137 protein-coding genes, 1 pseudogene and 1 riboswitch (2 of these 139 only partly in view) are annotated in these 111,346 nt (G+C 47.6%); of the genes and pseudogenes, 23 read left to right on the forward strand and 115 right to left on the reverse strand.

Translation table 11 applies throughout. From position 1 onward, the window contains the following. Both cysT and EDM21_RS12310 read right to left on the reverse strand, forming a co-directional pair. Positions 1-91: the start of a sulfate ABC transporter permease subunit CysT gene (gene cysT / locus EDM21_RS12305; protein ID WP_157335864.1), read on the reverse strand. 743 nt of this gene lie to the left of the window's left edge; only the first 91 of its 834 coding nucleotides appear in the window; it begins with the start codon at positions 89-91; the stop codon falls past the left edge of the window. A 71-nt stretch (positions 92-162) separates the two neighbouring features. Then, positions 163-1,248, reverse strand: coding sequence for a sulfate ABC transporter substrate-binding protein (locus EDM21_RS12310; RefSeq protein ID WP_157335866.1), 1,086 nt, complete (start codon positions 1,246-1,248; stop codon positions 163-165). 328 nt (positions 1,249-1,576) lie between these two features. Here EDM21_RS12310 and EDM21_RS12315 point away from each other — a divergent pair, with 328 nt between their 5' ends. Further along, positions 1,577-1,804 (forward strand): hypothetical protein, encoded by a 228-nt coding sequence (locus EDM21_RS12315; RefSeq protein ID WP_235918167.1) that lies wholly within the window; start codon positions 1,577-1,579, stop codon positions 1,802-1,804. A 210-nt stretch (positions 1,805-2,014) separates the two neighbouring features. Here the strand turns inward: EDM21_RS12315 and EDM21_RS12320 are convergent, their stop codons facing one another. The 3 genes from EDM21_RS12320 to purT all read right to left on the reverse strand — a co-directional run bounded on the left by EDM21_RS12320 (position 2,015) and on the right by purT (position 4,784). Then, entirely contained in the window at positions 2,015-2,800 is a 786-nt protein-coding gene (locus EDM21_RS12320) for a TIGR00266 family protein (protein WP_157335868.1), read from the reverse strand. A 138-nt stretch (positions 2,801-2,938) separates the two neighbouring features. Beyond that, complete coding sequence (locus EDM21_RS12325) at positions 2,939-3,448, reverse strand: acyl-CoA thioesterase (RefSeq protein ID WP_201280787.1); 510 nt, start codon at positions 3,446-3,448, stop codon at positions 2,939-2,941. 148 nt (positions 3,449-3,596) lie between these two features. Next, a complete protein-coding gene (gene purT, locus EDM21_RS12330) occupies positions 3,597-4,784 on the reverse strand; it encodes a formate-dependent phosphoribosylglycinamide formyltransferase (RefSeq protein ID WP_157336179.1) in 1,188 nt (395 codons plus the stop codon). 87 nt (positions 4,785-4,871) lie between these two features. Between purT and EDM21_RS12335 the strand changes: the two genes are divergently transcribed. Then, on the forward strand, positions 4,872-5,216 hold the full coding sequence (locus EDM21_RS12335) for a hypothetical protein (RefSeq protein WP_157335870.1): 345 nt from the start codon (positions 4,872-4,874) through the stop codon (positions 5,214-5,216). Between the two features lie 23 nt (positions 5,217-5,239). On the opposite strand, the gene EDM21_RS12340 is transcribed toward EDM21_RS12335, so the two are convergent. The 19 genes from EDM21_RS12340 to EDM21_RS12430 all read right to left on the reverse strand — a co-directional run bounded on the left by EDM21_RS12340 (position 5,240) and on the right by EDM21_RS12430 (position 22,945). Beyond that, positions 5,240-7,204, reverse strand: coding sequence for a nitric oxide reductase activation protein NorD (locus tag EDM21_RS12340; RefSeq protein ID WP_157335872.1), 1,965 nt, complete (start codon positions 7,202-7,204; stop codon positions 5,240-5,242). Positions 7,205-7,207: 3 nt separating this feature from the next. Next, a complete protein-coding gene (locus EDM21_RS12345; RefSeq protein ID WP_157336180.1) occupies positions 7,208-8,119 on the reverse strand; it encodes an ATP-binding protein in 912 nt (303 codons plus the stop codon). A gap of 305 nt (positions 8,120-8,424) precedes the next feature. Continuing rightward, positions 8,425-8,628: a hypothetical protein gene (locus EDM21_RS12355; RefSeq protein WP_157335874.1), complete on the reverse strand. Its 204-nt coding sequence runs from the start codon at positions 8,626-8,628 to the stop codon at positions 8,425-8,427. Then, a complete protein-coding gene (locus EDM21_RS24585; RefSeq protein WP_166541979.1) occupies positions 8,625-8,783 on the reverse strand; it encodes a hypothetical protein in 159 nt (52 codons plus the stop codon). The genes EDM21_RS12355 and EDM21_RS24585 overlap by 4 nt, the downstream gene beginning before the upstream one ends. A gap of 120 nt (positions 8,784-8,903) precedes the next feature. After that, on the reverse strand, positions 8,904-9,527 hold the full coding sequence (locus EDM21_RS12360; RefSeq protein WP_157335876.1) for an NAD(P)/FAD-dependent oxidoreductase: 624 nt from the start codon (positions 9,525-9,527) through the stop codon (positions 8,904-8,906). 30 nt (positions 9,528-9,557) lie between these two features. Next, positions 9,558-11,999: a heavy metal translocating P-type ATPase gene (locus EDM21_RS12365; protein WP_157335878.1), complete on the reverse strand. Its 2,442-nt coding sequence runs from the start codon at positions 11,997-11,999 to the stop codon at positions 9,558-9,560. A 34-nt stretch (positions 12,000-12,033) separates the two neighbouring features. Further along, positions 12,034-12,237: a cation transporter gene (locus EDM21_RS12370; RefSeq protein WP_157335880.1), complete on the reverse strand. Its 204-nt coding sequence runs from the start codon at positions 12,235-12,237 to the stop codon at positions 12,034-12,036. Between the two features lie 199 nt (positions 12,238-12,436). After that, positions 12,437-12,760: a metal-sensitive transcriptional regulator gene (locus EDM21_RS12375; protein ID WP_157335888.1), complete on the reverse strand. Its 324-nt coding sequence runs from the start codon at positions 12,758-12,760 to the stop codon at positions 12,437-12,439. A gap of 127 nt (positions 12,761-12,887) precedes the next feature. Then, on the reverse strand, positions 12,888-13,124 hold the full coding sequence (locus tag EDM21_RS12380; RefSeq protein ID WP_157335890.1) for a glutaredoxin family protein: 237 nt from the start codon (positions 13,122-13,124) through the stop codon (positions 12,888-12,890). Positions 13,125-13,338: 214 nt separating this feature from the next. After that, a complete protein-coding gene (locus tag EDM21_RS12385; protein ID WP_157336182.1) occupies positions 13,339-13,683 on the reverse strand; it encodes a four-helix bundle copper-binding protein in 345 nt (114 codons plus the stop codon). A 204-nt stretch (positions 13,684-13,887) separates the two neighbouring features. Continuing rightward, positions 13,888-14,358 carry a hypothetical protein gene (locus EDM21_RS12390; protein ID WP_157335892.1) on the reverse strand — a complete coding sequence of 157 codons (471 nt, stop codon included), beginning with the start codon at positions 14,356-14,358 and terminating at the stop codon, positions 13,888-13,890. Further along, positions 14,348-15,019 carry a trimeric intracellular cation channel family protein gene (locus EDM21_RS12395; protein ID WP_157336183.1) on the reverse strand — a complete coding sequence of 224 codons (672 nt, stop codon included), beginning with the start codon at positions 15,017-15,019 and terminating at the stop codon, positions 14,348-14,350. Before EDM21_RS12395 ends, EDM21_RS12390 begins: the two co-directional genes overlap by 11 nt. Before the next feature lie 34 nt (positions 15,020-15,053). Beyond that, on the reverse strand, positions 15,054-16,133 hold the full coding sequence (locus EDM21_RS12400) for a Gfo/Idh/MocA family protein (protein WP_157335894.1): 1,080 nt from the start codon (positions 16,131-16,133) through the stop codon (positions 15,054-15,056). Between the two features lie 421 nt (positions 16,134-16,554). Next, positions 16,555-16,953 carry a sporulation phosphorelay system protein KapB gene (gene kapB, locus EDM21_RS12405; protein WP_157335896.1) on the reverse strand — a complete coding sequence of 133 codons (399 nt, stop codon included), beginning with the start codon at positions 16,951-16,953 and terminating at the stop codon, positions 16,555-16,557. A 75-nt stretch (positions 16,954-17,028) separates the two neighbouring features. Continuing rightward, entirely contained in the window at positions 17,029-17,352 is a 324-nt protein-coding gene (locus EDM21_RS12410; protein WP_235918168.1) for a thioredoxin family protein, read from the reverse strand. After that, on the reverse strand, positions 17,349-17,882 hold the full coding sequence (locus EDM21_RS12415; protein ID WP_157335898.1) for a hypothetical protein: 534 nt from the start codon (positions 17,880-17,882) through the stop codon (positions 17,349-17,351). The genes EDM21_RS12410 and EDM21_RS12415 overlap by 4 nt, the downstream gene beginning before the upstream one ends. 141 nt (positions 17,883-18,023) lie before the next feature. Then, a complete protein-coding gene (locus tag EDM21_RS12420; protein WP_157335900.1) occupies positions 18,024-19,640 on the reverse strand; it encodes an ABC-F family ATP-binding cassette domain-containing protein in 1,617 nt (538 codons plus the stop codon). 101 nt (positions 19,641-19,741) lie between these two features. Next, the gene (locus EDM21_RS12425; protein WP_157335902.1) at positions 19,742-21,715 is read right to left on the reverse strand and encodes an ABC-F family ATP-binding cassette domain-containing protein; all 1,974 of its coding nucleotides are present in this window, start codon (positions 21,713-21,715) and stop codon (positions 19,742-19,744) included. A 141-nt stretch (positions 21,716-21,856) separates the two neighbouring features. Then, positions 21,857-22,945: a M42 family metallopeptidase gene (locus EDM21_RS12430; RefSeq protein ID WP_157335904.1), complete on the reverse strand. Its 1,089-nt coding sequence runs from the start codon at positions 22,943-22,945 to the stop codon at positions 21,857-21,859. Positions 22,946-23,186: 241 nt separating this feature from the next. Here EDM21_RS12430 and EDM21_RS12435 point away from each other — a divergent pair, with 241 nt between their 5' ends. Next, a complete protein-coding gene (locus tag EDM21_RS12435; protein WP_338043976.1) occupies positions 23,187-23,726 on the forward strand; it encodes an RNA polymerase sigma factor in 540 nt (179 codons plus the stop codon). Continuing rightward, positions 23,723-24,700 (forward strand): hypothetical protein, encoded by a 978-nt coding sequence (locus EDM21_RS12440; protein WP_157335905.1) that lies wholly within the window; start codon positions 23,723-23,725, stop codon positions 24,698-24,700. The genes EDM21_RS12435 and EDM21_RS12440 overlap by 4 nt, the downstream gene beginning before the upstream one ends. 138 nt (positions 24,701-24,838) lie before the next feature. Here EDM21_RS12440 and EDM21_RS12445 read toward each other — a convergent pair whose 3' ends face one another. From EDM21_RS12445 to EDM21_RS12530, 18 genes are all read right to left on the reverse strand, one after another. Then, complete coding sequence (locus EDM21_RS12445) at positions 24,839-25,129, reverse strand: Dabb family protein (protein WP_068775631.1); 291 nt, start codon at positions 25,127-25,129, stop codon at positions 24,839-24,841. A gap of 58 nt (positions 25,130-25,187) precedes the next feature. Beyond that, positions 25,188-26,744: an ABC-F family ATP-binding cassette domain-containing protein gene (locus EDM21_RS12450; RefSeq protein WP_157335907.1), complete on the reverse strand. Its 1,557-nt coding sequence runs from the start codon at positions 26,742-26,744 to the stop codon at positions 25,188-25,190. Positions 26,745-26,838: 94 nt separating this feature from the next. After that, positions 26,839-28,779 (reverse strand): FHA domain-containing protein, encoded by a 1,941-nt coding sequence (locus EDM21_RS12455; RefSeq protein ID WP_157335909.1) that lies wholly within the window; start codon positions 28,777-28,779, stop codon positions 26,839-26,841. 36 nt (positions 28,780-28,815) lie between these two features. Next, positions 28,816-29,331, reverse strand: coding sequence for a prepilin peptidase (locus tag EDM21_RS12460; protein ID WP_166541980.1), 516 nt, complete (start codon positions 29,329-29,331; stop codon positions 28,816-28,818). Between the two features lie 15 nt (positions 29,332-29,346). Beyond that, positions 29,347-29,955 (reverse strand): hypothetical protein, encoded by a 609-nt coding sequence (locus tag EDM21_RS12465; protein ID WP_235918169.1) that lies wholly within the window; start codon positions 29,953-29,955, stop codon positions 29,347-29,349. A gap of 13 nt (positions 29,956-29,968) precedes the next feature. Then, on the reverse strand, positions 29,969-32,239 hold the full coding sequence (locus EDM21_RS12470) for a hypothetical protein (protein ID WP_338043977.1): 2,271 nt from the start codon (positions 32,237-32,239) through the stop codon (positions 29,969-29,971). A gap of 50 nt (positions 32,240-32,289) precedes the next feature. Continuing rightward, positions 32,290-33,255: a TadE/TadG family type IV pilus assembly protein gene (locus EDM21_RS12475; protein ID WP_338043978.1), complete on the reverse strand. Its 966-nt coding sequence runs from the start codon at positions 33,253-33,255 to the stop codon at positions 32,290-32,292. Positions 33,256-33,287: 32 nt separating this feature from the next. Further along, complete coding sequence (locus tag EDM21_RS12480) at positions 33,288-33,488, reverse strand: Flp1 family type IVb pilin (protein WP_157335913.1); 201 nt, start codon at positions 33,486-33,488, stop codon at positions 33,288-33,290. A gap of 60 nt (positions 33,489-33,548) precedes the next feature. Continuing rightward, positions 33,549-34,421 (reverse strand): type II secretion system F family protein, encoded by an 873-nt coding sequence (locus EDM21_RS12485; protein ID WP_157335915.1) that lies wholly within the window; start codon positions 34,419-34,421, stop codon positions 33,549-33,551. A 4-nt stretch (positions 34,422-34,425) separates the two neighbouring features. Next, entirely contained in the window at positions 34,426-35,418 is a 993-nt protein-coding gene (locus tag EDM21_RS12490; protein WP_235918170.1) for a type II secretion system F family protein, read from the reverse strand. After that, the gene (locus tag EDM21_RS12495) at positions 35,415-35,714 is read right to left on the reverse strand and encodes a hypothetical protein (RefSeq protein ID WP_420850656.1); all 300 of its coding nucleotides are present in this window, start codon (positions 35,712-35,714) and stop codon (positions 35,415-35,417) included. The genes EDM21_RS12490 and EDM21_RS12495 overlap by 4 nt, the downstream gene beginning before the upstream one ends. A gap of 235 nt (positions 35,715-35,949) precedes the next feature. After that, the gene (locus EDM21_RS12500; protein ID WP_157335919.1) at positions 35,950-36,405 is read right to left on the reverse strand and encodes a hypothetical protein; all 456 of its coding nucleotides are present in this window, start codon (positions 36,403-36,405) and stop codon (positions 35,950-35,952) included. 98 nt (positions 36,406-36,503) lie between these two features. Next, positions 36,504-37,238: an N-acetylmuramoyl-L-alanine amidase gene (locus EDM21_RS12505; protein WP_157335921.1), complete on the reverse strand. Its 735-nt coding sequence runs from the start codon at positions 37,236-37,238 to the stop codon at positions 36,504-36,506. Next, positions 37,239-37,841: a hypothetical protein gene (locus EDM21_RS12510; RefSeq protein ID WP_157335923.1), complete on the reverse strand. Its 603-nt coding sequence runs from the start codon at positions 37,839-37,841 to the stop codon at positions 37,239-37,241. A 22-nt stretch (positions 37,842-37,863) separates the two neighbouring features. Continuing rightward, positions 37,864-38,040, reverse strand: coding sequence for a hypothetical protein (locus EDM21_RS12515; protein WP_157335924.1), 177 nt, complete (start codon positions 38,038-38,040; stop codon positions 37,864-37,866). Between the two features lie 51 nt (positions 38,041-38,091). Then, positions 38,092-42,147, reverse strand: coding sequence for a hypothetical protein (locus EDM21_RS12520; RefSeq protein WP_157335926.1), 4,056 nt, complete (start codon positions 42,145-42,147; stop codon positions 38,092-38,094). Between the two features lie 5 nt (positions 42,148-42,152). Beyond that, entirely contained in the window at positions 42,153-42,632 is a 480-nt protein-coding gene (locus tag EDM21_RS24990) for a transglycosylase SLT domain-containing protein (RefSeq protein WP_166541989.1), read from the reverse strand. Further along, positions 42,581-43,921: a hypothetical protein gene (locus EDM21_RS12530; RefSeq protein ID WP_157335928.1), complete on the reverse strand. Its 1,341-nt coding sequence runs from the start codon at positions 43,919-43,921 to the stop codon at positions 42,581-42,583. The genes EDM21_RS24990 and EDM21_RS12530 overlap by 52 nt, the downstream gene beginning before the upstream one ends. Before the next feature lie 385 nt (positions 43,922-44,306). Between EDM21_RS12530 and EDM21_RS25235 the strand changes: the two genes are divergently transcribed. Together EDM21_RS25235 and EDM21_RS12535 are read left to right on the forward strand one after the other, a co-directional pair. Then, complete coding sequence (locus EDM21_RS25235; RefSeq protein WP_268893075.1) at positions 44,307-44,435, forward strand: hypothetical protein; 129 nt, start codon at positions 44,307-44,309, stop codon at positions 44,433-44,435. 217 nt (positions 44,436-44,652) lie between these two features. Beyond that, positions 44,653-44,829 carry a hypothetical protein gene (locus EDM21_RS12535; RefSeq protein WP_157335930.1) on the forward strand — a complete coding sequence of 59 codons (177 nt, stop codon included), beginning with the start codon at positions 44,653-44,655 and terminating at the stop codon, positions 44,827-44,829. A gap of 198 nt (positions 44,830-45,027) precedes the next feature. Here EDM21_RS12535 and EDM21_RS12540 read toward each other — a convergent pair whose 3' ends face one another. The 28 genes from EDM21_RS12540 to EDM21_RS12670 form a co-directional block, all read right to left on the reverse strand. Beyond that, on the reverse strand, positions 45,028-45,258 hold the full coding sequence (locus EDM21_RS12540) for a hypothetical protein (RefSeq protein ID WP_157335932.1): 231 nt from the start codon (positions 45,256-45,258) through the stop codon (positions 45,028-45,030). 58 nt (positions 45,259-45,316) lie between these two features. Continuing rightward, positions 45,317-45,895, reverse strand: coding sequence for a hypothetical protein (locus EDM21_RS12545; RefSeq protein WP_157335934.1), 579 nt, complete (start codon positions 45,893-45,895; stop codon positions 45,317-45,319). A gap of 9 nt (positions 45,896-45,904) precedes the next feature. Next, a complete protein-coding gene (locus EDM21_RS12550; RefSeq protein WP_157335936.1) occupies positions 45,905-47,029 on the reverse strand; it encodes a C2 domain-containing protein in 1,125 nt (374 codons plus the stop codon). Between the two features lie 448 nt (positions 47,030-47,477). Next, positions 47,478-47,750, reverse strand: coding sequence for a hypothetical protein (locus EDM21_RS12555; RefSeq protein WP_157335938.1), 273 nt, complete (start codon positions 47,748-47,750; stop codon positions 47,478-47,480). Continuing rightward, positions 47,747-48,685: a hypothetical protein gene (locus EDM21_RS12560; protein WP_157335940.1), complete on the reverse strand. Its 939-nt coding sequence runs from the start codon at positions 48,683-48,685 to the stop codon at positions 47,747-47,749. Before EDM21_RS12560 ends, EDM21_RS12555 begins: the two co-directional genes overlap by 4 nt. 1 nt (position 48,686) lies before the next feature. Next, positions 48,687-49,253: a phage adaptor protein gene (locus EDM21_RS12565; protein ID WP_157335942.1), complete on the reverse strand. Its 567-nt coding sequence runs from the start codon at positions 49,251-49,253 to the stop codon at positions 48,687-48,689. 1 nt (position 49,254) lies between these two features. After that, on the reverse strand, positions 49,255-49,542 hold the full coding sequence (locus EDM21_RS12570) for a hypothetical protein (protein ID WP_157335944.1): 288 nt from the start codon (positions 49,540-49,542) through the stop codon (positions 49,255-49,257). Continuing rightward, a complete protein-coding gene (locus EDM21_RS12575; protein ID WP_157335946.1) occupies positions 49,542-49,754 on the reverse strand; it encodes a hypothetical protein in 213 nt (70 codons plus the stop codon). The genes EDM21_RS12570 and EDM21_RS12575 overlap by 1 nt, the downstream gene beginning before the upstream one ends. A gap of 57 nt (positions 49,755-49,811) precedes the next feature. Then, complete coding sequence (locus EDM21_RS12580) at positions 49,812-50,141, reverse strand: hypothetical protein (protein WP_157335948.1); 330 nt, start codon at positions 50,139-50,141, stop codon at positions 49,812-49,814. An 11-nt stretch (positions 50,142-50,152) separates the two neighbouring features. Then, positions 50,153-51,166, reverse strand: a complete 1,014-nt coding sequence (locus tag EDM21_RS12585; RefSeq protein ID WP_157335950.1) for a phage major capsid protein — start codon at positions 51,164-51,166, stop codon at positions 50,153-50,155. 12 nt (positions 51,167-51,178) lie between these two features. Then, the gene (locus EDM21_RS12590) at positions 51,179-51,580 is read right to left on the reverse strand and encodes a hypothetical protein (RefSeq protein ID WP_157335952.1); all 402 of its coding nucleotides are present in this window, start codon (positions 51,578-51,580) and stop codon (positions 51,179-51,181) included. Positions 51,581-51,592: 12 nt separating this feature from the next. After that, positions 51,593-52,423 carry a hypothetical protein gene (locus EDM21_RS12595; RefSeq protein ID WP_157335954.1) on the reverse strand — a complete coding sequence of 277 codons (831 nt, stop codon included), beginning with the start codon at positions 52,421-52,423 and terminating at the stop codon, positions 51,593-51,595. A gap of 54 nt (positions 52,424-52,477) precedes the next feature. Next, positions 52,478-52,612: a hypothetical protein gene (locus EDM21_RS25240; RefSeq protein ID WP_268893076.1), complete on the reverse strand. Its 135-nt coding sequence runs from the start codon at positions 52,610-52,612 to the stop codon at positions 52,478-52,480. A 102-nt stretch (positions 52,613-52,714) separates the two neighbouring features. Then, positions 52,715-54,691: a portal protein gene (locus EDM21_RS12600; RefSeq protein WP_157335956.1), complete on the reverse strand. Its 1,977-nt coding sequence runs from the start codon at positions 54,689-54,691 to the stop codon at positions 52,715-52,717. 3 nt (positions 54,692-54,694) lie between these two features. Then, positions 54,695-56,581: a hypothetical protein gene (locus tag EDM21_RS12605; protein ID WP_157335958.1), complete on the reverse strand. Its 1,887-nt coding sequence runs from the start codon at positions 56,579-56,581 to the stop codon at positions 54,695-54,697. Further along, complete coding sequence (locus EDM21_RS12610) at positions 56,578-57,048, reverse strand: transposase (RefSeq protein ID WP_157335960.1); 471 nt, start codon at positions 57,046-57,048, stop codon at positions 56,578-56,580. The genes EDM21_RS12605 and EDM21_RS12610 overlap by 4 nt, the downstream gene beginning before the upstream one ends. 13 nt (positions 57,049-57,061) lie before the next feature. Next, on the reverse strand, positions 57,062-57,553 hold the full coding sequence (locus tag EDM21_RS12615) for a hypothetical protein (RefSeq protein WP_157335962.1): 492 nt from the start codon (positions 57,551-57,553) through the stop codon (positions 57,062-57,064). A 171-nt stretch (positions 57,554-57,724) separates the two neighbouring features. Beyond that, positions 57,725-57,919, reverse strand: a complete 195-nt coding sequence (locus EDM21_RS12620; protein WP_157335964.1) for a hypothetical protein — start codon at positions 57,917-57,919, stop codon at positions 57,725-57,727. Between the two features lie 22 nt (positions 57,920-57,941). Beyond that, a complete protein-coding gene (locus EDM21_RS12625; RefSeq protein WP_157335966.1) occupies positions 57,942-58,196 on the reverse strand; it encodes a hypothetical protein in 255 nt (84 codons plus the stop codon). Between the two features lie 177 nt (positions 58,197-58,373). After that, the gene (locus tag EDM21_RS12630; protein ID WP_157335967.1) at positions 58,374-58,817 is read right to left on the reverse strand and encodes a sigma factor-like helix-turn-helix DNA-binding protein; all 444 of its coding nucleotides are present in this window, start codon (positions 58,815-58,817) and stop codon (positions 58,374-58,376) included. A 62-nt stretch (positions 58,818-58,879) separates the two neighbouring features. Beyond that, complete coding sequence (locus EDM21_RS12635; protein WP_157335969.1) at positions 58,880-59,062, reverse strand: hypothetical protein; 183 nt, start codon at positions 59,060-59,062, stop codon at positions 58,880-58,882. Positions 59,063-59,148: 86 nt separating this feature from the next. Continuing rightward, the gene (locus tag EDM21_RS12640) at positions 59,149-59,394 is read right to left on the reverse strand and encodes a hypothetical protein (RefSeq protein WP_157335971.1); all 246 of its coding nucleotides are present in this window, start codon (positions 59,392-59,394) and stop codon (positions 59,149-59,151) included. Continuing rightward, positions 59,395-60,435 carry a coiled-coil domain-containing protein gene (locus EDM21_RS12645; RefSeq protein ID WP_157335973.1) on the reverse strand — a complete coding sequence of 347 codons (1,041 nt, stop codon included), beginning with the start codon at positions 60,433-60,435 and terminating at the stop codon, positions 59,395-59,397. A 101-nt stretch (positions 60,436-60,536) separates the two neighbouring features. Then, entirely contained in the window at positions 60,537-60,722 is a 186-nt protein-coding gene (locus EDM21_RS12650) for a hypothetical protein (RefSeq protein WP_157335975.1), read from the reverse strand. Beyond that, positions 60,719-61,054, reverse strand: coding sequence for a DUF1064 domain-containing protein (locus EDM21_RS12655; protein WP_157335977.1), 336 nt, complete (start codon positions 61,052-61,054; stop codon positions 60,719-60,721). Before EDM21_RS12655 ends, EDM21_RS12650 begins: the two co-directional genes overlap by 4 nt. Positions 61,055-61,075: 21 nt before the next feature. Then, on the reverse strand, positions 61,076-61,267 hold the full coding sequence (locus EDM21_RS12660; protein WP_157335979.1) for a hypothetical protein: 192 nt from the start codon (positions 61,265-61,267) through the stop codon (positions 61,076-61,078). Continuing rightward, a complete protein-coding gene (locus EDM21_RS12665) occupies positions 61,264-61,476 on the reverse strand; it encodes a hypothetical protein (RefSeq protein WP_157335981.1) in 213 nt (70 codons plus the stop codon). Before EDM21_RS12665 ends, EDM21_RS12660 begins: the two co-directional genes overlap by 4 nt. After that, entirely contained in the window at positions 61,473-61,898 is a 426-nt protein-coding gene (locus EDM21_RS12670) for a YopX family protein (RefSeq protein WP_157335984.1), read from the reverse strand. The genes EDM21_RS12665 and EDM21_RS12670 overlap by 4 nt, the downstream gene beginning before the upstream one ends. A gap of 123 nt (positions 61,899-62,021) precedes the next feature. Between EDM21_RS12670 and EDM21_RS12675 the strand changes: the two genes are divergently transcribed. The 3 genes from EDM21_RS12675 to EDM21_RS12685 all read left to right on the forward strand — a co-directional run bounded on the left by EDM21_RS12675 (position 62,022) and on the right by EDM21_RS12685 (position 63,053). Next, entirely contained in the window at positions 62,022-62,414 is a 393-nt protein-coding gene (locus EDM21_RS12675; RefSeq protein WP_201280788.1) for a hypothetical protein, read from the forward strand. A 37-nt stretch (positions 62,415-62,451) separates the two neighbouring features. After that, positions 62,452-62,700, forward strand: a complete 249-nt coding sequence (locus tag EDM21_RS12680) for a hypothetical protein (RefSeq protein WP_157335988.1) — start codon at positions 62,452-62,454, stop codon at positions 62,698-62,700. A gap of 215 nt (positions 62,701-62,915) precedes the next feature. Then, entirely contained in the window at positions 62,916-63,053 is a 138-nt protein-coding gene (locus EDM21_RS12685) for a hypothetical protein (RefSeq protein WP_157335990.1), read from the forward strand. Positions 63,054-63,991: 938 nt separating this feature from the next. On the opposite strand, the gene EDM21_RS12690 is transcribed toward EDM21_RS12685, so the two are convergent. The 22 genes from EDM21_RS12690 to EDM21_RS25510 form a co-directional block, all read right to left on the reverse strand. After that, positions 63,992-64,156, reverse strand: coding sequence for a hypothetical protein (locus EDM21_RS12690; RefSeq protein WP_157335992.1), 165 nt, complete (start codon positions 64,154-64,156; stop codon positions 63,992-63,994). Positions 64,157-64,184: 28 nt separating this feature from the next. Next, positions 64,185-64,394 (reverse strand): hypothetical protein, encoded by a 210-nt coding sequence (locus tag EDM21_RS12695; protein WP_157335994.1) that lies wholly within the window; start codon positions 64,392-64,394, stop codon positions 64,185-64,187. A gap of 30 nt (positions 64,395-64,424) precedes the next feature. Continuing rightward, a complete protein-coding gene (locus EDM21_RS12700; RefSeq protein ID WP_157335996.1) occupies positions 64,425-64,670 on the reverse strand; it encodes a hypothetical protein in 246 nt (81 codons plus the stop codon). 25 nt (positions 64,671-64,695) lie between these two features. After that, positions 64,696-65,361 (reverse strand): hypothetical protein, encoded by a 666-nt coding sequence (locus EDM21_RS12705; protein WP_157335998.1) that lies wholly within the window; start codon positions 65,359-65,361, stop codon positions 64,696-64,698. Positions 65,362-65,391: 30 nt separating this feature from the next. Beyond that, the gene (locus tag EDM21_RS12710) at positions 65,392-65,583 is read right to left on the reverse strand and encodes a hypothetical protein (protein ID WP_157336000.1); all 192 of its coding nucleotides are present in this window, start codon (positions 65,581-65,583) and stop codon (positions 65,392-65,394) included. 672 nt (positions 65,584-66,255) lie between these two features. Beyond that, on the reverse strand, positions 66,256-66,435 hold the full coding sequence (locus tag EDM21_RS12715; RefSeq protein ID WP_157336002.1) for a hypothetical protein: 180 nt from the start codon (positions 66,433-66,435) through the stop codon (positions 66,256-66,258). Next, positions 66,432-66,701, reverse strand: a complete 270-nt coding sequence (locus EDM21_RS12720) for a hypothetical protein (RefSeq protein ID WP_157336004.1) — start codon at positions 66,699-66,701, stop codon at positions 66,432-66,434. Before EDM21_RS12720 ends, EDM21_RS12715 begins: the two co-directional genes overlap by 4 nt. A 1-nt stretch (position 66,702) precedes the next feature. Then, positions 66,703-66,891 (reverse strand): hypothetical protein, encoded by a 189-nt coding sequence (locus tag EDM21_RS12725; protein ID WP_166541981.1) that lies wholly within the window; start codon positions 66,889-66,891, stop codon positions 66,703-66,705. A gap of 25 nt (positions 66,892-66,916) precedes the next feature. Further along, positions 66,917-67,324 carry a hypothetical protein gene (locus tag EDM21_RS12730; protein ID WP_157336006.1) on the reverse strand — a complete coding sequence of 136 codons (408 nt, stop codon included), beginning with the start codon at positions 67,322-67,324 and terminating at the stop codon, positions 66,917-66,919. A gap of 12 nt (positions 67,325-67,336) precedes the next feature. Further along, the gene (locus EDM21_RS12735) at positions 67,337-68,221 is read right to left on the reverse strand and encodes a DUF4373 domain-containing protein (RefSeq protein WP_157336007.1); all 885 of its coding nucleotides are present in this window, start codon (positions 68,219-68,221) and stop codon (positions 67,337-67,339) included. 9 nt (positions 68,222-68,230) lie between these two features. After that, complete coding sequence (locus tag EDM21_RS12740) at positions 68,231-68,383, reverse strand: hypothetical protein (RefSeq protein ID WP_157336009.1); 153 nt, start codon at positions 68,381-68,383, stop codon at positions 68,231-68,233. Between the two features lie 402 nt (positions 68,384-68,785). After that, positions 68,786-69,571 (reverse strand): Rad52/Rad22 family DNA repair protein, encoded by a 786-nt coding sequence (locus EDM21_RS12745; RefSeq protein ID WP_201280789.1) that lies wholly within the window; start codon positions 69,569-69,571, stop codon positions 68,786-68,788. A 6-nt stretch (positions 69,572-69,577) separates the two neighbouring features. Beyond that, the gene (locus EDM21_RS12750) at positions 69,578-69,799 is read right to left on the reverse strand and encodes a hypothetical protein (protein ID WP_157336011.1); all 222 of its coding nucleotides are present in this window, start codon (positions 69,797-69,799) and stop codon (positions 69,578-69,580) included. 96 nt (positions 69,800-69,895) lie between these two features. Continuing rightward, positions 69,896-70,345, reverse strand: a complete 450-nt coding sequence (locus tag EDM21_RS12755) for a hypothetical protein (protein WP_157336013.1) — start codon at positions 70,343-70,345, stop codon at positions 69,896-69,898. Between the two features lie 9 nt (positions 70,346-70,354). Next, positions 70,355-70,573, reverse strand: a complete 219-nt coding sequence (locus EDM21_RS12760) for a hypothetical protein (protein ID WP_157336015.1) — start codon at positions 70,571-70,573, stop codon at positions 70,355-70,357. Between the two features lie 192 nt (positions 70,574-70,765). After that, positions 70,766-71,044, reverse strand: coding sequence for a hypothetical protein (locus EDM21_RS12765; RefSeq protein WP_157336018.1), 279 nt, complete (start codon positions 71,042-71,044; stop codon positions 70,766-70,768). After that, positions 71,041-71,214, reverse strand: a complete 174-nt coding sequence (locus EDM21_RS12770; RefSeq protein WP_157336020.1) for a hypothetical protein — start codon at positions 71,212-71,214, stop codon at positions 71,041-71,043. Before EDM21_RS12770 ends, EDM21_RS12765 begins: the two co-directional genes overlap by 4 nt. A 34-nt stretch (positions 71,215-71,248) precedes the next feature. Next, positions 71,249-71,428, reverse strand: coding sequence for a hypothetical protein (locus EDM21_RS12775; protein ID WP_157336022.1), 180 nt, complete (start codon positions 71,426-71,428; stop codon positions 71,249-71,251). 83 nt (positions 71,429-71,511) lie between these two features. Next, a complete protein-coding gene (locus EDM21_RS25245; protein ID WP_268893077.1) occupies positions 71,512-71,643 on the reverse strand; it encodes a hypothetical protein in 132 nt (43 codons plus the stop codon). 51 nt (positions 71,644-71,694) lie between these two features. Next, positions 71,695-72,144 carry an ORF6C domain-containing protein gene (locus EDM21_RS12780; protein WP_157336024.1) on the reverse strand — a complete coding sequence of 150 codons (450 nt, stop codon included), beginning with the start codon at positions 72,142-72,144 and terminating at the stop codon, positions 71,695-71,697. Continuing rightward, positions 72,137-73,057 carry a DUF3102 domain-containing protein gene (locus EDM21_RS12785; protein ID WP_235918171.1) on the reverse strand — a complete coding sequence of 307 codons (921 nt, stop codon included), beginning with the start codon at positions 73,055-73,057 and terminating at the stop codon, positions 72,137-72,139. Before EDM21_RS12785 ends, EDM21_RS12780 begins: the two co-directional genes overlap by 8 nt. A 14-nt stretch (positions 73,058-73,071) precedes the next feature. Then, entirely contained in the window at positions 73,072-73,314 is a 243-nt protein-coding gene (locus EDM21_RS25510; protein ID WP_420850657.1) for a helix-turn-helix domain-containing protein, read from the reverse strand. A gap of 165 nt (positions 73,315-73,479) precedes the next feature. Here EDM21_RS25510 and EDM21_RS12790 point away from each other — a divergent pair, with 165 nt between their 5' ends. The 4 genes from EDM21_RS12790 (at position 73,480) to EDM21_RS12805 (ending at position 76,142) form a co-directional block, all read left to right on the forward strand. Beyond that, the gene (locus EDM21_RS12790) at positions 73,480-74,016 is read left to right on the forward strand and encodes a helix-turn-helix domain-containing protein (RefSeq protein WP_157336025.1); all 537 of its coding nucleotides are present in this window, start codon (positions 73,480-73,482) and stop codon (positions 74,014-74,016) included. A gap of 195 nt (positions 74,017-74,211) precedes the next feature. Then, positions 74,212-74,427, forward strand: coding sequence for a helix-turn-helix transcriptional regulator (locus tag EDM21_RS25515; protein WP_157336027.1), 216 nt, complete (start codon positions 74,212-74,214; stop codon positions 74,425-74,427). A 100-nt stretch (positions 74,428-74,527) separates the two neighbouring features. Next, positions 74,528-74,611: riboswitch (cyclic di-GMP riboswitch) on the reverse strand. Between the two features lie 185 nt (positions 74,612-74,796). Further along, positions 74,797-75,609, forward strand: coding sequence for a DUF2569 domain-containing protein (locus EDM21_RS12800; protein WP_157336029.1), 813 nt, complete (start codon positions 74,797-74,799; stop codon positions 75,607-75,609). A gap of 32 nt (positions 75,610-75,641) precedes the next feature. Then, a complete protein-coding gene (locus EDM21_RS12805; protein WP_157336031.1) occupies positions 75,642-76,142 on the forward strand; it encodes a hypothetical protein in 501 nt (166 codons plus the stop codon). A gap of 433 nt (positions 76,143-76,575) precedes the next feature. On the opposite strand, the gene EDM21_RS12810 is transcribed toward EDM21_RS12805, so the two are convergent. The 3 genes from EDM21_RS12810 to EDM21_RS12820 are packed head-to-tail and all read right to left on the reverse strand — an operon-like array spanning position 76,576 to position 78,822. Beyond that, positions 76,576-77,148: a hypothetical protein gene (locus tag EDM21_RS12810; RefSeq protein WP_157336033.1), complete on the reverse strand. Its 573-nt coding sequence runs from the start codon at positions 77,146-77,148 to the stop codon at positions 76,576-76,578. Continuing rightward, positions 77,145-77,687 carry a DUF5939 domain-containing protein gene (locus EDM21_RS12815; protein WP_157336035.1) on the reverse strand — a complete coding sequence of 181 codons (543 nt, stop codon included), beginning with the start codon at positions 77,685-77,687 and terminating at the stop codon, positions 77,145-77,147. The genes EDM21_RS12810 and EDM21_RS12815 overlap by 4 nt, the downstream gene beginning before the upstream one ends. Further along, on the reverse strand, positions 77,644-78,822 hold the full coding sequence (locus EDM21_RS12820) for a hypothetical protein (RefSeq protein WP_157336037.1): 1,179 nt from the start codon (positions 78,820-78,822) through the stop codon (positions 77,644-77,646). The genes EDM21_RS12815 and EDM21_RS12820 overlap by 44 nt, the downstream gene beginning before the upstream one ends. A gap of 192 nt (positions 78,823-79,014) precedes the next feature. On the opposite strand from EDM21_RS12820, the gene EDM21_RS12825 reads away from it, so the two are divergent. Further along, a complete protein-coding gene (locus tag EDM21_RS12825) occupies positions 79,015-80,499 on the forward strand; it encodes a recombinase family protein (RefSeq protein ID WP_157336039.1) in 1,485 nt (494 codons plus the stop codon). A 31-nt stretch (positions 80,500-80,530) separates the two neighbouring features. Here the strand turns inward: EDM21_RS12825 and EDM21_RS12830 are convergent. Then, positions 80,531-81,415 (reverse strand): annotated as a pseudogene (locus tag EDM21_RS12830) (CpaF family protein); the annotation flags it as partial. A gap of 1 nt (position 81,416) precedes the next feature. After that, entirely contained in the window at positions 81,417-82,514 is a 1,098-nt protein-coding gene (locus EDM21_RS12835) for an AAA family ATPase (RefSeq protein WP_157336041.1), read from the reverse strand. A gap of 336 nt (positions 82,515-82,850) precedes the next feature. Here EDM21_RS12835 and EDM21_RS12840 point away from each other — a divergent pair, with 336 nt between their 5' ends. After that, the gene (locus tag EDM21_RS12840) at positions 82,851-83,318 is read left to right on the forward strand and encodes a TspO/MBR family protein (RefSeq protein ID WP_157336043.1); all 468 of its coding nucleotides are present in this window, start codon (positions 82,851-82,853) and stop codon (positions 83,316-83,318) included. 41 nt (positions 83,319-83,359) lie between these two features. Here the strand turns inward: EDM21_RS12840 and EDM21_RS12845 are convergent, their stop codons facing one another. From EDM21_RS12845 to EDM21_RS12880, 8 genes are all read right to left on the reverse strand, one after another. Further along, a complete protein-coding gene (locus EDM21_RS12845) occupies positions 83,360-84,406 on the reverse strand; it encodes an SAM-dependent methyltransferase (protein WP_157336045.1) in 1,047 nt (348 codons plus the stop codon). 4 nt (positions 84,407-84,410) lie between these two features. Beyond that, the gene (locus tag EDM21_RS12850) at positions 84,411-85,175 is read right to left on the reverse strand and encodes an ABC transporter ATP-binding protein (protein WP_157336047.1); all 765 of its coding nucleotides are present in this window, start codon (positions 85,173-85,175) and stop codon (positions 84,411-84,413) included. Between the two features lie 105 nt (positions 85,176-85,280). Beyond that, positions 85,281-85,613 carry a cyclic-phosphate processing receiver domain-containing protein gene (locus EDM21_RS12855; RefSeq protein WP_157336049.1) on the reverse strand — a complete coding sequence of 111 codons (333 nt, stop codon included), beginning with the start codon at positions 85,611-85,613 and terminating at the stop codon, positions 85,281-85,283. After that, positions 85,610-86,482 (reverse strand): deoxyribonuclease IV, encoded by an 873-nt coding sequence (locus EDM21_RS12860; RefSeq protein WP_235918172.1) that lies wholly within the window; start codon positions 86,480-86,482, stop codon positions 85,610-85,612. The genes EDM21_RS12855 and EDM21_RS12860 overlap by 4 nt, the downstream gene beginning before the upstream one ends. A gap of 25 nt (positions 86,483-86,507) precedes the next feature. Continuing rightward, a complete protein-coding gene (locus tag EDM21_RS12865; RefSeq protein WP_157336053.1) occupies positions 86,508-87,317 on the reverse strand; it encodes an Fpg/Nei family DNA glycosylase in 810 nt (269 codons plus the stop codon). Positions 87,318-87,546: 229 nt separating this feature from the next. Further along, positions 87,547-89,142, reverse strand: a complete 1,596-nt coding sequence (locus EDM21_RS12870) for a ribonuclease H-like domain-containing protein (protein ID WP_157336055.1) — start codon at positions 89,140-89,142, stop codon at positions 87,547-87,549. A 40-nt stretch (positions 89,143-89,182) separates the two neighbouring features. Further along, positions 89,183-91,429, reverse strand: coding sequence for a DEAD/DEAH box helicase (locus tag EDM21_RS12875; protein WP_157336057.1), 2,247 nt, complete (start codon positions 91,427-91,429; stop codon positions 89,183-89,185). A gap of 389 nt (positions 91,430-91,818) precedes the next feature. Beyond that, positions 91,819-92,040, reverse strand: a complete 222-nt coding sequence (locus tag EDM21_RS12880; RefSeq protein WP_157336059.1) for a hypothetical protein — start codon at positions 92,038-92,040, stop codon at positions 91,819-91,821. A gap of 271 nt (positions 92,041-92,311) precedes the next feature. Here EDM21_RS12880 and EDM21_RS12885 point away from each other — a divergent pair, with 271 nt between their 5' ends. Then, a complete protein-coding gene (locus tag EDM21_RS12885; protein ID WP_157336061.1) occupies positions 92,312-92,917 on the forward strand; it encodes a nitroreductase family protein in 606 nt (201 codons plus the stop codon). 138 nt (positions 92,918-93,055) lie between these two features. Here the strand turns inward: EDM21_RS12885 and rnz are convergent, their stop codons facing one another. Together rnz and metH are read right to left on the reverse strand one after the other, a co-directional pair. Beyond that, positions 93,056-93,982, reverse strand: coding sequence for a ribonuclease Z (rnz, locus tag EDM21_RS12890; protein WP_166541982.1), 927 nt, complete (start codon positions 93,980-93,982; stop codon positions 93,056-93,058). A gap of 255 nt (positions 93,983-94,237) precedes the next feature. Further along, the gene (metH, locus tag EDM21_RS12895; protein ID WP_157336063.1) at positions 94,238-97,681 is read right to left on the reverse strand and encodes a methionine synthase; all 3,444 of its coding nucleotides are present in this window, start codon (positions 97,679-97,681) and stop codon (positions 94,238-94,240) included. Between the two features lie 265 nt (positions 97,682-97,946). Here metH and EDM21_RS12900 point away from each other — a divergent pair, with 265 nt between their 5' ends. The 6 genes from EDM21_RS12900 to EDM21_RS12925 all read left to right on the forward strand — a co-directional run bounded on the left by EDM21_RS12900 (position 97,947) and on the right by EDM21_RS12925 (position 102,895). Further along, positions 97,947-98,351, forward strand: a complete 405-nt coding sequence (locus EDM21_RS12900) for a c-type cytochrome (RefSeq protein WP_157336064.1) — start codon at positions 97,947-97,949, stop codon at positions 98,349-98,351. 211 nt (positions 98,352-98,562) lie between these two features. Further along, the gene (locus tag EDM21_RS12905; RefSeq protein WP_157336066.1) at positions 98,563-99,336 is read left to right on the forward strand and encodes a gluconate 2-dehydrogenase subunit 3 family protein; all 774 of its coding nucleotides are present in this window, start codon (positions 98,563-98,565) and stop codon (positions 99,334-99,336) included. Positions 99,337-99,356: 20 nt separating this feature from the next. Then, positions 99,357-101,078, forward strand: a complete 1,722-nt coding sequence (locus EDM21_RS12910) for a GMC family oxidoreductase (RefSeq protein WP_157336068.1) — start codon at positions 99,357-99,359, stop codon at positions 101,076-101,078. A 60-nt stretch (positions 101,079-101,138) separates the two neighbouring features. Beyond that, the gene (gene tatC, locus EDM21_RS12915) at positions 101,139-101,870 is read left to right on the forward strand and encodes a twin-arginine translocase subunit TatC (RefSeq protein ID WP_157336070.1); all 732 of its coding nucleotides are present in this window, start codon (positions 101,139-101,141) and stop codon (positions 101,868-101,870) included. Between the two features lie 45 nt (positions 101,871-101,915). Continuing rightward, entirely contained in the window at positions 101,916-102,110 is a 195-nt protein-coding gene (gene tatA / locus EDM21_RS12920; protein WP_068775601.1) for a twin-arginine translocase TatA/TatE family subunit, read from the forward strand. Between the two features lie 242 nt (positions 102,111-102,352). Beyond that, entirely contained in the window at positions 102,353-102,895 is a 543-nt protein-coding gene (locus EDM21_RS12925; protein WP_157336072.1) for a 1,2-dihydroxy-3-keto-5-methylthiopentene dioxygenase, read from the forward strand. A 155-nt stretch (positions 102,896-103,050) separates the two neighbouring features. On the opposite strand, the gene EDM21_RS12930 is transcribed toward EDM21_RS12925, so the two are convergent. The 3 genes from EDM21_RS12930 to EDM21_RS25000 form a co-directional block, all read right to left on the reverse strand. Next, positions 103,051-103,842, reverse strand: a complete 792-nt coding sequence (locus EDM21_RS12930) for an HAD family hydrolase (RefSeq protein ID WP_157336074.1) — start codon at positions 103,840-103,842, stop codon at positions 103,051-103,053. Between the two features lie 42 nt (positions 103,843-103,884). Continuing rightward, positions 103,885-104,067 (reverse strand): DUF896 domain-containing protein, encoded by a 183-nt coding sequence (locus EDM21_RS12935; protein WP_068775598.1) that lies wholly within the window; start codon positions 104,065-104,067, stop codon positions 103,885-103,887. A gap of 223 nt (positions 104,068-104,290) precedes the next feature. Further along, positions 104,291-104,890: a LysM peptidoglycan-binding domain-containing protein gene (locus EDM21_RS25000; RefSeq protein ID WP_235918173.1), complete on the reverse strand. Its 600-nt coding sequence runs from the start codon at positions 104,888-104,890 to the stop codon at positions 104,291-104,293. A gap of 144 nt (positions 104,891-105,034) precedes the next feature. Here EDM21_RS25000 and lexA point away from each other — a divergent pair, with 144 nt between their 5' ends. After that, positions 105,035-105,646, forward strand: coding sequence for a transcriptional repressor LexA (gene lexA, locus EDM21_RS12945; protein ID WP_068775596.1), 612 nt, complete (start codon positions 105,035-105,037; stop codon positions 105,644-105,646). A 144-nt stretch (positions 105,647-105,790) separates the two neighbouring features. On the opposite strand, the gene glnA is transcribed toward lexA, so the two are convergent. The 5 genes from glnA to EDM21_RS12970 all read right to left on the reverse strand — a co-directional run. Further along, positions 105,791-107,125 (reverse strand): type I glutamate--ammonia ligase, encoded by a 1,335-nt coding sequence (gene glnA / locus EDM21_RS12950; RefSeq protein ID WP_157336076.1) that lies wholly within the window; start codon positions 107,123-107,125, stop codon positions 105,791-105,793. 33 nt (positions 107,126-107,158) lie between these two features. Continuing rightward, a complete protein-coding gene (locus EDM21_RS12955) occupies positions 107,159-107,572 on the reverse strand; it encodes a MerR family transcriptional regulator (RefSeq protein WP_068775594.1) in 414 nt (137 codons plus the stop codon). 288 nt (positions 107,573-107,860) lie between these two features. Next, positions 107,861-109,111: a methionine gamma-lyase family protein gene (locus tag EDM21_RS12960; RefSeq protein ID WP_157336078.1), complete on the reverse strand. Its 1,251-nt coding sequence runs from the start codon at positions 109,109-109,111 to the stop codon at positions 107,861-107,863. 19 nt (positions 109,112-109,130) lie between these two features. After that, positions 109,131-110,435, reverse strand: coding sequence for a GTPase HflX (gene hflX, locus EDM21_RS12965; protein ID WP_157336080.1), 1,305 nt, complete (start codon positions 110,433-110,435; stop codon positions 109,131-109,133). 76 nt (positions 110,436-110,511) lie between these two features. Beyond that, positions 110,512-111,346: the 3' portion of an AAA family ATPase gene (locus EDM21_RS12970; RefSeq protein ID WP_157336082.1), read on the reverse strand. The gene runs 152 nt beyond the window's last position; only the last 835 of its 987 coding nucleotides appear in the window; its start codon lies off the right edge, out of view; it ends in the stop codon at positions 110,512-110,514.

The raw sequence follows: 111,346 nt of genomic DNA on the forward strand, positions 1-111,346 counted from the left end.
ATAAGACAATCAGGCTTAGGTAAAGCACGGTAAAACCCATGGATAATCCGAATCCCGGCAGAATACGCTTTGGTTTACTATGTCTGGCCATTTGCTAACACGTCCCCTTGATCGCCTTTCCGAGTGGTGCCGGTTTGTACCGTCGCACCCGGGCACGCTTCATTATTTCGGTTTGTAAATCTGGTCGAACACTCCGCCATCGGCAAAATGGGTCTTCTGTACTTTCGCCCAGCCGCCGAATTCCGGATCATTAATCGTAAAGAGGTTAATTTCCTTGAATTTGTCCGCATACTGCTTAGCTACTGATTCCAGGCGCGGCCTGTAGTAGTTCTCTGCTGCGATTTTCTGCCCTTCCTCGCTGTACAGGTACTCCAGGTATGCCTGAGCGACCTCTTTCGTCCCCTTCTTTGCGGTATTCTTATCTACGATGGCCACAGGTGGTTCTGCAAGAACACTGATGGAAGGCGTTATAATTTCAAATTCATTTTTGCCGAGTTCGTTCAGAGAAAGGTAAGCTTCGTTCTCCCAGGCGATTAAGACATCACCCATGTTTCTTTCTACAAAAGTCGTCGTTGAGTCGCGCGCACCCGTTCCGAGCACCGGTGCATTCTTAAATAACTGTGTAACAAATTCTTTGGCCTTCGCCTCGTCGTTGTTGTTCTTCTTAAGCGCATATCCCCATGCAGCCACGTAATTCCAGCGTGCTCCGCCAGATGTTTTAGGGTTAGGCGTAATGACCGCAACCCCCGGCTTGACCAGATCGTCCCAATCTTTAATGCCTTTCGGGTTTCCTTTGCGGACAAGGAACACAATCGTAGAGGTGTAAGGAGTCGAGTTATCCTTCAGTTCCGTTTCCCAGCCCTTGTCAATCAGACCCGCCGCTTGAACCTGGTCAATATCATAAGCAAGTGCCAGCGTAACCACATCCGCTTCCGATCCTTCTATAACGGATCTGGCCTGTTTGCCCGATCCCCCATGCGACTGGTTAATGGTTACGGTCTGGCCCTTTTCTTGTTTCCAGTGTTTAATAAATGCCTCATTGTATTTCTGGTACAGTTCTCTCGTCGGGTCATAAGATACATTAAGCAGTTCAACTGCTTTTGGTGAAGAACCGTCCCCCGAAACTTTTGTATTTGTCGTTTCGTTCCCACCGCCGCAAGCGGTTAATCCGGTAAGCAGCGAAGTCAATGTCAGGACCATAACCGACCGGCCCAGTACTTTTCTAAAAGAATGTGATTGTACAGCCATGAACAAAATACCCCTTTCGATTTGGCAACTAGGAAAATCTTCATCATTCTAGCAGGTCAACCTCTTCGCGTCTCCGGAGGTCCGGTGGACAAAATAAACAAATCCTATAAGTTTAGTAAGAATTATTTATAAATCAATATAGCACCCGCTAATATCACGTGTCAATACGTAATTTTACAAAAATTTCTAAGTGCCCGTCCATCTCTTTGTTAATAATAGGGAGCCGTTTCAAACCTGCTTAAGCCGTGTAAAAATAGCTTGGAAACATACTAGAGACATAGCAAGCCCCCTAACCCGGGACTTGCTGCAAGCGGAGGTAATATTGAATATGGAAGCCATTTTTATAGAAGCGGAAGACATGGGAAACCGTTATGCTTACGATGCTGAGCAGGTCTTGATTGTCCATCTGCAGAATGACATTCTAGTGGAGAATGTTCACAGCGACTTGGATATAGAGACTTATCTGGACCGGTTTCAGAATGATGCGAAGCAAGTTGAGCTGATCAGCTTGGGAGAGTTTAACGAGCGTCTTGACGATATGCTGCTTCACTATTAAACCAATCATCATTTAAAAATGAACGCACACAACCTACATTCGCCTATACGCGATCTAGTCCCATACATGATAATAGATGAGGTATCAGTGAAGTAAGGCTGTCCGCATGGTAGTATTCTACCGGCAGGGCAGCCTTTCTTTGTGGGGCTACACAAAAAAAGGTTAGGCAGGAGCGATTGCTCCGCCTAACCTGCAAAAGATACCCGCGCGTTACTTGCCGTCCAGCAAATTCCCTAATCCCCCAAGGACACTTCCTTCTTCCTTCCGGTTGAAGGAGCCCGACATTACCCGTTCTGCCAGGCGGCTGAACGGCAGGGACTGAAGCCATACTTTGCCGGGGCCGCGCAGAGTGACGAAGAAAAGACCTTCTCCGCCGAAAACGGCTGATTTGATTCCTTTGACAAACTCGATATCATAGTCGACATCGGGCGTCATCGCTACGAAGCAGCCTGTGTCCACACGCAGGACTTCTCCGGGACGCAGATCCCGCTCAACAATCGTTCCGCAAGCGTGAACGAACCCGAGTCCGTCGCCTTCAAGCTTTTGCATGATAAAACCTTCTCCGCCAAAGAAACCGGCACCCAATTTACGTTGAAGCTCCACACCAATGGATACGCCTTTGGCCGCACACAGGAAGGAATCTTTCTGGCAAATAATTTTGCCGCCGTACTTATACAAGTCCATCGGAACAATTTTACCGGGATAAGGAGAAGCGAACGACACATGTTCTTTGCCGTACCCGTTGTTAGTAAACACCGTCATGAACAAGCTCTCTCCGGTCAACAGACGTTTACCCGCTCCCATCAGCTTGCCCATCAAGCCTTTTCCGCCGCTCCCGCCGGAGCCGTCGCCAAAGATGGTTTCCATGCTGATGCTGCCTTCCATCATCATCATGCTCCCGGCTTCAGCCACTACGCTTTCTCCCGGATCCAGTTCGATTTCTACATACTGCATTTCATTTCCGTGGATCACATAATCAATTTCATGAGCGTTCATAATAAGCACTCCTCTTTGTAATGGAATAGGATGAAGGCAACGGACGTTTAATCAACCCTGCCGCTTCATTCGGCCATACACTGTGTTACGCAGTGATTTCCGTTCCGTTCCATTGAGTGGAGAGAAAATCATGAACCCTTAATAACTTTCCAGCTCGCGGCTTGCCTTTCTGATTTTCCTTGCTTCATAGCGGGCGGGCGCCGACTCATAGAGACGCTTCTCCCTGTCTGTTTCGGGAATTACGCCAGGAACCGCCGTAGGCCTCCCATCGCTGCCCAGCGCTACAAAAGTCAGGTAGGAAGTCGCAGTCGTCCTCTTCTCACCCGTCAGCAGATTTTCTGCCTCTACCCTTACATAGACTTCCATCGAACTGCGGTGTGTCCAGGATACGAACGCTTCCAGTTGGATTGCTTCCCCGAGTAGAACCGGCGCCAAGAAATCCAGGCTATCGCTTGACGCTGTAACAACCGGAAACCGGCAATGCCTCATGCTCGCAATGGTCGAAATTTTATCGACATACTCCATGATCTTGCCGCCGAAGACGGTACCGTGATAATTCGTATCCAGCGGAAAAATAATTTCGGTCATAATCGTTCTGGACACGCTGGTTGGTTTAGCTTCCAGTTCTGTGTGATCTTTCGAACTCATCGTTGGACCTCCCCCTGATGTCTATACGGGCTGTATGGGTATAGAATGGCCTGTTAACGCCATTTTCATTTGACGAATTTAGAAGAAAAACTCAACAACAGAGCTGAACAAGCTGAACAGCTCTTCTAGAACATCTCCGCCTCGTTACCTAAGATTCTGGGCTGTAACGTATTTGTAGACGTCCCGCGGCTTCAGAAGCCAGCTCCCTTGCCTTGTCTGTATGTTCCGCCGCTGCAAGAGCTACGGCCATCCGGCGGCCGGGTTTGGTTTCGGGCTTGCCGAATACGCGGACTTGTACATCCGGAGATGCCAATGCTTCTTCTACGCCGGCTATTTCAAATTGTGTGCTGTTACGGTCGGCTTTGAGTGTATGGGAAGCTCCAGGAGTAACTAAACGGACGGCAGGAACCGGCAGGCCCAGAATGGCTCTCACGTGAAGAGCAAATTCGGACAAGTCCTGCGAGATCATCGTCACCATGCCGGTGTCGTGCGGACGCGGAGAAACTTCACTAAAGTACACGCCGTCCTCTGCCAGAAACAGCTCCACGCCGAACAAACCGTAACCGCCCAAGGCATCCGTGATCGTCTTGGCGATATGCTCCGCCTCCTCGATCTGAGATACATTCATCTGGTGGGGCTGCCAAGATTCAATGTAATCGCCGTCCTTCTGTACGTGACCGATAGGAGCGCAGAAAGTTGTGCCTGATACGGAACGGACGGTCAGCAGCGTAATTTCGGATTCGAAGGTGACGAAAGACTCGACAATCACCCGTGCTTTTTTGGCACGCCCTCCTTCTTGGGCAAAGTTCCAGCAGCCTTCGATGTCGGCCGAGCTTCGGCATACACTCTGGCCTTTGCCGGAAGAACTCATAATGGGCTTGATAACGCAGGGCGTTCCGATCTCGCCAACCGCCTGTGTAAGCTCGTCCAGCGTATCGGCGAACGCATAACGGGCGGTGCGCAGACCGAGCTCTTCGGCGGCCAGCCGGCGGATGCCTTCCCGGTCCATTGTGAGTCTGGAAGCGTTCGCCGTCGGAATAACACGGAACCCTTCCTGTTCGAGCTTAACCAGCTCTTCAGTCGCAATCGCTTCGATTTCGGGTACGATCAAGTCCGGCTTCTCCTGCTCGATCACACTGCGAAGCGCCGAAGCGTCCAGCATATCGATTACATAGCTGCGGTGCGCGACTTGCATCGCGGGCGCATTCTCGTAGCGGTCGACCGCTATGGTCTCCACACCGAGGCGCTGCGCCTCCAGAATAACTTCTTTGCCGAGTTCTCCGGAACCTAGCAGCATCATTTTTTTGGCTTTAGCTGATAATGGTGATCCGTACATCATTTCATCCCTCTCCCAAGGTCAGGGGCTGACGCCCCATTGAGTTGTTTTATATGTATGTTAACAAAAGCGTAACATCAAGCTGCGTTGCAACAAATTAATAGCGGCAGACAGCTGGCTGCGGTTAGCTTGCGCGGCAACGGTAGAGGCATCCCGGATGCGGTGAGCTTGCACGGCAACGGCAGGGCGTCCGGATGCCGTGAGCTTGCGCGGCAACGGCAGGGGCGTCCGGATGCCGTGAGTTTGCGCGGCAACGGCAGGGGCGTCCGGATGCGGCGAGTTTGCGCAGCAACGGCAGGGCGTCCCGGATGCCGTGAGCTTGCGCGGCAACGGCAGGGGCGTCCGGATGCCGTGAGCTTGCGCATCAACGGCAGGGGCGTCCGGATGCGGGGAGCTTGCGCATCAACGGCAGAGGCGTCCCGGATGCCGTGAACTTGCGCGGCATCCGCTCAAGCTTACCGCTCGCCGCGCAGCAGCAGCTTCCGCAGCAGAGGCGCCAGATGCTGCGGAAGCTCGGCCGCATGCGGGACGACAATTCCATGTCGTCCGTAGATGTTGCGCATCGTGATCCGCTGCGTCTCATGCACCTCGCCGCTGGCGAGGAAGACGCTGATCACGTCGATCCCGAGCCGCCGGCATTCGAGCACAGCTTCATACGTGTCGAGAATGCCGGCCTCGTGGTACTCGGCGGCGGATGGCTCCCCGTCGGAGAAGACCAGCAGCACGCGCTGTTTCTCCGGGCGCCGCAGGAGCCGCCGGGCCGCGTGACGGATTGCGAATCCGTCACGGTTATCCTGCTGCGGCTCCAGCTGCAGCAGGGACGGCCCGCTGCGCGGAGCCAGGCAGGCGCCGAAGTCTACGACCGTGTGAAACACGTTCGGCGCTTCCTCGGCGCTCACGCGCTCCGCGTCTTCCCAGAATCCCGTCACTTCGTGAGGGATTCTGAGTGTACGCAGCGTCTCGTGAACCAGCGAGATGCCAAGCCTCGTTTCTTCCATCTTATCGTACATGGAAGCGGAACAATCCACAAGAAGCGAGAATGCGGCATCCAGATCGGAAGCCGGGTCACGCTTCTTGGTGAACAGGCGCGGTGCCTCATCGGTCGCGAAGCGTACGAGCTTGCGGCCCAGGTGTCCGTAAAGCAAATCGCGCCTCGGCGCAGTCTGCTTGCGCTCCAGTGTCAGCCGCACGGTACGCGTCAGCTCCTTCGTCAGCGGCAGAATGATGCCTACAGCCTCCCGGTAGGCCGCCTCTTCTGCAAGCGTAGGCTTCCGCGCGGCAAGCCGTTCCGCAACCGCGCGCAGCTGAGGGGCGGCTTCTCCGCTCCCTGCCGCCGGATCAGCGGCTGAGCTGAGCGTCTGAGCGTCTTTTGGCGGTGCTTCAGACGGACGATTTGATGCCACCGAGCGTCCTTTTGCAACTGCCATCGCTTCGCTTGGTGCATCATCGCCGGCCTGCACCGCTTCTCCACTGAAGCGGGCTGTCCTCGTTCCCCGCTCCAAAGCATGCCGCAGCGCCTCTCCTTCGGTATCCGGCGTCTCTCTATGCCACATGGACTGTCTTTCACTATGGCGATTCATGTCCCGTCCGGCACCGGGTTCTATCTCGGCATCATCATTAGCGAGCCGCTTTGTTCTCCGCAGCGGCGGCTCGCTGCCCCGCAGAAGAGGCCTCTCTGCTCCGCTTCCCGCCCGTGCGGAGAAATATGCCGTGACCGCATCATGATCCAACCGGTACGCCAGAATCTCCAACATGTCCAGGCACAGCTCCGCATTACGGGCAGTAGATTCCGCCCTCTCCGCTTCTTCCAGGTAAGGATGCAAAAGTCTCATCAGTGCATCGACCTCAGGACCAAGCTCCACGCTTTGCGTCTTCAAAGATTTTCCGGATGATCCGGTAAGCTGTTCCGTCCCCTTAAACCAGTAATAAACCGCGAGGAATAGAGCATCCGCCGTTTCGCCTCGCAACTGGTGAGCGATTAGCTTATGCCGGAAATAACCACGGTAAATATGTTCGCGCTCGTTAAAAACCCCGGAAGTTCCGGGCCTGATCCGCCGGCAGATGGTTTCCAGCCTGATATCCTCACAAAGCATAAACAGCTCACTGCCAAACCGGCTTAGCGGAGAGTCTGCAAGCTTAGCCAAATAGAGGTCCGTATCCTCGCGACCCGTATACCAGGCGCTTCCGATCGCTCTTAAATATACGTCGCTTTTCATGCCGGCCGCCCGCTGGGCCGGTTTCCAGTCCCGCCAGAATTGACTAATGGTCAAAAGCGATTCGGACTCCTCGTAATGGGAGTGAAAGGCAAGCTCAACCCGGAGCTCCGCATTTCTTGCAAACGTTCGCGCCAGATCGACAAGCTGCATGAGGAGAAAGGCGTCCATTTTATTATCGAGCATGTGGATTTTACCGACAAACATGGCTTAGAATAACGTCTCCGCCACATTGCGTACGGCGGCACGTTCTCTTTCATCCTCAAGTTTGGCGGCTATCGCCCGTTCAATCGCGCGCTGTGCGGGCATATAGGCAGCTAGATCGCATGCATCGATCAGGGCCCGTACCGATGCTGCTTCGTCAGACAGCTGCCCCATCTCCACCAGGGTGAGCAAATCTGCGGACAAAGCAACAAAAGTACTAAGCTGCTTTGTATCCCGAAGCAGGGATCGCTGCAGCAGCAAATCAAGAAGAGCCTCTCCTTGCAAATAAGGCACCTCTACAGCGACAAAACGATTCTTTAATGCTTCATTCAGCGGCACGGTACCGATATACCCTTCATTAATCGCCGCAATAACGCGAAAATCCGCATGGGCTCTTACAATCTCCCCGGTGAACGGATTGGTAATGGACCGTCTGTGGTCAAGTACCCCATTTATAAGCGGCAGTGTATCCGGCTTGGCCATATTGATTTCATCAATATACAGAATATGTCCCCGGGTCATGGCGGTGACCACCGGCCCCGGAACAAACTCGATGACAGTCTCATTTCCGTCACGGTTAAGCGTTTTGAACCCCAGGAGGGCTTCCGCATCCAGATCCGTTGAACAGTTTACCGAATGAAGCGGCTGACCTGTCACAAAAGACAGATGCTCGGCAAGCTTTGTTTTGCCTGAACCTGTCGGTCCTTTCAGCAGAACATGCTTGCCGAGCGCCAGTGCAATCATCGCATCCTGAAGCACCTCTGGCCGGGCAGGTACGAAACCGGGTGTTCCGATCTGTTTCTTCTCTTCATCCGTCAGTTTCTCCGTATCAAAACGGTCGTTAAGCCGCTGAAATTTTTGCGTTATAGGTTCGGGCAAGCCCGATTGCTCCAGTATAGCAGCAGAAGTCGGTGTCATCACAATCGTTCCTCTCCGTGTATATCCTTTCTTTTAACTATCAATCAAAAGAATACACGGTGTCAAGCTTCTACATCCTGGATTAGAGCGAACGGATAGAAATGCAGCGCACTTCCGCACAAGGGGCAGTTCATATAACCCGGGATATCGTTGAGCATAAGCGCCATGGCGTAAGATGATTCATAATTAACAGCCCTTATGACATCTTGCGGCTGTACATATTTGCAGGCTTGTGATTCACAGGTTGCTCGGACTTTGTAGGCATTGGCCATCATCCATCCTCTACTTTCCGAAAGACAGGGCGGTTAAGCCCTGCTCTCTCCTTGGGCTTGTGGAAAATCCAGATTCAAAATAACCGTATAATGATCCGCTTGGGTCGGGACGATTTGAGCGATTTCAATATAAGGTGTTCCGAATTCATTCTCTGCACGATTTACAAGTGTATTCAGACTATCACTGAGCGTATCTTCCCCCGTCAAGGAAATTTCCGCAAAATATTGTTTGATCATGAATGGTTCCCGTATCCGGCATCTTCTTTCTCATAAGCGATCAGCGTAATCGTCTCGCCCGTTTCTTCCTTCAATCTGTTCTCGAGCTGGCGTATTTCATCCACTAAGTGATCCTTGCCGTGTAATTCAGCGAAAGTATAGCCTGTTTTTTCCATATATGTACCCTCCTAAATCATATTCGGTTTTATTGTTTCCAGCAGATCTTCTTTTTAACAACCGATTTATTCTTGATAAACGCAAAAAAACTCCTTGCGGAGTTTTCATGTATGATGCTTTCATTTTCCGGCAGTCGCATCACGAAGGGCTGCTAATGAGATTCTATCGATAAACTTCGAGAACTTTTCTTTCTTCTTCCCCTTTTCCTGAAAAATGGTGATCAATCCCATCACGACAGGCTCCAGTTCTTCTTCCCGGACTCCTGCGATCAGCAGCCGAGCTAATACAGCTTTCAGACCCTTCGTTTCACCGCCCACGTAGATATCGAAATGCTCTTTCATTTTGACTATGGCAATGTCTTTAAGAAGAGGCTCGCTAGTACCAAGCGCACAGCCGGCATAACCGATTCGGACAGGACTCGGCACAGGGTGCCCGGCGATAACTTCATCTAATTTCTTCGCCGCTTCGAGCCCCGCGTCTTCAGCTCCTCTGCAGAAATTGCACGTAATCAGGCTTTTCGTGTAAAACCCGGCTGGATGAATCTCCAGTCCGGCAGCTCGCAGTCTGGCCTGCACCTGTTCCAGCTGCTCCTCTTCCACAGCGACATACAGCTGCTTGAAGGTAGTCAATTCAATACGAGCTTCTTGGCCGACTGCACTGCCGAGAACAGCCAGCTGCTGCGCTGTAAACACTGTCCCGCCTTCTCCAAACCCCGGTGTCACGGCAAACTTGCGAATCCCCATTCTCATCCTCTCCCTTTTCAACATTGGTTATCAGGATTCGATCTTGACCCGCTGCAGCCGCAGCGCATTGAGCACGACAGACACAGAACTCAGCGCCATGGCGGCTCCGGCGACCCAAGGCGCCAGGAAACCCAGTGCCGCAATCGGAATACCCGCCGCATTGTAGGCTAACGCCCAGAACAGATTCTGGCGGATGTTGCCCATCGTCTTGCGGCTCATGAAGATGGCATCCGGGATGCTGTTCAGATCGCCTCTCATGAGCGTAACGTCTGCCGCTTCCATCGCCACATCGGTACCTGTGCCGATTGCCATTCCGATATCCGCTACAGCCAGTGCAGGAGCATCGTTGATTCCATCCCCGACCATGGCGACTTTCTTGCCCTGAGCCTGCAGCTTCTTCACTTCCTCCGCTTTGCCCTCCGGAAGCACCTCGGCAAGCACATGATCTATGCCTACTTGTTTGGCGATGGCCTGGGCCGTACGCTCGTTGTCGCCTGTAATCATAATGACCTCAATGTTCATCTCTTTCAGCCTGGCAATGGCTTCCCGGGATGTTTCCTTGATCGTATCGGCTACTGCTACCATACCGGCGTATTGGCCGTCGACGGCGATCAGCATCGCGGTTTTGCCGTCCTGTTCCAGCTTCGACATGCGTTCGAAAGCCTGTTCGGCGTTCACGCTGTATTTCGCCATCAGCTTACGGGTTCCGGCCAAAATCTCTCGGCCGTCCACTACCGCGCGGATGCCGTAGCCCGGAATGGCCTCAAAGTCCTCGGTTGCCGGAATTCCAATGCCTTGTGCCGTAATCCCGTTCACAATCGCTTCCGCAAGCGGATGCTCGGAGTTCTTCTCTGCTGCTCCAACCAGCCTGAGGAAAGTCTTCTCATCGAGATTCTCGGCAGTAACATCGGTCAGTTCAGGTTTCCCTTTCGTTACGGTCCCGGTTTTATCTAGAATAATCGCATCGATTTTGTGCGTGGATTCCAGGTGTTCTCCGCCTTTAAAAAGAACACCGTACTCCGCGGCACGGCCCGAGCCGGCCATTATCGACGTTGGAGTGGCAAGACCGAGTGCGCAAGGGCAGGCAATGACCAGTACGGCGATGGCTTTTTCCAGAGCGTTAGCGAAATCACCCGGAGTCACCCAGAAGTACCAGACCAGGAAAGCAACAACGGCAATTCCGACGACAATCGGGACAAAGATACCTGAGATTCGATCCGCAACACGCTGAATCGGGGCTTTGGAGCCCTGGGCTTCTTCAACCACCTTAATAATCTGAGCTAAGGCTGTCTCTTTGCCGACTTTGGTCGCTTTTATCTTCAATCGCCCGTTCTTATTAATCGTAGCTCCGATAACATGGTCCCCGGCTTTTTTCTCGACCGGAATACTTTCACCTGTCAGCATGGATTCATCTACCGCGGAGGTCCCTTCCAGTACTTCGCCGTCAACCGGAACCTTCTCGCCCGGTTTGACGAGCACATGATCTCCCGCCAGTACTTCTTCAACCGGAATCGTCACTTCTTCGCCGTCCCGGATCACAAGAGCCGTCTTGGCCTGCAGGCCCATAAGAGTCTTGATCGCTTCGGAGGTACGGCCTTTGGCCAAGCCCTCGAACAGCTTACCCAGAATGACCAGTGTAATCAATACGGCACTAGTTTCGTAGTACATGGCCGGCCCATGATGAGCATCCGCCGGATTTAGCGCCCATTGTACCGTTAGAAATAAACTGTAGAAATAAGCGGCCGACGTACCCAAAGCTACAAGAACATCCATATTCGCGCTCTTATTGCGCAAAGATTTATAGGCCCCCACGTAAAACTGCCGGCCGACGTAGAACTGTACCGGCGTTGCGAGGATAAGCTGAAACCAGGGATTCATAAACAGTTCGGGCATCCAGATCCACGAGGTAAAGGAGAAATGGCCGACCATGGACCATAGCAGAGGAAGCGACAGGACTGCCGACAGAATTAATTTACGCTTCTGTCTCGTAATTTCCCGTTTGCGGAGTTCCGCAAGATCGCCTTCCTCCTGTTTCGTTATTGCCTTATAGCCAAGCTTCTCGATCCGGGCAAGCATATCGCTCACCGTCACATCCGCCGAGTTATATTCAACATGTGCGGTTTCCATGGCGAAATTGACAGTAGCTTTCGTTACGCCCGGCATTTTGTTTAATGCCTTCTCGATCTTAAGCGCGCACGCTGCGCAGGTCATCCCGACCAGCTGCAGGTCGGCTGCTTCTTTGGCCGTGTCGTAACCGAGCTTGCGGATACTCTGCTCCATATCGTCCAAGCTGATTTTCTGCGGGTCATAAGTTACTGTCGCACGCTCCATGGCAAAATTCACATTGGCTTCCACGACGCCATCCAATTTATTTAAGCCCTTCTCAATCCGGTTTGCACATGCCGCGCAAGTCATTCCGGTCAGGTTAAGAGAAGTATTCCGGGTATTTACAGCAGGTGCTGCTGTTTGCATGTTGGACACCTCATTTCTATCATTTCGCTTTTATTTAAGCCACTTCGTACCCCTGCTCGACAAGCGTATCCCGTATGCGGTCGGCAGTCAGTGAATGCTCATCATAGATGACTTGGACCCTGCCGCCGCTCAGATTCACCGTAACGGCAGTCACACCTAATTTCATTAATGCACTTTCAATAGAATTCACACAGCGTCCGCAGGACATTCCTTTTACATGGAAGGTTATGTTTTGCATCTTATCTCTCCTACAAGAAAATATTGTTTTTCAAGTATGGCCGCTTATGTTTGTATTATTACTATACCCCCGTACCCTATATTAAGTCAAGCGGAAATTACGTGTTTTTTTAAATAACTTTGCGGGTCATCTACTCAAATAGGCTGCCGGCCGTTCGCTGCCGATCTGGCCGGTAGCATGCCTGAGTGGTCCTTGAAGTCTACCTCATAAGCTTGTTGACTGTCGTCAGCAGCTCGGATATCACTTCTTCGTCACCTTCCTGGATACGCTCGATTACACAGCTTTTCATATGATGCTCCAGGAGAAGTTTACCGACCCCATTAAGGGCGGATTGTATAGATGCGATCTGATTCAGCACATCGTCGCAATACGTATCTTTCTCTATGAGTCCTTTGACCCCGCGCACCTGGCCTTCAATGCGGTTCATACGGCTGATCAGGTTGTTCTTCGTTTTATCGGAATGGTGGCTCTTGCGCTCATTGCCGGCGGCACAGGCCTCATGGGCCGGGTTCTCTGTTGTCATCCTAATCCCTCCTGTATATCCTCCATTATACATTCAGGCTCCTTTTATAGACAATCCATTCCAGCGTTACTTTTCAGAAAAAAAATCAGCCCCCGTAGCGGAGAGCTGATTCATGCGAATGAACCTGTCAGGAAAGCAGCTTCTCGATCTCCTGGCGGTTAAACACAAAGCCGAAAAATACAGCGTCATCTATAAAAATGGTAGGCACCAGATTTTTTCCGGAGCGCTCCCGGAGTGTATCGGCATGTTCCGGATGCTCGGAAATATCATATTCCTTGAATGGAATGTTGTGCTCATTTAAATATTTTTTGAAATTTTTGCAATCTTCGCAGGTCGGTGTCGTAAATACTTCTACCTTTCTCATACGTAGACTAACCTCCTTCTTTTACAAATAAGTTTTCTCTTATCATATACCCCCCAACCCTATATTGCAAGATTAGACGGATTGGACACTATACGAATTGTGCAACTGCGTGTAACCGGCGGCGTCCTTACTGAAGCTCAAAAATAAACAACAGACCACTAAAACTACCGCAGTCTGTTGTCTGGCCCTGCATTTGTTTGTGCCTACGCCAATCTTAAGAAGCCATTTTCTTACAAGCTTCTGCACACTGGAAACAAATCTCCGCACAGCGTTTACAGTGTTCATGATGCTCATGCTTCGCGCATTCCTGTCCGCAGGCTTCGCAGATTTGAGCGCAAAGCAAGCAGATCTCTTTCATAAACGGACTGTTACGCGAAATAGCGGATGCTGCCAAGGCACAGATCTCGGCACATTCTCTGTCAAGACGGATACACTCTCTCATCATGTCTATGTCTTGTTCCTGCAAGCAGGCATTGTAACAGAAATTACATTCCTTGAGACACCTCAGACATGCTTCCATACACTCTTTTAAATTCTCGTCGATTGTTGTTTTCATCATACTCATGTAATAAAACTCCTCTCGCCCTCTTGAACTTAGTTGTGGTTTAGTTTGCCTATATGTGCTCAAATATAGATTACCCCACGAGGGTATATTTTAAACAAATTTAGTCCGCGCAGAGGGGGAAACGGCTTATACGGATGTCCAGTAATAACAACAAAAAGCCCATTGCATAAGCAATGAGCGGGGCCATCCCTGATTTAATTAGTTCATTTTATCCAGCTCATCCAGCAGCTTTTGTACAGTTTCCTGGTTCACGGAGCCCGATTGCTTTAATTTTGTAAGACGCTCCTGTATTTCTTGAGCAAATTTGGCGTCTTCGTCCAGATTATCTGTATAGCCCGGGTCGAACCAGACGTAGAATCCGTCAGGACCGTTCCTAAGGAAGGTCCGGGTCCAGGCATGCGGATACTCATAAGGCTGATCAGAGAACATGATTCCTAATACATCATCGCTTTCAACGGGTAAAAGCTGGTGGAAGTGCTCCTCTTCCCCTGATCCGGCTATTTGTTTGTGCGCATAAGCGTAATGCACATAATGTTCGCCGGTTTCGCGGTCTTTGGAGAGGTTATACATTTCAAGCTCATTCTGAATCAAATCTTGGACAACGACAAGTCTCTCCTGAAGCAGGGAGCCTGGTACCTTGGATAAGCGGAGCATGGATTCAGTTGACATCTATTTCTCTCCTTTCTTCCTGAAGGGCCGGCGGTCTCTGCCGGTCGGGAATATCGTTATCCTGCAGCAAATCGCGCAGCGAACGCTTGGGAAGCTTCCATTTGAAAATAACCGAGAACATACGGGACACGACAATGGTCATGAAAAGGATGGACAGGCCAAATACGGTCTGCGGCCAGCCGAGCCAGATCATAAAGCCCGCCAGCATCCCCCATACGGCATAAATTTCATCCTGCAGCACTAACGGTTTACGGCCTGCGAGCAGATCGCGGATAATCCCGCCGCCAATGCCTGTCAGAACGGCGGCCACAATGACGGCACTCATCGGCAGGCCCTGATTGGTCGCATACAGAGCGCCCTGTATGGAGAAGGCGGCCAGTCCGATGGCATCAAAGAACGATTCCCACGATTTCCACCGCCTGATCCAAGCAAGCGGGAAAATAAACACCAGCGTCATGGCAGCAAAGGCGATCATAAACTGGAAACCCTGCTGCCAGAGCATCGTAATCTTTTCACCGATAAGCATATTCCGTACGACTCCGCCTCCGAATGCCGTAACAAATCCAAGCACATATACACCCAGAATATCGTAATCTTCTTCCATGGCAACAATCGCACCGCTGACAGCGAATGCGATCGTTCCGATCAGACTTAGCCCCATCCAATCCACTATTGCGCAGCTCCCCCGGCTATGATTAAGACAAATCCCAGTCCAATTGAATTTCTCTGCCTGTACGGGATGATTCGTAAATGGCATTCAGAATTAAATTATTCGTATAGCCGGACATGACAGAAGTCAGCGGTTCACTTCCCGTACGGATGCACTCCAGGAAATGAAGATTCATGAGCAAACGCGGATCGGTCTTGTTCTCCGGAACTTCCAGTTCAACGTCAATCTCTCTGTCGAACATTTCCGCGAACAATTTGCCGTAAGTATTCCCGCGCAGCGAAGCCCCGCCTTCTGTGCCCAGCAATTGAATATACGGCTGATTATCTGTCTCCGTAAGCGCTGCCCAGCTCACATCAAGGGTCAGCGTACTGCCGTTATCCATCTTAATCAGAGCAGTCGCGAAATCTTCTACATCATAGCTGCCGCTCCAGTTTGGTTTGCCCCAGCTCCCGATACCGCGGCGCTTAGGTCCGAATTCGGAGTAGGTTGCGCCATATACGGAGACAGGTCTAGGGTTCCCCATAAAGGAGAGCGACAGATCCAGCATGTGCACACCGATATCAATAAGCGGCCCTCCGCCGGCTTTGGACATTTGGGTAAACCAGGTTCCCCAGCCCGGGATACCTTTACGCCGCATCCAGCCTGTCTTCGCATGGTAGATCGAACCGAGCTTGCCGCGCTGAATAAGCTCTTTTACCTGCATGTTGAGCGGCTCCCAGCGGCGCTGGTGGGAAATCATCAGGACTTTGCCGCTTTCACGCTCCGCCTGAACGATCTCCTTGGCAGCCTTCATATCGATCGCCATCGGCTTCTCAAGCAGCACGTGCTTGCCTGCCTGAAGCGCTTTGACCGCAAGGGGAGCGTGCCATTCGTTGGAAACCGCTATTACTACGGCATCTATATCAGGATCGTTAATCAGATCTTCTCCGCTTCCGTATACTTTAGAGATCTGGTGCTCTTTCGCACGGGCTTCCGCCAGCGGAAGGAATACATCAGCGACTGCAGTCACAGCAACGCCCGGTGTGTCGAGCAGGCTTCGGATATGAATATTTCCTATATTGCCTGCGCCGATTACGCCGATTGTGATCTCTTCGTTAAATGCCATTGTGCAAAACCCTCCGATAAACACATTTTATGTTCGGCTTTATTTTATCACATTTAAAGATCATCATCAGCCCTTACCCGCTTTTTTAATATCTAACAGAAAATCGCCTTTTTTGTTGCTTTTCGGGCTATATTCAGCGGGGAGGAACGAGATCCTTTAGAATAGGTTAACCTTACATAAACGAATCTAATAAGTTTCTAACCACAATTCTCATGCGATTCTTCCTTCTCACAAGCTCCAAACACGTCAGCAGAAAGAGCCCTGGTGCCGCATATGAGCGAAAACTTTTCTCAGTCCGGTATCCTTCATACGTTTCTTACTGGAAAAGCCCCGCCTCCTTAACGGAAATTGCCGTTGTCAGGAGAAGGGGCTTTCAGAGTGTCGCTGCCAAATATAAGAATCAGATAAGAGAACGGGACGGTTACTGCGGGAAATAATCCTTATGCAGCTCTTCGAGCTCAGCGATTGAGCGGCGTGCCCATTCTTCCGTCTGTTGGAGCACGCTTAATTCTTCTTCGAGAGCGTGCTGCAAAGATAACATGTAATCCGGGACATTCCCGTTGTAAGAACGGATCGTTACCAGCGGCATCAGGGCAATCTCCTGGTAGGCAAGAGCACGACGCTGCTGGAAATAACGCAAATCATTCCTGTCAGCCGTGTGAAGATCTCCTTGAGTAGGATGCTTTATGACCGCAAGCACTTGAACCGCCGCTTTGACAGGGGAGTTTATCTCTACAATCCGGCCGATATATTCACCGGTTTTGTACTCGCCCTTCACCAGATCGCCGACAGAAGCAGCAAATTCATTCCTAAGATTCATACGAGATTGCTCCTTTCTCAATGGAACTGCGTATTCAGGTTAGAATTAGAGACAGTCATTTAGCCGGATCCCGTATCAGGTCAATACGCGAAGCTCAGACAATAAATATTCCACGGAATTCATGGCATACAGGGTCCGTACAACCCTGCCTCTCTCTATCACCACTATACAGGGGACCGAAGAGATTTGCCACTCTTGGACGAAGCTGGGCACATAGTTGGCGTTACATTCCTTAAGCGGTATTGCAGGTTCCATTTGTACAAGAACTTCGAGCATCCGCCGGGCCAGTTTGCAAGTACCGCACAGCGGTGTATGAAAGAAAAGGGCAAAAGTTTGATGCTCCGAAACCGCACGCTGAATAATCTGTTCATTCCATTCCTGCATGATGGGCTCCTTCATGCGGCGTGTTTCTCCCGTAGCAAGGAAAGCGTCTTGACCGTATGCTCAAGCAGCCCGGTGAAATCGCCGACATGACTTTCATCCAGCTTACGGCCAAACTCCAGGAGCACATCATTATGCCAGCATTGCTCCCTTTGTCCAAATACGTAAGAGAGCGTCTGTGTAATAGTCGGCCTGCCGCTCCAGATGCTTGCGAGAGAAGCGGCTATTGCCGGGCAGTTGTTCTGCGGATCTTCCATCGTGATACCGAACCGGATCGTCAAGGTACATCCCTGCGAGGATGGCTTGCGCTCCAGAATTTCTGCGGCCAGATCTTCCAGCCCGGCGGTCAGGGCAAACTCTGCCCATGGAGAAGCATGGCTGTCTTCCTCGTTCTGGAGTACAAAACGGATGGCATAGTTCCTCGATAATGTGGACATGTCGATTTGATCCGAACGATTCGTCACCAGAATATCGCCGGACAGATCAAGATCGTACACAGCCCCTTCCAGGACAACTTTCAGATTCTCATAAATAGTCGGGTCAAACATAGATGGTTCGTCTCCTCTTCTCCAGCTGCAGCCAATCCGGTAACGGATACTCAGCTGAGTGATAACCTTACAGCGGGGTCAGGAAAGGCGCCTGGAAACTTACATCCAAGCGCCTTTGCCGGCGGTCCTATCTCTAAACACTTAAGCGTAATATTCTTCACGAAGCTTGCGCACATCTTCGCTCTCCAAATATTCGTCGTACGGCATCATCCGGTCAATCAGACCTTTAGGGGTAATCTCAATGATGCGGTTAGCGACCGTCTGAATGAACTGATGGTCATGGGAGACGAACAGCATCGTACCGTCAAAGTCGATCAATCCGTTATTGAGAGCCGTAATGGATTCCAGATCCAAATGGTTCGTCGGCTCATCCAGGATCAGAACGTTGGCGCTGGCAAGCATCATTTTGGACAGCATGCAGCGTACTTTCTCTCCTCCGGACAGGACACTCGCTTTCTTCAGCGCTTCTTCGCCTGAGAACAGCATGCGTCCCAGGAAGCCGCGGATGAAGGACTCATCCTGATCTTTGGAATACTGGCGGAGCCAGTCAACCAGATTCATATCCACACCGTCAAAGTACTCTGCGTTATCTTTGGGGAAATAAGCCTGGGTTGTCGTAACGCCCCAAGTGTACTCGCCCTGATCCGCTTCTTTCTCACCCATCAGTATCTGGAACAAGGTTGTTTTAGCCAGTCCGTCCGGACCTACAAAAGCAATTTTGTCGCCTTTGTTCACTGTGAAAGTAACATTGTTCAGGATACTTTCACCTTCTACGGATTTGCTGATCCCGTCAATTGCAAGAAGCTGCTTGCCTGCTTCACGCTCCGGTTTGAAGTTGATGAACGGATATTTACGATTCGAAGGCTTGATATCATCCAGAGTGAGCTTCTCGAGCTGTTTCTTACGGGAAGTCGCCTGCTTGGATTTGGAAGCATTCGCGCTGAATCTCGCGATAAAGGTTTCGAGTTCTTTACGCTTCTCTTCCGTCTTCTTATTCGCATCTCTGGCAAGTTTCAAGGCCAGTTGACTGGATTCGTACCAGAAATCATAGTTACCCACATACATTTGAATTTTACTGAAATCAATATCCGCAATGTGTGTACATACCTGGTTCAGGAAGTGACGGTCATGGGATACAACGATGACAGTGCCTTCAAATCGGCCCAGGAAGTTCTCCAGCCATTGAATGGATTCAAGATTCAAATGGTTGGTAGGCTCATCGAGCAGGAGGATGTTCGGATTGCCGAACAAAGCTTGCGCAAGGAGTACACGTACCTTTTGGTTGCCGTCCAGATCCTTCATCTTCTGGTCATGAAGTTCTTTCTGAATACCGAGTCCGATCAGGAGTTCAGCCGCATCAGCCTCAGCCTGCCAGCCGTCCAGATCCGCAAAGTCACCTTCAAGTTCGCCGGCACGTATGCCGTCTTCTTCGGAAAAGTCGGATTTAGCATAGAGAGCATCCTTCTCTTCCATGATTTTAAATAGACGGGCGTGGCCCATAATCACCGTCTTCAGAACTTCGAAATCATCAAATTCGTAATGGTTCTGCTTGAGCACGGCCATACGTTCTCCGGGAGCGATGCTGACTTCACCCTTGTTAGCTTCAATTTCGCCGGACAAAATTTTAAGAAAGGTCGATTTACCTGCACCGTTAGCCCCGATCAGACCATAGCAGTTGCCAGGTGTAAATTTAATATTAACGTCTTCGAAAAGAGCGCGTTTGCCATATCGAAGCGTAACGTCCGTAACAGTGATCATAAGTGCGGGATACCTGCCTTTTTGTATAGTACGGCTTATTCCAAGCCCATTCCCTTTAGTATAGCATAAATAGAGTGCTCACGCTCGCAAATAGCTCTCTGCTACTTATTGCGCGCAATTTCTTCTACCAGTTCGGACAATTCCGTCCATCGTTCCATCGCTTGTTCCAATTCTTCATTGGCTGCGATTTCTTCCGCGTACAAATCCTGAACCCGGCCGTAATCGCTGCCGGCCTTCGCGATATCGAGTTTGATCCGCTCCATCTTCTCTTCTAATGCTGCGATGCGGTCTTCTATCGTATCCCATTCCTTCTGTTCGTTAAAAGAAAGCTTCTTCTTCCTCGCGCGCCCCTGATCCTCGGTGCCTTCCTGGGATCCCCCGGATGCCTTGCGCGAATCTGGAGCGGGCATCCCTTTGTGGGGATTAGTGCCGCCCGAATGAACACTGCTCTCGCCTGTTTTCGTGTCAGCCCCTTCCCGAATGGATTGGGATTCCAAATATTCGGAATAGGTGCCGAAGTACTGCTCAATTTGCCCGTTGCCCGTAAAAGCAAACAGATGGTCTGAGGTACGGTCCAGAAAGTAACGGTCATGGGATACGGTAATCACTGCGCCTGGGAAGTGTTCCAAATAATCTTCCAGAATCGATAGCGTCTGGATATCAAGATCATTCGTAGGCTCATCAAGGAGAAGCACATTCGGCTCCCCCATCAATGTACGCAACAAGTATAGCCGGCGTTTCTCCCCGCCGGATAGTTTGCCGATCAAGGTCCACTGCAGATGCGGCGGAAACAGAAACCGCTCCAGCATTTGCGCCGCAGTGATCGATTCTCCGTCTTTGGTGCGGATAACTTCCGCCGCTTCACGGACATATTCGATCACCCGCTGTTTCTCGTCCATCTCCACGTTTTCCTGCGTGTAGTAGGCGAGCTTCACGGTCGTCCCCTGCTCGATCTCGCCGCCGTCCGGCTGAATTCTGCCGGAAAGCATACCCAGCAGGGTCGTCTTGCCGCTGCCATTGCGGCCAATGATACCGATCCGGTCATCGGGCTGCACGATGTAGCTGAAATCCCGGATAAGCTGCTTATCCGCATAGCTTTTGCTTACTTCCTTGAGCTCGATTACCTTCTTGCCCAGCCGGCTCCCTGCAAGCGCCATATCGAGTTTGGCCGCAGGTCCGTCGGTCTTGCGGTCGCGCAGCTGCTCGGCGCGCTCGACACGGGCCTTCTGCTTCGTCGTCCTGGCTTTGGCTCCGCGGTGCAGCCAGGCCAATTCGCGGCGCAGCAAATTCCTGCGCTTGTCCTCACTGGAAGCTTCCCGTTCCATCCGGTCCGCTTTTTTCTCCAGGAAGGTCGTGTAGTTGCCTTCATAACTGTAAATCTTGCCGCGGTCCAGTTCCAGAATCCGGCTCGTCACCCGCTCCAGGAAATAACGGTCATGCGTAACGAGAAGCAGAGCGCCTTTCCATTTGCCGAGGAACTGCTCGAGCCAATCTACCGTTTCATTGTCGATATGGTTGGTAGGCTCATCGAGAATAAGCAGATCGGCAGGTTGAATCAAGACGCGCGCCATCGCAACACGCTTGCGCTGACCGCCGGACAGCTCTCCCACCGGTTTATTGAAATCGGTGATACCCAGTTTCGTCAGAACGGTCTTGGCTGTAGTCCCCGCTTCCCAGGCGTCCAGGTTATCCATTCTTTGCTGCACGCGAATCAGGCGTTCCTGTGCCGCAGTATCATCAGGACTGTTATCAAGTTCGCTTAGTGCCTGCTCATAATCCCGCAGCACCTTCATTAAGGGTGTTTCCCCGTAAAAAACTTGCTCCAGTACCGTAGCCTGCTCGTCAAACTCAGGCTGCTGGGGAAGATATTCGACACGGAAATGATTGGAATGAATGACCGAACCGGAATCAGGTCCTTCCAGTCCTGCAAGAATGCGCAGCAGGGATGATTTTCCGGTACCGTTCACTCCGATCAGACCGATCCGCTGTCTTTCGGATATCGTAAATGAAATATCATCGAAGAGTACTTTCTCTCCGTAAGTTTTTACTAAATGTTCCGCATGGATAATACTCATGAGTTCCTCCGTCTTTGATCAGATAAAGCCAGGATAGGCCGAAACCGTCCGCCTGTATGGCCGTCACTAGGCTGCAGGCGGCGGGACCCGGATTTAATTTTATTTCATTGCATGTACATCGGCCAATTAACTTCCTAGAGCCTAGACCGGGCTGACCGGATTCTCCGGCCGTACCGATTCACTCGCAGGCGCGGCCGGATGTAGAATATATTGCAGCAGCAGCGCGGCTGTGCCTGCAATCGCATCCACATGCGTGCGTTCCATTCCATGGGAAGCATGGACACCCGGACCGATCAGAGCGGCGCGGATATTGCTGCCGCCTCTTAGAGCCGCAGAAGCATCCGAGCCATAATGCGGATAAATATCTACAGCATGGCGGATACCCGCGTGCTCCGCTAAACGGATGAGATGAGTCGTCATCGCATAATCGTAGGGGCCGCTGGAATCTTTGGCACAAATGGACACATCCTGCTCCGTGCAGGTCAAATCCTCGCCCATGGCTCCCATATCAACCGCTACCAATTCGTCGATATCTCCGGGAATATACGAAGCCCCGTGACCTACTTCTTCGTAAGTCGTAATGATCAGCTTAATGGTGCAGGCCGGTTCGATGCATTCGTTTTTGAGCAGCTCGAGCAGACCGAACAGGGCCGCCACACTTGCTTTATCATCGAGATGGCGGGACTTGATATATCCGTTCTCCTGAATACGAACCCTCGGATCAAAAGAAACGAAATCCCCCGTACCGATGCCAAGCTTATGTACATCTTCCCGGCTGAATGCGAGTTCATCCAGACGCACTTCCATATTTTCTTCCACTCTTTTGTGATCCCGGGCATCCGAGTAAACATGAACGGAAGGCTTCGTCGTCAGAATGGTTCCCTCATAGCTCAGACCTTGCCGCGTGTGTACTTGGCAATACTCATTCTCTATTGCCGCCATCATATATCCGCCGACCGGAGTCAGGCGCAGGCGCCCGTTATCTTTTATGGAACGTACCATGGCCCCCAGCGTATCCACATGTGCGGACAATCCGATCGTATAGTCACTGCGTTTGCCCGGAATCGTAATGATTCCGCATCCTTTATTGGTCAGCTCCATCGTATAGCCGAGTTTTTCCGTTTCCGCCTTGACCTTGGCCATAATTTGATGTGTATAGCCGCTTGGACTGGGTGTTTTCAAAAGCATATCCAGAACTTCAAGTACATAGCTGCGATTAATCTGATCCATCTGGCTTCACTCCTTTTGCTGAATCTTGCTATATGTGTGGCGCTCTTCGTCAACTTATCTTTACAGCAGATACTACACGTTTTCCCCATTCTTTTCAAACGATAGGCTCACCTGATACCCAACATGATTGTACCGTATATCATTGCCTCTGATGTGTTATCTTTACTTGTATCCGAAAAAATATCCATGTTCTGGGAACCTGGTACTGCGCTGCTTTGTCAGTTATAAAGAGGTGATCGCATTGGGCAGTGAAGATTTTCTGTATTCAGCCGATATGAATGGCTATACATTAGAGGATTTAATGAATACGTACGGTCAAGATGTGTGGAATTTCGCTTTCTCTATTTGTAAAAACCGCCAGCTCGCGGATGATATAGCGCAGGATGTTTTTTTACAGGCATACCGGCATGTCGCGTCATTCAGAGGCGAATCAAGCGTCAAAACCTGGCTCCTAAAGATAACCCGAAACATCAGCTACAACAACCGGAAGTCCGCTTTTGTCCGTAAGGTTATGCTTGTCGATTTTGTTCATCGTGCAGGGCAAAGCCAATCTGCCGAGGATATCTTTCTGGAACAAGAGGCAGCCAACGAGGTATGGCTGTGCGTTTTTCGGCTGCCTGTCAAGTTCAGGGAAGTCATCGTACTCGATGCCAAATATCATCTGTCTGTCAGTGAAATTGCCGGAGTCTTAAATATTTCAGAAGGTACTGTAAAATCGCGCTTACACCGCGCCCGCAAAAAAATGACAGGGCTATTATACGGGGAGGGACAACGAAAATGAAGGAATCTAAACCCGATTGGTATTCGTCCTTGGAGGAAGAACCTTTTAGAACCCGCAAGTTCTCACGCCGGATGGCGGACGAAATTAAAACAGCTGCGGCTTCTCCCGACACCAAAGCACGCCGGTTCGGCAAATTTCCCTGGAAAGGGGCGGGACTTGGTTTCGCCGGACTGATTCTTGCAGCAGCCTTCTTGACCAATGACTGGAAGACGGCGGTTGATCCGGCTGAACAACCCGCCGCCTTCGAATCCAAAAGCGCTTCCTTGACCTATGTCCCTTTAGAATCTATGCCGCTTGAGAAGACCAGTCTGCCGACAGGCATGGAGAAAATCAAATCAATCCCACTCGGACAAAATTTGGGAAAAGCCGGTTCACCTGTTGTAACGTTATATGCGGACATCAAGAACAAGGAGCTGCTGCATGCATACTTATCGGACGGCAAGTCCGATTATCATATAGGCTTGGTAAGCAACCAGGGTCTTACCGCGCTTGAAGTAAAAACTTCCCATTGGACCGGAGAAGATAATGCGGAAATCCAGATAGACAGTCCTATCGGACCTGGCATGGTTATTCAAGTTGTAAGATACAATCCACTAAACTCGGCATGGGAACTCCAGAACTTCGAACAGCACCAAAGTGAAGAAATAGATTTGGACGGGGATGGCCAGAAAGAGCTGGTCGAAAATCATCTAGACTGGGTGCCCCCGGCTGTTCATTTAAACCGCTGGAACGCGGACACGAAGCAGTTCGAACGGGCGGCGGTCGATAACGATGCGGCTGAAATGATGGGGCTTAATCAAGAAAATACGGTTACGCACTCCTATCTGTTCCAGGAAAAAGATAAATGGTTGATCGAATTTGGAGCTGGCGATAATTTTCATGTTTTTATGGAATACCACAATGGTAAGCTGCAGACCGTTGACCTTCCGGACAAAAGAAGCAGGCTTGCTGACCTGAGGAACGCACCGAAATAGAATCCGAAGAAGGAATAAGAAATGAAGCTCCGGTGCTTGATTGACAGCCGGGGCTGATTGCTGCTCTTACAATTCATGACCTGCTTCTAGCGATATCAAAAAGAACTTGCCGCAGGACTTGCGGCAAGTTCAAGATTCTCAGCTTTCAAAATCAACACAGGGAGCAACGCCATCTTTATGTTCACCCATATAGGCGATCACGTCCTGATGCACGGGATGCACGTTATATGCCTGAAGATCTTCGAGTGAATTGAATTTAGTAATTAACGCAAGATCGTAGGAGCGCTCGGAATGAAGGACATCGGTTCCTACTTCAATGGACAGCAGCTGCGGAATTTTGCCTTCCATGTTCACCAGCTTGTCTTTCGTTCTTTGTACAGACTCGGGACTGCGGTCCTTCATTTTAAAAAACACGATATGCGTAATCATCCTTCATTCTCCTTTTTCCGGTAAATTTGATAATGGAAAGTATATAAGAAAGTTCAGTTTAAGAATGGACTTTGTGCGACCATTGCTCAACATCCCAGACTTTAGTAACCCAGCCTTCGTAGAAATCGGGCTCGTGGCAGACAAGCACCACGGTACCCTTGAATTCTTTCAGAGCGCGTTTCAGCTCATCTTTGGCGGATACATCCAAATGGTTCGTAGGCTCATCAAAGAGAATCCAGTTGCTTTCTCTCATCAAAAGTTTGCAAAGACGGACTTTGGCCTGCTCGCCGCCGCTAAGCGCGCTGAGCGGACGGGTAATATGCTCGTTCTTAAGCCCGCAGCGCGCCAAAGCTCCGCGCACTTCGTTCTGGGTCATATGCGAGAACTCGTTCCACACATCATCAATCGGTGTAATGCTGGGAGCTTTAACTTCCTGCTGGAAGTAAGAAGGAAACAAATAATCCCCTTTGTATGTCTTCCCGCTAATGGCTGGAATAACCCCCAGCATCGTTTTAAGCAGGGTGGATTTACCGACACCGTTGCAGCCGACAATCGCGATTTTCTGACCCCGTTCGATCGTGATGTTCAGCTTGGGCAGCAGCGCCCGATCATAGCCGATTTCGAGATTCTCCGCCTCGAACACTACGCGTCCGCTTGCACGGGACTCCTTGAATACAAAGGTCGGTTTGCTCGCTGTCTCCGGACGCTCGATCCGGTCTACTCTGTCGAGCTGCTTCTGCCGGCTCTTGGCACGGGTGGATGTGGATGCCCTGGCTTTATTCCGCTGAATAAAATCTTCCTGCTTCTTGATGTATTCCTGCTGTTTCTCATAGGCATCCAGATGCTGAGTCTTAGACAATTCCGCCATCTCAAGGAACTTCTCGTAGTTGGCCGTGTACCGGTTCAGCTTGGTAAATTCCAGATGATAAATAACATTGACGACCCCGTTCATGAATTCCGTGTCATGGGAAATCAGCATGAACGAATACGGGTAGTCCTTCAAATAATTGGACAGCCAATTGATGTGCTCGACGTCCAAATAGTTAGTCGGCTCATCAAGCAGCAGCACGGTCGGCTGCTCAAGAAGAAGCTTGGCCAGCAGAACTTTCGTCCGCTGCCCGCCGCTAAGAGAAGCTACATCACGGTCAAGACCGATTGCGTTCAGTCCCAGGCCATTGGCCATTTCTTCTACTTTGACATCAATCATATAGAATCCGCTGTTTTCCAGCTGGTCCTGTATTTCTCCCATTTGCTCCAGCAGAACTTCCAGTTCTTCCGGTGAAGCTTCTCCCATTTTATCCGTAATGCTCATCATATCTTTCTCCAGCTCAATGAGCGGAAGATAAGCATCCTTCAGGACATCGCGGATCGTTTTGCCTGGAGTCAGCTTCGTGTGCTGGTCCAGATAGCCGTACCGGATACGGGGCGTCCACTCGACCTTCCCCTCATCCTTCAGCAGCTTACCGGTCAAAATGTTCATCAATGTCGATTTACCGACACCATTTGCTCCTACAATACCTACACGCTCACCGGCCAGAAGCCGGAATGAAACGTTTTTAAAAAGCACACGGTCACCAAATGTATGACTCAGGTCTTCAACTGTCAAGAAACTCATAATCTATTCTGTAACTCCTATCTTATCGCAAAATGGTTCTCTCTGGGACAACCCTCTTAGTATACCATTATCCAAAGAACAGGAAACAGGAAAGTTAAGTTCTAAATATAAATTCGGTATGGACAATGCGGATCACATCGCCATCCGACAAATACACCGATTGATAAGGGCTGATCCTCTCGCCATTCAAGAAAGTCCCGTTGCGTGAATTAAGATCCTTAACCGCATAGCCTTCTGTCATGCGGATAATCTCTGCGTGAACCCGGGACACGCCGGGCACGTCTTCCACATAATGCACATCTGTTTCTCCGCGGCCGATCATGAACGAAGCCGTATCCAACAGGATGGTCTCTTTACGGCCCCCTCGCATTGCCTCGAGGACCGGCCAGCGTTCTTGCTGATTCGAAGAAGCAGCGGCCGGTTGTCCAAGGAAGACAGTCTCGTCAGCGGCGGAATGCGGCGGCGCCGGCGGCATAAGCAGCGTTGTGCGCTCACCCAGGGCCGCATAATGCCGCTCCAGCGACACCGGCTCAGTCGCAGGTGCCAGCCCCCGGCTGGTGCTTGCTGCGGTGACTTCCTCTGCCGAACGATTAGCCATGCCGGGCATGCCAATCGCCAGCAGGGCAAACGCCGCAGCGAGCACCAGCAGCGTTGCGCCGCTGCAGATATACAGCAGCGGCTGGGCCGGCGCGCTCAAATACGCGTTCCAGATCATCGCGATGATCAGGGACGCGGCGCCCAGCGCGCCGGTTCTTGCGCGAGCCCCGAGTATCGGGCCCGCAGGAGCGGCCGCAGCAGCTGATGCTGCGGCTGACTCTCCCGGCGACGCCTGCGAAGGCGCCGGGTGAGCGGCGCCCGCGTGCGGCGCGGGCGCATGGGGTGCAGCTGCGGCGGGCCTTGCGGCAGCTGCGCCATGCGCGCCGGGACGGCCGCGGCTCTGCTGCCGGCTGAAAGCCGCGGCTGCGCCGCGCTGCTCCCAGGCAGGCTCCGCCCCCAGGCGCTCACTGCTGCGCGCAGAGCCGTTCGCTGTCGCTGCCTGGTCTCTCTCCCGGGCGGGAATGTGACGTCTTTCTAACCCGCTATTTTCTGTATCTGCGTTATATAAGTCCATCCCCGCAATACCGGCCGCTTCAGAGTAGCGGCGGTCCAAGTCCACACTTTCGTTTTTATCTTGCCTACGGGATTGAAAATGTACAGCATCCGGACCGCCCGATTCTTCCGGCATTTCCTGCATCTCTGCGGAATCATCTACACGACTCGGGGCAAACTTGGGTAATCTAACCCCTGCTTCCTCTAGGAAATCACCCGAATCTGATCTACCATGTGTTTCAAAGTCATGTATTCTATCACGATGTTGCGCCGTCCCGGGCGGGGCAGTTCCCTCAAGTTTCTCCTCCCAAAATTCATCATAATCAATACCTGACTCTATTTTTACGCTGTTATACTCTTCGCCTTTCGAGTTTCTCATGGCTGTATAGATTGCTTTTTTGAGCGACTCCGCCGTAAAACCCGGCTCCATACACTTATTGATAAGCGGCTGTAAGCGACTCCGCTCCGTGACCGCAAGATGCGTAACCATATCCTGAATGAGATTGGCCCATGCAGACTCCAACGAAGCAGCCGGTATTTCTTGTAACGGAACGCACAGCATGTGAAGATCCGCCCCCAGGTTACTCGTAAATATAAACCGGCTATCCAATACAAACTGAGCTTCGCTAAGCATATAGTTCCGGCTGTTGCTCACGCATGCCGCGGCTGTATGCAGATAATATAAACATTTATCCGCGCTGAGTTTTCTGTTTCTTATAACCTCACTTAACGATAGTTTAGCGTGGAGATTATAAACGAGCTTCACATTAAAGTCGATTTCTTCACTTTCCATAGAAAGCACATGAGGGATCGTTTCCTCCGTCAGCATTTTGAACTGAAGGGGAGCGAGTTCATGCCTGAGCAGCCCCTCTTCTTTGCCGAGTGTCAACCATCGTCCCTGTCCAGATCTATACTCCGCTTGGAGCCCGAATTGTTCTAATTTCATCTTCATTCCTCCACCTTGCACAGCATCCGAAGCAACCTATATCATCGCCTCTCCATACAAATAAGCAGTCAGAACGCCGGGCAGAACCGCATACATAAAAGGAAATCTCAGTTGGTCTGCGGTCCGTATATTTTTCCACACCGACAAGTCTTTCATGAATACGAATGCTCCGAGATATCCAAATATGCCGAATATTCTATCTTTCGCATCTTTTTTCACAAGCAGGATAACGAGCCCAATTATCCCTGCGAATAAAAGGGAATAAACCGTACACGCCATTACAAACATCGTTCCGGTTAATGCGCCTATCGCTGCGAAAAGCTTTACGTCACCCCCACCCAGAGCACCTATCAAATATAGAACCAAGATGAGCAAAAATCCTGCCCCCAGTCCCGAGATTGAGTAAACAAAGCCCGGCCACCCACCGCTAATCACATGATAAAGAATACCCGCGGCTATCCCGCCGCATGTTAAAACATTCGGAATAACCGATCTGTGAACATCCGTTACAAAAGCACCTAGAATAAGCAAAGAAAGAAGGATCTGCTCCACCCGTTCACTCTCCTGTCATGCACCGAGCCATACCCGCTCCAGCGCTCTCTTTTTTAAAGTTAATGTCCGGCTGAAAAATGGAACCGCAAGAGGGAAATCATATTCGGCTTCGAATCCGATAAAATCCTGATCCCCGTTATCGAAGCCCGGAAGAGTAACGCCCGTCACATGAAAACGATCTTTTTTCAAAATTTCCGGATTTGCAAAATTGTAAACAACCGGCTTCATTGCCTCCTTGAGAACACGGTCTGCTGCCGCATCGGCCTCTCCTTCAGCTTTTGAACCCATTCGCCGCATCCAATCTATCAGCACCGCGACCGGATCGGGTATAAACGCCTCGACAGATTCGATGAATTCATCCGCTTGAGCCGCGCGGTCTCTAATAGTCTGAATTTGATCCAGAAGAGGACCTCCAGCCTGTGAGGCCTGCTGATAAAGCTTTTCTGCGGGGTACATATTCGCTGCCAATACTTTGGTAGACTCACCGACTGCGGAACGCAAGGCCATATCCGCTATCGTGATTTGAATACAAACAATGAGGGCGATTACAAACGATACGAACATCGGCAGGATTAAAGCCGCTTCCAGCACCATTCCCCCTTCTTCGTTCTTCCGGAGAGTCAAGCCTCCACCACCTTTAATAAGCTAGATTCGTCTGGCTCCTAAACGTGCACCGGTTGTCCGCCACTTCGCACGAAGAAACTCCCGCCCCGTTTAAAAGCTTCATAAGACCCGGAAGAAACCATAAAGAGACGGAAGAATTCGCCGTGCCTTGAACATAGGTAACGGCTTTATCCAGCGGCTTATCCGTATTGATTTCGATTAAACTTTGCATACGGGCCATGAGCCGCCTATCATTACTGTGAAGCAGGAGAAAGACTCTCAGATAATCTTTATAAGTAAACGTAACTACCGGCGAGGTCAGCTTGCTTGAGATGGGCACCGCCTTTCCTTCCGTAAGCTCGTTCATATCCTCGAGGGCTTGTACACCCGCTTCTGCAGCGGCAGCTAGCAATACCAGGAGCGGGGAGCCGACATTAAGCATCTCTTTCTTCGGGTCCATCAATTCTTCAACCATATGTACCGCAAACCGGAAAGCGAACATTTCACCATAAGCAGCCGAAATATTCTTCATGCAGGAGTCAAATCCGTACAGCAGATATTCTACTTCTTGTTGCGGGAGTTTGTGCGCAGCCGGTTCAGATAAGGCGTGAATCGGTTTTAACTGCCCTCCGTTATCTTTCTCTATTCCGAAGGTCCGGTAATTAAACTGTGAAACCGCGTATTCATTAATAAAAACCTCATTGCGGATTCCTTCACTTAGCTGCCCGAGCTTGCCCAGAAGACTCATGGAAAGCTGAATTTCATCGTCTGGCTTTCCCTCCAGCGTAAACGTTGAGCTCGTACCGGTTGTGGGATCAACTTCATTTAAACTCATATATTTTCCATACAATCTACCACTACCGCCTTTTTCAAGCTTTTCATACGGTGAAACCATCAGCCCCTCTTCCTGATCTTTGCTGCAGCTTCCCATCGCCTGTTTTGCTTTATCCAATGCGGCCTGTATCTTCCCCCGCTGCTTTGCCTTCTCTTGCCGGATACCCGCGCTCTGCATGCTTCGTTCGGCTTCAATTTGCTGCTGCCGTTGGTATGTTTCCTCCATTTTAGTATAGTAGGCTTCATTGGCTGTCCGGGCGGCATCCGCCTGGCTGTTCGTATAGACATTTATGGTTTCTATTTTATTCCGGAAGCCGCTAAACAAGGCAGCTCCTGTGCCTATTCCTGTCTGATACAACCGGAATTCATCCTCACTGATGATTTTTATGCTTTTAAATGCCTCAAAAGCCTTAAGTTCTTCCGCTTGACCGGTTGACAGCCTTTTAAGCTCTGTATTTAATTCATCATTTGCTTTTTTAGCTTCGAGCAACTGTTCCTGTATAGCTTTCTGCATCTTTTGTGCCAGCTCGTCATCAATTACGACCTCCGCTCTTATAACCGCGATCAGAGCGGCATATTTGAGGATGTTTTCCAGAAGCTCTTTCCATTTGGATAGGTCTGTGGTTAGCTCATTCATCCGCATTTGCATCGAATTAAGATTTTCCATCATACCCTGTACGGCTCCCGCCGCCTCAGGTCCAGCCATTGCAGCCGCAGCAATCGTGCGGTTCAAATCAGACATAGAGGCGGATAAACTGCTTATCTGCACCTCCAGAGTTTTAATCCGGCCAGCTACATCTTCCGCTGTGTTTAACCCGATCAATTCAGCCAGACGGTTCAGCTCTGTAATCCGTGCCTGATAGGAACTGTACCAGGAGCGGATCTTCTTCATCAGAGCCTCTACATCCTGCCATGCCTTATCCATGGCCTCTTCTCTTTTGTTCAGAAGTCTCTCGAACTTCTCCGCTTCCTTTGCATACAACGCGCCATTTGCCAAGATCTTAGCCGCGCCGGGCTTCTGAATCTTATCTGCAATTTCGAGTGCAAATTCTAGGGGAGCCTGGTATTTCATCGTGTCTAGAACTTGCCCTTCAAAAACCGTATGATTAGCCAGGGTGTAAAGGGGAGCAATTGTATCTCCGCTTGCTTCCGGCCGGGTGTCCAGGAGCTTATAGAAAGCCCCTGTACTTGCACCCGACAAGTTCTCTTTAAAAATATGACGAAATAATTCACTGGAATCATTGGTCTCACCTGTCAAACCGAACAAGCCATAAGCGGCTAAGTCCTGATCGTATGCCGACAGCACAGAACGTATTGCTGCTCTTGCAGCCGTGTCTGCTTCTCTTTCAGCCGCTTTCACCCGGGCATAATCTATCAAAACCGCCTGGATGAGAAAAATAGGGACAATAATAAGAATGAGGTAAACGGAAACCGTGCCGCTTTCAGCCCTATACAATTTTCTCAAAAGCACACGCCTTCTCTCCTTTGGATACGTCTCTTCAACAACTTCTGTCCACAGCGTTATTCATGAAAAATAACCGCAATTCCGTTCGCAGCAAGTTCTTGAAGGAGAGCCTTAGAAGGCTTGCTTGCCGATTTGTTTTTGAAAAAATGCCACACAATTCCCTTAACTTCGGTGCCTGTATTTTTTAATGAAATATCCTTTTTCATCTGCTCGCGCAGTCCTTTATCTGTAAACGTATAATACGCTTGATGTGCCGTTCCGCTTGCATCAAGGGCGTCGACATTTCTTACTTCTCCTTCTGCTGTTGTGATGGGTTTCTCCGTACCGCTGACCAGCTTCTTTATGTAAGCCCTGGCTTGAGCCTCGCTGCTTAGAACGCCTTGATCGGGAATTTGTACGGCTCCAGGCTCAACAAGCACTTCCTTAGCCCTTGCAGCTGAAATCCGATTCTTAAGAGCAGGCACATACGTCCGGGTTAGATCAACGGTCCGGATCAGCTCAACAGGATCTACAACATGGGACGCACCCTGCCCATCGACTTTCTCGCGAATAATTCTGCCCGGCAGAAATGACCGGATCTTGAATGATTCTTCCAGGTCGGCAGATATGATGCGTGCCCAGATCCGGTTAGCATAAGTCATCTTCCCTTTGACGCCTTCTGGCAGCAGCGATGCCGTTCTGGATAATTTACCGGCAGGTCCGCTTCCCCCAGATCCTCCGGGAACTTCAATGGTAGAGTCAGCGCCTCCATAGCCAAAAATGCCAAGAGCAGCATCCTGCGTTAACCGCCAGTAAAGGCCATCCTGTCTGCCCGGCACAAAAGCTCCTGTTAGCGGGTCCTTGAAGCTGTTATCCCATACAAAGGACGCTCGTTCAGAGGCAATACCCGCCGTCTGATGAATGACCACCTGATTGTACACATAAAGACCGAATACAATCAGGGCTAGAGTCGAAATCAGAATAAACGGAAAGATCAGAGTTGCTTCTAACGTGAAATTCCCGCGATCTTCTTTTATTAGCACTTCAAATCTAGCTCTTATCGAATACGAAGCAATCATGTCGGAGATTTAATTTCAGTATCAGTTCCCGTTTTATCAAAGCTTTCACCGGCTTTGCCAATCAGATCATTGAACCATTTGATGATCCATTTCCTGAAGATTACCGCAATCGCAATCAGCACGGCGACGATCAATAAAATCTCCAGCGTGCCAAGACCTTCCTCGTCATTCCAAAATTTCAATAACCATGGTTTCATATTCACTTTCCTCCATCATGTATAAAATAAGTTGAATTACATAGCTCAAGAATTCATCTCTTAGCTGCTGTTCATAGACAACATCGCCGGAGCCGCTACGACTACCATTACAACTACGAAAATGAGCACCATCGGAATGACAAGCTTGGAGGATGCTTCTTCTCCCAGTTTCCGGGATTCCGCTTTTCGTCGGTCCCATAGTTCCTTGGACAGTGAGCGTAAAGCCACTAGAAAATCATCGCCTCCGCGTCTGTAATTGAGCAGAATTGTCGTCGTAAAGAGCGCAATTTCCTGCATGGCACAGCGTTTATTCAGATCCTCCAGCACTTTAGGCAAGGATGCATTCATTTCAAGTTCACGGGCGGCTTGAACTAGCTCCACTTGTAAGGCAGATGTGGTAAGGCGACTGCTGTCTACGCAGCGGCTAAGTGCTTTTTGAACGGTTTCTCCGGCATTAATGAGCAGAATCATTTTACTGAGCACTTCCGGAAGCTCCATAATAATGTCGCGTTTGCGTTTTTTGACTCTCTGGTCCATCTGATTGATCAAGATTACCGGCGTCAAGCATGCTCCTAATATACCAAGCAGAGCAACCGCTGGATCCCCGCCGGCCGCCAGACCGAGAATACTGCATCCCAGAAGAACAAATAGCGCGGACAGAATCATGTCCCCAATCGCAGATTTGGCATGCACTAGAGTATCCTTAAACCCGTGCAAGGCCGAGATTCGCTGCATAATACGGGCGGCCGCTTCCGGAAAACGCTCCATCACCCTACCCTTCTCTACCGCATACAAACCTGCGGGGGCAAGCCATGGAAAGCGGAGGGGATAAGAACGTTCACCTTGAGCAGCGGCATATCTAAGTCGTCCGGCTACCTGCAGGACAATGAGAGCCAGCCCTGATGCCATAGCCAGTAATACAAGCAGGAGCATATATTCACACCTTTATATCCATGATTTTGGTAATAAGCCAAAAGCATGCGGCTAGAACAAGCAAGCCACCCGTCATGATCAATGGACCGATGCCGCTGTATAACGGAGCCATATAATCGGGTGAACTGAAGCTCAGAACCGCTACCATGGCAATAGGAGCCGCCAGTAAAATGCGGGACTCGAATCTTTTCTGGGCAACGAGTACAGAAATATCCTGCACAATCTCAAGCTTATCTCCAATAATTGCGGCGGTGCGCCGGATAACTTCTACTAGGTTTCCTCCTGTGCGCTTGCAAGTAATAAACACATCAGCGAAATTGGAGATATCTTCTGTGCCGGCTCTGCATGCAAAATCTGCAACCGCCTTCTCAATAGGTTCCCCGTTATCGAGTCTACGAACGATGATTTCGAACTCAAGAACGATCAGGCAATTGGGATCGGGATAAAGCAGCTTCAAATCTTTCCAGGTTTCACGAAAAGAGCTTTCTACTGATCTTCCTGCCGACAATGAGGTGGACATGCAGTAAAGAGCTTGCTTGAACTGTTGGTTAAGCCTCTCCTTTCTCAGATGCATAAGCCGAATTCGCCGGAATCGGGGCATAAGTAATCCCAATAGCAGACCTGCAAGGGACAACAGCAGCTGCTTATAAAAAATAAAACTTACTCCTGCAAATACGAGTCCCGTAATTCCAATTGTGAAAGCTTGTTCTTTAGGTGACATTTGGTACACATTGTAATCAGTCAGATTGTTTCTTACCGCAGCACTTCGTGCAAGCTTCGATGATTCTTCTGGAAGCAGTTCATGCTTGCTGCGGCCAAAGTTTATAAGTCGGCTTCTAATGGAAATGCTCATCCTTTCGTTAGCCGCTTCCTGTGGCTGGACATGTGTTCGTTCTTCTAAGGTCCCAAATTCACTGAGCTTCTTCTTTTTATCAGCGATATAAAATATCAGCCAAATCCCGAAACCGATTAAAGCTGCAGCGGTGATGATTTTCATGAGGATGCCCCCTTCCCAATCCGAAGCCAAGCAGGCGTACGCACTCCTGCCATGCGGCATTTCCAGTCGTTGATCAGCGGATTGCCCGTGTAAATCAATTCACCGTTAACTTTGCCGGCTTCATCCTCTCCGCGGTCATCAAAAACGAAAAGCGGATTCAGAATCACTTCTCCTTCACTCAGCCCGGCTATTTCGCTAATTTCGGTTATTTTACGAGATTTGTCCCGCATACGCGTCAGATGAACCATAATGTCAATTGCGGACGAGATCTGCTTGCGGATTACTTCCACCGGCAAATTTGCCCCGCTCAGTACCATCGTTTCAAGCCGGATGAGCATGTCCTGACTGGTATTGGCGTGTCCCGTTGATAAACTAGTATATAGTTTAATATATAGTTCATTTTTGCGATCAAGTATCAATTCGAATTTTACTGTAGACTATTATGGGTTTGTGTGCTATATTTAGATAAATCCGGAAGAACCGGTTGAAGAAAAGGACCATGGGAAAGCATCCCGCGGTCCTTTTTTCGTTTCATTTGTAGAACTCTACAATATACTTCTGTAACTTAACGACAATCTCCGATTTAATCACATCACGCGTAAAAGTAACATCATCATGGTATCCCCGGCAAATGAACTTAACCCGCAGATTATTATCAGCCGTTTCATCCTCATAAACTTTAATCCCAGCTTCACGCAGCTCTTTTTTGGTGGACTGTATATCCGCTATGATCCGGTTAATCAATTGGTTTGTAACCATCTTGTATAGCTTGTTTAAAGTGTTTTCGGTAACGTCGATCTTGCGCAGGCTGTTCTCCGTGATTGTCAGAATCATCGGAAGTATCGTCAGAGTGCGGATAAGGACCAGCTCTTCTAATGTAGGCATCGGGCTTTTACTCTTCGGTTCGTCGACCCTCGTCTTTATAAAAGCAGCACGATCCTTCGGCGTAAGCGTTCGAGTGCCTTCCATCATTCTTTTCTCATCCATAATCTCGCTCCCATCAAAAGAACATCTGTTCTTATTATAAGCGGAAAAGGTCAGGAGTAAACAAAAAAATCCCTGCCAAGTATCGGCAGGGAAGAACGTTAATCCGTTACACGGTCAATCAAGGCAAATAGCAGCCAAGGCAGCTCTCTTTCCATTTCTCCGTTCTTAAGGCGCATCTTCCACAGTTCAGGACTCTCCAGCTTGCCTTTAGCCGCCAGATTATCAATCGCCTTATTCCCCATTTCGATCCTCCAGTTATCCACCTTTACAGCCTCCTTTTTGGGCTTCAGCCCATAGTGTTTAATGATGGCATTCGCGATTGCACCGGCGCAGATACGGCGGTACGAATCATCCTTCAGCAGCTCGGCTTCCTGCCGATTAGTCATAAACCCGCATTCGATCAGGATTGCATCCATATTTGTCTCCCTGAGCACATGCAGATCGCCGAGCTTCACGCCACGGTTACGGCGCCCGGTAGCGATGACCAGTTCGGCCTGTACAGCTTCCGCGATGGCTCGGGAGCCCGAAGGGTTAGTGGTATAGACAAACGTTTCAATCCCTTGAGCATCGCTCCACTGGCCCCCTGCTGCATTAGCATGGATCGATACATAGAGATCTGCACCCCACCTGTTGGCTTGATCGGTACGTTCCCGCAGGGGCACGTCCCGGGCGTCAGAGTGAACAGTCTGCAGCTCCACACTCTTGTACTCACGTAAGATGGGTGCCAGATGATTGGCTACTGCTCGGTTAAACTGGTATTCTTTCATCAACCCATCGGGCGTTTGCTTTCCCGGAGTCTCCGGTCCGTGGCCGGCGTCCAGCATAATCTTCATTTATCTCACCTCTCTTTCTATAGGTTTCATTTCGCTCAGAATCTTGTCCACCATGACATACCGGCGCGCAGCCTCCTCGGACTGAACTTCATTTCCGTTTTGCAATAGATTGGCATACTCCGTCATTTTGGTATGGACCCGTCCGGCCCTTTCGTAAATCTCAGCCTGCGTCAAGGAGGATACATCTTCTGATGTAATGTGTGCAGCCTCCTGGACAGCATTTCCTTCAGCTTGAATATCAGCTGCTTTTTGTTTCTGAAATGAAACGTCTTTCGCCCCTTTAGCGGTGATATAGGCCATGACTAGACCGGCTATAACCATGACTTCTTGCTCGTCAATGGGAATGCCGAGGTACTCAGAAAAGAAGAGAATCAAACAGGCAATAGCTGCCGTGAAAAACTTTGTGCTATTGAAGGTGATTTTCTCACCGTTCTTCATTTTTTGAATGTCTATAATAATCTGCATGACCAAAAAGTTTCCGACAATAAAAATAGAAGCAACAAGTTTATCGATGGAAATATGCCATCCGAATATTTTGTTCAAATATACAGCAATCACCGAAGCGATCACCGTAATAAATTTTGGATCAATCCATTTACTCATTACTCCACTCTCCCTCCCGGCGCTATACCGCCGGTGATGATTTCAAGCACCCTTTGGAGCTCATCGCTACCTGATCGCAGCATGTCGTCAAATCGCCATATGCGTACAGCAGCTGACTCGCTATCTCTGGTCCGTACAGTTCGCGTATGATCCGGTACGTTTCCTCTTCTACCGCCTTTTCCATTGGTTCGAGAAGCAATGGGGACCAACTCCTTTATAATAGAAAGAACCGATCGGATGATCGGCTCTCTTACTTTAGATTGAGTTCTTTTTTCAGCTCTTTACGACCCTTCTCACCGGCCTTGGTTAGAGCATTGATCATTGACTTCACCTTTGCATCATTGCTCTTTGTGTCTGGTATTTTAGCGATCAGGCGCGCTGCCTCGTCCCCGACTGTTTTTTGGTACTTAACAAATTGATCTGGACTCAGTTTTATTTTCTTGGGCTCTTTGGTCGTTCTATCTGTACCGCTGATGGTTTTGTCTACGACCCGCGGCGCAATACGCTTGTCTCCTGTGGCATTAAGCAGGTCCACCACTTTCTTCGCCTCTGGTGATACCTGATATTTATTCGTAAATGCAGGGTTCAGGAAGACGTTGAATAAGCTATTGTCTTGCATAATAGTCTTTCCTTTACCTAGAGTATCAATCGATTGTGGAAGCTTGTCAGATAGACCCGGAATCTTTGCTTTGACCTTATTAAGTGCCAGTTGAAGCTTGCTCGGATCATACGTCTCACGTTTTGTGTTATCGCGTAATTGATTGATCTGGTTGAGAGCTGTAGGAACGAATGACGCAGGCGCATTGGTTGCAACGTTATCAACGAATTTACGTACTGAATTTTCTTCCCCATACGAGGTTGCAAATGCGTCTTTTAATCCCTTTAGAACTGATTGTTCACCAATCGTATTCAACCCTCCAGTTAGGGAATCGTAAGCTGTACTGAGAGCGCCATTAGCTGCGTCTGTGGCTTTCTTTCCATCATTTGAAGATTCAGCTATATTAGCACCGGCTGAAAGAGTCATCGCTACAGGTTGGGCCCAATCATAGTTGAACAGCGTGTCGCCTTCACGTAAATTCGCGGCTTCTTTCATTGATTTAAAGTTTCCAGAAACAAGCTCTTTCGACCACCGCTGCAGGGCGCTTCCGTTAATCTGATATTGCCCCTGCCCTGCCTGACGTTCAAGTTCCCGTACATCTCGATCTTTGTCAGATGCACCGGTAATTATTCCGGTATCTGCCAGATAATAACCCAATCCAGTCATTCCGGTCCCCACAAAAGCCCTCATAGTGGTTAGGATCACATCTTCCCGAGTCTTTATACTACCTTTCTTCAGAAAGGGTTCTGCTAATTCATAGGCGGCTTTTAAGAATCCGGCAGGAGAATATTCAAGAGCTCGGGTGATAATGTTACCCGGTGTTTTTGGGTATTTCAAAACCAATGATCCAATACCAAAATCTTGTCTCAAATTCAGTAATCTCTTCGTCCCTTGTAGCCCTTGGGCAATTAAACTATCATCCTGTAATGTAACATACTTGCCATACTCGTCAGCGATGGCCTTAACGTTATTATCAATGTTCATCATATATCGCTCAGAATGCTGTTTTAAGGCACTTCCCTTGAGACCTTTATTCATCCCGTCCAAATGTGCCATTTCGCGTAAACGTTGGTTAACAGCCCGATTGTATGCGGCGTAGTCAAACCCTTTCAGAGCTGCTCCTAGCGTTTTCTCTAAGTATGTGAGAGGGTTTAACTTGCTATGGAACGTCTTACCATTAAGATCATAGGCGGTCGTTAATCCTTCCGGGTTCACACCCTTCCATCCGGCTTTAACACCAACGTTCAAACCTTTAAAATAATCTTTCGTGGGAGCAAACCAGTTCTCCCAACCACCTTTTGCTATCGTGATGGTTCGATCCTTCCCGGTGATTGTAGAGGTTGCCCAGTCGACCGGCACTGATACTGTACGGTTTATTCGCTCAAGACGATAGAAAATTTCGTTTCCGATGATATTCCGAACAAGCGTTTTAGGATTTAATAGCTGCCCGATTGTCTGAGTTGTATCTATCTTTTTTAGTAATCCAGATCTCTCTAAAGAATTAAGAACCGCTTGAAGATCCTGACTCGCCATTGTTTTAGCCTCGCCCGATAGACCCGATACCCTTTTTGCAAGTTCCTCGATCTCCGTGACCTGTTCAGGGGTTAAGTCTCGATTCTTGACGAACCGATCTGCAATTTTCTCTGCTTCCGATATTGTTTCTTCCTTGATTCTTTTGCTGCTCATGCTAAGTTGCTCTTGTGCCTTCTCGTAAATTTCCACAAGCTTCGGCCGTATTGCCTCACCGAATTCCTTCACCATTGCGGTGGACCAATCAGCAAATTTCACTGTTCCCTTTGCCATCTTGGAGGCTCCAATAATTGCATAGTTCAGCACGATTTCAGGGTCAATACCTGATGAGATTTGAATCCCTTTGGCTCTCAAACGCTCCTTCGCCGCCTGTTCTTGCGCTTCAAGGAAACTCACCACTTTATCCTTCACGCGCTTGTCAGACAGCTCTTTAGGGGGCTTAGCCGTACGAGGTTGCTTAGTCTTGGTCGAGACAAATGATTTCGCGTCTTGTACAAACTGCCGGATCGCAGTAGCTTCTTCATCGCTTACCTTTTGACCTGCACGATATTTCCCTAGTATGTCCATCACATTTGCAGACGCGCTACTATTCCCCTTCATTTTCTGAACAGTACCTGCTAAACCTTCGATTTGATCAGCCATTTCTGGAGTGATTTTTACCTCTTTACCCGGTCGTAATCTTTTACTAATATTTATAGCCAGACCTTCTGCGTAAACAAGAGCACCTTGTGGTGTGAGTTTATCGTACAAACTTGCGGCTTGAAGGGCCTGCCCGGTTTTAGTTAGCTGTTCAGCTAATTTCTCTGCAACTAAAATAGCTCTATCAGTCATTCCTTTTGATTGATATTCATCAATCAGACGATAAGCAGTAGTGACATCTACATCACTAAAGCGAGTGGTCTGGGTCAGCAATTCCCTTGATGTTTTATCAAGGTCTAAGACGCGCTCATTCGCCTTTGCCACCGCTGAAGCATTAGTAGTTGGCTCGTAGTGTCTGAACTGCTCTGCGCCCTCTTTGAATGTTTCTGTAGCTTTAGGTGACTGGGTTAATGTTCTAAATGTGCCACGTTCCTTTAATGGTTTAATTTCTGGGCCAATAATCTGTGCTTCCGCTTTCGGTAATTCTTTATTGTAAAGGCTAGGTACAGGATCATCGGTTGACCGAGTTAGTTCATCCAAGCTAGGCATTTTGAACCTCTGGCCAGAAACTGAGGGTTCAGGCAAAGCGCTCAATGGGGCTAGCGAAGGTTGCTCCAATGCCACTGAGGACATAGGTAGTTCTTGCCTTGCAACTGCGGCAGGCGGTAACTCTTGTAGTTTAGGAACACTACCTTTTCTGAGAGCCTTTATCCCTGATCCAATACCGCCTAAAGCTGCACCACCAGCTGCACCGACCGCGCCTTCAAAGAGTACATTCTCAAGCATATCCCCATTAAAATCTCCACCGGTCATCAACGTTCTTGGTACCGCATAGGCAGCCGATCCTAGTGCTTCTTGAGCTGCTAATCGGGGAATGCCTGTTAAAGTTGGTGCCCCTAATTTCTGAGTTGTCTTATTTAATGCGGATCCAAGCATGGGTCCGCTAAAAAAAGTCTTACCCACGTTCATTTCTATCTGTCCGGGATTTACAAAGAAACCTCCGAGACCACCGGCTATTTGAGCGGCCATATCCCCGACTTTACTGCCAGTTGATTGAGCCGGTACAGGTATAGGCGCACCCATCACAGAGGATGCACCTTGGTTGAAGTTTTGAATTACCTTGCCGGGTGTCGTGTTATATAAGAGGCTGTCCATTCCTTGAGCATAAAGATCAACCGTGTTGTCTTTAATAGCTTTCAAGAAGGAGTTACTCGGATCATTATTGATCGCTTGTTGCGTTCTAGTGCGCTGAAGATCAACAGGAGAAACGGGAATATCCTTGTATAAACTCTTCGAATTGACCACGCTCATAGGGTCATAGGTTGGCGGCTTATAACCGGCTGATATGCCTAGTTGACCGATCTTACTACCAACCTGCGTAAGCGCGTTGGCTGCTTTCTCAGAGAATGAGGGGCGAGTGTCTTCGATTATTCCAAGTCTCATACGATTTTCATCGAACAGACTTTTCCCGTTGGTTTGTGGAGAGCCTCCATTGCTGATCCCTAACCTTTTACGATTTTCGTCAAAGAGTGAAGCCAATCCACTCACCTCCCCCAGTTTTTCATAACTTTTGGAACATAATTCTGTGTTTCCTTCGGTAGATACTTAGACACCGTATTCCAGTCACGGGAGCCGGCCTTTTTTATCGCTTTATTGACATTGCCTGGACCCGCATTATATGCAGCAATTCCCAAACGTTCATCTCCGTATTTACCAATCATGGATGCTAGGTACTTAGCTCCACCCATAACGTTCTGTGCAGGATCGTTTGGATCCACTCCTAATTCTTTAGCTGTTGCTGGCATCAGTTGCATAAGACCCATTGCGCCTACTGGACTTTTGGCTTTGGGATTAAAAGAAGACTCTGCCTTTGATACCGCACCCAACAAACCGATATCTAATCCGGTTTGAGAGGCAGCGTTAGAATAATACCCCCGGTATGCCTGTGGAATTCCACTAGCCCCGGGGGATGTCAGTTTCCCGGTGTATCTAGTAGTCTCTTCTGTTCTTCGGTCATATCCAATTTATATCTAGCAAACAGTTTGGCATTTTCTTTGTCGGATAACCCTCCTCCAAGAATCATCAACTCTAATTGCTCTTTAGGAGTGATTACATTTCCTTCATCATCTTTAGTGACTGCCTTATCTAGATAACTTGCATAGTCTTCTGCCGTTATTTGCTGCTGCCCTTTGTTTTTCAACTCATCTAACTGGGCCAATCTGAATTGGTTGTCTGGATTGTTCACATCTTTTGACCAACTGAATTTTTCGCGATCCAGTACCAGGCCATCCATCGAAAGTCCGAGTTGCGATGCTCTATAACTGTCATTTGCAGCCATTTCCAGTTGTCTCATAGCAGCTTCTACCCCAAATTGCTTAACATTCTCTGCAAATTTCTCACGTTCTAATGTTGGGAGATTATCTAGGTAACCCGTTAAAGCAGATGTCGTTATTTTTTGGTTGTGATCCTGTGCCTGTCCCTGCATCGTGCGCCCTAATGAAGGTTGCCTGCCTAAGTTCATCCAATCATCTACGGGTGTACCGATATTGCCTGTGCGATCCATGAAATTAAACAACATGTCCATATTCTTGACGCGTGTATCCATGGTGTTCTCACCGCCGTACTTACCGGTTAGCGCTGATTCAGCTATGTTATTTTGGAACTCTTGCTGCCCAAGGTTGTTATAAGTAGATAGAACACTTGCCAGTGCGCTCTTGTATTCGTTATCCCGGTTATAGTTTTCTTTGTTGATATCGAAGTCCCATTTATTCTGATCCTGATTCCGTGTATATGCTTGGTCAATGAGTTGTGGCAGGATCTGAGTATCCACTCGTTCCATTTGCTTATTTGCTATTTGATGTGAAAGTGTTTCTGACAGCGATGAGTTACCTTGTCCGCTGCCGCGGAGCTTGGCCATGGTATTGTTTTGCTCAGTCGCTATGTTAGTGCGCGCTTGCCTCAATGCATTTTGGTAGTATGGATCGGTGTTCTGGTCATACGAGAATGGTTTTGGCGCCGTAACCTGCGTAGGTTTCTGTCTGGCTATATCAACCCATTGTTGAAGGGCATTGTTTCTTTCAGCGGTGAAATCATTTGTTTTAGAAGCGTATCCACCCGTTGCTACATCAATTTGTCCCATCCATTTCTTGGCCCCAGCTGCTCTATCCGTGTCACCAAGTGAACTAGCTGCATTAAACACTTCCATCGCACGTTGGTACTCAGTTTTGCCACCATCTTTATTTTGCGAGTAGTTAATAAGCCTTTGTTCATAAGGAACATCATCGTCAACCGGTTTGCGGTATTGATAGGCCATGTTCATCCTCCTTAATGACGTTTTGTTCGATAACCCTTTTTCGATTCCTTGAATTTCCATGAAGAAATCACAGTGATTACTATTGCAACGTTTTTATCTTTAACGTCCAGAATTACAACGTTTTTGTTCTTGCAAACCCACCTTACTCTTCCGTTAATACTCGGCAGTATCTTCAATTCATTTCGTAATTCTTCAATGTCCACCTTCTGTTGCTTGCACCTTGACCTAGCATGGGAAGAGAAAATAACCTGCAAATACCTCGACCTCCGAATAACAAAAAGAGCCTAGCATCTACTAGACTCTTCCAATTTCTGATATAATAATTTCACTGACACGGGTGGGCGACCAGCAGCACCTACCTCCTTACGAAAGGAGGTGATGCGACTTGGTCACTCTTGAAACGATTGGCGACATCCTGAAGGTACTTGCTTCCTTGCTGAGCATTGTGTTTGGCGTTCGGAAGCTCTACCGCTGGATTCGTAAGCGTAGCAAGAGAAAAACCCACCGCAAATAGGTTAGCCGCCTAAGGCGGGTTTTCTCTTCTGCATTACCTGAGAAATGCTGCCTGGTTAATCTCTCGTTGTCAGGAGACGGGGTTGCGACCCGTCTTACTTTAGTTTACACTTGTTGCATTAATTTTATCACATGGTTACAAGTATTTACAATACTTCATCTTTCTCAAATATCCCTACTCTGGTAATATTTATATTTATGAGAGGGGGTGTAAAAACATGGCTACAACTATTGAACTTGAAATTGCTAAAGAACTAACTCTTGCTGTTTTACCGAATATTAATATCATTCCACCCATCAATGAAAATAACGGTAACAAATATCTTGCTGATCAAGTCGTTAACGTGTATCAAACTATTTTAAAAGGTGTGGTTAAAGGTTGTGACGAGACGTAGTTGCCTGTATTAAGTTTGCAAGTCCGTTTATAACCTCCGGCAGAATATGCAGTTCTTGGCTGGAGGTTTTTCTTTCTACTACCAGCTGTACCCATTCACAGGTTTTAGCGATTGTCTCATTTACTATACTTACTGTCTCTGTTTCCATTATATCATCTCCTAATTATAAGAGCCCCCACCTAATGGTGAGAGCTCTTTTTATTTTGTTACTGTGGTTGCAGATGCTATGTCTTCCGTAATCACTTCATAAGTTAATTCCGGAATTGGATTCTCAGTGCTGATGGATGATGTAAATACAACCGTCATCTTCTGCTTCCAGTGACCCCCGTTAAGCATAATTACATTATCTTGTTGGGTCACAATCGTTTCTGGCGAACTGTACATGGAAATCATCATAAAGACTTTAAATAATATTTGTTCGACTGTCATATTGGCACCGCCACTGTAAAATTTAATAGAACCACAGTACCATTTATCCCAGTATTTCTCAAGGTGACGGAGGTGGATAAAAGGGCCTGCTTTCCAGCTGGGCTACTCTGTTCTCCAAGTTATTCAACCTGTTTAAAACAGACTGACCACCTATTCTTACATCCTCCGCAAAAATAATATTATTGACCACTAACCCCTGGGGACTGCCTATGTTTAATGCTATAAAACCGTCAGCGTTAATTGAAATATCCCCTGATAGATACCGGATATATGCAGCAGACCCGGGAGAGTTCGAAAATCTAATTGATTTTATGTTTCCGTCCAGTTGATTGCCGAGGTATACATTATTTCCGATTGTGGCATCTGTTTGAATGTTGATTGTCCCACCCACAAACTGACTCGCTTTAATCACGATACCTTCGATCAATCCAGCAGTTATGTGACCAATGTCCGCAGTAAATGCAGAGAGTTCTTTGACATCGATCCGATCGGCTTGTATTGATTTCGCACGAATGTTTTCATTACCGATCATGCCATCCATAAGGTAATTAACTTCTTTCGCTATTAATCCAACAAGGTTACCTAGTTGTTCTGGAGTCATTCCCGGTTCTACCCGTGGCAAATTAAGATTTCCCATGTGACCCTCCTACCTTAATGGTAAATAATCTTCTTCCCTTGCTATTTCGTGTATCGTTACCGGTCCGGTACATTCAATCTTTAGCCGTATGTACCGCGCATTAACCGCCACATTGGACCGGATATAGATAGGCCGGCTGCTGAGCCAACCGGAAGGTATGTCTTGGACAAGCACCCAATCATCATCCCCGGTTACTTGCTTGCTCATGTAGACTTTCATCGTGCCACCCGGCGGTATACTGGCCGTAATCCAAGCTTTCAACCACCGGATGCACTGTGACATGGACGGGGCGGTAAACGCCTTAGAAACCCATGTAGACGCAACAGGCGAAGCGTTATCGGCGGCACCTCCAAGTTTCAGCACACGACCGTTATGATCTCCTACATAAAGCACACCGCCCATGGTAGCGAAGCAAGTCGGCTGGATGTCTCGCCAAGTGAACCAGATATCCTTTGTCGGATCATACTCCAGGATTACGTTCGGGAACAGGCTATTGCCGATTGGTATAGACACAAATAGTTTCTTTCCATCCGTGCCAAGTGAGCAAGTATCCCGGGCCTCAACGTTTATATGGTCCACATACCATTGCACAGGTGCGGAAAATTGTTTGCGCGGCGCCGAACCTCCCATATACTCATAGATCCCTTTACGATCAAGAATATACATAACACCGTTGATTGTGACGACACAACGGTTATTGATGGCCCCGGTATCAAACGTAACCGGTTGGACTCGAAAGGTAGATACCATAGCTCCGAACATCTCATGCATGCTGCTCTGTTTGAAGATGGTGACATGTCCGATGCCAGCTTTAACAGCCGTGATCATCTCGCCATCTGGTGTATCAATGCCAATGAAATAAGAGTCTTCATCGTCTCCATTAAACAACTGCCATTTGTCAGCACTGCCACCCGCGGTAGCATGAAGGGTGTTATTAACAGCAGCCCACAAGCGATCATAGTATTGCTCAACAAAATTTAATTTCCCAACTGGATTCCCCAGATTCGAAACCGAGCTGCCGTTATATGCTTTTACTCCATCTTTGCCGTTCGTCCCAACCAGATGAACGTCCGACAGGTTGGCTTTAACATTGGTGAAGGACCACATCACTGATACATCTAGCCCGGATACCAATGGAGCGCTCCAAGTCGAGCCGATCCATTTACGCCATGTGCCATCACTAAATACTGCATGCAGCTCAGTGTCTTTCCAAACGCCTAATCCAAGCACTTTGGATCCGATTGCAGTATCTAAAACAGAAAACCCCGGACGCACCGACAAAGCCGGATATAGCGCCGAGGTTAGATTCTTTGTTTCGGTTGCAAATTGAGGTGATATGGAAAGAGCATCTAATCTACTCTCGCCCTTAAACTCTCGCTGAATGATGGCCGGCTTATTACGTATTGGTGGTAAAGGCCTCATGTCATTGTCTGATCCCTTCTAGGCAGATCGAGTATCATTTGTGCCTCTTGTTGAGTGAGGTACCCTTTTGTCAAAGCATTCTGGATGTTCGTTTCCTCTATCTGCCCTAGCAGCCACTGCCCTCGCAGAAAGTCATAAAATACCTTCATATCGTTCACCCCTAAACTTGAATGAGTGTCATCATCATCTGTTCTACCATCTCCAACCTCTTTTCATAGGTTGGAGGTAACTGTAGTCTCAAGTCACTCATGTCTGCCAGGACCTCTCCCACGACCTGTTGTGTCGCCTCTTTTAACACATAATCCGTAAGCGATAAATCGATGTTTTGGATCGTGCTATTAACACCGATAATCTCAATATCTGAATGAGAGACTACGTTTTCTACGATTGCAATAATCACATTATCGGACTTATTGTATAGGATTCCGATCATCGGATGACTCCTCCCCCAAATGTTGCATCATTGCCACCTGTTGGCTGTGATAGATATTTTGATATTGTGCCGCCTTCAATGGCAAGTAGACCAAAAGTGTTTCCACTTCCCGAGTTATTGGTTGAATATATTTTCGAATTGATCTCCGAAGCAATCGCGGCATATTTCCCTGAAAATTCACAGCCGCTAATCACCCCCATAGCCGACTTGGCCGTAGCACCTTGTATGGTGGCTGTAATCACGTGCCTACAAATATCTAACTGGAATCGATAGGAATTATCAAACAAAAATGCATTTTTTTCTGTTATGGTCGCTTCAAATCCCCTTATATATGCTGGAGTTAAACAGTTGGCGACACCAAACGACCTAATTTTATAATTCGTTGATTCAGTTAAGCTCCCGGCGCCAAGAACCCTTATGACACCCGAACCTGTAAAACCGCCTAAAGAAAAATCTTCGTCATATAGTCCAGGAGCGACATTAATAGTCACAACATGATTTATAATCTGAGGCAACCGCGAAACGGCCACATTAAAAGATTTTAGTGCTGTTCCCGAGGATAACCCGTCATTAGAATTGCTACCAGTCGGCGCGACAAATAACGAGATGTTTCCTGTGGTTTTTAAGTAACTCAGCACATTCCCTAATTGCTGGATAATACCGGAATACCCTCCGACAAACCTCGCGTTATCGCCAAAAAACACTACCTTTTCCGCATTAACAAGTGAGGTTACATAGTAATCGCCGCGTGGGAAAAAGATAGCTTTCCTACCCTCTGCGATTGCTTTGTTAACCAACTCCTGCAGCTTGACGGTTACATCTGGTCCGGGGTAAATTCCATAGGTACTAACAATATGCGTAACTTCATTCCAAGCGCGATAATTCAAGATTGAATTAAATCCTAATTGCATTTGTTCTGCAACGTTTTGCCCCATATCACCACCCCGATTCGTTCGTAATTGTTATGACTTCTGGATCCTGAAACTCCGTCATGATATCCTTCTCCAGATCGATGTAATCCCCAATGAATACATTGCCTATATCGTCCCTTTGTTCTTCTGCAGCCTGCTTACAGAGGTAGTAAACAAAGATCATATGGTAGTCTTCGTGTAAGGAAGGAATGTCACTGGTCTTACTTATTACTTGAGGAGTTCCGTAATGGTAAATGGTCATGGTACTGTCTATGTCCGGAGTAGGATGAAGAATTGTAAAGCCACCCAGATTCGTATAATATCGACTTGCCCATGACGAAGAGGCCATTAACTGCTTATGTCGATATTCTCGTCCATCAACAACTATGCTTATAAACTTCTCTGTATCAATCCCTGTAGGATAGCTTGATTGACCGGCTAAAATTTCAAAGGACTCTGCTGCAGGTATTTTAAATTTGCGATGAAGGCGTTTGTTTAGATCATTGATATCATATATTTTGTCCGCCTCTGACCTTGCATTTGGATATTTCCGGTCAGCCATTTCGATAATTTGAGCAACCGTCAGTCCCATGTCAAACACCCTCGGTTACGAGTAAAACTTTATTACCACTTGAACTGATCGCATTGATCACGCCCTGATAAACGTTTCCTAGCGCTGCTGTCATTTCATAGCTGCCACCGTTCGGGTTGATCCTCAGACCCGTGTTTAAAGCAGCTGTGCCGCCGAGATTGACGTAAATAACCTCATCGCTGTCATTCACAAGCAATAGGTACCTGCGGGTGGAGTTGCCTGTGTTAATGGCTGTACTGGAGCTACCCACCGTTACAGCGGTATGTTTGGATACGGAATAGTTCGCCATTAAACAGCACCTCTTCTCTTTCTTTTCAGTACTTCCGGACGCTTCGTGTCCTCTGATTTATGTTCACGGGAATGGACCCGATTTTGTTCTTCGTTATGTTTGTTCAAAGCCACCAAATTATCTAAGATTCGATCCATGGTCTGCATCATTTCCCACAACATTACACGCTCTGGAGTGGTCAAATTTCCCTTTATTGTATCCCTTGAGTACATAAGCTCTCCCCCTTAATAAAATAAAAAAGGAGAGCAATTATGCCCTCCTATGCCTGTTTACGCATCCGGTGTTACACGTTCCACTTGTGTTCCCGCACCATTCACTTGTACGATTGCCGTCTTGCCGGCAGCGACAGAAACAACCGTGCCTCCAGCCACCTTGATACTTGCCACCAAGGTACCGTCATTATTCTTAACGATATACATTTTGCCAGCGACCTTCGGCACGATCACAGCGTTCGTAGCGTGCCCAGTCGTCACTTCAATGCGGCCGGCTTTTGCCTGATCAGCTGATAATGTTACGTCTCCACTGACAAGCGTCACGCCGCCGAGTGTTTCGGTACGCAGCGTTACATTACCGTCAATGTCTAATCCGGTGTAACCCATTCTCTCACCCCTTAAGTCAGAATCGTGCCCAGACCAGGATCGACCTTAGCGATTGCTCTCCAGTTGTTAGGAGCAGCGCCAAAACGGGCCCGGCCCTTCCATACGTTGTTGTCCGTGTTCTCATCAATATAGGATTTTACCGTCAGTCCCAGACGCTCAAGCCATACAAGACCGGAATAGTTTTGGTTAAATGTGCTGTCCATCATATACCAACTATCCGTGCCAGCCGTGATTCCATTAGCATTGTTTAAGTATGGGCTGATGATGATGTTCCAGCGGTCGTACTGGTAAGAAAACGAGTTATTCCCGGTGTTTGGAATGCCATCGGCTCCCACAGCGTCAAATGCAGTCTTCTTGATTCGGGCTTTGTTCGGGATAATAATTGTGTCTGGCATCAAATTGAGCAGGTTTCCATCGTCGTCTCGGAAGTTTTGCATAGCTTCTTCAACTAGTGCCAGGGCATCGTATGAGAAAGGGAGTCCAAAATAATTAGATTGCGTTCCATATCCTCCAGTTACAGAAGGATGATCCGTTGCAAATAACGGCTTTTTATCAGCCGCAGTGATATCGAATATTTTATTATTAGGACCAAATGCCATTGTGGCAGAAGATCCATTATTCAGAATGCCAGTAGCGAACTTCTCGCGTCCACGGTTATAAGCAAGTGTAAACTGACCGGCACGCTGCTGCATTTTGCCGATTTTTCCGTCTTCAACCATCTGTTGGGTGATTTCAAAGGAGTTTTTCCACTCGTCAGGTTCGATCACTTTGCTGAAACCTTCTTGGAAGGTATTACGCGGATAAGCTCCGCCCTCACCTACCGCCTCAAAGTCCCCGAGAGACGTTTCATATCCGTACTTTTCTGCGAAATTGTTTGTGTCGTCCTCGTAAAACACATTAGAAATGATGGAATGCTGCTCAAACGCCTCGATTTGTTGTTCGACATACAGCTTAAGAGGCTCTTGAGACTTGCCAAACACTGAATCATTGACACCACTCGCTTTTGAAATTACTACACCTGCCATATATTTAGCCTCCTATCGCCGGAAATACCCGCGTACTTTTGAATTTGTTGTTGCTCCATCTGTTGCGCTTATCAGGAATGTACCGTTAGTTTTCGTGGCCGTGACGCGGAGTCCGTCTGTATGCAATGTCACCTTGGATCCCACATCAGTTTGTGCGATTGTCGCAGTAGACTGAACCTCGAACTCCCTCACCTCGTCCACACGAGTAACCGGGATCGGCTTCGTGCTCGTAGTCTCAGCTGCTTGTGTCCTCTGTGCGATAAACTCAGGCGTTGCTGTAGCGCCTGCTTTGGTTAACCGGCCATTGGTTTGCACCAAAGCCTGGCCGAGCACCACACCTTCGTTATCAGTTAGAAGCAAATATTCGAATGGATCGCTTGCTCCGTCTAATGATTTAACAGGGATAAATGCCATCTGTCTTCCTCCTTATTTCTTGTTACTTTTCTTATAGTGGGCAATGAAATCCGACTCTTTCATCTTTCCGGACTTGAGATCCTTCGCATTCATTTTGCGGTATATCTCTAGCACATCATCAGGCACGCTCAACGCGTCAATATCACCACCGGAACCGCCGGACGACTTAATGTGCTGCTTGCTGTTAATATTGTTTCTGGCAGCCTGTTGTGCGGCCCTGGTACGCTTTTCGATGATTGCCTCTCGGTTCGTTGTTTCAAAAGCATCAACAATGGTGTAACCCCGTCTGATTTTCTCTGCGATCTGCTCTGCATTAGGGAGCTTAAAGAGAGCTTGTGGCTCTGAAAATGATAACTTGTACTCCGGATATGCCATGTTAAATTCGGCTATTTGCGCTTCTACAGCTGCGCGCTGATTCGCTTCTCTGGATTTTACAACCTCGGGATGGCTGTCCAGTTCTTCTTTAACGGCTTTCTTTACCACATCGTAATCAAGGCCCTGTTCACTGTACTCTTGGCGTCTCTTTTCCTCTGCAAGCGCCCTCTGATAGTCGTCCCAATTATGTAATCCGTGTGTTTCACCGAATTGCTGGGCAACCCAACTATCACGCTCTTTAAGCTTTTGCTCGGCGTCTTCTTTGGCACGGCGAAGCTCTGCATACGCCCGGTCCTTTTCGAAGTCTCGTCCAGGAGTCTCCAGTTCAGCCTCATCATCTACTGACTCATCCGCATCCGGTACTTCCTCGACATCAACTTCTGTATCTACATAATCAGCGCTATCCGCTGTTTCGATTGATGGTTCAGCGACCTCCATCGTTTCTGCGCTTGTATCAATGTCAGTCATAAGTCCTCCTTAGAGGGGATTTTTGCGCTGTCCCCAAGCGAGATATAGAATGTGTTACTTGCTTCCTTTGGTGCGCAGATCGCCGCCTTTACGTACGGTCGGCTTCTTGCCTGTAGATGATGCTTGAGGCGCTTTAATAAAGGCGCTAGACGCATTAGGTACCTTGTAGCCGCTCTTACTGTTGCTCATTCGTTTCACCACCTCTCCGGTAAACTGGACAAAGAGAAAGGGCACCCACGCGGCGGTGGAATGCCCTGTTATTCTTTCTTTTATCGACATTTCGTAGAGGCATTAAGCTGCACCTCCCAATGCTTGCTGCAGGATCGCTTCCTGTTCTTCCGGCGGCAGTGATTTAAACTGCTCCAGTTGTTCCGGGCTCAGGCTGCCGAGTATTTGTTCGGGTGACTGAGGCGCTGGTTGCCCGGCCTCCGCACCCTGCATCATCATCGCCTCTTGCTGCATCTGCTCTTCAATCTGTGACTTAATCTGCTTGGCCATCGGGAAGTTGAGCGACTCCAAGATCGTCCAGTATTGCAGCTTATCAATAGCACCCATGCCGAGCATCTCTTTGATCTGGTTGTACATAAAAATAGGATCTTTGGGCAGTCCAGACCCGACATCTGCTGAGAATAGAAAGTCCGTATTGTAGTAGAGTTCCCCGTTGTCGTCCGTCATCAGGAACTTATACCGGTCAAAGTCCTTGTACTCGTCATTACCATCAATGTCCTTAGTCAGGTACGGCCGGGGCTCATCATAGAAAGCCAACTTGAAGTACAGCATCAACTCGAACAGCTCTTTGAACGCCGCATTCTTGTTGTACTGCTTTGACTGCAGCCGACCACTTGCCTGCTGAACTTGGATTTGCTTGGCAATACCACTCTTTGCGCTGTTGTCTTCCTTGCCTTGAAAGGAGTTTGTGATTCCCAATGTCGATTGAGCATGATCGTATAATTTATCGAGAAACGCCATGTCTTGCCCAATTTCAGCTTGTAAATCTTCCGAACCAATAGCTCCTAGCTGTTGAACAGTGCCTTTGATAATCTGGTATGTCACATTGGTAATGGTTACGTTTAGATCTTCAGGCATTTTAATAATTGATCCCGACTGCATAACCTTTTCTTCCATCTTCGTGACCACTTTTTTTATGGCGTCCTGTTGATCACGAATAACATCAACATCACTCTGACCACCAAAATCAAAGTTACGCGGCACGTTACGTCTGATCACGATAGGATACATCTGCGGAATAAAATATGGCACCTCAGTACCCGCAGGAACCATTGTGCCATCGCCTATAATCTTATCCTCATATAACGTTTCCTTGTCCTCTATGTGCGTTTTAAAGCGCTGGGAGCCGCATTCCAACTCCAGTCCTTCTACATCCACTTTGCTCTCACAGACATCCTCATATGATATCTGCCCGCACTCTTCACAGCGCCGGACGCGCCGGAAGAAGAACTTCGGCAGGTCCTCCAGCACAGTCTCATTGACCCATACAAACTTGCCGATATCGCCGTCTTCGTCCTTGTACCAGCAGACTATTTCAGTCACGGTACCATCACCGTTCGCAGAAGCCTTGTTATTGCTGACGGATGTTGTACCGGCTAGGCTTGTATTTTCGGTGTACTGTTCGGGCTCACGGTCCAGGTCTTTGCCGTACCTGCGCTCTACATAGTCAGCTGTGACGGTAGACAGTACAAAGAAGTAGTCCATCTTCTGCAGCCTGTACACCCTTGGTTGAGGAATGAGCTGCTTCGGATGTCGAGAGTGGAGCTCCAAGTCACCTTGGTACCTTTGATGCTTATAGTCCGGATTCCAGGCAAGCTCCATGATTGAGTACCCTTGTACGGGTGTAATGCGCTCATTGGCATCGTTGATGTCCTCGATGTCCAGCCGTTTAAGTGAATTGGACACGCTATCCTCGATCATATGAGCCTGATCTGCAAACTCTTCTCGCATGCTCTTCACGCTCGGCTGCGGAATCTGCGTGTTGACTTGTGTCTCGATAAACTCGAACACGATGTTATACACATTATTGGCGTGCTTTGTGGGTAAATCTTTGCTATTGATGTTCTTGTCCACTGCACGATTACCAAGGTACAGATATTCGCGTTCATCCATCAGGTCCACGTTATGCGAAGCCTTCGCTGTGTCGAACTTCTTCTTCCACTTCTGCAGCTTGGCATCCTTCTCGATCTCATCACTCTCGCGGTCGATTAATTCCTTCACTTTACTCACCACTTTCTTGAATGGAGCCAGTAGGTCCATGAGTTATGCCCCTTTCGTTAGCCCCCACTTCTGAGCCAGATACTTCTTCTGTTCCGGATTCGCTCGGTTCCAGTCTTCCTGCAGGTCAGCCGGCAGCTTGGAGACGTCTACGGTCATTTCATCCGACATTATTGTTTGCTGACTTCTAATTTCATTTGCGATCATATCACCAAAAAGAAGATCGTCATGTTTTCCTGGTTGGGCATCGGGGCGATTGTTCTTGTCATATACAAATGTGAGCCCTTCGTCCAACATTGTTATGTCAGGGAATAAGTCGATGTTATCCCTAAACAGTACAGTCTGTTTATCTATGATTAACGGACGTGTATTACCATCCGTCTTCCAGCCGAACATCTTGGTGATTTGGTGAGTATAGGTATCATATCTCTCACGAACGTATTGCTTAGGATATTTTAGTCGTTCTAGCTCAATAACTGGATAACGGTCAAAGTTAATCTCCACGCCAATTAGCGCTTTGTTGTAGTGCATACCCATGCAGAAGAGTTGATGCGTGTATGTGTCCGGATCTAAGTTAGCATGAAGGTAAGCAGCTCTTTTCCCGGTTATGTGATTAATTACTACGCCGGAGTAAAAATCAGAACCTTCGCCTTTGGTATCTCCTCCAAGCGTATAGGTGGTACGTGGCTGAACTTCCTCGTATATCGTGATATAGCCCTGCGAATTGTCTACCCATTTGATGCTCTCTTTAACAATCTTGTCTTTCGTACCAGGATCGTTCCAATCAAACGTAAAATACCCACGTTTCGGCGGGTTATCTTTATACAAATTCGTTAGATATTCGATTCTATTTGTGATGATTTCTTTATCAAATACGCACCGACCGGTAGCCAGGAAAGCTTCTCGCGGGTTACATGGATACTCTTGCTTGATTAACTCTTTATCGATGTAACCGGACCATTTCTGGTAGTACCAATACACCTTTTTCCAAGCTGATTCCTCGCCGAACTTAGCGATCAAGACTTCGTTAAGCAGTGATTTTATCTTTTTGATTACCTCTCGCTCTTGATCGCCGGAACCTTCCTCATTGAGTACCTTTCGCTTAAAGTCGCACTCGATCTCAGCATTCTCAAAACGATTTTCGTATTCGGGAGTATCAAACCAATAATAAAACTTGGCCTCCCAAGTGTTCTTGCCAGCACCGTCCCACAAGTCCTTAAACTCATTGTAGCCGTTTGCTGTGCTCTCCAATATCTTGATGCTGTTCTTCGTCAAGGCCTCGCCTAAACCTGTTAGAATACTGCTGATGCTGTCCCAGAAAGCTACCTCTGACCCATGAAAGAAGTTGATTGTGTTGGACCGGCCCACATCCTTGTTTCCTGCTGTATCAACCACCCAGGAACTGTTGAGCCTGTCGAACATAAACTCGCGTCGGTTGTTGTACTTTTGAGTCGGCATGATGGGTTCAGGCAATCGACTGTAAGGGAACTTAGCTTTCTTTTCGAAGATGGTATTCGTGTTGTTGTTGATGTCGGCTATCGTAATTCCGCTGAAGTTCCGCTTTGTGATTGCACAAGCCAACTGATAGGCGGTTATTACCGTTGTGAAACCCTGCTGCCGACCTTTAAGCACCAGGAAGTTTAAGTGCAGCCGTTTCCCAGCGTTATAATCGTCTATCGCTTGGTTCAGATCATCAACAAAGTCTTGCTGAACTTTATTCAAAAAAAAGGGGACAGTCTCCTGATTCTTATCAACGATAACAAAGAACATTTCGACTAATCGTTCTGGATAGCGCGCAATTTCGATACGGATATGTTCATTTTCAAGCAGGTAGTCAACTGCAGCTTGTGTGAACTCTCCGTCTTGCGTAATGCTTTTCTTGCTCTCCCACAATTCCTTCCTTTTCTCGACAATCTGCTTTGCCGTGATCACGAAAAGAAATCCTCCAGTTTACTTTTCATAGTCACAGTTGTATCGACTTCTTGTTTATCTCTCCATGCTTGAGGCCTTCTGTTCTTCAGCCAAAATATCTGCGCTGTAGTATCTGGAGCAGCTTGTTTCCTGACTACCTTAGTCACTACAATCAATGCTTTACCATCTGGACCCATTAGCGCCTCTCCTGTAACTGGATTGTACAAAGGCTCCCTAGTCTCCTCTACAAATTCAAACCCTAATGCTTTTTTAAGCAAAGCATTCTCAACTATGATATCGATATCATCTTTGCCGTTTTTTAAAGCCTCCGAGAACTCCTCGTTGTTTGCCTTATAATCGTAATATGTAGAGGTTGCAATACCAAGATTATGAGCAATTTGCTCATCTGTTAAGCCATCTCTAGCCCATGCTTCTATCCGATTTAATTTAGGCTTCACGTGCGTATCATATTTACCGGGTCTAGCCATCTATCATCCCTCCTTATCGTCCACCACCTATTACCAAACGTGCATTAAGCACACCTGATGTCGGTGCGGTTGTCGCTGTAGCTGTAAAGTATAATGATCCTGCAGGTGTATTGATCATCGGCTTTGTTGACTCCTCCAACAGAAGCACTCCGTTAGCTGGCACGACACCGTTTGCTATGGTGCTTGTGGGAGTCAATCCAAACGCCGGACGGGCCACAAGGTTAACATTAATAGTCTGATCCGTCTGATTGTAAACGTACACGGCTCGTTTGCCGCCGAGTTTATAGTTCATCAGATTCATCTCTTTCATCGCCCCGGTATCGGTGCCGAAGTAATGTAAACTCGTGTCTCTTACTGCTAGGTCCTTACATAGATCATTGGTGTAAAATATCGAGCTGCCTCCGATTGATAAGCTATCCGAAGTGTTAGAAAGCATGTCTTCTCCCTCTGGATACTCCTCTGTCACCCTCTCTCTGTCTGTGTATCCTTGTTTAATCGTCTTCATTGTTATAGTAGTCCTCTACATACCATATGGCCTTTAAGCTATACATACATGCCAGTGCTAACCAGCACATGGGATCTAAAAAGTCATATGCGGAGTTTGCTAGTATTTGATCGACTGAAGCCCACATATGATCACCTCGGTTAAATAAAAAAGCCACTCGTTAGAGTGACCTTAATTTATCTTATCAGCATTACAAACCAGATGATCTGTACGCAAATCTATGTAACACTTCATTTTATAATTCCCTGCATCCTCTCCGGCTTCTCTTATATTCTCTTGGAACAGGGCTACAGCTTCCTTCTCGGCCTGTTCTCTTCCAAGTTTATTTAAGATGTCCGGACTGGTATTCACGCTAAATCGTTCCACGCTTCCCCCTCCCTTGCTTCGATCATATCAGTAACCAAACGTTTTCTTTGATTAACGTAAACTCATCCGGCAACATTGTGTGCTTGCCATTTTCCCAATGAACAACAATGTCCCCACTGAGCCAAGTGCCAGTTGCAAGATTCTCTCCAACCATTAGCGCAATTCCTTTTTCCCCATGATATTCAATCATCGCTGCCGGCCATTGAATACGATCATTGTCAGCACGTATGCTACCGAGCCTGTGTTCGAATTCTGATTCCAGTTCCTCTCTTTTCACGATTCATCCCCCTTTTATCCGATCGTATCATGAATCGAAAAAGAGCGCTATCTCTTCCGCAGTGCGGCGTGGATGCGCTCTATCGTGGGTACGTTGGCATGCCTTTTAACTTTCCCATGGTATTAATATAGCAGGCTTTTCCGGTAATTTGTCGGTAAAAAATCGGTAAATTTCCGGTCATTTAAATCCCATAACTTCATCCAGATTAATGATTTCAGGTGCATCCACAAAAGTGAACGCCAACGTCAGCTTATTAAGAGCACGCTTGTGAATGGTCCCGACAGTTTTCTCACTCAACCCTTTGCGCTTGGCTATCAGAGCGAGTGTTAATGTGTTACGGGCTAGATACTTGAGCTCGATCACGCTGTTTTCTTCGTCATCCAGCACCTCTTGCACAGCTCCGTCAATCAGGGATACTACACGCCTGTATTGTTGGTAGTCCATTAGGCTACTCAGAATCGTTCCTCTGCCACCGAATCCCATCGGGGGCCTACTTCCATATCCTCCACCCATTGGCATGCCTGAAATGTCGTCTTGTTGGTGTGGTGATATCCCGTTAGATATGGCGTACCGGTAGCTGCGGTAGTTTTTGAGAAGCTCTGTTACTTTGTTTTGGTTCATCCTTTTCCCTCCCTTTTAAAAGATTAGCCTCGCTATTGGTGTGATAACGAGGCTTTGTATACTTACTTAATTTCCTCTAGTTCCTTCAGAAGTTCTTCCGTCCGTTCGCCTGACTCGTATCTTTGTATGACTATAGATATATAAGTGGCTCCGAACACTCCTGTGGGTATATTTAAATACTCTTTCAACATATATCTGGCATGTTCAATTGCTTTATCCCATCGTGCTTCTAATTCCTCCGACATATCTCTCCATCCTTTCGTGATATATTTACGGCCCCCGCTTACGCTGGGTTATTCGGTCGATTCGATGGCTTATCGGCCGTTTTGATCTAGTTTTTCTGCTTTTCTAGCAAGTCTTGTACCACCAAATGATTAGCCAAATGCGTGAATTCCAGCACTGTCTTATTGTCACCCGTCAGTTCGTTGAATACGTGCGCATTCGCTTTGATCATTGCTGTAAAAAATTGAGTCGCGTCCATGGTTTTTAAATCAAACCGGTAATCTTCGCTTTCTCCGTTAAAAAGCTGACCTATTTGGTGGCATATAGCTGCCGTCATTTGGTTTTGTTCGTCCATTTATGCCACCTGTCCTTTCACGAGCCCGTGTTCGGCTGCGAATTGGTTGAGCATTTCCGTGACTTCTTTTCTTGTGACCGGAGTGTCTTCTCCCTGTGTTTCTCCAGTTCGCTCTCCATCAACCATTGGTACTGGAAAGGTTGGTAACGCGGGGACTTGAAAGGTTACCTCCTTGTCTGGAGTGCTGGAATCATCCAGTGTACGATCCGCTTTAGCACGTTCGGCTTCGGCACGAAATCGTTGCACCTCTTGTTCGTCTTGGATGATGTTGTATTTGCCTTCTTCGAGGTAGGAAAATTCGAATTCCTCACCGGTCTCCACATACTTGGCCTTAAACCTGGAGCCCTTCATGTCGATCTGCACTTTATCGTAGATCTTTGGACGGTTTTCCTTGTCCTTTTTGATCTTTTCCATTGCCTCAGTATACTGACGCTGCTGCTCTTCTGTATCGATGACTTTGTAAGCGTTCCGGGCACCTACTGCCATTTCCTTGCGCAGATCATCTACTTGGCTGTTGAGGCGCTCAATCTCACGCCTAGCCTCTTCCAGCGCAATAGATGCGTTGTCACGCTTAGTCTGCATGTCAGCAAGCTCAAACTTAGCCGAGTTGAGTAATTCAGCCGTTTCTTTATGATCGGCTTGGAGTGCATCCAATTGCCTTTGTAGCTGCAGCTCACGGTCTTCACTTGCTCTGAGCTTATCTGTGTACGACTTTTGCATTTCGCCGATCTCTTCGCTAAATTTTCCGGCCTGTTCAGCATATTTTCTTTCAACTTCAATCCGGAGAACCTGATAATGACTTTCAGACTGACACATTTCACGCATACTCATGCCCTCTGCGCTGATCGTATCCAGCAAATAAGAGATTTCTTGAGCCGATGTCTCTACACGCTGTTCGTGCTCTGCCTTATGGATCTGCTCCATCAGGTCTTTTTCCTGCTGCTCGAGAGTGTAAATTTTGCCCTGATCCGATAATGCCCCGCGTTGTCTTTCACTCGCTAATTCCGATTGAACCTTTTCCAATTTTGCATGCAGATCCATAGTCCGCCTCCATATTTCAATATTTGTTCAGATGTTCAGTTATATAGCTATATTATACCACAAAATTATGCCATTTACGGGGTTCAGCACATAATTTTCTTCTATTTACTCGGTTTTTCTTCTGTTTTCATTTTAATTTTTGGAGAACACCTTATTTCCCCTTTGCGAGGCTTTGCAACCGGTTCTACATAGTCCTTCGGCCTCCTGCTCTCGTACCTCCTGATGCGTCCCTGATCGTCTCTGCCGATGTACATTGTGACTACTTCTCTTGTCCATGTGATGTTCACATTCTCACCTCCTTTATGGTCAGATCGGGATATTTACTCTCAAATAGAGACTTTTTGAGATTGTATACCGGCGTCTTGACGCCTTTTACATCAATAATCTCCGTGGTACCGTCTTGCCATGTCACTTTAAAGTCAGCTACGTATTTGATCGCTTTATATGTCTTCCCACGCTTTTTGAAGCCATCTAACAGCGTAAAGGCCGGCTGAAGCTCAAGATTAATGATATTACCCTTCTGTTGCTCGCTCTTAAGGTACATGTAGTAATGGGCCTCTGCTTTGCTATCAAATCGGTTATTGTCTACTACAGTGGGTTTAGCTCTGTATTTGCTCATGGGCGCTCTCCAATTTTCAGATCATTTTCCACGCTTATTTTGACTCTTCTTCTTTTTCCAGGACAAGTGCATAATTCTCTTCTTCGCCTTAATATATTCACTCATTCTATACGCCCCTTTTTCAATAAATATATTTTTATCGGCACCATTAGTTAATGACCTGAGTAAGTTTTGTTCATCTGAGACAGTTACGTAATTATTAAGCCAGGTCATTTACCTTCCTCCTTTAAATCGAAGATATTTACACCCGTTGGCCTAGTAAGCTTTGCAATTGACCTGCTGTATGCCTCCTGCTCAGCCAGTGTGAGATTACGCATTTCTATATGCTCAATCATGCTGGTAAGCGGTACGTCTGCCCGCTTATTACCTGCTGCCCTTAGGTCTAATGCTTTGCTGATCTGGTTGAGTGGGATTGGTTTCATTGGGCTGCCTCCAGTAAGTAAGGGTGATCGTGTATGTTCCCGAGTTTCTTTGTCCCTTCGGCCCAACAGTATTCCCGATCAAATTCTATAAATTCCGAGAGCCATAGATAGGAGTCTGGAAGACTATCTGCAACAAACATGTATCCGCCCCCGCAATACTTCACTTTACAAATATGTTTTTGTCCTTCGTACTCAACCTCGGCAATGTCCCCATCAAACAATTCTGCTTGCTCTTCTGTGTCGTCATGTACTCCGGTGTATTGCATGATGGGATATTGCGGCGTGTTGTTGTAGCCATTTAAAACGCCTGTGTCATGGCTGTTTACCCGCCCAGAAAAATCAATCAGAAGATCTACACAGTCACTTCCAAGCATCCTCTTATTCTGTTCGTCCCACACTCGGAACTTAATTGGTCTGCTCATAAAATACCTCCTAAATATTAACTATTATTTATATTTTGTTCCTATAATGTTCGGTTGTTAAACACAACCAATCATGGTATATTTATATCAAGGAAAGACATTAACCAAAAGGAGCGAATGAAAATGAAAAACGTTATGGTAAGAGCTTGGGAGATCGCAAAGTCGGCAGTAGTAAAGTTCGGTGGTAAGGTAAAGGAATACTTCTCCCAGGCTCTTACCATGGCGTGGAAGGAGACAAAAGCTCCTAAGTATGCCGAGGTCGAGTTAAAGCCCGGAAACAGCAAGTGCAAGACATGGATCGCTCAAATCGTAGGGTTCCATCCGGTATACAAGCTCAGCCGGAAGTTCTTGAACAACGACACGACCGACCAATACGGATACAAAATTTTCTTCCTCAACGATGGCGTATACGAGTACAACAATGGTAAGCGTCGCGGATTCTTCCGTATCGTAGGTGGTCAAGAGATCAGCATCAATCAAGATGAGGCGCATGCTTTTGTTGCAGCTACAGCGTAATACCAACAGGCCGGAGATACCGGATGAGGTCGAAAGGATGATTGAAATGACAAACTTCAACGAACTTAACGCCCACAACTCAACGGTGATCACTTGGGAGGGCCAAGTCTTAAAGACCACTCAAGACCCTTACGTCAGCGATGAAGGCGACACTTATATTGCCCCCGCGGTTGACCAGGATAACAACGAATACGTTATCACCTGGGAAGTTATCGACCCCGAAACTACCGACGAGTCTTCTGCGTGTGATTGGGACAATCCAATCAACGTAAAACTGGTAAAGTAGCACCGCCCATTGAGTACGTTGGAGCTGCGTGGGTTGCCAAGCTTATTGGGACCACGCAGCAAAACGTCAGCAAGACAGCTCAGGCCATGCTTAAGGTGTCATATCGAGGCGGGGAAAAACGTTTCTCCCGTCCAGACGCCTTACTTGATGGGCGGCCTATATGGTTAAAGAGTAAGTTTGAGGACTCTGAACCATGATCCAAGAACGTAAATGCCGTGAATGTAACTGTTCCTTTCAAGGCGGTCCTCGCGCCTATTACTGCCCTGAGTGTCGAAAAGAGCGGCAAAGGAAAGCAGTTGCCGCCTGCCGGCAAAGAAAAGCAGCTGGCGGTGTACGCCCATTTGGAAGCATAGACAAATGCGAACGCTGCGGCAAGGATTACACCGTAAATGCTGGCTTGCAACGCTTTTGCCCGGAGTGCCAGCCAACACACACCGTCGAGCATTACCGTAAATTGAACCGGGAAAGCGCCCAAGTACGGCGACAAGAGCACATCAGTGACGGTAAGTGCCCTCAGTGCGGATGCAAGATGGTTGAGTCCGAGAGAACAGCGAAACATTGCCAAAAGTGTGAGGAATACTTTAAAACACGCTATGCTAACAGGCGGCGTAGAATTGATCTTAAAGGACAACACTTCGGACGATTGGAAGTTTTGTCCGAAGCTGAACCGGTAAGAAACGGTAAGACAATACGCTGGAACTGTCGTTGCAAGTGTGACAAGAAAACGGAGATTGTAGTCTCCACGCAGCGCCTACGGAGTGGTACGACCAAGTCCTGCGGCTGTCTACGTGCTGAGAAAAATGCTAGTAGATTAATAGACTTAAAGGATCAACAGTTTGGCGATCTAACCGTTATCAGATCAGTCACTATTGGTAGGCGCACCTTATGGTTGTGCCGTTGCTCTTGTAAAAAAGAAATACCAGTATCCAGCAGCAATTTAACAAGAGGTGTGTATACAAGCTGCGGATGCAAGAGAGTCCAAAAACGTGACGCTGGTGTTAAAAAGCACATAGCGGATGATCGTATAAACGGCACTCGTAAATCCGCCCTAAGAGCCAAGTTACACTCAGAAAATAAGTCCGGTGTAAAAGGCGTCATCTGGATTGAGGCTCGCCAGAGATGGAAAGCTTACATCGGATTCAAGGGCAAGAGCAAAACTCTCGGATACCGCACTTTAAAAGAGGATGCTATAGCCTTACGTAAGGCAGCAGAAGAGAAGTACCACAAGCCCTACCTGGAAAATGAAGATAGTGAGTAAGGTGTGGGGAGGGATATCCTCCCCTATTTGATGTTAGGACTCTTTTTCTTCCCACCAGAAGTCTTCTACGATCATTCCCCATACCCATCCATTAAACTCTTTTTCTATTTCCTCGTCGCTTGTGCTATCTTCAAACTCTACCTCCTGCTGCACCCTATCTCCTGGTCCGCGATCCCATTTAAAAACGATTTTCCGCATATATAAACCCTCCCATGTATTTGATTATTCATCCTGTCCGCAATGCGTTTGAATCCATCGGTTCCCATAGTCCATCAAGCTTTTTATAGAGTCCCCACTTCTTCCCTACATGCCAAGTATTGTTTAGAATCTGATAGGCAAGTTTTACTTCCAGCCAGGTCTTCAGGTGCAGAATGATTCTCGGACTGTCTTCTACATCGCAATATAACTCCAGCTTGTACGTTCCATCTTTATACAAGTCGGCAGCCCTCCCTATGTTCTTCGATATTCAAACGGTGTTCGTCTTCACTTTCTGAAATTCTTCCTTGAATCGCCGTTTCACGAATGCTTCATGCTTTGCATTTCCCACGTTGGGATGCCGGTAGTTGTACCGCAGGTATTCGGGGCCTACATGATCTATAGAATCCGGTGGGCTGGACCAGTAAGAATCTGTGCTACGACCCTTTCCGTCCGTAAACCGGGACATGATGTTTCCGTCCCGATCTATCCACATTTCAAACTTCAATCGCGCCATTCCGCACCTCCAAGTTCTTCAATATTCAAACCTGTCCGTCTACTTCTTGCATCAGAATTTCAGCAAATATTGGTGCAACGACTTCACAAAAAGTAATTGCCTGTGGGTCACCAGTCATTTCAACATCCAGACAGTGTGCTAAATAATCACCGTCAAAGAATTTGTCATTAAATGAACCGCCTTCCCAAAGGATCGAGTAGAATCGATCAGGACTTAACTCCCCCTCATCCTCTAAATTAATAAGTGCATCCCATGTCGTTCGCGCTGTATCTTTGAGATCAGAGAAGGCCCATCTAGCATCAAAACTATTTACATACTTAGCCCTTCGTCTTGCGTCGACATATAGCTCTCGGTACTTCTCCATAAAATCTTTCTTCATAGGCGCTACAGTTTTCATGCAATCTACCCGATCCCGATTTACATCAGAAATTTTGTCGTATACGTAGCTACCGCGACCGTGAGCTGATTTAGAGAAAATGCGGATCAAAAACTCCTTGAAAGTTCCGCTGCCGTATCCACCCCAGAAATAATTGAAATTTCCACAATCACTTATGACACTAAAGTCCCCTGAGTTGTTAATCGTAATTGTCGCCCAGGAACAACGATGACTATCAATTCGAAGGCGATAAACTTCTGATACATCCTTTGTTACTTGAAAACCAACTTGCTTTTCTTCGACCATCGCTATCATGCCGATCCCCTCCAAGTTCCTCATTATTCACTAAGATACTTGAGCGAGTTTTGTTTCAAGTTCGGATACTGTCGATTCCAACATTCCGTTATCTTGGGAAAGTACTTCAATTTTTGATATGAGATTATTCCAAATTTCTTGTAATTCTTCGCTCTCCTTCTCCATGCCAGCGGAGTATACAACCTCTGTTAGTCTTGCAAATCTTTGTGTCAATTCTTTCATGCTATTCATCCTCTCATGGTCAATTGCTATTCACTGAATTACTTGCGACCTACGCTGACCAACTTGCAGTTAACGCTAGGATGTGGGAATTTCACGCGAACTTCGCCACTCTCTGAACACTCCTCCATGTATGCCGGAAAGGGGCGTCTTTGCATGTCCCTTAAAATGGTCTCAATGTCATTCTGGGTCATGTCCCACAACTCGCCGTTCTTGGTATTGTTAAATATGATAAAATCGTTACCCTCAAGCAGCATACGCGCTTCCTCGGCATCTTCTACGCATCGGTACACGTTAAACACTTCCTTTCGGACAAGTTTATTCATTATGTTGTATCCGACTACCCAACTAACGTTTGGTTTTCCCACAACGACGACACTTGTAACTGGTTTTCCGGGTCATGCTCCAAACGTAATCATGACCGATAAGCAGACATTTCCAATTCATTAGTCGTACACCGTCCCCTCAATAACCGCTGGATTGCCGGTATATTGTTTATCCCTCCGGAATGATTTCACAGTGTTTTGCATACTCACTATCGATGTCACAGACTGCTTTCCTCCCTTTAAATAACGTCTGAGAACCTTCCCACGGTCCGACAGTGAGAATGTCACCAACTTCTGCCGTTGTCTCCCAGCCTTCTGGGATATCCTTTGTGACTCTGTATTTCAATGTTTATCCCTCCGCGCATAATTCGAGATTTTCAATCCTGCATTTGTTTCGCCATGCCCTGTGCAAGCCAAAACGTTCGCCCCAGATCACTCTTGCTGATAGTCCGCTTTTTGATAGTCTCTCGATCTCGCCTTTACCCCAATGCTTGTTTTTTCTGTGCTTTACCTTGTCGCCAATTTTCATTGTTTATCCTCCAGCTCAAGCGCTGCCGGTCTCGGGCAGTAATAATCCATTAGCACCGATTTGCCTCCACGAGGTACGGCTATGATATATCTCAGCTTTGGTGAATACCATGCATCATATTTGATTTGCGTCCTTGAAATTCCGGTTTTCAATAGACTCGTTACTGCATTAACATCTGGAGCTACAACCGCATGCACCGTACCGCGTTTTTCCTTTGTCCGACCGTTGGACTGGCTGGTCCACTTCACTTTGTCGCCGACTTTCATACTATCCCTCCAATTTCTCTAGGTTCTCGAACAGGTAATAAGCGCCTATAAACCATAGAAGCTTTGGGTTATCTTCCGGATGATCCCAATCCACTTCTGCCCGTATTCCACTTTTTGCAATGCTCCGTACAATCCCGCGGACCAAGTATTTATCCTTCTTGTGCTTTACGATATCTCCCGGCTGTAGCACTGTTTATCCCTCCATGTATTGAATGTTAAGCTCCTTCTTTGCTTGCATTTCCGGTTTGTACCGCCCAATGGTTGAGCACAAATCGTGGAATGTTATATCGTCTTGCTATCTCTGAGCGCGATAAACTCTTTTTCAGATTTTTATAATTGCTTTCTAGTTGCTTTAACACGTCCGGACTAATCGCACCTTCCCTTAACTTCAAAGGTGGGTCTGAGGGCGTCTCTTTTCGCTCTCCTACCTCTTTTGCACGGTCAATGACCATATATGTCTCCCGGTCCTCATTGCGCTTAATAAGGCCCTTAATTGCGAGTGAGTCAGTGGCATTGGATAACTCACAGGTTGTCAATTTGAAATTGACTTTAATTTCATTCCGGTTCTTGCCTGATAGGATCGCCTTGTATACGTTCATTTGTCGTTCGCTTAGTTTAATCATAGGTTTTCCTCCTTAATTGAACATCGTGTCGAGTTTCTGAGCTTTAGCAATCATAGCTTGGAATTCTTCTTCGCTCGGCTCTTGGACTGAAGGGGATTTTGGAACTACATGAATCGCCGGTTTCCCACTATAAGTCGGTCTGTTATAGCCACGGTTTGGTGTTGCGTGCCTTTGCGGCTGTTCAGCAGCTCTCAAGGCTTTAGCTTTTTTATCTCTAACCGCGTCAATAACCCACTTGAGAATAGCTCTGTAATCACTTGCGTATTTTTCTCCCTTAGCACCTTTATAGTTGTCCAGGGTGGTTATGCATTCTTTCGTGAAATCTTCTCCGTGTTCAGTTACGAGTTTTTGATATTCTTCTTCTGAAAGTTTTACAAATTCTGCGTAGGCGATTTTAGTAGGTTTATTATCTTTTTCCTTTACTTTATCTTTTACTTTCCTTTTACTTTCCTTTACTTTACTTTGTGTACTTTCTGGTGTAGTTTCTTGGGGAGTTTCTGCATAAGAAACCGAAGAAGCGCGGTTCTTGTAGGTTTCTCGCATCTTTTCGCGCTTCTCCACGACTACATTTGCTCGTTTTTTGATGCCATTTGAGGTCAAAATGTTGCGTTCATAGTATGCTTCCGGGTCAAAACACTCGCGTTTTATTGCTGTCGAAAGCATTTGCGAGAATTCTTCCTCTGTTACTGATACTTTTTTGGCAAGTATCTGAATAGTTTCTGCGTCAGAAATGTCTAGCTCAAAATTTGGTTCCCGGTATATCATTTCTAGTAGGATAAAGTAAAAGGCATACCCGTCATTTCCGTACAGCAGCCGAAGTGCTTCGATCTTTCTGTCATTGGTCGCATCTGTATCGTGGGGAAAGTAGTCCATCCCTTCTTTCCTAGGACGAGCCATAGGTGCCTCCTAACCGGCTAGAAGCCGTTGTAACTCTTCTTCGCATTTATCAAGTTCCGCATTCCAGTGACGTTTGCCGTTATCGTCGTTTACTTGCTCCAGCTGCTCTTCGTATCTACCGATCAGCGCTCTCAGTAACTCTTCCCGGTTCACTTCAGCCATTTAACGACCCTCCCAGGGACGCTGTGGCGTAAGAACCAGTACGTCCCATATATGTTGGCTTTCATGTTCATTTCGTTTGCTCCCTTAGCGCTTTTCTAAACCGGATTCCCTCTACACTTTCGTCCATCCAAGTGTGACAAGGTTTGCATGCATGTAAGAGATCCACTGCCCTTGTACGGTGACTCAACTGCTTACGACCGGTGATATGCGCTCGTTCGATTGCCCGGGCACCGTTGCAACGTTTCTGGACCTCACAAATGTCCTGTGAGCGCTCTTTTAGCTCACGGTCGACCTTTGGGCTTATCTCGCCCATCTGACGTTGTGTGGGCTTTATACGGCGGCTTTTGATCTGCTTTTCTTTGCTATAATCTCGAACAGGCTGATTGGCTAAGTTCATCAGATTCAACTCGCTCTCTTCGTTTGAAGTAGAAGGCTTTCGATTAGCTTCCAGTCGTTTACATCAGTGATATCTTTGTTAAGAAGCTTTACTTCTCTTTTGAGTGATTCCGTAGCAAAAGTCACTAAATCATCCCATCCCCATCCAAGCTCACCCCGAAGCTTGTACACCCTGGTTCTGACTGCGCTGACTGTCTCCTCTTTCTGCGCAGGAGGTTTGGCCGGCTGTTCTGCAGGCTCGTCAAACAGCAAGTGTAGATCGTTCGGACTTGGAGGTGCCTCCGCGCTAGTGTCGCTTGGTGGTTCAAATACTTTTTGCGTTCTTTCGGTATATTTGAAGTCGGAAGGAAGCGCCCACAATGGGAGCTTCGGTACCTGTGCAAGCACATAAGACCGTCCTTGCTGCTTAATTGGCGCCCATTGGTTCTCCAGGTTGTAAAGGTAGCGACCGATTCCCCATTGGTACCCTGCCCGTTTCATCGCGTCAGATAGCCCGCCTTTGACGGCCTCTGTCTGGCTGTCGTCTGCTCCGTCCCATTTCGTAATCCATTCACCATTCCATAAGATTGAGATTCCGCAAAGCTGGCTTGTCCCTTTCCACTCGCGGAACTCGTTTCGCCAGCCAAAAGGCCCGAATATCGCGTCCAGACGGCTCATGATCGCTCGATTTGTTACGTAGGCTAGTGCTATCCCTTTGGACTTGTCCGCATTCGTAGCGCCAACTCGCCACTCGATATCCTCCGGTAGAAACGGGTCCTGTAGCCTTTGCATGATTGTTTGTGCATCATCCATGAGGATTCACACCTCCTGTTTGATCTGGATTGATATTTCAACCTCGACACACTCGTAGTTCTCCGTGTCCTCCGGCGCGTAGATGCAGTTCAGCAGCCACTCACTGCATTCTTCGAGGCTCGGGAACCGGATCGCTGCGAACAGATCACCGGTGAGCCCGTCCCCTCTGCGGTTAAGATAAGCGTCTGTACCCTTACGCTGGATCACACAGCGAGTTTTACTTCGCATTCACGCTCACTCTCCATTTGTGGTACAATGACCTCAGGAATGTTTTGTTGAGGGCGCCAATTCAGTTGCAGCTGAAGGACGCCTTTTCTATATGCGTTAATCAGAAGATTCCGGTTCTGCATCTTGTTGTGGGGTCTTTGACTCGCTAACCAGCGGTACATGTCCATTGTCCCCGTGCTCCTTTTGGGTGTAGTACTCTTCAATCAGGCTTATTTGACTAATGTTTTTGATTTCTGTTACATCGTATTCAACCTCGTACTCCGAGCCTTCCCAATTGCGATGCTCTACGAACTCAGCCTTCACAATAGCGATGAAAAAGTAACTTTCGCTATATTCGTAATCCGGCTCTATCTGCTCCAAGAGTGCAGATTCTAAATCATCGAAAATTCCGGTTCCATTAAAATCGTCATGAATAATATTTAAGACTTCCATGCAGGAACCCACTCCAGTTAAGTACATGTGAGCTGAAACAATGGCAGTATTCATCTCTTCTTCGTGCTCCTTTTTGGTGTAATGCTCGATTATTTCCTCGACTGTCCGAAACATGCTGCGCTCCTATTCAAAATTCTCTTTTTCTATTCTCCGTATCGCCGTAATAGCCATTTCAAAAGCTGTAATCTTGTCTGGTGCTTCTTTTAATTTAGTTCGACTGGAATCATCCGCTAGAAAGCACCATTTGCCATCAATCTTGATTTGGGGATGCCAAACTTTGAACGTTTTATGTGTTTCCCTATCCAGATACATTTTTTCTATTGCCTTGAACCTATCCGCCAAGGTCAGCACCGTCCTATAAAATCAAAATGTATAAAGCCATGAGCAGTTGCAAAATTCCCATCACGATCAAGAAAATCGGGATGTAGAAGTCTGTTGACTTACGCACTCTAGGATGTAACGCTACGACTCCCATAGCGGTCATTAATAGCCCGTAACAACCAATTGCGTAGACAAGGAAACTGTCAGCAGACATCAACCCACATTCGCCTCCTGCTCGATCTCCCGGTTAAGGCGCCAATGTAGTTCAAGCTGACGATCATTGCGTTCTACTTCTTCTGTAAACTCTCTCCAAGCCAATATCTTCTCGATTGATTTAATGTGCAGAAGATCCACGCGCGGTTCATAAAATGGGACAGCTGTATAAATCTCGATATGTCCTTTAACACTTTCCCGGTAAGCTGTGACTTCATCGGGACCATGTTCTTCAACTACAATGAACTCTTTCCCGTCATGCCGGATTGTCTTAGTCATACTATCTCCTCCCTTACTAAGACCCGCTGTATATCTCTCAGCAGCAGGATCGTGTCTTTGTGGTTGTATTTCACAAAATCACTGATGGCTTCTTCATCCTGCGGTATCGTCTCCAAGAAGCCGATCTCCTCAACGATTCTCTTGTTCAGTACTTGTGCGCTAGGGCTCACTGTATATCTCTCCTTTGTGATATAGTTGGAATGTTTATACATATTGCTTGTTAAGGATCACCCAACCCGCCGCTTGGTGGTTGTCTAGGATATGTTCGATTTCTTCCGTTGTCTCAGCTAGGTACCCGTCACAGATATGAGATATCGAATTACCAAATTTATAAGTCTCCATAATTTTTCCGGTCTGGCCTGGTTTCATTTCATGTTTCTTCATACGCGCATTCCCCCTCAATCTATGGGTATGCGAGAGATCGGGGTGGACAAACCGTGCAATTGCTGACATGTTGTTCACCGTCCTTATGCACCTTTTTTAGAAGCCTGTTTCTCAGCCTCTCTACGCTCGACTACCGGCAGTACACGGGCTATAAACTCGTGTAGCTTCTCCCAAGCCTTATCGCTCATGCCGGGATTATGAGGTGGTTTCTTCATGAGTGTCACCGCCTTATCTGGTATTGGAGAGTCCAATTTTGGACTTACGTCCTAAATGTAATCTTCTGGCTTGAATGTTTTTACAAACTCTACTGCTTCATAGAAGTCAATTCTGCGGATGCAATTGTATTTATGGACATCATATTTTTCTTTAAGTTTTTTCCAGATTAACCGTCTGTACTTTCCGACTGTTTTTGAAAACGATTCATCCTCTTCATGGAACCGATCTTTAGTAAGTTTGATTGATCTCGATGCAACTGCGGAGTGCAATTGAGTGCATTCGGAGTTGAGTAACGTAACACTATCGCGTACTTCCTGGACCATTACATTCATTTCAGTGAAACGTTCTTCAACGTCCGATTTGATACCGACAACATCGACATAAAGCACTTTCATGTGGTTGATTACGGCTTCCATAGCGGCGTCTTGTTGTTTGGATTTTTCGAGAGCTTTCTCCAAGAAAGAAAACACCTGTTTTTGCTCAACTAATTGTTTACTCATTGATTATTCCTCCTAGTTTTCGGCCGTTTAAGGCAGCTTTTAATTGAGATACATAGGATTCAAGCATTTCAAGACTCTGGCTTAGTTGTTTCTTTTCGAGATCGTTAGAGTGAGCTATTGCCCCCTGCATGAAAGTTCCTACAGCTGCTTTCTCTAAGAACTGCTTAATGTGGATTCTTAGATGGATCGTTGTTAGGTCGGCCTCATGCATTAGTTTTTTTCTTTGAAGGGCTGCTTGCTCTTCATCAAAATCAACAGTTTCTCTAAGTTCGAACTCTTTAAGCTTCTGAACAGCTTCTTGGTAGCCAGCTTGAAGGTTTTTGATTTTGAATCGGGATTCTTCGATTTCATTTTTAAGGTCATCCGGAATCTTCTCGACTGTCACTGTTTCAATTCGCGGTGGAGTATTTTGAGCTTTTGAAGCTTGATCTTTCCAGTAGTCGGCTGCTGTCTTAGTGGATTCTAAAAGTTCTTCTGATTCTTTTGCGCGGCGCTCAGCTTCCTTAAGTGACTTCTTGACTTCGCGTAACTCGCGGACTGTCATTTCATCAACTGTTTTTGTCTCGCCTGTAGTCGGTATTATGTGAGACTCCGAGAGAAACTTATTTCTGTCTACAGATTCAGGAAGAGACAACATTTCAAATATTTTTCCGGTTGGTATACCTCGCGACATCGCGAGGTTTCCGAATTGCTCGTGAACTTGAATAAATTTTTGTGCAGTTTGATGACTCATCTCTATCTCATTAAGCCAGCGCATCCATTCTCCATGTGCAAGGTCGTTAATCTTAACGTGCTTGAGTCTTTTTCCAATTTCGTATATAGACTGACCAGCAATTTGCTTGTAGCTATTGATTTCTGCTGTAATTACTTGAATGTCTGCTGATAACGGAAGAGTCATATGCTGCTCGTTCAATTCGATTACTCCCTTCAGGCGCTTTTGTGTACTTTTGTCAACACCTCTACAAACAGAGTTTCAAAATTGACATTAAAGTACGACTTCATTAAACTGATCGTCTTCCTGCCTGGATATCTTTTTTCTCGCATCATAAGATTCATCATTGATTCAGAGATGCCGATCTGACGGGCTAATCCGTTAACTGATTTAATGCCGCGGCGCTCCATTTCTTTATATACATAGTCAGTGTTTAAGTGAATCCTTGTCTGAATCATTATTAGGTTCGCTCCTTTCTGTGTACATTTGTCATTGACTTAAGTATATATTAAATCCATTATTTACTTCTGTCAACAGTTTTTTCGAAAATAATTTCTTTTTGTACACGACAAAAGTAAACTTGATAATGTACGGTTTTTTTATTGTACAGGAGGTGCTAAAAATTGAGTCATGAGGAATACGAAGGTACTGAAAAAGACTTTGGCGATATTCTCCGGGAATTAAGGGAAAGAAAAGGTTACACGGTTAATCAACTCGGGATATACTCAGGGGTTAGTGCGGGGTTGATCTCTAAATTGGAAAACAAAAAAAGAGGAACTCCAAAGCCTGATACAATCGAAAAACTAGCTAAAGGTTTAAAAATGGAATACAAAGACCTGATGAAGTTAGCAGGATATGTTGATGCTGATTACAAACTTGAAGAAGATCTAGAAGCCCATATGATACTCTCCAAGATGAGAGAAAGATATAAGTCCTTAATTAAAGACCCCGACATATCAAATGAGCTTAAAGGAGAATTAAAAGCTGAATTAGAGGAGTGGTCTGAGCTAACTGGGGTAGATGAGTTTATGGATGATATAGAATTATCAGATGATCATCTATTAGAAAAATATAACTTTACTTACAAAGGCGAGACACTTGATTCCGAAAAAGTTAAGAAGATCCTTTCTTATATTCGTTTTGTTGCTCAGGAGAAATGATCCTCTCTTCGCCAATTATTTCAATCAACTTTTGCAGATCCCAATTCTTATGAATGAATAAGTTGTATAAATCCATATCTTTTTTGTTTGATTGGTCTGCCATCTATGTCAGCTCCGGTCGCAAATAGTATAGTAAGTATGATTATACAAACATATGTTCTATTTTTAAACAAAAAAATATAAGGTGGCACCGTCATGGTCTTTGAACCAGAACGTTGCCTAATCCCCAGACTACTCCGTGAGATCGGCAAAAACCAGCAATGGTTAGCTGAACAAACAGGATATTCGGCCCAACGAATATCAGATTACTGCAATCTTCGCTATATAATGGGAATGGAAGTTGCAAAATCAATCTCACACATTATCGGCTGTACAATTGACGATCTTTACACGTGGAAAATCCGGGATTAGGAAGAGTAGGTAACTACTCTTACACCATTGTACTCAAATTTCAGTAATTTTTCTAACTATAAGATAAAAATCCATCATTAATAAACAGATGGACGCTTTGATTTGCAACTGGCTGGCATATCCATTGGAAGTAGCCCCTTTAGCTTTGCGTCCCCTCCTTTCGAAGAGTTTGCCTATTTTTTTTGTAAACGTTCCCCCTCAGTTTATAGAAAATTCTGAAATCCGTAAACTTAAATTTTCCCATATTGCAAAATTTTTCGTATTTCCGTGAATTATGACAGCGTTCGACAAAATAGCACCATATGCAATGTTGGTAAAATATGTTTGAATTAAGATTGATCTTTAAAAACAGGAAAGTGAGCGGATTAAATGGACACAGAAGTTGAAGTAAAAACTACCGAGGAGGGTTCTGTCGAATATAGGAATCAATCTTTGTTTGAAAAACTTTTTGTAACGATTGCCGAATTTATAAAGCTCATACTTAGTTATGCACTAACATTTTATGGCCTTTATTTAATTTACAAATCCTTTGCTGGTGGAGAAGCTTGGTTATTAGAGGGAGAGTTTGAAGGTAAGATATCAGACGGTATAATCGCTATAATTGTCGTGGCAATTGCTATATGGTTATTCGACTTTCTCTTTAATTTTATTATCGCACTAGCTCTCCTGCCGATCAGTTTTGTTATATCTCTGAAGAACAGATCAAGGAATAATAGACAAACAGAGAAATTAATAATACTTTATGGTTTTGGTGGCTGGTTGATATTATTTGCAATTGGTCTGATGTTCGTGCTTTTTTCCTCAGTAACAAATTTATTCGATTACTATATACCCTTATATCAATCACAGGAATTTAGAGATATTGTCCAGAATTCCCCGATGATTGGCATGAATGTTTTTTTGGAAACATTAGCATTACTTCTAGGTGTTCTTTTCCCATTAGTTATCGGCTTTGCTTGTTTAAAACAGAGCAAATGGTTTCCTAGATTATCTATTGCTTATCTATCCATACGCTTAGTACTTGCTATAGTGTTTTTCTTCTCAACTCAACTGATATATGATATTAACTCGCCAGCGCTTGACACGGTAATCCCTAATTTGGTCTACAATTTCATTTATTTTGTTATATGGGTACCCTATTTCCTTAGGTCAAAACGGATTAGAAACACCTATATTGCTTAGTATATACAATTTAAATATTAAAGGTGTTGACTATGAAATCACCAATGTTCATTTTATTTAAGATGTTCGTACTAATATTTCTCTTTTTCATAATACGAAACTGGAATTCTGGAATTGAGAGTACTTGGTCAGATGATGCTTATGAAGCATTTAGTTATGTATTAATTTTTTTCATAGTATTCAGTTTAGCTGCAGCCATACCGATAGGTTCAAAAAGTAACCCGCTTCTGTTAGCAGACGATATTGTTGATAAGATCGCTAGTTCAACATCTTCATACACTCTTGTAGAAGGAAACCGCGGCCTCTATACTTACTCAGTAAAAATCGAAGAAAACATAATAATAGACATTTACTCACCAGTTGAAAATCCCGAGCAATTGTACGAATCTATGAAAACGTATAGAGAGATTCTCCAAATTTGTGATACTTCAAAAACAAAAAATGTTTTATATCGACTTGAGATGAAAATGAAAGAACTTGAATACATGTTAGAGGATAATATTTTTACTACACTATACATCCAAAAGGTTTGATTCATATCCAAACACCTTATACCCTAACCAACCACTAGATCATATATAAGTACCCTATAGGATCTATAATACAAAGTAAAAAGACCCTCATGATGAAGGGTCTTCTGCTTATACAAAAAAACTATACAACACACCGATCTGTTCCTTGTATTTAAAGCTTCCAACGAATATTAGAATTACTATACTCAATGCGATGAAATAAGCCACCTGCGATGGAAATTCACTACCATACCTCTTATAAAAAATAGTGGCGAAAATTAAGAACAGTAATGTCGCGACCAAACCAAAAGTCGCAGGGTAAATTATGTTTTCAATTTCTGATTGAGGCAAATACTTTAACATCGCATTTCTCCTTTTTATAGTCTCAAATCGATTATAGGATTTCATTAAAAAAAGCTCCTGATGAAATTAAATCCGTAGGAGCACCGATAAATTATAATTTTTCTTTTGTGAATATTTCTAATTTTCTAATGCAATCGTCAAATTGAAATTTTAATGTATTAATCTGTTCCAGTTTAATTTCTTTTTCTAGCTCTTCTACTGTTAGCCCCTGATATATTTGTACTTTTCTGTACACTGTATTAAGGCTAATGAACAAAGCTTCATCTAATTTATGAGCTGCTTTTATAGAAAAATAATTCCACGCTTCCTTTGATAAGTCGTATTTCAGTAAGTGCCCGTCAACCTGCTCTGAAGAGTTAATTGATGCAAGTATCAAGGAATTATTTTTTATTTCTTCTTTTAATATAAGAGAAAGACTGGCGACTTCCTTTTTTTCGTTTAAAATTTGATTTCTTCCACTTTCCTCAATCTGATAACGAGCAACAAAATAGGCTATATATCCCCCTATTATACCACCAATTATGTTACCTGCTGCTCCAATCATTGCGCCTACCCAGTCTTTCCCAGCTTGGAAATAAGCAAGTAGTAAAGAAGAAGTTAAACTTATAGTTAATGCAAGTACTATTATAGATATAATTAGATAAACTAAATTTCTTATTTTCACTGAGCTGCCTCATATCGACTATCAAGATTATTTAGTAAATGCCTTCGAGCCTTATTAGGTTTATCAATGATGTCTTGTACTCGAAGGCTCTCTGCATTTCCCAGGTTAATAACTCCGCTGTTTGAAAATTTATCTCTCTCTCGAGTACTTGTAACCGATTCAGAAGGTTCTAGGCACCTTTCAAAAACAATTTCAACATAATCTAGACGTTGATTTGGAGAATAATTATAACCACAATATCTACATATTATGTCCTGTTTTGGTAAAGATGAGAGAGCATTATACTTACCGTTTTGCCCATCACAATTTGGACATATACACTTATATATTGCCTTCAATACACCAATATCTTGTTGTGCAGATAGTGAGAACATATCAATAGCAAGTTCTACATCAATATCACTCTGGTCTGAAAATCGTATCGGTGACAGATTACTTAGCACAGCTTGTCTCTGTACAGCCAACCAAGAATCAAGTAAACCAATAGCAAATGGATTAATATTGTAACTCCCTAAACGTATCAATGGTGGAAAGTACATGGTTTTTTTCAGCTCCTTGCAGATAACTATAGAAGTGTAATACGAAATACTTTGAAGTCACCTCAAGCCTCACATTACAATCTCTGACAGGAAAATCTTTCGGCATAAACCAAGTTACCCATAATTTATTAAATTTACGCTGATCATCAATTGTCTCGCGTGTATCAAAGTATATATCTGATAACTCAATGCCATCCCCTTCGTTAGCAGCAGCATTTACTCTAGCTCCAGTGTCATCAGCATAAAAGAACTTTTCTACAGTTCCAAGCTTACCAGATGAATATGCTTTAAAGTGGTAAAAGTCATTCTGAATTAGTGCCCTCTCGAGTAATCTTCGAAATCTAAAAGGAAGGTTAACTGGATCTTTCTCACTTGGCAATTCTAAATCAGCAGCATACTTTTGGCAAATTTCTTCAATTTCTGATGCCAACAATTTAACTTTTTCTACATAAGGATGCTCGGCTTTTGATGTTAATTCTCTAAAAATTGTGTATAAAGTAGTTTTCATATGATCATTAGACAAATACCTTAGGGAAAAGATATCAGTCATTAATGAAGTAATTTTATCAAAAAGTTGTAAGGTTCTACCTGATGTTTCGTTTGTATTACTTCGTGGCCGTAAGGATATACAAATAACTTCTTTTGTGAGGTCAATTTCTACCCAGATATAGTCTGTTTCGTCCACCTGTATGAATTCGCCTTCATCCGCAGCCTTATTTACCATAACCATATTGACAAAACACATTTCCACTTTATTTACCATGTCATCATCATGATAAATGTGTAAATGTGCAAGTTCCGGCTCTTCAGATTCAGGAAAGGCATTTATATAATCTGAGAAATTATTGAAACTTAACTCAGCTGAAGATAATGCTTCTATTAACCTAACCCTATTCCTCACCTTATGCAACGATGCAGAATTCAATTTGGAAAAGTAAATTGCCCGATTATGTCCGTATTTTAATTCATTTGAAATGTAGCTTTCCCAATCATCTCTATCCAAGGACCCATTCTCAAGGGAGTCATTGATCCTGTCTAATAATTCTGACTTTATACCAGAATTTTTTAATTGATTATCTTTAAGAAATCTTTTCAGTGATTCAAAATTCAGGTACTCTTTGAGCCTTCTATTCATTATCTTTGTCCCCTTGCGCTTATTTTATCTCTCAAAAGCTCACTTCGACATAAAGGGTAAATTTTCCTTTTAAATAGGTAATATAATTACAGTAAAAAAATGAGGCCCGAATTAGGGTTCTTTTTATCGTCCACCACTTACATATCTTGTATACTGTAGGTATATCTAAACAGACATCATGGAGGCTATGTCATGAGAGTAGTTTTATACATTAGGGTATCAACGGATGATCAAGCTCGTGATGGATTCTCTATAGAGGCTCAGAAGAGGAAGTTAGTAGCCTACTGTGACTCCCAGGATTGGACTGTAGTCGATTTTTATATAGACGAAGGGTTCTCGGCCAAGGATCTTAACAGACCGGCTATGAAGCGTATGCTAGAGGATATGGAGCAAGATAAATTCGATATGGTCCTGGTGTATAAACTTGACCGTCTCACCCGTTCTACCGCGGACTGTGACAAGCTGTTAAAGCTATTCGAGGCACACAAGGTTATGTTTCAATCCAGCACGGAATCCTTTGAGACTCGTACAGCCACCGGTAGATTGTTCATTCGTCTAATTGCCGACATAGCTCAGTGGGAACGAGAGAACATTGGAGAACGTGTTCGTTTAGGCATGGAGCAGAAAGTTATTGAAGGTAAGAAACCCGGGGGAAAGTATCCTTATGGATACACATCAGATGGCAAGGTAATTCCTGAAGAAGCTGAGGTTTTGCGGAAAATAAGATCCATGTATGTAAAAGACAATATGAGCCTGAAGAAAATAGCAGTACAGTTAGTCCAAGAAGGTATCCTGCGCCGGAATTACAACTGGACACAATCCACCGTTGGCTTGACCCTAGAGAACATATTTTATGCGGGTATCATTCACTTTGGCAGTAAAATGGCCAATGGCAAGTACCCGCAGCGTAGAAGAGAAGAACGAGTGGACATGCTAGAGGCTGTAGGGACACATGAAGCCATTTGGACATTAGAGGAGTATAGAGAGCATATGAGCTTGATACGCCAACGTTCTAATGGCGGACATACACGTAAGCTTGAATATTGGTTTACAGGCATTCTACGCTGCGGTAAATGCGGGTCCAGCATGTACGGCAGGCTGACCAACAAGAGAACAACGAAAAGTGGACAAGTACGCACACCTTATTATTGGTGTGGCCGCAGAAAAGATAATGACTCCTGCAGGATGCCGATGTTTAGACAAGTTCATGTGGAGCATCTTTTATTTGAACATATAGAAAAAATTACGATCGATGAAAATATGACTGAACAAAAGATGAAGAAAGTAAAAGCAGAGCGACAGAACAAGGAAAAGGAAATACAAAAAATCAAACGACAGCTGGATGATACGAGAGAACGCATGAAGAAATGGCAGTACATGTTTGTAAATGATCTTTTGTCAGTCGATGAACTGAAAGAACGAATCAATGAGGAAAAAATCAAGGAAGCAACTTTTCAGAAAGAAATTGATACGTTAAAGGTTAATGATGAGGAGTCCGAACACATCAAATCTCAATTAAGAGAAATGAAAGATCTGTGGCCTCTTTTAAATGACGAAGAAAAAATAGAGATTTGCAGAATTGTTTTCAAAAAGCTTACTTTGCACACGGATTTAGAAAATCCAAAGGGCGTAAAAAATAAGTTCTTCGATTCATCTATAACGGTTGAGTATCACTAACGGGTAAAAATGAACTATATATTGAACTATACAGTCTTCCATCATGGCCGGTATTCATGGCATTCAGCATCTCAATCGCCTCCGCCCCCCGGACTTCTCCCACAATAATGCGGTTAGGCCGCATACGCAGTGAGGACCGGATAAGATCCCGGATCCCGATTTCACCTTTGCCCTCCGTATTGGCATTGCGCGTCTCAAGACTGACAAGGTTAGGTACCGTTCGGATTTGAAGCTCGGCAGAGTCTTCAATCGTTATGATTCGCTCCTCTTCCGGAATCCACTGGGACAGTGCATTAAGAAAAGTCGTTTTGCCGGACCCTGTGCCGCCTCCGATAAACAGATTAAATTTCGATTGAACAAGAACCCGAAGCAGCTCGGCTGCTTGCTCGGTCAGTGCCCCGCGTAGGATCAGACTCTCCATTGTCAGCGGATTCGCCGAGAATTTCCGGATCGTCATCGTGGGTCCCTTAAGCGCAACGGGCGGTAACACGACATTCACACGGGAGCCGTCCTGAAGACGGGCATCCACAATCGGGGACATTTCATTGACGGTCCGGTTCACTTTGGCTACAATCGACTGAATCATGTCTTCCAGCCTCTCCCGGCTTTCAAACTCCGCCTCATTTCGGCTTACCTGCCCATCCCGTTCGATAAAGATCTCCCGGTGGCTGTTGATCATAATCTCTGTAATGGCGGGATCGTCAATAAGCGGCTGCAGCACGTCTAATCCGCGGTAGGAGTGATAGATTCGATGGACCAGCTCCCACTTTTGCCCCGCTGTCAATTCACCGTTTTTGCTTCCCTCCAGCACCACCTCCTCTATCAAACTCATTAGTTCATCATCGGTTGTGGCTTGTGTCGGATCTAACCGGAAATTTATTTGTTCTTTGAACGAACGGATCCATTCCTCCATCATGTCAACTGAATTCAGCTCCTTCCAAAAGGCTTTGCGCCAGTCTATTCACACCATCCGTAAACACCGGTTCATTGACCCAGGCAGCTGGTTCTGTAATCGTCTTCCACTCTGGAATGTAAGGCAATTTTCCATATAGGGAAACCCCGAATGACTCCATATCATTCCCTGTAATACCTGTGTATTTATTTAAAACAAAACAAGTTTTGTCCTCTACTCCTGCGATGTTCTTCATCTGTCTCGTCTTATTCAGACCGTACAGATCGTCTGCCACGAGCCAAACCACCGTATCGCTCAAAGACAAGGCATGTTCGTTGCGCGGATGAACAGAGCTTTCCAGATCCAATACAACGTAGTCAAAACTGCCGCTGCTTCTAATTCCGGCAAGCAGAGTTCCGACATCATCCGCGGATAATTCATCTGCTTCATGGATATTCGGCAGCGGCATCAAGTAATCGAAGCCATATGCCGGGTGCCGGCTTTTAAGAGCGTCAACATAGGCGGCTACTGTCTCAGGGGATTTTTTCATCAAATACAGAAGTCTTGAGAAAGAATCTGTCTTGCCATCCTGCAGAAGCAGGCCTGATGCGCTTACGGTCTCCAATGACAGGTACAGGACGCTTTTATGCTGCGAAGACAGGACAGCCGCCATATTAAGCGCAGTAACACTCTTGCCGTACCCCCCGACACTAGAATACAAGGATAGGATCCTCGTCGATCTGCCTCCGGATGGAATCGAGACAGGGCTGCCCCGGTACTCAGTCTGCCGCAGCATAAGTTCCTTCAGTAAAGACCGGAGCGGCTGATACCGGTAGATCAAAGTACCAGCGTGGGCTGAGCTCCGATTCTTATCCTCGGATACATACATATGCAGACAGGGAAACTGCTCAGCGGAAGCTGGCATTGCTTCTCTGAATGGTTCCGAGCATACCAGTACACAGCGGTTGGGATCTGCTTCCTTTAAGCATTGACTGGCATAGCTCAATTGGGTAAATAAGCGGATCTGAAGCTTGTCCCGATACTCGGAAGTACGCACAAATTGCTCTAGTCTATTCGCATATTCCGCATGATGATCCACCCAAACAAGCAATAAATGATTCATTCCTGATTCTCCCTCCGCTTAGCCATTCAACTGCAGCAGCCCACCCGCAATCAATACCGCTCCAACTGCAAAGACAGTCAGTGCCCACCGGATTCTGCTTCGTCTCTTCATGATTCACCCCGCTCTCCCGCTGCAAGCAACAAAAAAAGCACCGCTGACGGGAGATTACTCTCCAACGCCAGCGGTGCTTCCGCTTGCTATCCTGCATGTTTAATTATGCTTATTATACCAGAATAACCCAAGTGGTCAACTTATATTTTCTATCTTTTTAGCATACCGCTCAGACTTGGCCATATACCTATAATAACGGATAAGCTATCTGCGGAGGTGATAGGGTTGTTATCCTTTATCACGATTGTTCTTGTGATTTATGGATTGTTTTTAATTTCTGGCATTCTTTTTCCCAATGACCCGCAATGGTACGCCACGGTTAAAGTGCCTTCATGGGCACCCTCCGGCCAATTAATCGGCATGGTCTGGGCATTTTTGTATGCCTGCATAGCCGTTTCAATTGCGATTGTGTATACGCGGACTTCCGGTTTTACCGACATCGGGATCGGCTGGATTGCGGCGGTAACCTCTAACTATTTGTTCAATCAAGCGTATCCGTTTTTTTTGTTTAAAGTCAAAAATTTGGAACTCGCTTTTCTTGACAGCTTTGCAGTCGCTGCAACGGCCTGCTCGCTGATCATTATGACTGTACCGTATTCGAAATTCGCCGCATGGCTGCTTGTCCCTTATTTAGTATGGAGCTGCTTCGCGACTCTGCTGTCCTGGGTAATCATTCAACTGAATCGCAGCTGAGTTCCCGGCAGCATTCCATCTCTTTTATAAAGAATATTCTCCTACTTCTTCACGAAATAGAGAGTCAGCTCTTCCCGGTTATGAAACAACTGCTTCGCTTGGCGAAGCTCAAGTTCTTTGGCAAAATCATGCTCTAGCTCTTTCACGGTCTGAAAGGGCTTTTTATGCATAAGTTTGGCTGTAATGACCGCTGTCCCGCCGCTCTTCAGAGCAGGCAGCAGATCAAGGATCAAGCGGCTCATCTGTCTCGGACTCCAGCTCATATCGCAAACCAGCAGATCAAATTCATTATGAGCAAGCTTGACATCACCCGCATTTTTAGCATGATAGGTCAGCCTGGGATGCTGAAGAAGACTCGGATGAAGCTTTGCAGGATCAATCGCCGTCACGTGCAAGCCCCGCTCCAGAAGCAGTGATGTCCAGCCGCCCGGTGCGGCACCGACATCGACTCCTTTGCGGAAATCCCCGAAATGAAGATTGAATTTACGCTCGGCTTCCAGCAGTTTGAACTTTGCTCTGGAAATTTGGTTCTCTTCTCTCTGGAACCGGATAGCGCCTCCGCTCCAATCAGACAAGTTATCCTCCGGGGAAGAGATTCCGGCATAAATAGCGCCAGGCCCGATGTAGACGGACATAATCCGGTCCGCGTGCCTTACGACCACTTCCGTACCAGACTGCTCTCTAATCTTGTCTTCTATGGCTGTTTTAACTTCGGATGCTCCAAAAGGCACATCAGTGCGCTCTGCAATCCGGACCTGGACAGCGATAGAACCGCCCTTCTCATCCAGGCAAATCCGCTCTGCAAGCCCGACCGCTGAAGCCAAATCGCCCTCGTTGTGCTGCAAACCCAGCTCTGCCTCAACCGGCTGCATATGGCGCAGGAAAATAGGTTCCTTGTCTTGGATCAAGCGCGTAATATCCGCCCAGCTGCCCGGAGTGTCGGCCAGGAATGTTTCGGTCGGCACTAATGTGCGGAATTTAACCCCAGGCATTAATCGCCGGACTTCTTCCTGCGCCTGCTGGGCGAACCCTCTGTTAGCCGTGCCGATCCACTGTATACGATTAAGCTCTTTCTCGTTGTCATTCATCACGTTACAGCACCTTTATCCATGGTCTATTGCAGAACCACTCCACTTCGAGCGGCACCTGAAAAGCTGAATACAAATGTTCCGGCGTCAGCACTTCTTCTTTGGGTCCCGCTGCAATGATACGGCCCTGTTCAATGAGAGCGACATGTGTAAAAATCGGAATAATTTCTTCGATGTGATGAGTAACGTACAGAATGGTCATCTCTTGATCGCTGAAATCTTGAATCGAAGTCAGCAGCTTCTCGCGTTCATACAAATCCAGCCCTGAGCAGGGCTCGTCTAAGATAAGCAGCTGCGGCTGGAGCATCATGGAACGGGCCAGCATGACTTTTTTGCGTTCACCTTGGGATAGTGTCCCAAGAGGCTGACCGGCAACATGCGGCAGTCCGATCTTGTCCAGCATCCCGTACGCTTTCCGTTTAACATCCTCAGGAATTTCCTGATAAAAACGCAAATAAGCGTATTCCCCTGTCGCTACGACTTCCCAGACCGTATCCGCCAAGTTCAGCTTCTCGAACAGAGACTGGCTGTTATATCCGATCTTCTTGCGAACTTCACGGACATCGCACTGTCCATACCGGTTGCCCAGCACTTCGACCTTGCCTCTGGATGGGAACTGGTAACCCGTCATCATCTCCAGCAGCGTGGTTTTACCCGAGCCGTTCTTACCAAGAAGAACCCAGTTTTCACCTTTGTTGGCGTGGAAGGAAACATCATGTAAAATATGGCGTTGTTCGCGTATAAAATGAATATCCGTCATATGGATCATTCGTAAAACTCCTTTCTTGATCAGCTGGTGAAGACATGCCCTCCCGCTGCTAACTCTGTATCCGTGCCTCGCGTATCTTACAGTTCAGGGCTTGTCTGTCCTTGACTACAAGGCGGCAGCCAGCCTCTCCAGAAGTTCTGTGGGAGGGGGCCCCGCGTGCAGGTTGACAGTCTCAGGCTTGGAGGCATACAAGGCCTGATACATCCGGCTCCGCCCCTCCATACTAGACGTATGCAAATAGATGCTTCCCGGATAACGCCGGGCCGCAATCATCCAGGCGACAAGATCCCAGCCCGACTCCTCCCCGCCCAGATCGTAATCGAGTGAAAGAATATCGACTTCGCATTCTTCGAGCAGCAATTTGCATTCCGCTATCGTCCTGGCCAGCGTAAAACCAGCCGGACATCTGCGCTGATCGTCTAAAAAAACATGAATCATTTCCTGCTTCCCTTCCCGGGCTGCGCCGCAGCCAGACTATGTAAAGCTGCTATCTCTGCCCTGTGCGTGCCGTCTGGTCCTGACTCGGTTTCGAGCACAAGCGGAATCCCGCTTACAACCTGCGAAGCAAGCAGATCCCGGAAACCGTGACTGCCTATATGTCCGCTGCCGATATTGGCATGCCGGTCTTTACCCGACTTATACGGGTACAGCGAATCGTTGAGATGTACGGCTTTCAAATTATCAAAGAAACCGAGCTCATTTCCTTGCTGCTCCACCCGGGCCCAGTCCTCTCCATTCCACATGCCTGCGGCAAAAAAATGGCAGGTATCCAGACAAAAGCCTATCTTCTCCGGATAATCCGATAAATCCCGGATCCGGGTCAGCTCTTCCATTGTAGTTCCCATCTGCGATCCTCCTCCTGCCTGATTTTCAAGCAGCAGAAGAGCACTGCCCGTCCACTGGCGCAGCGTCTTATTCGTACATTGTATTATATTTTTGTATCCTTGTAACGGATCTTTTCCGGAATATTTCCCGAAATGAACCACAAGGCCGACCGAACCGCAGGCATTTACAATTTCAAGGGCATTCAGCATGGCATCGACCATAACATCCTGCCTTCTTTCTTCAACAGCCGGATTTAACGGATAAGGAGCATGACCGATCGACAGAATCCCTTGCTCTCTGCAATATTCGGCGCACCGCTTTGCATCGTTCCAATCCACGTTTTCTTTGAGGATCAGACTGCGCGGATTTTTCGGAAAATATTGAAATGCCTTAGCCCCCATCGACTCCGACGTAACTGCAGCATTCCGGAATCCTTTACGGGTACTCACGTGGGAACCTACAAACAAACTGGCGTAAGACATATGCATTCTCTCCCTTCAACCTGCATCATGTTTGACAATTTGTGCAATAGAAGCATTTGCGGGAAGACACTTTATCAAAGACAATCGGCTGGCCGCACCGGACGCAAGGTTCGCCGGGCCGGTCATACACTTTACATAAATCATTATAACTGCCAGTCAGCTTGTCTCCGTTAAACAAGGGCATTTCCATATAACCCCCGGCGGCCAGAGCCTCATGGAGCACTCCGTGCATGGCCGTATAAAGACGTTGTCCTTCCTGCTGATTCAAAGAACCCGGCCCTCTTGTCGGAAGCAGCCCGGCGGCAAAACAGATCTCATCCGAATAACAGTTCCCGATTCCCGCTAACCATTTCTGATCCGTCAAAGTCGTTTTGAGCGTTCCTTTTTTCCCGTGCAGCATCGATCTGAACCTGTCCGGGCTTAGTGCGGCATCAAAGGGGTCCGGTCCGAGGCCGGATAGTTCTTTTTCCAACCCGCTTCTGTCAAATAAATGTAAATAACCGAGGCGAAGCCCGATGAAGTATAAACGATTATCTCCAAATGAAAGTTCGATCTGTGTGCTTCTATTAGGTCTCTCACCTTCAGGCCCATAGAAAAGAATACCCCCGAGCATCAAATGCAGAAGCAAGTACTTATCCGTGTCCAGCACAAAGATGAGCTGCTTGGCTCTTCTTTCCACACGCCGGATTGCGGCACCCAGAACGGCCTGCCGAAAGTTCTCTTCGGTCACATTCAGAGACTTAGGCCGGTTTACGATAACTTGACGGATCGGCATGTTCAAAATCATCCGGGCCAGCTGCTTGCGGTAATGCTCCATCTCCGGCCATTCCGGCATTTCCTGTCAACTCCCTCTCCATCTGCTTTTTAATTGTATGTCCGTGCATTCCATGGTTTAAACCTATTAACCTTCCGCTTGTACAAGCATGCGGACGCATAAATGCGCCCGCACAAGATGGTTATACTTCTTACAAGTTTACTTGGTAAGCAGATGATATAGAAGATCCCGTCCTGAAGCCCAGCCCAAGTAAAAAACGCCGACCGCTTGATGGCGGACGGCCTAAGTTCTATCCGTTTAAATTCGGAGGGAGGTCAAAAAGACTGGACGTTGCATAGTCTGGGTGACGGCCGGAGGCCGGCTTCTCTGCAATCTTTCTCGGCTTGCGGTTAGGGGCCGGCCTGGGCTTATCCTCTAATTTGCGCACCAGCCGCTCTGCACGATGAAGAATTTGACGCTCTTCCGCCGCATCCTTCGCATTCTTCCTCAGAAGTTTACGCTTTCTACGCAGCGTATCAAGAGCCTCCCGCGTCATCTCCAGCGCAGCGGAGTAGTCTTTGCAGCTATGCTCGTAATGCATAGCCAGTTCGATGTATGCTTCGATAGGCACGATAGCGGCAGACTTGGCTTGCCGGATCTGGCGATTCCAAAGATCCACGGCACGCTCACGGAGTCCGGCCTTTTTATAATAGGCCGCATAGTGCAAGAACAGCTCGCTCCCTTCCGGTCTTGCTTCTGGACCGCCTCCTTCTATCAGCTTCGCGTAGCCGAGTTCCAGAACCGATTCGCCGGGCGCATTCCGTCCCATCTTAAGCAGCCATTGACCGAGACGGAACAAATCTGCGCTCGTTTTGAGCGCCAGTGGTTCCTGACCGCTCAAGTAACGGGATATAAGCACCGAAAGAGCGGCTAGAGATACGATATCTCGCTCATTATGGACAAACACTCCGCGAAGCACATCCGTCTTGCCTTCAGCCAAGTACAGGAAATACAGTTCAGGTGCCAGCGCTCCGCTCACATCCTCCTCACGGGCATATCCAAGCTGCGCCTCCTCCACCTTGCCGAGCCTGCACGAAGGCATGGCATGCTTCCACAAACTCCGTGACGGATGAAGCAAATCCAGATGCAGCCATTTATCAAAATTCAGGCGCTTCCGGTTCATCACATACCGGTTCTGAAGAATAGGCCAGTCGAAGGTTCTGCCATTGTAGGATACGATATAAGTGAACCGCTCCATAAGCTCGCCCAAATAGGCAAGCATGGCGCGCTCCTCCGCAGGATGACGGATCAGAAGCTGTTCCACGACAAATACATCCGTAGCGTAATAACCGATTCCGACCATGAAAGCCAAATTCCCTGCACCGACTCCCAGACCTGTTGTTTCCGTATCAAAAAACAGCAAACCCCGGGCATCGGGAGGTGCCTGATCCGGGTGAAAGGCATTCAGCTCATGGGCTGTGCCATGGAGATCATCCAGCCTGTACTTGCCGTGATAGCTGTGCAGCGGATACGTACACACCCGGCGTACGAACGAGCCATGGGGGCTCTCGTACAGCTCGGCGCCCAGCTTGGCCCACTCGCGGGATTCCGCGGCATCGGCCGCCTCAGATGCTTGCAGCTGTGAGGCGGTCGACCCCGGATCAGCGGCGGCGGCCTGCTTACAAGCCGCCTCATCAGCTGCGGCCCCAGGGCCGGAAGCGCCCTGCAGAGCGCCGTCCGCAGTCAGACCGCTGTCAGCAGAACGATCAAGGGGCCTCCCCGCATCCGGATTGTTCTGCGGAATCCCCTCCGGCTCACGTTCGTTTCCGCCTGCGGACGCCTGTGTCGCCTGCCCTTGGGCGGATGGTTTCAGATGCCGCGTCAGTTTATCGCGCAGCCCGCTCATAGGAAGGCCCCCGCTTTGCGCAGTGTGCGACAGGCATCCATTATAATTGTTCCAATACTTGCATGCTCTTCTGTTTGCCGTTGATTCCTTCGATCTCGGTACCGATACATGATGGGCATCCATCCTTACAAGGACATTTTTGTATTAAGTTCATGGCGGCTCGCTTCACTTCCGCAAAACGGGTAAACACTTCATCCGCGAGACCGATTCCTCCTGGGTAATGGTCATATAAAAATATAGTCGGAAGTCCCGTGTGTGCCGCCTTGATTTGAGAGACGACATGCAGGTCGTTACGGTCACACATGACCAGTACAGGTGCGATGTGCCGCATGACATTCGCAATTCCGAGCAGCAGCTGCTCCAGCGTTTTGATCCCGAGTTCCGGGTCGATCTCCTTAAGCTCCACCCACGCTGCACTGGTGTGGAGTTCTTCTTCGGGCAGGTGGATCGGTCCGGAACCGATATTTTCGAACGTGCTCATTTTAATTTTTTTGAAAATCGTCGGCATCGCATTAACTGTTACATCCCCGTAATGCAAAGCCGTTTTATCCTGACTGCGGGTTTTGTCGACCTCCAGCACCTTGAGCTGGACCGCGAGGTTCGCATCCGTATAATACTCGACGTCCACTTCACGAACATACGCTTTCTTATGATCCCAATCCAGCTTCTCGACTTGAAATTGAACCCCTTCATGCAAATAGATAGCTTCGTCGTGCAGCAGAGTCATCGCACTAAAACGGTCCATCTCTCCGATAATTCTGACATCGGCAACATTCGACTGATCGATAATCACGACATTTTCCTGAGAAGCCGAGCGCAGGCTGATATTGCTGGCGGGGAAAGACTGGTCCGCCCAGTAGAACGTATCGGAGTTCCGGTGCAGAACGCGCTCTTCTACGAGAAACTCCATAATTTCCACAACATCTAGCGGCCCAAATTCTTCTTCCTCCTTAAAAGGAAGCTCATAGGCTGCGCATTTAAGATGATCCACCAGAATAATCAGGTTCTCCGGGTTAATCCGCGCAGCTTCTGGAGAGCGATCGAAAAAGTACTCCGGGTTCTGAACGACGTACTGATCGATCGGTGTAGAGCTCGCTACCATAATAATAAGCGCTTCCCCGTGCCTCCGTCCCGCACGTCCGGCTTGCTGCCAGGTGCTGGCAATGCTTCCCGGATAACCGGTCATTACGCAAACCTGCAGCTGGCCAATGTCTACGCCAAGTTCCAATGCGTTCGTACTGACGACACCCAGAATTTCACCGTCCCTGAGTCCCCTCTCGATTTCCCTTCGCTGTTTGGGCAAATAGCCGCCCCGGTAGCCCCTTATTGATTTGGAGCCGATTTCATTCTTAACGAGTTCCTGTATGTGGCTCAAAATAATTTCTACACGTACCCGGCTTCGCGCAAAAATGATGGTTTGAATTTTATTCTTCAGGAACTCCTTCGCCAAGTTGTTCACTTCGACCGTAGCGCTTCTGCGGATATTAAGAGGCTTGTTTACGACAGGAGGATTATAGAATACAAAATGTTTCCGCCCCCTCGGCGCGCCGTTATCATCTATTAACTCCATAGGGCTTCCCGTCAGCTGCTGCGCTAACTCCTTCGGATTGGCTATGGTTGCGGAGGTGCAGATGAACTTCGGACTGCTTCCGTAGAACCTGCATATCCGTTTAAGCCGCCGGATCACATTCGCTACATGGCTGCCGAACACGCCCCGGTACGTATGCAGTTCATCGATGACGATATATTTCAGATTCTCAAAAAGACTTACCCATTTCGTATGATGAGGCAGAATCGCGGAATGAAGCATATCCGGATTCGTAATGACAATATGTCCGGCTTTGCGGACAATCTGACGGATTGCCGGCGACGTATCCCCGTCATACGTGTAACTTTTGATATCCATCCCCATCTCCTGGATGATTTCGTTAAGCTCGCTTTTCTGGTCCTGCGCCAAAGCTTTAGTGGGGAACAAATAGAGTGCCCGGCTCGTATCATCCGCAGCGATCTCCTGCAGGACAGGCAGGTTGTAACATAACGTTTTGCCCGATGCAGTCGGCGTAACAGCTACGATGTTCTTCCCGCTTCGCACCGTTTGGTATGCCGTGTACTGGTGAGTATAAAGCTGCGTTATCCCTCGCTTCCCCAGTGCCGACTTTATACGGGGATCCACGCTTTCGGGCATGTTCCTCGTCTTCGCTTCCTGGGGCTCTATTTCATGCCAATTCACTATATTTTCATCTGTCCTCAGCGTTCCAATTAATTCTGACAGCTGTTTCTTCTTCATGATTCGCGTCCCTTCTTACGCCAAACTTCGTTAGAACGGTTGTTCTCATATTATACGCTCTTTGGGCAAAAGAAAAAAAGCCCCTGTTTAAGAGACTTTTTCTCAAACTTACGAATCTTGTATATATGGAGCAGCACATTTGAACATCTTCTCGCAAAAAAAGTTCAAGCGCCGGAAAGGTTGACACACAAAAAAAGGCGTTGACATTCGAACCAACGCCCCATTCAGCGCATCTTCGTCGAGAGCGGCAAAACCGCCGGGGCTCAAACAGAAGAGAAGAGATCGCATGCGGATTTCGTCCTAACCAATCACGATTACTTGGCAGCATAACTATGTTTACCCGACCAGTAGACCGTTGCCTTCGGCCGGCCCCATATTCCCGACCTAGCTTACATCAGATCGGACGAATCGTCGTAATCGTAGCGAAAGCCGTCCCTGCTGCTCTCGTCCGCCTCCGCCTCTGAAGTAAGCTGAAGTGCCTTCATCGAGCTGACCTGCAGCTTTTGCAGCACTTCGCGGAATTCTGCCGCTTTCATCTCACTTTGTTCCGAACGGATCGCATGTTGAAGTGATTTTTCAATAACACTGATATCTTGGCTTGTAAAATTCATGCTGTACACCTCCGTTAGAGTTGGGTGAAGCAGACTTGCACGTAAAGGACCACTCCTGTGGTCTATTTTCGTTAAACCTACAATCAGCTGATCGGGCGTTCCGAATCCTTTTTCAAGCAGAAATGTTCATCGTTGGGCTTTAAAATAAGCGATAATAGCGTGCCCTGTTTTCAGCTGTGGTATACTAAGGTGTAACCTTTTTATATGACCATCTATCAAATAAAGCGGAATGCAGCCCGTATTTGGCCGCAGCCGGACAGGAGGAATGGACATGCAGGATAAACATTACGAAGTACAGAACACACGTCATGCCGCTTATGATATTAACCCCATCTTTCTTAACCGATGGTCACCGAGGGCTTTTATCGACAAGCAAATTTCGGACGAGATTCTGCTCAGTCTGTTTGAAGCGGCCCGCTGGGCTCCATCCGCCAGTAACCTGCAGCCATGGCGTTACATCGTCGCACAAACGAAGGAAGAAAAGCAGCTGTTCGCCGAGTTCATCCTGCCTGCTAATACGGAATGGTGCTTGAATGCCTCCGTCCTCGCCCTGCTGATCTCACATACACCTACGCCTAGCGGAGGAGTGAATGGCTCGCATGCTTTCGATGCCGGTACATCTTGGGGTTACTTAGCTCTTGAAGCTACGCGTCAAGGACTTTCCGCCCATGCTATGGCCGGTTTTGACCGGGACAAAGCACGTAACTTGCTCCACATTCCGCAGGAATATGAAGTACATGCGGTTATCGCAATCGGTTACCACGGCAACACGGAATCTCTGTCCGAACGCAACTTGGAGCGTGAACAGCCTTCCAACCGCCGCAGCGCGGAAGAGTCCTTGTATAAAGGTACTTTTGGCGCGGCTTGGACGGATTAATTATTGATTTCCCGAGGCCTATAAAACGAATACTAAAAAGCCCGGATTCCTCTGCCATAGAGAAACCCGGGTTTCTTGCTTATGCGCGTCTATGCACATATTGGAATGTGAGGCCGGTCATCCTCATTCCAGATTTCATTATTTTCTGGGCACCGTATAGCTCCAGAAATCTTCCGCGAGCCAGGAATCCGCGTGATGGGCCCTGGCCTCCTGCACGAGCTGCTCCGCTCCCTCCCCTTGATAACGGGAACTGATATGCGTCATGATCAGCGTCTTCACGCCAGCTTCCTTCGCAGTCAGCGCAGCTTGCTCGGTAGTGGAATGATCATAGGCATCCGCCAAATCCGCTCTTTCCGCGCCGAAGGTTGCTTCGTGCACCAACACATCGGCATCCGCCGCCAGCAGAGAAGAGTTGGAGCAGGGCTTGGTATCGCCCAGAATCGTCACTATCCGTCCCTTGATAGACGGACCGACGAACTGGTCACCTTTGAGTTCACGCCCGTCTTCGAGCAGAACGGTGTGCCCCTGCTTCAGACGACCGTACAGAGGACCGGCCGTTACACCGAGTTCTCTCAACTTATCCAGCTGCAGTTTGCCTGGAAGGTCCTTCTCAATAATCCGGTAACCGAAGCATTCGATCCGGTGTTCAAGAGAAGCCGCTTCGACACGGAAGTTAGCATCCTCGAAGACCACGCCATCCTCTTCAATCTCGTGTACCACAAGCTCATAATCCAGGTGAACCTGACTCAGTCCGAGCGAAGTATCCACAAAAGCCTTGAGTCCTTTCGGTCCGTAAATCACAAAAGGTGTATCCCCGCCTTGATAGGAACGGCTGCTCAGCAGTCCGGGAAGTCCAAAAAGATGATCTCCATGCAGATGCGTAATAAACATTTTTTCGGACTTGCTCAGCTTCACCGGCGAGCGCAAAATCTGATGCTGCGTTCCTTCGCCGCAGTCGAACAGCCAGATCGTCCCTCTTTCCGGCAGCAAATTTAACACGATGGATGTCACATTGCGGTGACGGGCCGGCATTCCTGCTCCCGTCCCGAGAAAATACAGTTCCACGTCTGGTTCCCCGTTTCTGTTCTGTCTGTTTTGCCACTTTTTTAACCATGCTATAAAAAAACGAATCGGAAGTCAAACAAACGCAGCCCGTTATCACGGGATTAGCGGACACAAAGACGGCTCTTCCTGATGGAAGAACCGTCTTTTCTGTGCATTGAAATCCGCTAACTCCCCAAACCCTTTCTCGACCTGTGAAACGCTAGGCCTACACATTCTGTTAAAGGTATGTTGAAGGTAAGAACCCGCTAAACTGCGTTATACTTTGTCGACATTGAAGTACCGGGCTTGCGGATGAGCAAACACAATGGCGGATACGGAAGCTTCCGGCTCCATCATGAATCCTTCGGTCAGCTCGATACCGATATCCTCCGGCTTCATTAGCTCGAATAGGGGAGCCTGGTCCTCCAGATTCGGACATGCCGGATAACCGAACGAGAAGCGCTGGCCGGTGTACTTGGCTCCGAACCTCTCTTGCATCGTCATTGTCGCAGAATCCGGGATCCCCCACACATCACGCATGATGTGATGCACCCGCTCGGCGAAAGCTTCAGCGACTTCAAGCGCAGTTGATTGAAGCGCATGCGAACGCAGGTAGTCGCCCTGATCGCGCCATGTACGGGCCAAGTCATTGATTCCCTGGCCTGCCGTTACAACGATAAAGCCGACGTAATCCATGAGGCCGCTCTCAACCGGCTTCAAATAATCAGCCAGGCAGAGGTACGGCTCCGTGTTCTGGCGCGGGAAAGTAAACCGTTTGATTTCCTTCGTCTGGTCCTCAGGATCATAGATCACAACATCATTTCCGTCACCTTGGGCCGGGAAGAAACGGTACATCCCCTGTGCGCGGATAATCCCTTCCCTTTGAGCCTCATTCAGTATCGTATCCACCGTCTCTTTAAGCTGCAAAGTTTTGGGATCTCTTTCGGCGACGAGTTTCTCCACCTTGCCTTTGAGGCCTAAATGATGGCCGAGCAGCATCTGCATGTTCACATACGGCATGAGATGCGAGATCGGATAATCACGGAGCACGTGACGATCCAGATCAGGCGGGACCGAAACCGGAAGCGTAAAGTCGACTGCGGTCGACTTTACACGCGTAAGAACCGGCATCACAGGTGATTCCTTGCGTCCCGCCTCCATGACATCGGATTCCTTGAGTTCACGCAGCTCTTGGATAAGGCGCTCGCGATGTACCGGATCGCTGATCTTATTGGCGATATCCAGACCATCCATCGCGTCTTTGGCATAAAGGACAAGTCCGTCATATTCAGGCGAAATACGCGTCTTCGTAAATTTACGGTTTAACGCTGCGCCTCCGACCATAATCGGAACATCTATGCCCGCGCTTCGTAAATCCTGCGCCGTAACAATCATCTGCTGAGCGGACTTAACGAGCAGTCCCGATAAACCGATCGCATCCGGCTTCTCCCTGCGGAAAGCTTCGATGAGCTGTTCAGGCGGTACTTTAATACCTAAATTGATAATTTTGTACCCGTTATTGGAGAGAATAATCTCAACCAGATTCTTGCCGATGTCATGGACATCGCCTTTCACCGTGGCAAGCAGAATTTTCCCTTTGACGGCAGACTCCGCTTTCTCCATGAACTGCTCCAGATAAGCGACGGAAGCCTTCATAACTTCAGCACTCTGCAGTACCTCCGCAACGATTAGCTCGTTGTTATTGAACAACCGGCCAACCTCACTCATTCCTGCCATCAGAGGTCCGTTAATGATTTCCAGAGGCGCGTACTTCTTCAATGCCTCTTCCAGATCCGGAAGCAAGCCTTCCTTCGTTCCTTCCACTACATAAGAACTGAGGCGCTCTTCCAGCGAAAGGTTCGATATCTTTTCTATCTTATCGACTTTCTTTTCCCGGAAAACAGCAACGAATTCAGCAAGAGTCTGATCATTCGTGTCGAAAATCAGATTTTCCGCAAGCTGTCTTTCATGCTCCGGGATGGATGCATAACGCTCAAGCGTCTCGGTGTTGACGATCGCGTAATCAAGTCCGGCTTTCGTACAGTGGTACAAATAAACGGAATTGAGGACTTCCCGACCCGCCGGAGGCAGTCCGAAAGAAATGTTGCTGAGGCCGAGAATCGTTTTGCATTCAGGGAATTTCTCTTTAATCGCCCGGATACCCTCGATAGTTTCAACGGCCGAACCCAGATACTGAGGGTCGCCCGAACCTATCGGAAACATATTCGGATCAAAAATAATATCATGAGGCTTCATGCCATATTTATTCACCAGTAAATCATACGAACGTGATGCCACTTCAATCTTGGCTTCTCTGGATACGGCCTGACCTGTTTCGTCAATCAAGATACAGACAACCGCTGCTCCGTATCTATGTATTAAAGGAAGGATCGCTTCAAACTTGGTTTCGCCATCCTCCAGGTTAATAGAGTTGATGATTGCTTTCCCCTGAGAATGCTTTAGACCGAGTTCGATAATATGATCGTAAGTCGAATCAATCATCAGCGGTACTTTTACTTTGTTCACGACTTGTTTGAGAAAAGTCTCCATTGCCGCGGATTCTTCGATATCCGTGTCCTGAAGGTTAATGTCGATAACGTGAGCCCCGTTCTTCACTTGCGCGCGTGCAACTTCGGAAGCCTCCTCGAACTTGCCTTCCTTAATGAGCCGCTTGAATTTACGGGAGCCCGACACATTCGTGCGCTCGCCGACCATAATCGGCCGGTTCTCCGGTTCAATATAAACGGTTTCAATCCCCGACACTGCCGGCGGGTGCGTGCCGGTTTGAGGACGGGGCGGATAGTTGCTCATGGTTTCCGCGAGTGCACGTATGTGATCAGGCGTTGTGCCGCAGCAGCCGCCTGCTATGTTAATCCAGCCCTGCTCAGCGAAAGCGCCCATTTTCTTGGCAAGCGATTCCGGCGATTCATGATAGTGGCCATTCTCATCCGGAAGTCCGGCATTCGGATAGCAGGAAATGGACGTGTCCGCGATACCGGAGAGGGTACGGATATGGTCCCGCATGAATTCCGGCCCGGTTGCACAGTTGAGCCCGATGGAAATCGGCTTCAAGTGCTCCAGTGAGATATAGAACGATTCAATGTTCTGTCCGGCGAGCGTTGTACCCATAGGCTCAATCGTACCGGAAATCATGATCGGCAGTTCTACGCCGGTTGTCTCGAATGCTCGCTTAATCGCTATGCCGCCGGCTTTCACGTTAAGCGTGTCCTGGGAGGTCTCCAGCAGAAGCGCATCCACACCCGCCTCGATTAAAGCGATTACTTGCTCGTAATAGCTTTCTTCCAGCTGTTCAAACGTAACTCCGCCTGTTACGGATAGCGTCTTGGTCGTCGGTCCGAGAGCACCTGCCACATAACGCGGCCATTCCGGAGTGGAATATTTCTCTGCCGCTTCGATAGCCAGTTTGGCCGCGGCCAAATTAATCTCCCTGGCACGGTCTTGAATGTCGTATTCAGCGAGCACGACACTTGTTGCGCCGAACGTGTTCGTTTCGACAATATCCGACCCGGCTTCAAAGTATTTCTCATGTATGGTACGGATCACGTCAGGGCGCGTAAGCACCAGCATCTCATTGCATCCGTCTAATTCTTCCCCGCCAAAATCATCTGCAGTAAGATCCTCCTGCTGGATCATCGTTCCCATGGCGCCGTCAAGTATAAGAATTTTTCTTTGTAATTGGTCTTCCAAGCTGCGTTTCATCCGTCTCTCCTACTTCCTTTCCACGAGCATATGCTAAAAAAAGCGCTCTTTATCCGAGAAAAGCGCACAAGTTAAGACATAGTTTAGCAGATACCTCAGATTAAGAAAAGAAGTTTGTCTTTTTTTGGAGCCAAAACCGCTGATTTGTAAGGATTGCCGTTTTTCGTCGCTATGGGCTCCCCCAGGTGCGAATACGATGCGGGTTCAGTCGCCACACTACTCCTGAGGAACTTGCCAGAATTACCACGATTGGAGGTGAAAACACATGAACAAACGATTTGCAGCACTAACAGCCACTCTCCTCATCGCCGGAACACTTGCAGCCTGCGGCCAGAAAGAAGAAGTACAACCGACGACACCTGCTGAATCAACTCCTGCACCGACAGCCCCGGCGGCAAGCCCCGGAGCGACACCCGGGACAACCCAGGGAGAAGGCGGAAGCCAGACTGCACAAGCAGAAGCCCTGTATAAAGCGCAGTGCATCGCCTGCCACGGAACTGATTTGGGCGGCGGTATAGGTCCTAATCTTCAAAAAGCGGGCAGCCGTTTGAGCGAAGCGGATGTTAAGAACATTCTGCTTAACGGCAAAGGCGGTATGCCGGCCTTCAAAGGGACTTTAAGTGATGCCGATATTCAGGCCCTGTCCGCTTGGCTGGCAGCCAAAAAATAAACATCAGCCCACCTGCATTCTAAAGAAAAACGGAGTCTTCTAAGATTCCGTTTTTTTATTGTGCACAGCTTTAGGCGAAGCTTACATACATTTTCCTTAATCAGGAGATACTTGGGTATATCACCAGCCAGGTTGTTCTTCACGCCGCACCTGATCGTAGGTTTCACATTTGGCTGCGGCTGGGGCACTCCCTGTTACAGGAGGCACGTACATGGCAGAAAATCAGACCAAACCACCAAAAGACGCTTCCCGCCGTAACTTTCTGAAAGTTTCCGGCGCAGCACTCGGCGGCCTTGTCGCAGGCGGTGTGATCGGGGGAATTGTCGGCGGCAACATGAAGGGTGCCACTAAACCCGAGCAGGCTGCTCCCGAGACTCAGCCGGCGGGAAATGCTAAGGACTACAACCAGGCGCCGATGTTCTTTAATCAAGAACAGCTTCGCATCACAGAGGCGGCAGCCGAGCGGATTTTTCCCAAAGATGAACTCGGCCCGGGAGCTAAAGAACTCGGTGTCGCCTATTATATTGATCACCAGATGGCCAGCCAATGGGGACTTAATGCGAAGGACTATATGATGGGTCCATTCTACAAAGCCGAAGTTACGCAAGGATACCAGGACAGCTACAAGAGAAACGAACTATTCGTGATGGGACTCCAAGTATTGAATGACCACAGCAGCAAAAAATACCAGAAAGCCTTTGCCGATTTGGCTGCCGGCGAGCAGGATGAAGTACTGACAGCGTTTGAAAAGGGAAAAGAAGTGCAGCTGAATGGAGTCCCAAGCTCCACATTCTTTGAAATGCTGCGCACGTTAACCATTGAGGGCGTCTACTCCGACCCGCTGTACGGCGGCAATAAAAACATGGGCGGCTGGAAAATGCGCAAATACCCGGGAGACCAGATGAGCTACATGACGATTATCGACAAAAATGAGTTTGTCACCATGGAGCCGCTCAGTCTGCACGATCATCTTAAACATTCCTGACAAGGAGGATTACGAACAGAATGGCTACCAAACTTCCGAAAGTACCGGTCGTGATCGTCGGAATGGGCTGGTCCGGCGGCATTATCGCGGCAGAATTAACGAAAGCCGGCCACAAAGTTGTCGGGCTCGAACGCGGCAAAAGCCGCAAAACGGAAGACTACTACATGTCTCATGACGAACTCCGCTATGCACTCCGTTATGAGCTGATGCAGGATTTATCCAAGGAAACCGTAACCTTCCGAAGCAATGAAAAAGTACGCTCACTTCCAATGAGATCTTACGGTTCTTTTCTGATGGCAGATGGACTAGGCGGGGCAGGCATTCACTGGAACGGCCAGAATTACCGGTTCCTTCCTTACGATTTTGAGATCCGCTCGAAGACCATCGAACGCTACGGCAAGAACAAGATTCCGGAGGGAATGCAGCTCCAAGACTGGGGAATTACCTATGACCAGCTAGAGCCATACTTTGATAAATACGAGAAAATGGCCGGAATTTCCGGGGAAAAAGAACAAAATAAGATGGTGGGGACGCGTTCCGCCCCATTTCCGACCGGGCCGATGAAAAAAACACCCGCCATCACAATGTTTGAAGAAGCTTCCAGGAAACTCGGCTTCAACCCTTACATGATTCCTTCGGCCAATCTGTCGGAGAACTATACGAATCCGGATGGCATTGCCCGAGCGGCCTGCCAGTACTGCTCTTTCTGCGACAGATTCGGATGCGAATATGGCGCGAAGGCCGATCCGACTGTGACCGTGCTGCCTGTAGCGGAGAAAACCGGAAATCTGGAAATTCGTACGAATGCCAACGTTATCAAAATTCTCCATAGCGGCGGCAAAGCTACGGGTGTTGTTTATGTTAACACTCCGACAGGCGAAGAATTTGAGCAGCCTGCAGACGTTGTCATTATGACCAGCTACGTGTTTAACAATGTAAGGCTGCTGTTGACCTCTAAAATCGGCAAACCTTACGACCCTACAACCGGCAGCGGTGTAATCGGACGGAATTATGCTTACCAGATTACTGGCGGTAACGCATTCGGTTTCTATGATGATCAGGAATTCAATCTCTACGCCGGAGCCGGAGCACTGGGAAGCTGCTTCGATGATTTTAACGGAGATAACTTCGATCATACGAATCTGAAGTTCCTTCATGGTGCCAATATCCGCTTCACACAGGCCGGCCTAAGACCAGTGGCGCATAATCCGGCTCCCAAAGAAACTCCAAGATGGGGCAAAGAATTTAAGCAAACGACGATTAAGTACGCCAACCGCTTCTTAAGTGTCAGCACTCAAGGAGCCAACCTGCCGTGGAAGCATCATTATCTTGATCTTGATCCGACATATAAAGACATTTACGGCCTGCCTCTTCTTCGTTTAACCTACGACTTTGAGGATCAAGACAGGGAAATGGTCAAATACATCTCGGAGAAGACTACTGCCGTAATGAAAGAGATGAAACCGAGCAAAGTGGAAACCTCAAACACCATCAGTACCTATAACATCGTGCCGTATCAATCTACTCATAATACGGGCGGCGTTATTATGGGCAGCGATCCGTCCACATCAGCCGTAAATAATTATATGCAAATGTGGGATATGGACAACTTATTCGTCTTGGGCGCTTCGGCATTTCCCCATAACAGCGGCTATAATCCGACCGGGACACTTGGCGCTTTATCTTACCGGGCGGCCGAAGGTATTCTGACCTATCTCAAAAAAGGCGGGCCGCTTGTCTGAAATGACGGGTATCAGCACAGGGCGCAAAAGGGCTCATGTTATGAAATGAGGTGATTGAACTTGGATCAGCAAGCGGAGTGGATCGGGCACCTGACCGAACTTAGAAAAAGACTGATCCTGGTCGTGTGCTTTTTTACCGCTGCTATGATTGCGGGGCTGTATATCTCCCCTGCTATTCTGAGAACGGTAAAATCTTTGCCTGCTGCAAGTAATTTTGACTGGAACGTCTTCGGGTTACCTGACGGACTGGCTATTTACATGAAATGTGCGCTCCTGTGCGCCTTTCTGTTTACTTTGCCGCTGCTGCTGTATCAAATCTGGGCTTTCGTCCGGCCTGGCTTAACCGACTCAGAAGCAAAAGGCACGCTCCTGTATGTGCCCGCTTCTTTTGTTCTCTTCTTGTCAGGCACTTCGTTCGGCTACACGGTTGTGCTGCCCATGATGATCAAATTCATGCAGCAGATCAACCACAATATCGGAGCAGCCGAGACCTACGGAATTGACCGCTACTTTGCTCTGTTGTTTAACGTAGTATTCCCGTTAGGCATTGCTTTTGAGCTGCCGCTTGTGGTTCTTTTTCTGACCCGGCTTGGATTGTTAACGCCTGAGAATTTAAAAAAAACACGCAAGTACGCTTATATTGGACTCGCTGTCGTCGGGGCATCCATAACACCGCCCGATTTCATTTCCCACATCTCCGTGACCATTCCGCTAATTGTTCTGTTTGAATTCAGCATTGTACTATCGACCCGATATTCACGCAAAATATCGCTATCTGCCGATACCGGCTAGAGTCTACTAAGAACACACTCAATTGTGAAACGAGGGTTAAATCACATGTTAAATAACATTGGTATTTCCGGCCTGCTCATCATATTGATGCTGGCACTGATTTTATTCGGTCCTTCCAAGCTCCCCCAGCTGGGGCGGGCTTTCGGAGACACACTTCGTGAATTCCGCACCTCAACCAAGGAAATGGTAGAAGACGTGGAGAACCGGATCGACATCTCCGATCCCGATAAGAAAGCTTGATGCAATCAAGTTACAGCTGATCGATTCTCTTCTCTTCCTTGTCTGACCTGCAGCCGTTTCTTCCTATTGGAAGGAGCGGCTTTTCATATGCACTTACTAATTCCAATCGGAAAAGTCGTGATTATTTGCTGGGAAGCATCGACAGCCAAGCCTTTATCCTCTATAATCATAAGAAAACCTACTACGTAATCCCCCGCTCCCGCATAGGCGGCGATCATTACAAACAAGAAAGAGGGATGAGCATGGCTGAGATACATATTCGCAATACGGGTGAACGCATTTCCGGTGAAGAGAACGTCCGGGCATTTCTGGAGAAACAAGAAGTCCTTTACGAACACTGGAATCCTGCACAATTACCTGCCGAACTTCAGGAGAAATTTATCCTTACGGATGAAGAGAAAACACAAATATTATCTACTTTTGATAGTGAGATTCGTGATTTGGCCCAGCGCCGCGGTTATCAAACTTGGGACATCATTGCCCTCTCTGACGCGACTCCGAATCTGGACGAGCTGCTAAAGAAATTCGAACAGGTGCATACTCATACCGAAGATGAAGTCCGTGCGATTACTGCCGGCAAAGGGATCTTCATTATTAAAGGAACCGATGATGTCGGCTATTTCAATGTCGAGCTTGAAGCGGGTGATGTAATTTCGGTGCCTGAACACAAGCCGCATTTCTTTACCCTGATGGAGAACCGTCAGATTGTCGCCGTACGTTTATTTATCGAAACAGAGGGCTGGATTGCTCACCCGTTCGAGGATGCTACTTTCCAGAAAGCTTAAAACCGCAATACTTAATCCATTCGGCAAATAAAAATCCGCTTCTCTCTCCTGTAATCAGGATTGAGAAGCGGATTTTTTTATGTCTCCTTACAGCCCATGAAACAGGAAGGAGTTAGAAATGAGTATCATGTTCCTGCTGGCGTACACCTTGGAACTTATTGTTCTTGAAGGAACTTTTGAATGTCACGCAGGGACGTGATTTCGTAGGTCGGTTTCGCCTCGCCGTCAAAGACCATCTGGTGTCTGTTAATCCACATGTTCTTCATACCACAGCGGGAGGACCCGAGAATATCGGTCGTGAGCTTGTCGCCAACCATTACACATTCGTGAACTTCAAGCCCGAGCAGGCCTAAAGCGTGGTTGAATATAGTAACCGCAGGCTTTCCGTCCCCAAAATCGCCGGATATAACAATATGATCGAAGTAGGGCTCTAATTCGGGAACGCCTGCAAGCTTTTCACGCTGCAGATCAGGTGAACCGTTCGTGAGCAGCAGCAGTTTGTAAGATTTCTTCAGCTCTTCGAGAACTTCGAAAGTTTCTTCGTACACAATCGGACGAGATCTTCTTTCCGCAGGAAACTGTTCGGCCAGACGAGCCCCCAGCTCCGGATCGTTCACCCCGAGTGCCGCAAGTCCGCGTGTCCATGCTTCTTTGCGGTAGCCTGGAGCCAGAGCTTCAAGTTTGCGGAATTCTTCCTGTTTGCCCTCGCGGAAGGGAGCCCACAATCCTTCAAACGGATTGATTCCGATATGCTTCGTAAAAGCAAATGTATCGAAGGACTCATATAACTTCCGCGCTTCCTGACGGACAGCGGCCTCCAGTTCTTCGGGCTTTACATCTGCATGCATGGCAGCTTCCTGACAAGTGGCTTCGAAAGCTTCCTTCACACTGCGGTCATCCCACAACAGGGTGTCATCCAAATCAAATAAAATCGCCTTCACCGTCATTTTAACGATATCCCCTTTACTTGCTACATACGGCTGATGAGGTTACTGTTCATCCGTATAGTGGATTGAATCCAGTTGCCCTCTAAGCTGTGATTTCATAGCGGCTATATATTCTTTACGCAATTCGTTACGCTCTTCAAGCTCGGCCTCTGAAAGTCCGTCTGTCTTAGCTTTACGAGCTAACTCATTGATGCGTTGTACTTTTTTCTGAAAATCGTCACTCATGCTGTAAAACCTCCTATCGAGCCTTTCAATATCTTCTACTTTGCCATTGTCAAAGTTTCTTGTCAAGCCGACATCAGGCCTGAAAATTAAACGAGCCATCAAAAAGACACACCCGATTAAAGGTGTGTCCTTTTGATGGCTCTCCAGACCATGAATGCAAGGCGCATGTATTCGCACAAGCCCTTTGCAAAGCCCGTAATAAGCGTTCCTGGAGCAGCTTAATTCAAGGCAGTTCAAGTACATCTCCTGCGCGAAGTATAGATGCTGATTGGAGCTTATTGAGTTTGCATAGCTTCAATAGATAGGCTCTTGTATCCATTTCATCAGGAGCGTATTCCGCAGCTATATTCCATAAGGTATCGCCGCTCATTACAACGAGGGTCTTCCTTTGTTCCATATTCGTGCCCTTTCCCTTATCTTTGCCCTGGCCGTTTGCTGCGATTGCCGCAGCCTCAGTTGATTGCCCGCTGCTGGCGAAAGCTTGGACTATAATGCCGCAGCTGAAAGCAATTACCAGGATGAGAGCAATGACGGCCGTACGAACCAGGCTGCGGCGGGAGTGAAGCCATTGTTTGGGAGCAGACTTCGTACTGGAAGCCCTCACCGGAGCCGTCACGGATTGCCAAGCAGCAGGCTCACTTAATGAAACAGGACTTCTCCTTGATTGCGCAGCCGGTTGAGGGGTTCTTCCGGCGGATTGCTGCTGCCCGTTAGGTAATGTACCTGAGGCAGCCGAAGCAGCTTGAGATGGTGTAGCGGGAATGCCGGTTTCCGTATTCGTTCTATGTAAAGTAAGATCATTGTTAGCATAATAAGCGTTCATAATTAACGACCTCCAAACATTTGTTCTGTTTAGAGAATAACACGAACGAATGTTTGTGTCAATGCCATTTTCGAACTTATGTTTGTACGAACTCCGGTTCTATGTTATACTTTAGGTAATTTATACATACTGGAGTGATTCGTAATGGGAAAGGTATCGCAGCGCCAGCAGGCCATACTGGAATTTATTAAGAACGAAGTCAAAGATAAAGGCTATCCGCCTTCCGTTAGAGAAATTGGAGAAGCAGTCGGCCTGGCATCGAGCTCAACCGTACATGGTCATCTCGAGCGCCTGGAGAAGAAAGGCCTCATTCGCCGCGATCCGACAAAACCGAGAGCGATTGAGATCACGGACGGAGACTCGGATTTCCTGATGTCCATATCCCAAGTTCCTTTGATTGGTAAAGTAACGGCAGGTATGCCGATTACGGCAACAGAGAATATCGAAGAGTATTTCCCGCTCCCTACTCACATCGTTAGCGATTATAACGTGTTTATGCTGAATGTTGTCGGAGACAGTATGATCGAAGCAGGCATTCACAATGGCGATATGGTGATCGTAAGACAGCAGCAGACTGCAAGCAATGGAGATATCGTTGTCGCAATGACGGAAGAAGACGAAGCTACGGTTAAGCGTTTCTACAAAGAACGCGACCATATCCGTTTGCAGCCTGAGAATGCGACAATGGAGCCTATTATTCTTAACAATGTATCCATTCTGGGCAAGGTTATCGGTCTATTCCGCAATATCCACTGAATCGCGGATAAGCCTCGGCGCAAACTTGCTCCCATTACGGATTAAATAGAAAGCCCCGCAGACCATGAATTCTGCGGGGCTTTGTTGTATTCGTTTCTCTGGTTATCCAGTCGTTCGAGTACGGTGAGTTCTACTAGTAGAATTCTAGTACAGCGTCAAATATTGATCGCGTTCCCAAGCGTGAACTTGTGTGCGGTACATATCGTACTCGATTTCTTTCAGCTCGTAGAAGTGAGTTAACGCATGCTCACCGAGTGCTTCACGAATAACTTCACTGCGAAGCAGTTCGTTCAGGGCTTCTTTCAGGTTACCCGGAAGACTTGGAATCCCTTCTTCTACACGCTCTTCTTCAGTCATCACATAAATGTTGCGATCGGTCGGAGGCGGCAGCTGGATTTTGTTCTTAATTCCGTCCAGACCTGCTTTGAGCATAACAGCAAGAGCCAGATATGGATTAGCTGCAGGATCCGGGTTACGCGCTTCAACACGGGTACTTAGTCCGCGGGAAGCCGGAATACGGATCATCGGACTGCGGTTACTCGCGGACCAAGCTACATAACATGGAGCTTCATAACCGGGTACCAGACGCTTGTATGAGTTAACCGTCGGGTTCGTAATTGCTGCAAACGAACGTGCATGGTGCAGCATACCTGCCATGTAATGGCGTGCATCTTCGCTCAGACCAAGTTTGTCTTGCTCGTCTACAAATGCATTTTCTTTCCCTTTGAACAGCGATTGATTACAGTGCATACCGGAACCGTTCACACCGAACAGCGGCTTCGGCATAAAAGTTGCATGGAGACCATGCTGTCTCGCAATGGTTTTAACCACGAGCTTAAAAGTCTGGATCTGGTCGGCAGCCTTAATGGCGTCCGCATATTTGAAATCGATCTCATGCTGGCCAGGAGCAACTTCGTGATGGGAAGCTTCAATTTCAAAGCCCATTTCTTCAAGCTTCAGCACGATTTCACGGCGGCAGTTCTCGCCCAGGTCAGTCGGCGCCAGGTCAAAATATCCACCCTGGTCATTCAGCTCCATAGTCGGGTTGCCCTTCTCGTCTGTTTTGAAGAGGAAAAATTCCGGCTCAGGACCGACATTCATCGAAGTGTAGCCCATTGTTTCCGCTTCTTTAAGTACGCGTTTCAGAATACCGCGCGGATCTCCCGGGAACGGATTGCCGTCCGGCAGATAAACATCACAAATCAGTCTGGCTACTTTGCTTTCTGTAACCCATGGGAAGATAACCCAAGTGTCCAGGTCCGGGTAAAGATACATATCGGATTCTTCAATACGTACATAGCCTTCAATTGAGGAACCGTCAAACATCATTTTATTATCCAATGCTTTCTGCAGCTGGCTTACCGGGATTTCAACGTTCTTAATCGTACCCAGCAAATCCGTAAACTGCAGGCGAATAAAACGAACATTCTCTTCCTTGGCAATTTTCAGAATGTCTTCTTTTGTGTAAGAAACTGACATGAAAATTTCCTCCTCATACCCATATAATATAGTTTATTTAGGAAAAAAACGGGACAACTCTCCTTGAATCAACGAGACCTGACCGGGCCTCTTACCTCCACCGAGCAGCTGCTGCTTGAGCATTTTATGAAGCTGGCTGTCGGTAAGCTCCTTGCGCTTGACTTCCGTCTGTTCCGTGATAATGGTTGCATCCTCGGAGTCTTTAGAAACAGGCAGCAGAACCTGCTTAATACCTGCAATATTGACACCTTTCTCAATGAGATCCTTGATCTCCAGCAATCGTTCCACGTCATTAAAGGAATATAAGCGTTGGTTGCCAGCCGTTCTGGCCGGGATCACGAGTTCATGCTGTTCATAGTAGCGAATCTGCCTGGCCGTTAAATCCGTTAGCTTCATTACGATTCCGATAGGGAAAAGAGCCATGTTTCTGCGGATATCATTACTCATGATCTTCACTCCTGAACATTAAGTTCTGTACTTATTGTATAAGATAACTAGGAAATATGTCAATCCATGTTAGCTTAATTAACAAATTATTTTTATTGAGAACAAACCTGACGTGAGATTTGATTCAGTTCACTTTTTATCCGTTATCTTATCCAGAAAGTTCCGGTTCCCTATGCACACGCTTAGTCGAATATTTCCACTATAAACTAGTTGATCCCCGCAGAATCTTTGTCCCAACACCCATTCCCCTCTTGCTTCCGATAAAAAATAAAGCCCGTGTAGAATAATCTACAACAGGCCTTTGTTCTTCATATGTTGGAGAGCGGTCAAAACACCCAGCTTACAGTGCGAATACGTTAAACCGCCCTGCATGTAAGCGATATAAGGCTCCCGGATCGGAGCGTCTGCCGACAACTCCAGGCTTCCGCCCTGGATGAACGTACCTGCCGCCATAATAACGGGGTGCTCGTAACCCGGCATATCCCATGGCTCTGGCGTTACATGTGCATCAACAGCCGAAGCCTTCTGCACACCTTGTACGAAAGTGATCAGATGCTCCGCACTAGTAAATTCAATCGCTTGAATCAGATCGGTCCGGGGATCTTCCGGACGAGGGCGCGTTGTGAAACCCAGGCGTTCAAAAACGGCCGCCGCCACTACCGAACCTTTGACTGCTTGACCCACCAGATGCGGAGCAAGGAACAATCCCTGATACAAAGAGCGTGTGGTTCCGAGCATAGCGCCTACTTCTCCGCCGATTCCGGGCGCTGTCAACCGGTAAGCCGCCAGCTCCACGAGTTCGCGTCTGCCGGCAATGTAACCGCCCGAGGCTGCAAGACCGCCTCCGGGGTTCTTGATCAGTGAACCGGCAATAAGATCCACACCCACATCGGTCGGCTCCAGCTTCTCGGTAAATTCCCCGTAACAGTTGTCGACGAAGACAATAAGATCAGACCGGATACTTTTAACCAGTTCAACCATAGCCTTAATAGCCTCCACCGTAAAAGAAGCTCTCCAGTCGTAGCCGCGGGAACGCTGAATCCCGATGACCTTGGTCTTGGGGGTTATAGCTACGCGTATGCCTTCCACATCCAGCGCCCCGTCCTCAAGCAGAGGAACCTCGCGGTAACCGATGCCGAAGTCCTGGAGAGATCCCGTACCGTCGCCCGGCTTGCCGATCACTTTGTGCAAAGTGTCATACGGCTTGCCGGTAATATACACCAGTTCGTCACCCGGCCGCAGAACGCCAAACAGCGCGGTTCCAATCGTATGGGTTCCGGAGACGAAATGAGGGCGCACGAGCGCTGCCTCCGCCCCGAAAACATCGGCGTAAACCAGATCCAGCAGCTCGCGTCCGCGGTCATTGTAGCCATAACCTGTCGATGATGCGAAATGGTAATCACTGATACCCTGCTTCTGGAAAGCGGCAATCACTTTCCATTGATTATGGTCAATCGTCCGTTCAATCGTACGAAAATGATCCTGGACGGCTTCCTCAGCCTGCTCCATAATTTCCATGATGTCAGATTCAAAATGCATATCGTCCGGTCTCTCTCCCTTATTCTCCCTGCTTGTCTTCCTTTACTTCGAATGGCGACAACAAGTATTCTACTTTCTCATAATCTTCACGGTTAATATTTACGCGGAACAGCATATCTTCCTCATCCATACTGCTCTCAGCCACATCCCCGATGCGGTACACCAGCGCGATTGAATCGCCTTTGTCTGCCGGAATCCGGAAAGTCCGAGTGTCCCCCATCAGAGTCTCCTGAATGAGCATTCGGACTTTGTCCAGATCCGCTTCATTGTATGCGGAGATACGCAGGTGAGGGAAAGGTGCGGTCAGCATTTGAAGATCCTGCTCCGTACATAGGTCGATTTTGTTAAAAAGCACAGCCTGCGGCTTGCCGCTTGCACCCAGCTCACCCAGTACCTCGCCCACGACGCGCATTTGTTCTTCGCGCATCGGACTCGCACTGTCCACAACGTGCAGCAGGAAATCCGCTTCACAAGCCTCTTCCAGCGTAGCGCGGAACGCTGCCACAACATCATGCGGCAGGTTCTGGATGAAGCCGACCGTGTCGGTCAGCACGATCTCTTTGCCGCTCGGAAGCTCCAGCGTACGCGAGGTCGGGTCGAGCGTGGCGAACAGCTCATTCTCCACGTAAACATCCGCTTCGGTCAGTTCCCGCAGCAGGGTGGACTTGCCGGAGTTCGTGTAACCGACAAGCGCCACCTGGAACACGCCGGTCTTGCGGCGGCGTTCGCGGTGCAGGGTCCGGTGCCTCACCATCTCAGACAGATGGGCTTTGAGCTCCGTAATCCGGCCGCGGATATGCCGGCGGTCTGTTTCGAGCTTCGATTCACCCGGACCTCTTGTGCCGATTCCCCCGCCCAGCCGGGATAAGTTCTTGCCGTGGCCGGACAATCTGGGAAGCAGGTAGCTCAGTTGTGCGAGTTCAACCTGCACAATGCCCTCGCGAGTACGGGCGCGTCCCGCGAAGATATCCAGAATAAGCTGCGTCCGGTCAATGATTTTAACATCAAGCGATTCTTCAAGGTTACGAACCTGAGCACCGGACAGTTCCTGATCGAAGATAGCTGTTGTGGCTTCATGCTCTTCAATCAATGCTCGTAATTCTTCTACCTTACCTTTACCGATGAACCATTTGGTATCCGCCCGGTCTTTATTCTGTGTCAGGGTTTCAAGCACTTCCACGCCTGCTGTTTCGGCAAGCTGGACAAGCTCCTGCAGGGAATAGGCAGCAATTTCCTCCTGCTTTTTCATTTGATCGGTAACCAAACTGACGAGAATCGCCCGGTCTTTCATGCCGGTTCTGACATCATGTATCGATTGCTTCATGTAACGTCTCCTTATGCCAAGATACATCCATTAGGATTGATAGGTTGGGACCCTGTTATGTACGGCAGATTCACTTTCAGGGGAATGTTTTCTGATCCAGCCGCATATCTTCCGGACGGATCAGCATGAGTTCCTGTTTAGAAGGCTGGCTGGGATGCGTATGCTGGTGCAGAAGCCGCACTGCCTGATGCCTCATGGATCGTTCAATCAGGTTGCGGACATACCTTGCATTGCTAAAGGTAACCTCACTCCCGAATTTCTCGGCAGCCAGATGGTGTCTGAGCTTCATTACTGCCGTCGGAGAAAAAACATATTCCCGTTCTTTTACCATCATCTCCGCAATTTGCATCAGTTGTTCCACTGTATAATCCGGGAAATCGACCTGAATGGGAAAACGTGAAGGCAGCCCGGGGTTCGTCATCAGGAATTGATGCATCTCCAGTGAATACCCCGCTAGTATCAGAACAAATTGATTTTTATAGTCCTCCATCGATTTCACCAGACAATCAATGGCTTCTTTACCGAAATCTTTCTCACCGCCGCGCGCAAGCGAATAAGCCTCATCGATAAACAGAATGCCTCCAAGCGCCTTCTTAACCAAATCCCGCGTCTTCACGGCCGTATGCCCGATGTATTCACCGACAAGATCGGCCCGTTCCACCTCGATCAAATGCCCTTTACTGAGCACACCCATCGTCTGGAAAAGCTTCGCTATGATGCGGGCCACCGTTGTTTTGCCCGTGCCGGGATTGCCCCGGAAAACCATGTGATAAACCTGCGAATTGGCCATCAATCCGGCTTCGGAGCGGTATTGGCCAACCTGCAGAAGCGCATATATTTCGTATACGAGATCTTTGATATTTTCGAGGCCGATCATTTTGTCAAGATCCTTCATAACATCGCCGAACTGC

The organism is Paenibacillus lutrae, assembly GCF_009757775.1.
Taxonomy (GTDB): domain Bacteria; phylum Bacillota; class Bacilli; order Paenibacillales; family NBRC-103111; genus Paenibacillus_F; species Paenibacillus_F lutrae.

What these genes read in the sequence shown, in the direction of transcription:
- EDM21_RS12680 (WP_157335988.1), top strand. Translation starts at nt 62,452, where the DNA reads ATGATTGAAATGACAAACTTCAACGAACTTAACGCCCACAACTCAACG.
- EDM21_RS12675 (WP_201280788.1), top strand. Translation starts at nt 62,022, where the DNA reads ATGAAAAACGTTATGGTAAGAGCTTGGGAGATCGCAAAGTCGGCAGTA.
- EDM21_RS12415 (WP_157335898.1), bottom strand. Translation starts at nt 17,882, where the DNA reads ATGTTTGACCCGACTATTTATGAGAATCTGAAAGTTGTCCTGGAAGGG.
- EDM21_RS12765 (WP_157336018.1), bottom strand. Translation starts at nt 71,044, where the DNA reads ATGACTAAGACAATCCGGCATGACGGGAAAGAGTTCATTGTAGTTGAA.
- EDM21_RS12800 (WP_157336029.1), top strand. Translation starts at nt 74,797, where the DNA reads ATGGACACAGAAGTTGAAGTAAAAACTACCGAGGAGGGTTCTGTCGAA.
- EDM21_RS12490 (WP_235918170.1), bottom strand. Translation starts at nt 35,418, where the DNA reads ATGAAAATCATCACCGCTGCAGCTTTAATCGGTTTCGGGATTTGGCTG.
- EDM21_RS12545 (WP_157335934.1), bottom strand. Translation starts at nt 45,895, where the DNA reads ATGGGAAATCTTAATTTGCCACGGGTAGAACCGGGAATGACTCCAGAA.
- EDM21_RS12700 (WP_157335996.1), bottom strand. Translation starts at nt 64,670, where the DNA reads ATGGCGCGATTGAAGTTTGAAATGTGGATAGATCGGGACGGAAACATC.
- EDM21_RS25245 (WP_268893077.1), bottom strand. Translation starts at nt 71,643, where the DNA reads ATGAAGAAACCACCTCATAATCCCGGCATGAGCGATAAGGCTTGGGAG.
- metH (WP_157336063.1), bottom strand. Translation starts at nt 97,681, where the DNA reads ATGAAACGCAGCTTGGAAGACCAATTACAAAGAAAAATTCTTATACTT.
- EDM21_RS12575 (WP_157335946.1), bottom strand. Translation starts at nt 49,754, where the DNA reads ATGTACTCAAGGGATACAATAAAGGGAAATTTGACCACTCCAGAGCGT.
- EDM21_RS12425 (WP_157335902.1), bottom strand. Translation starts at nt 21,715, where the DNA reads ATGAGTATTATCCATGCGGAACATTTAGTAAAAACTTACGGAGAGAAA.
- EDM21_RS12955 (WP_068775594.1), bottom strand. Translation starts at nt 107,572, where the DNA reads ATGAGTAATGATATCCGCAGAAACATGGCTCTTTTCCCTATCGGAATC.
- EDM21_RS12935 (WP_068775598.1), bottom strand. Translation starts at nt 104,067, where the DNA reads ATGAGTGACGATTTTCAGAAAAAAGTACAACGCATCAATGAGTTAGCT.
- EDM21_RS12925 (WP_157336072.1), top strand. Translation starts at nt 102,353, where the DNA reads ATGGCTGAGATACATATTCGCAATACGGGTGAACGCATTTCCGGTGAA.
- EDM21_RS12870 (WP_157336055.1), bottom strand. Translation starts at nt 89,142, where the DNA reads ATGAGCGGGCTGCGCGATAAACTGACGCGGCATCTGAAACCATCCGCC.
- EDM21_RS25510 (WP_420850657.1), bottom strand. Translation starts at nt 73,314, where the DNA reads ATGATTCAGACAAGGATTCACTTAAACACTGACTATGTATATAAAGAA.
- EDM21_RS12775 (WP_157336022.1), bottom strand. Translation starts at nt 71,428, where the DNA reads ATGAAGAAACATGAAATGAAACCAGGCCAGACCGGAAAAATTATGGAG.
- EDM21_RS12735 (WP_157336007.1), bottom strand. Translation starts at nt 68,221, where the DNA reads ATGGCTCGTCCTAGGAAAGAAGGGATGGACTACTTTCCCCACGATACA.
- EDM21_RS12580 (WP_157335948.1), bottom strand. Translation starts at nt 50,141, where the DNA reads ATGGGTTACACCGGATTAGACATTGACGGTAATGTAACGCTGCGTACC.
- EDM21_RS12320 (WP_157335868.1), bottom strand. Translation starts at nt 2,800, where the DNA reads ATGAACGCTCATGAAATTGATTATGTGATCCACGGAAATGAAATGCAG.
- EDM21_RS12715 (WP_157336002.1), bottom strand. Translation starts at nt 66,435, where the DNA reads ATGAAAATTGGCGACAAGGTAAAGCACAGAAAAAACAAGCATTGGGGT.
- EDM21_RS12645 (WP_157335973.1), bottom strand. Translation starts at nt 60,435, where the DNA reads ATGGATCTGCATGCAAAATTGGAAAAGGTTCAATCGGAATTAGCGAGT.
- EDM21_RS12400 (WP_157335894.1), bottom strand. Translation starts at nt 16,133, where the DNA reads ATGGCATTTAACGAAGAGATCACAATCGGCGTAATCGGCGCAGGCAAT.
- EDM21_RS12360 (WP_157335876.1), bottom strand. Translation starts at nt 9,527, where the DNA reads ATGGGGATTCGCAAGTTTGCCGTGACACCGGGGTTTGGAGAAGGCGGG.
- EDM21_RS12370 (WP_157335880.1), bottom strand. Translation starts at nt 12,237, where the DNA reads ATGCAAAACATAACCTTCCATGTAAAAGGAATGTCCTGCGGACGCTGT.
- EDM21_RS12420 (WP_157335900.1), bottom strand. Translation starts at nt 19,640, where the DNA reads ATGATCACTGTTACGGACGTTACGCTTCGATATGGCAAACGCGCTCTT.
- EDM21_RS12880 (WP_157336059.1), bottom strand. Translation starts at nt 92,040, where the DNA reads ATGAATTTTACAAGCCAAGATATCAGTGTTATTGAAAAATCACTTCAA.
- tatA (WP_068775601.1), top strand. Translation starts at nt 101,916, where the DNA reads ATGTTAAATAACATTGGTATTTCCGGCCTGCTCATCATATTGATGCTG.
- EDM21_RS12595 (WP_157335954.1), bottom strand. Translation starts at nt 52,423, where the DNA reads ATGACTGACATTGATACAAGCGCAGAAACGATGGAGGTCGCTGAACCA.
- EDM21_RS12530 (WP_157335928.1), bottom strand. Translation starts at nt 43,921, where the DNA reads ATGGCCTATCAATACCGCAAACCGGTTGACGATGATGTTCCTTATGAA.
- EDM21_RS12585 (WP_157335950.1), bottom strand. Translation starts at nt 51,166, where the DNA reads ATGGCAGGTGTAGTAATTTCAAAAGCGAGTGGTGTCAATGATTCAGTG.
- EDM21_RS12480 (WP_157335913.1), bottom strand. Translation starts at nt 33,488, where the DNA reads ATGAAACCATGGTTATTGAAATTTTGGAATGACGAGGAAGGTCTTGGC.
- EDM21_RS12820 (WP_157336037.1), bottom strand. Translation starts at nt 78,822, where the DNA reads ATGAATAGAAGGCTCAAAGAGTACCTGAATTTTGAATCACTGAAAAGA.
- EDM21_RS12310 (WP_157335866.1), bottom strand. Translation starts at nt 1,248, where the DNA reads ATGGCTGTACAATCACATTCTTTTAGAAAAGTACTGGGCCGGTCGGTT.
- EDM21_RS12865 (WP_157336053.1), bottom strand. Translation starts at nt 87,317, where the DNA reads ATGCCGGAATGGCCGGAGATGGAGCATTACCGCAAGCAGCTGGCCCGG.
- EDM21_RS12710 (WP_157336000.1), bottom strand. Translation starts at nt 65,583, where the DNA reads ATGAAAGAATTGACACAAAGATTTGCAAGACTAACAGAGGTTGTATAC.
- EDM21_RS12390 (WP_157335892.1), bottom strand. Translation starts at nt 14,358, where the DNA reads ATGTCAACTGAATCCATGCTCCGCTTATCCAAGGTACCAGGCTCCCTG.
- EDM21_RS12815 (WP_157336035.1), bottom strand. Translation starts at nt 77,687, where the DNA reads ATGTACTTTCCACCATTGATACGTTTAGGGAGTTACAATATTAATCCA.
- EDM21_RS12960 (WP_157336078.1), bottom strand. Translation starts at nt 109,111, where the DNA reads ATGCATTTTGAATCTGACATCATGGAAATTATGGAGCAGGCTGAGGAA.
- EDM21_RS12560 (WP_157335940.1), bottom strand. Translation starts at nt 48,685, where the DNA reads ATGGGGCAAAACGTTGCAGAACAAATGCAATTAGGATTTAATTCAATC.
- lexA (WP_068775596.1), top strand. Translation starts at nt 105,035, where the DNA reads ATGGGAAAGGTATCGCAGCGCCAGCAGGCCATACTGGAATTTATTAAG.
- EDM21_RS12780 (WP_157336024.1), bottom strand. Translation starts at nt 72,144, where the DNA reads ATGAGTAAACAATTAGTTGAGCAAAAACAGGTGTTTTCTTTCTTGGAG.
- EDM21_RS12660 (WP_157335979.1), bottom strand. Translation starts at nt 61,267, where the DNA reads ATGACCTGGCTTAATAATTACGTAACTGTCTCAGATGAACAAAACTTA.
- EDM21_RS12750 (WP_157336011.1), bottom strand. Translation starts at nt 69,799, where the DNA reads ATGCGAAGTAAAACTCGCTGTGTGATCCAGCGTAAGGGTACAGACGCT.
- EDM21_RS12690 (WP_157335992.1), bottom strand. Translation starts at nt 64,156, where the DNA reads ATGCGGAAAATCGTTTTTAAATGGGATCGCGGACCAGGAGATAGGGTG.
- EDM21_RS12355 (WP_157335874.1), bottom strand. Translation starts at nt 8,628, where the DNA reads ATGATCAAACAATATTTTGCGGAAATTTCCTTGACGGGGGAAGATACG.
- EDM21_RS12395 (WP_157336183.1), bottom strand. Translation starts at nt 15,019, where the DNA reads ATGGGGCTAAGTCTGATCGGAACGATCGCATTCGCTGTCAGCGGTGCG.
- EDM21_RS12860 (WP_235918172.1), bottom strand. Translation starts at nt 86,482, where the DNA reads ATGTCTTACGCCAGTTTGTTTGTAGGTTCCCACGTGAGTACCCGTAAA.
- EDM21_RS25240 (WP_268893076.1), bottom strand. Translation starts at nt 52,612, where the DNA reads ATGAGCAACAGTAAGAGCGGCTACAAGGTACCTAATGCGTCTAGCGCC.
- EDM21_RS12565 (WP_157335942.1), bottom strand. Translation starts at nt 49,253, where the DNA reads ATGGGACTGACGGTTGCTCAAATTATCGAAATGGCTGACCGGAAATAT.
- EDM21_RS12375 (WP_157335888.1), bottom strand. Translation starts at nt 12,760, where the DNA reads ATGACAACAGAGAACCCGGCCCATGAGGCCTGTGCCGCCGGCAATGAG.
- EDM21_RS12730 (WP_157336006.1), bottom strand. Translation starts at nt 67,324, where the DNA reads ATGATTAAACTAAGCGAACGACAAATGAACGTATACAAGGCGATCCTA.
- EDM21_RS12665 (WP_157335981.1), bottom strand. Translation starts at nt 61,476, where the DNA reads ATGAAACCAATCCCACTCAACCAGATCAGCAAAGCATTAGACCTAAGG.
- EDM21_RS12670 (WP_157335984.1), bottom strand. Translation starts at nt 61,898, where the DNA reads ATGAGCAGACCAATTAAGTTCCGAGTGTGGGACGAACAGAATAAGAGG.
- EDM21_RS12740 (WP_157336009.1), bottom strand. Translation starts at nt 68,383, where the DNA reads ATGGCTGAAGTGAACCGGGAAGAGTTACTGAGAGCGCTGATCGGTAGA.
- EDM21_RS12910 (WP_157336068.1), top strand. Translation starts at nt 99,357, where the DNA reads ATGGCTACCAAACTTCCGAAAGTACCGGTCGTGATCGTCGGAATGGGC.
- EDM21_RS12505 (WP_157335921.1), bottom strand. Translation starts at nt 37,238, where the DNA reads ATGAAGATTATGCTGGACGCCGGCCACGGACCGGAGACTCCGGGAAAG.
- purT (WP_157336179.1), bottom strand. Translation starts at nt 4,784, where the DNA reads ATGTACGGATCACCATTATCAGCTAAAGCCAAAAAAATGATGCTGCTA.
- EDM21_RS12875 (WP_157336057.1), bottom strand. Translation starts at nt 91,429, where the DNA reads ATGAAGAAGAAACAGCTGTCAGAATTAATTGGAACGCTGAGGACAGAT.
- EDM21_RS12845 (WP_157336045.1), bottom strand. Translation starts at nt 84,406, where the DNA reads ATGAATGACAACGAGAAAGAGCTTAATCGTATACAGTGGATCGGCACG.
- EDM21_RS12365 (WP_157335878.1), bottom strand. Translation starts at nt 11,999, where the DNA reads ATGCAAACAGCAGCACCTGCTGTAAATACCCGGAATACTTCTCTTAAC.
- EDM21_RS12905 (WP_157336066.1), top strand. Translation starts at nt 98,563, where the DNA reads ATGGCAGAAAATCAGACCAAACCACCAAAAGACGCTTCCCGCCGTAAC.
- EDM21_RS24585 (WP_166541979.1), bottom strand. Translation starts at nt 8,783, where the DNA reads ATGGAAAAAACAGGCTATACTTTCGCTGAATTACACGGCAAGGATCAC.
- EDM21_RS12610 (WP_157335960.1), bottom strand. Translation starts at nt 57,048, where the DNA reads ATGGCTAGACCCGGTAAATATGATACGCACGTGAAGCCTAAATTAAAT.
- EDM21_RS12535 (WP_157335930.1), top strand. Translation starts at nt 44,653, where the DNA reads ATGGCTACAACTATTGAACTTGAAATTGCTAAAGAACTAACTCTTGCT.
- EDM21_RS12410 (WP_235918168.1), bottom strand. Translation starts at nt 17,352, where the DNA reads ATGAAGGAGCCCATCATGCAGGAATGGAATGAACAGATTATTCAGCGT.
- EDM21_RS12900 (WP_157336064.1), top strand. Translation starts at nt 97,947, where the DNA reads ATGAACAAACGATTTGCAGCACTAACAGCCACTCTCCTCATCGCCGGA.
- EDM21_RS12745 (WP_201280789.1), bottom strand. Translation starts at nt 69,571, where the DNA reads ATGGATGATGCACAAACAATCATGCAAAGGCTACAGGACCCGTTTCTA.
- EDM21_RS12755 (WP_157336013.1), bottom strand. Translation starts at nt 70,345, where the DNA reads ATGTTTCGGACAGTCGAGGAAATAATCGAGCATTACACCAAAAAGGAG.
- EDM21_RS12885 (WP_157336061.1), top strand. Translation starts at nt 92,312, where the DNA reads ATGCAGGATAAACATTACGAAGTACAGAACACACGTCATGCCGCTTAT.
- EDM21_RS12930 (WP_157336074.1), bottom strand. Translation starts at nt 103,842, where the DNA reads ATGACGGTGAAGGCGATTTTATTTGATTTGGATGACACCCTGTTGTGG.
- EDM21_RS12835 (WP_157336041.1), bottom strand. Translation starts at nt 82,514, where the DNA reads ATGAATCATTTATTGCTTGTTTGGGTGGATCATCATGCGGAATATGCG.
- EDM21_RS12850 (WP_157336047.1), bottom strand. Translation starts at nt 85,175, where the DNA reads ATGATCCATATGACGGATATTCATTTTATACGCGAACAACGCCATATT.
- EDM21_RS12325 (WP_201280787.1), bottom strand. Translation starts at nt 3,448, where the DNA reads ATGAGTTCGAAAGATCACACAGAACTGGAAGCTAAACCAACCAGCGTG.
- EDM21_RS12510 (WP_157335923.1), bottom strand. Translation starts at nt 37,841, where the DNA reads ATGAGTAAATGGATTGATCCAAAATTTATTACGGTGATCGCTTCGGTG.
- EDM21_RS12380 (WP_157335890.1), bottom strand. Translation starts at nt 13,124, where the DNA reads ATGAGAAAGGTAGAAGTATTTACGACACCGACCTGCGAAGATTGCAAA.
- EDM21_RS12640 (WP_157335971.1), bottom strand. Translation starts at nt 59,394, where the DNA reads ATGGACGAACAAAACCAAATGACGGCAGCTATATGCCACCAAATAGGT.
- EDM21_RS25000 (WP_235918173.1), bottom strand. Translation starts at nt 104,890, where the DNA reads ATGAACGCTTATTATGCTAACAATGATCTTACTTTACATAGAACGAAT.
- EDM21_RS12615 (WP_157335962.1), bottom strand. Translation starts at nt 57,553, where the DNA reads ATGAAGACGATTAAACAAGGATACACAGACAGAGAGAGGGTGACAGAG.
- EDM21_RS12825 (WP_157336039.1), top strand. Translation starts at nt 79,015, where the DNA reads ATGAGAGTAGTTTTATACATTAGGGTATCAACGGATGATCAAGCTCGT.
- EDM21_RS12485 (WP_157335915.1), bottom strand. Translation starts at nt 34,421, where the DNA reads ATGCTCCTGCTTGTATTACTGGCTATGGCATCAGGGCTGGCTCTCATT.
- hflX (WP_157336080.1), bottom strand. Translation starts at nt 110,435, where the DNA reads ATGAAGCAATCGATACATGATGTCAGAACCGGCATGAAAGACCGGGCG.
- EDM21_RS12340 (WP_157335872.1), bottom strand. Translation starts at nt 7,204, where the DNA reads ATGTTTGTCGGTAAAATCCACATGCTCGATAATAAAATGGACGCCTTT.
- EDM21_RS12720 (WP_157336004.1), bottom strand. Translation starts at nt 66,701, where the DNA reads ATGAAAGTCGGCGACAAAGTGAAGTGGACCAGCCAGTCCAACGGTCGG.
- EDM21_RS12385 (WP_157336182.1), bottom strand. Translation starts at nt 13,683, where the DNA reads ATGATGAAAACAACAATCGACGAGAATTTAAAAGAGTGTATGGAAGCA.
- EDM21_RS12590 (WP_157335952.1), bottom strand. Translation starts at nt 51,580, where the DNA reads ATGGCATTTATCCCTGTTAAATCATTAGACGGAGCAAGCGATCCATTC.
- EDM21_RS12455 (WP_157335909.1), bottom strand. Translation starts at nt 28,779, where the DNA reads ATGAAATTAGAACAATTCGGGCTCCAAGCGGAGTATAGATCTGGACAG.
- EDM21_RS12430 (WP_157335904.1), bottom strand. Translation starts at nt 22,945, where the DNA reads ATGGATCAGATTAATCGCAGCTATGTACTTGAAGTTCTGGATATGCTT.
- EDM21_RS12655 (WP_157335977.1), bottom strand. Translation starts at nt 61,054, where the DNA reads ATGAGCAAATACAGAGCTAAACCCACTGTAGTAGACAATAACCGATTT.
- EDM21_RS12345 (WP_157336180.1), bottom strand. Translation starts at nt 8,119, where the DNA reads ATGACACCGACTTCTGCTGCTATACTGGAGCAATCGGGCTTGCCCGAA.
- EDM21_RS12540 (WP_157335932.1), bottom strand. Translation starts at nt 45,258, where the DNA reads ATGACAGTCGAACAAATATTATTTAAAGTCTTTATGATGATTTCCATG.
- EDM21_RS12450 (WP_157335907.1), bottom strand. Translation starts at nt 26,744, where the DNA reads ATGAGTTTCTTGACAGTTGAAGACCTGAGTCATACATTTGGTGACCGT.
- EDM21_RS12635 (WP_157335969.1), bottom strand. Translation starts at nt 59,062, where the DNA reads ATGTCGGAGGAATTAGAAGCACGATGGGATAAAGCAATTGAACATGCC.
- EDM21_RS12805 (WP_157336031.1), top strand. Translation starts at nt 75,642, where the DNA reads ATGAAATCACCAATGTTCATTTTATTTAAGATGTTCGTACTAATATTT.
- EDM21_RS12600 (WP_157335956.1), bottom strand. Translation starts at nt 54,691, where the DNA reads ATGGACCTACTGGCTCCATTCAAGAAAGTGGTGAGTAAAGTGAAGGAA.
- EDM21_RS12445 (WP_068775631.1), bottom strand. Translation starts at nt 25,129, where the DNA reads ATGATTACGCATATCGTGTTTTTTAAAATGAAGGACCGCAGTCCCGAG.
- EDM21_RS12440 (WP_157335905.1), top strand. Translation starts at nt 23,723, where the DNA reads ATGAAGGAATCTAAACCCGATTGGTATTCGTCCTTGGAGGAAGAACCT.
- EDM21_RS12705 (WP_157335998.1), bottom strand. Translation starts at nt 65,361, where the DNA reads ATGATAGCGATGGTCGAAGAAAAGCAAGTTGGTTTTCAAGTAACAAAG.
- glnA (WP_157336076.1), bottom strand. Translation starts at nt 107,125, where the DNA reads ATGTCAGTTTCTTACACAAAAGAAGACATTCTGAAAATTGCCAAGGAA.
- EDM21_RS12855 (WP_157336049.1), bottom strand. Translation starts at nt 85,613, where the DNA reads ATGATTCATGTTTTTTTAGACGATCAGCGCAGATGTCCGGCTGGTTTT.
- EDM21_RS12315 (WP_235918167.1), top strand. Translation starts at nt 1,577, where the DNA reads ATGGAAGCCATTTTTATAGAAGCGGAAGACATGGGAAACCGTTATGCT.
- EDM21_RS12570 (WP_157335944.1), bottom strand. Translation starts at nt 49,542, where the DNA reads ATGGCGAACTATTCCGTATCCAAACATACCGCTGTAACGGTGGGTAGC.
- EDM21_RS12500 (WP_157335919.1), bottom strand. Translation starts at nt 36,405, where the DNA reads ATGGATGAGAAAAGAATGATGGAAGGCACTCGAACGCTTACGCCGAAG.
- EDM21_RS12555 (WP_157335938.1), bottom strand. Translation starts at nt 47,750, where the DNA reads ATGATCGGAATCCTATACAATAAGTCCGATAATGTGATTATTGCAATC.
- kapB (WP_157335896.1), bottom strand. Translation starts at nt 16,953, where the DNA reads ATGAATCTTAGGAATGAATTTGCTGCTTCTGTCGGCGATCTGGTGAAG.
- EDM21_RS12630 (WP_157335967.1), bottom strand. Translation starts at nt 58,817, where the DNA reads ATGAACCAAAACAAAGTAACAGAGCTTCTCAAAAACTACCGCAGCTAC.
- EDM21_RS25515 (WP_157336027.1), top strand. Translation starts at nt 74,212, where the DNA reads ATGGTCTTTGAACCAGAACGTTGCCTAATCCCCAGACTACTCCGTGAG.